Here is a 114374-nt window from a genome sequence, read left to right on the forward strand (position 1 = left end):
CGGGCCCGGAGCCGATGATGATCACGTTACGGACGTCGCTCACGAGAGCCTTCCTTGTCTGCCGACTGCGTTGGTTGCTTCGGAGGCGCTTTCACTCCACCCAACGGATCCTATGCACAACTCATTCCCCGGTCTCGCCCCCGGGCAGGGAGCGGCCACCGCCGTGTCATCCGGGGCCCGGAGAGGGCCCCTGTCGGCGGTGGCCTGAGGTCACGCGAGGGCGGGCGGGAAGTGGCTGGGCGTACGCCGTGGACCAGCGGTGCTGCCGGACCGGGCCAGGGAACGGCCAGCCACCCGGGGTTACTTCCGTGCGACGTCCCGCTCGGTGAGGACCTCGCCCTTCTTGCCCTCGCCGCCGACACAGGAGGCGTCCACCACATAGGCGTCCACCCTGGACTTGTCCTTGGCGTGCGGCAGCAGGACCAGGTAGGCGGGCTTGCCCTCGTAACGGCGCTGTTCGGCGGCCAGCGGGGAGGTGCCGTCGCGGCCGATGGCCTGCCGTACGCAGCTGGGTACGGAGACGGCCGCGTCCTGGCCCCGGAGGGGGCGTTCGTTGCTGGAGTTGGGGGACTGCTTGACGCTCATCCGGGGCGAGGCCTCCGGCGAGGGCTGGTCCCGCAACAGCTTCTGGGCGTCCTTCTCCAGGCGGGTGGCCTGTGCGGGTTCGGAACCGTCGTCCGAGGAGCCGAAGCCCTGGAAGACCAGTCCCGCTATCCCGAGGACCGCCACCGCGCCCACCGCGCTCAGCAGAGCCCGGCGACGGCGCCGGCCCGGACCGGAGGCTCCACGCCCGGGACCGGTCGAGCCCCTGGCGTGCCCGCGCGGACGGTCGGCGGACGGCCGACCCGACTCGCGGGCTCCCGTCGTTTCACGTGAAACACGTACCGGTTCCTCACGGCTGACCGAACGCGGGGTGGTCGGGTTGACGTCACCGGAGGAGCCGGCGAGGCCCTTCGAGGCGGTCGCGGCGTCCAAGCCCTCCGAGGCACCCTCGGCGGGGTCGGCCTCGGTGGAGGGAGAGGGCGCGAGGTCCACCGACCCCTGCCGCTCCCGGTCCAGCAGGACCTCCGCCGCCAAGGCGGCGTCGATGCGGTGGGCCACGTCCTCGGGCATCCGCTCGGGCCCCGGCAGGGTTCCCAGCAGCCCCCGAAGCTCGTCGAGGGAGACCCGTACGTCAGCGCACACGGCGCACTGTTCCAGGTGGGTTTCCACCGTGGCGGCGTGCTCGGCGTCCAGCAGTCCTTCGGCGTACTCGGAGATCTCCTCGACTTCGGGGTGATCTCCCTCGTCGAACGTCGATGAAGCGGACGTCATCTGTTCCCACCTCCGCCCTTCGCGGCCCCGGGTTGTTGTGCGTCTTCCGCGAGGGCGCCCGAACGCGCGGGCCCCCTGGCATCGGCTGAACCGGCCGAACCGGGTGATCTGCCGGTCGATCTCGCGGAGGAGACGGATTCCGGGGATGAGACGGGGCGGCCCCCGGTCTGGTTCCCCCCGGCCGGGCGGCGGGATCCGGGAACCTCCTCGGGAGCCCCCGGACGGAGGTGACTGAGCAGTGGCAGCAGCCGGGACCGGCCCCGTGCGCAGCGGCTCTTGACGGTGCCCACCGCCACGTCGAGCATCTTCGCGGCCTCGGCCACCGGGTAGCCCTGCATGTCGACCAGTACCAGTGCGGAGCGCTGCTCGACGGGGAGGGTCTCCAGGGCCTCCGTGAGTTCACGTCGCAGGTCCCGCTGTTCGGCGGGGACCTCCGGGGACTCCTGCGGCTCCATCATCTGGTCGAGCCGCTCGTAGTCGTCCGTCAGCGAGGTGCGGCGGGTGGAGGCCTTGCGCGCCCGGTCCAGGCAGGCGTTGACCGTGATCCGGTGCAGCCAGGTGGTCACCTGGGACTTGCCCTGGAACTTGCCGGCCGCGCGGTAGGCGGATATCAGCGCGTCCTGTACCGCGTCGGCGGCCTCGTCCCGGTCCCCCAGGGTTCGGACGGCCACCGCCCACAGTCGGTCGCGATGACGGCGCACGATCTCGCCGAAGGCATCGGGGTTCCCCTCCACATGGCGGGCGAGCAGTTCGCGATCGGACAGCTGGTCCAGTTCCAAGGCGGCGTCTATCGCCTCGTCTCCCATGTGCTCCCCCCTCCCTTCCGGTACCGGACCGGGGCTGCGCCCGGGGCCGCTCATTCGGACCTTTGCCGGGAACGGATGTCCCGGGTACCGCATCTCGTACGAGGACCCGTCGCCGTCGGTCGCCGAGGCGGGGCCTCGACGCCCGCGAACGTGGTGTCCGAGCGAGGTACGGCAAAGCCCCGCTTTCCGATCCAGCGCGATCCAAACGACCGGATCTAGCCGAGGACCGAGACCTCACTGATCCGGCCACGGTAGTTGCCGTTCTCGGAAGAGGGGAGTTCCGTGAGCCACACCAGTACGTAACGGGTCTCCACCGGCTCGGAGGCCTTGAGGTTGAGCCGCTCGCCCGAACCCTTGTCGAGGGCCTTGCCGAAGCCGTCCAGCCCGGTGGGCATCCCCTGGGTGCTGACCGGCGCGACGCGGAACTCGGCCTTGGTGCGGCCGACGAAGTCCACCCGCAGGGTGCTGACCTCCCGGGTTTTGCCCAGGTCGAGGACCAGCCCCACTCCGGGCTTGAGGCCGCCCAGATCGGGGCGTCGATAGTACTCGCTGGTGGTCCACTGGGTACCGCGATCCCCGTCATAGGCCTTCGGCACCTGGCTGGCGTTCTCCTCGCCGTTGCCCGGGCTGGGGTCGAAGTCCTTGGCGTTGACGATCTTCAGCTTCTGCTTCTTGGCGCTGTCCGAGGAGTCACCGGTCTCGCCGGAGCTGCCGCTGTGGGTGCCGTCGCCGTTCATCAGGGTGTCGGCGACCTGCCAGCTGCCCAGGCCCAGCGCCGCGATCAGCAGGGCCGAGACCGTCCACTTGAGGATCCTGCCGGTACGCCCCGGAAGCGCGGGCGGCGCCGCCGTGTCCTTGGGGTGGGGGCCGCTCGGGGAGAAGGCGCCCTGCTGGTAACTGGTGGGCTGGTAGCGGGGGTTGGCGAACGAGGGCTCGGGCGGCCGGATGCGGGGCATCTCGGAGACCGCGTGGGCCAGCTCCTCGGGAGTGGCGCACGGTTGTTCCTCGCGTGAGGCGGTCGCCCCGTCGTTGACCAGGGCCCGCATCGCCAGTTCGGCCAGTCCCCGGTGCACCCCGGCGCGCACCTGGTCGGGGGCGGGCAGGTCCTCGCCGGTGAGCTGGCCGAAGCCGCTCATCCCGTAGCCGTCCTCCTGGTACGGCCAGCGGCCGGTCAGGGAGGCGTACAGCAGTGCGCCGATAGCCTCGGTGTCCGTGCGCTGCGGGGTGTCCGAACTCAGGCCGCGCAGCGCCGCGTTGACCGCCAGGCCACGGATGCGGTACTGCCCGGCGCCGGTCCGCAGCACCGAGGTGGGAGTCAGCCGCAGATGGGCCAACCCCTCCCGGTGGGCGGCGGCCAGCGCCTGGGAGAGCTGCTTGACCAGCTGGTACGACTCGTGCGGTTCCAGGGGGCCGGAGGCCAGCAGGGTGGTCAGCGAGGTGGCGTCGGGCAGCCACTCGTGGACCACGTACACCAGCTCGCCCTCCTCCACCGCGTCCAGCACCTGGACGAAGCGGGGGTCCATCAGCAGGGCGGCCGAGCGGGCCGCCGCCAGCACGGAGCGGGCCTGAGGGTGGTCCCGGGGCAGCAGGTGTACGCCGACGGCACGCCGCAGCTTCTCGTCCACGGCACGCCAACTGCTGAACCCGTCGACGCGGGTGACGCACTCCTCCAGGCGGTACCGTCCGGCCAGTTTGTGGCCGCTGTGCGGGTCCCGGTTGCCGGACTTGGACTTGGACTTCCGGGGCTTGCCCTCGTCCCGCTGGGGGCGCTGTGCGCCCTTCCGCTCCGGGGCCTGTTCCTTCGGTTCCTGGTCCCGCTCCGGGGCGGTCTCCTCGGCCTCGGCGTCCGCCCGCTCCGCCTCCGGGGGCTCCTCGGCTGTCGGGGGCTTCCCGGTCTTCTCCTGAGCCCGCTCGCCCTTCCGGGGCTTACGGGCCTTCGCGGAGGTGTCCGGGGAGGCGTCGGTGGGCGCGGGGGCGTCGGAACCGGCCGGGGTCTGGTCCTGGGTGTCGGGGCTGGCGGTCCGGTCCCCGGCGGGTGGCGGAGCGGCGTCGGCCTCTGCGGGAGCGGCTGGGGGAGCGTCCGAGGAGGCGTCCGGCTCCAGCAGCGCGGTGTCGGCGGTGGCCGGGGTCATCCGGGCGGTGACGTCGAGTCGGCCGGCGGCGGTCGTGGGATCGATCGGGGCGGTCTCCTCCTCGGCACCGACGACCGTGTCGTCGAGGCCGGTGGCAGGGGCAGGGGGGCCGGTGACGGTATCAGCGACCAGGGTGTCCTCAACAGCGTCAACGGGGTCGTTGTCGGCGCCGACACGGGTGCTCTCACGGTCACCGACAGCGGCGTCACCCTCACGGACGGCGGACTCGGCCGCGCTCTCCGGGGTGCCCTCCGCGGGCACGTCGGCGGGGCTGACGGGGGCGTCGAACGGGGCGTCGAGAGGGGCCGTGTCCTGGGTGAGGTCGGGGGTGGGCGGCACCTCGACGGTGGGCGCGTCCGGGGAACCGTCGGCGGGGCCGTCCTCGGTGTCGACGGCGGGCCCCATGGCGGTGGCACCGGTGGTCCGGGCGGTGGCCCGCTGGGCCGGGGTCGACCGTGCGGTGGCCGACCTCTGGGGTGCGGTACGGGAGGTGGAGCGCTTCCTCGACCCACGTCGGCGGTTGCCCGACGTACCCCCTCCGCCACGAGAGCGGGAGCCGTTGGGGGAGGCGGGTGAGGGGGCGTCCCGCGGGGTGCCGTCCCCGCCCTCGTGGGGGGCGTCCACCTCGTTCAGCACCTGGGTGGTCTCCCCGGCGTCCGGGGCGCCGTCGGGCTCGGGGGCCGGCGTCTCCGGGCTTCCGTGGGCCTCGGAGGCGGGCCCGTCCTCCGACTCGTCCGACCGCTCGCCGTCGGGGGTGCCCGCCGGACCGTTGCCGGAGGGTGCCCCGTCCCTGGGGCGGTCAGCGTTGCCGTTTCGGGGGCGGCCGGCGTTCCGACTGAGTTCCCCGGTGCCCCCGGTGTTCGTGGTGTCGCTGGTGTCCGCCACTGAGACGGCAGCCGTGATCCGTTCCGCCACCGTCGTTCCTGCCTCCCCATTCATCACAGCTTTCCCAACAGCCAGAGACAATTGTGCCCACACCCCAACGCTATGCACGACACGCGAGGCCCCCGGAGGGTTGTGCCCCGCCGCCGTGCTCAGCGTCCGAGACGGGTCCTGACCATCCCCAGCATGGCGGTCAGCTCCTGGATCCTCATCCGCTTCGCAGCTAGGACGAAGACCAGGCCCAAACAGATCCCACCAGCCACCAGGGACACCAGTCCACCGAAGGCCCCCCGCCCCAGCAGGTGCAGCAGTCCGAAGGCTACGCCCGCGCTGAGTACGGTGGCGGGCAGGGCCGCCCCGCCCAGCCGGGCGTAGGTGCGCATGACCCGGGCCCCGTCCAGGTCGCCGCCGAGCCGCAGGCGCAGCCGGCGCCAGGCGATGCCGACGCCGACCGCGTAGGCCAGGCCGTAGCTGGCGGCCATGCCGACGACCGCCCAGCGGGCGGGGAGTACGGCGAAGCACAGCAGGGAGCCGGCGGCGTTGCAGAGGGCCACGACCACGGTGTTGTAGAAGGGGGTCCGGGTGTCCTCGAAGGCGTAGAACCCGCGCAGCACCACGTACTGCACCGAATAGGGGATCAGGCCCAGGCCGAAGGCCATCAGGATGTACCCCATCGAGCTGGCGGCGGACTCGCCGGAGGAGAAGTACATCAGCAGGCACATGGGCACGCCCAGCGACAGGAAACCGCAGGCGATGGGCACGATGGCCACCGCCGAGTTGCGCAGCCCCTGGGAGATGTCGTCGCGTACCGCGCCGGGGTCGCCGTCGGCGGCCGACCGGGAGATACGGGGTAGCAGCGCGGCCATCACCGAGACGGTGATGATGGCCTGGGGCATCTGCCAGATCAGCTGGGCGTTGGAGTAGCCGAGGATGCCGGTACCGGGGTGCCCCTGCTCGGAGGCGGTCTTGCCGGCCCAGGTGGCGAGCTGGGTGACGACCACCACGCCGGCCTGGTTGGCGAGCACGAACAGCACCGTCCACTTGGCGAGCCGGGCGGCCTTGCCCATGCCGTGGCCGCGCCAGTCGAAGCGGGGGCGGAAGTGGAAACCGGCCTTGCGCAGGTACGGGATCATCGCCAGCGCCTGGACGACCAGCCCCAGCAGGGTGCCGACGCCCAACAGCCGTACGCCCTCGGGGGTGATGGTCTCCACGCCCAGCTGGGAACTGCGGTGCAGGCCGTAGACCCAGAGGAAGGCGCCGAAGCTGAAGATGACGACCACGTTGTTGAGCACCGGGGTCCACATCATGGCCCCGAAGTGGCCCCGGGCGTTGAGGATCTGACCCATCACCACGTGGACGCCCATGAAGAAGATGGTGGGCAGGCAGTAGCGGGCGAAGGTGACCGTGACCGCGTTGGCAGCCTCGTCCCCGGCGATGGCCGGGGACATCATCCGCACCAGCAGGGGCGCGGCGAGCACCGCGACCGCGATCATCCCACCGAGGATCACCATCACCAGGGTCAGCAGCCGGTTGGCGTAGGCGGCGCCGCCGTCCTCGTCGGTCTTCATCGCCCGCACCAGCTGCGGCACGAACACCGAGTTGAGGCCACCGCCGATGGTGAGGACGTAGATCATCGTCGGCAGGGTGTAGGCGATGGTGTACGTGTCGCCCAGGACGGCCGCGCCCAGGGCGGCGGTGATGACCAGGGTGCGGAAGAAGCCGGTGATCCGGGAGACCAGGGTGCCGGCGGCCATGATGGCGCTGGACTTGAGGATGCCCCCGCCCCCGCCGCCTCCGGTGGCGGCGGGCTGGGTGCCGGTGGTGTCGTCCGGGGGGCTGGGGGGCTCGACCGAGGCCGGTTCGGGGGTGGGCTCGGAGGCCTGCCGGTAGCCCGGTGGGGCGCTGGACGGTACGGGTGGGGGCGGAGGCGGCGGCTGGTGCGGTTGCTGGGGCGTGGAGCCCTGCTCGGGGTGGTGCCCCTGGTCGCGGTACAGGTGCGCGAAGGCGTCCGCCCCGGGGTGCGCCTCGGCCGGCCGGCTGCTGATCAGTTCGTCAACTCCGGTGAACCGGACGGTACTTGAGTCCACCGGCGGCTGGTACGGGCCGGGCTCGGGCTCCGGGGGCGGAGGCGGCGGGGGGTGCGCGGCGTGGTCGTACAGCGCCTCCCCCACGGGGTCCTGCGCCTGCGGGTCCCGGTGGGCGTAGGGGTCGTGGGTGTAGGCGTCCCGCACGTAGGGGTCCGGCTGGGGAGGGCCGGCGCCCTCCGGTCGTGGGCCGTGTTCTCCCTCGTACGGTGCGTTCATCGGTCCCTGCCCCTGTTCGCCCGGTTGACTCAACGGTCCACCTTCTCACCCGAGTGCGGTCCGGTCCCGTTTTCGCCCTGGGTGTCCTGGCCCCGCTCACCCGGCTGGGCCGGCTGGCTCGTGTCCCCGTCGTCCTCGTGGTTCCCGTCGTCTCCGTCACGGGGCTCGGACGCGGAGGTCCCGTCCGGGGACTCGCTTGGGGAGGAGCCGGTGTCGTCCCCGCCGTCGGCGGACTCGGCGGACTCACCGTCCCCGGCCTCCTCCGCGTTGCCCTCGGTGGCGCCCTCCGCGGCGTCCTCGGCCCCTTCCCGGGCGGCTTCCTCCCGGGCTTCCCGGGCCGCCTCCACCCGGGCGGCGGCGCGACGCTTGCGCTGGGTGTACATCCGAATCCCGGCCAGCACCACCAACAGCACCCCACCGGCGATCACCAGCAGCACCGAGGAGGTGATGGAGGTGACGTTGGTCTGGAAGCGCATGGGCGGGCCGTAGGGCTTGTTGTCCTTGGTGTAGAGCTGCGCCTCCACCCAGGCCCGACCGTTGGCCTTGGCGGTGGTGTCGAACTTCACCGACTGGCTGTGCCCGGCGTCCACCCGCACCGGCTGCGGATCGCCCACGTCCAGGCCGATCCGCCGGCTGGACTTCAACCGCAGCTCCAACCCGTCCACCCGCTGCACCAGGTTGTTCTGCACGGTGATGGGGATGGTGGCGCTGCGACCGGACAGCGTTATCCGCGACTTCTGGATCAGCCGTACCTTGCGGGTGAGTTCGCCGAGGTAGCTGTGCACGGAACGGCGGTACCGCTCCCCCTCGGCCCGGTGCCCCCGCCAGGAGTTGGACATCTCCCGGTTCATCGCGTTGCTGAACGGCGGCACCACCCGGTCCGCCTGACTGAGGATCACCTGGAAGTCGGCGAGCCGGGTACGGGTCAGCCGCATGTCCTCGTACGCCTTGGTGGGCAGCTCCTGCTTCCGCAGCGACCTGGGGTACGCCGACTTGGCCGGCACCCGCCGGTTGGCGCGGGCGTCCGGCTTCGCCTCGGCCGTCTCGCTCAGCGACACCCCCCGGGTCCAGGAGCCGTCCCGGTGCAGGGCGGTCAGCGCCTGCGCCATGGCCTGCGCCTGGGAGGTGGTGGGCAGCCGCTGCGGGGCCATCAGGATGTTGCGCTGCCGGTTGGGAACCTCGGCGGTGAGCGCCTGGGTGTGGGCCAGGAACCGCTGTACGGCCCGGGTGGAGGCCCCGGCCGAGGTGAGGTCGCCCTCGAAGGACCGGGACAGGGTGGTGTCGGCCACCACGGCGGTGTTGCCGCCGCCGATGGGGCGGCTGGCGGTCGGGGTGTAGCTGAGGCCCTGGTCGGAGAGGCTGTCCCCCCGGGCGATCAGGTTGTGGGCGCCGGCGGAGGTGGCCACGTCCACGATGGCGGAGTCCAGGGCGCCGTTGACCGGCCAGGCGAACTGGGTGCGGACCTCGGTGTGCAGGATGGGGCCGACCGTCTCCCGGGCGAGTTCGGTCGCCGGGGCGAGCCCGCTGAGGGCCCCCCGGACGTTGATGCCCCGGTGCGCCAGGGACGCCAGGTCGGGGTCGGCGAAGGGGAGGGCGACCACCTCCTCGCCCTGTACGGCCTGTTGGAGGTCGTTGAGCCACTCGTTGGCGTACTTGCGGCCCTTGCCCGGGACCGGGTCACCGCCGTCGGGGTCCTCCACCCGGTACCGCTGGGTCATGGCCTCCACACTGGCCAGCAGGTCGGGGTCGATCACCCAGGTGATGGGCAGGTCACGGCCCAGGGCGACCATCTGCTGGAGCCGCCCGCCGGGGGCGATCTCCCGGGCCAGGTCGTCGTCCCGGAAGATCGGGGTCTGCTGCTCGTCGGTGTCGGTACGGGCGGTCAGATGGGAACGGGAGATCAGCGGCCACAGCGCGGTGAGTTCGGTCTTGGTCTCCGGGGTGCCCTTCTGCCAGGGCAGGAAGGTGCGCTCCAGCCCGAGCACGTGGGGGTACGGCTCGCGCTTGTTCTGCCCGGAGACGGTCACCGACAGCGGGTACACCCCGCTGGAGTCCATGTTCAGCGCGCTGACCGGCACTTGGAGGCTGAAGCTCCGGGAGATGCCGGGGGCCAGCGAGGTCAGCTTCTGCTGGTACTTGTCGCCGACCTCGGCCCCGTCCAAGCCGGGGTCGAAGCCCTTGCGCGACCGGTACTGCTCGATGGCGCTGCGCCCGGCCAGGGCCGGCCCCACCCGCAGGGCGAGGTGGGCCTCGCGTACGGAGGAGCGGCCGTTGTTGGTGAGGGTGCCGGTGAGGGTGACCTTGTCGCCGTCCTCGGGCACCTTGGGGCTGAGGCTGGTCAGGGAGACGTCGACGGTACGGGAGCCGTCGGGGGTCGCGGCGGGGCGGGCCGTTTTCCCCGAGGAGGTCGCCGGCCGCTGGGCGGTGGTGTTCGTGGTGGCACCCTGCCCGGTGACCTGGCTGGTGACCTCGGTGGCCCCCGGGGCCCGGGTCTCCGGGCCGGCGTGGGCGGCGGTCAGCAGGGGCAGCACGGCCAGCGCCAGGGTGGCGCCGCCGAGGGTGGCCCGGCGGGTACGTCCGGCCCGCCAGGAAGCCCACCGGCGGGCGGGCCACCGCCGCGTGTTCGGGGTGCCCTGGTTGTCAGCCGCCTCGGCCACGCGCTGGTCCGTCCTGTCGCGGTTCGGTAAGTCGGTGGGGGACCCCCGGGAGGCCTGGACCGTCCGGTCCCCGGGGAACCCCGTGGGTACCCCGAATGGTAACGAGGCCCGCCACGCTCGCGGGCACACCCCGCGTGCTGCGGCTCCCCGGCCCCGTACCGGGTCGTACGAGGCCCCCGGAGCCCCCTACGGGGCGGGCGGCAGCGGGGCGCGGCCCCCCGTGACGGCAACGTACGCTGTGCTGCTGTGCCGAACGTCAACTTTCACCCCCAGAGCCAGCCCGCCCCCTCTCCGTCGGGAACCCCCTCCACCTCGGGCGAGGTGGGCCCGGGCCCGGGGGCGGCGTTGACGCGGCTGCCGGAGATCGCCCCGGTGGCCGAGGAGTTGGGGCGGCGCTTCGAGCGGGCCGGCCACTCGCTGGCACTGGTCGGCGGTTCGGTACGGGACGCCCTGCTGGGCCGGCTGGGCAACGACCTGGACTTCACCACCGACGCCCGCCCCGAGCAGGTGCTGGCCCTGGTCCGGGGCTGGGCGGACGCGGTCTGGGAGGTGGGCATCGCCTTCGGCACCGTGGGCTGCCGCAAGGTGGGCCGGGTGCGGGCGGACGAGGAGGACACCCAGGACTTCCAGATCGAGATCACCACTTATCGTGCCGAGTCCTACGACCGCACCTCCCGGAAGCCCGAGGTGGCCTACGGCGACTCCATCGAGGAGGACCTGGTACGCCGGGACTTCACGGTGAACGCGATGGCCGTGGCCCTGCCGGAGAAGCGGTTCGTGGACCCGTACCACGGCCGCGAGGACCTGGCCGCCGGACTGCTGCGCACCCCCAGCACCCCGCAGGAGTCGTTCTCCGACGACCCGCTGCGGATGATGCGGGCCGCCCGGTTCGCGGCCCAGCTGAACTTCCGGCTGGCGGACGACGTGGTGGCCGCGATGACGGAGATGTCCGAGCGCATCGAGATCGTCTCGGCGGAGCGGGTACGCGACGAGCTGAACAAGCTGCTGCTGTCCGAACACCCCCGACGGGGGCTGGAGTTGCTGGTGAGCACCGGGCTGGCCCAGCGGGTGCTGCCGGAGCTGCCGGCGCTGCGCCTGGAGCGCGACGAGCACCACCGCCACAAGGACGTCTACGAGCACAGCCTGATCGTGCTGGAACAGGCCATCGACCTGGAGGACTCCGGCCCCGACCTCACCCTCCGACTGGCCGCGCTGCTGCACGACATCGGCAAGCCCCGGACCCGCCGCTTCGAGAAGGACGGGCGGGTGTCCTTCCACCACCACGAGGTGGTCGGCGCCAAGCTGACCCGCAAGCGGATGACGGCGCTGAAGTACTCCGGGGAGATGATCAAGGACGTCTCCCGGCTGGTGGAGCTGCACCTGCGCTTCCACGGTTACGGCGCCGGGGAGTGGACGGACTCGGCGGTCCGCCGCTACGTACGGGACGCCGGCCCGCTGCTGGACCGTCTGCACAAGCTGACCCGGTCCGACTGCACCACCCGCAACCGTCGCAAGGCGGCGGCGCTGTCCCGGGCGTACGACTCCCTGGAGGAGCGCATCGCGCGGCTCCAGGAGCAGGAGGAACTGGACGCCATCCGGCCGGAGTTGGACGGCAACCAGATCATGAGGGCGCTGGACCTCCAGCCGGGCCCCGAGGTGGGGCAGGCCTACCGCCATCTGCTGGAACTGCGGCTGGACCGGGGGCCGATGGGGCCGGAGGCCGCAGAGCAGGCCCTGCGCGAGTGGTGGGCCGAGCGTGGGGACGGCGCGAAGGAGTAGCCCCCGAGGGGCCACGTACGAGGTCCCCGGTGGGGGTTCGCCGTGTGCCGGTCGGTACCGGTCGGTCACCCGTGGGACGGGTCACCGTTGGGTGGCGTACTCGGGTGGGAACCGCGCCTGTTCGCGAGGTGCCCCGGGGCGGGGCCGGGGTGCCGGGTGCCCAACGGCCGGCCCCCGAAGGGTTGTCGGCGTTCCGGGAGCATCGCCGGGGAAGACCGTGGGGCCGCTGTTTCACGTGAAACAGCGGCCCCACGGGCGTACCGCACCTCGCCGGGTTGCCCCCGCGGTGGTCGGGGTCGCCGACGCGCTGGCATCGGACTCCCCCTCCGACCTCACCGGACCCGGACGGCACAGCCCGGACGTACGGTGCTGGTCGCTCCCACCCCCCCGGCCACCGGCCCTCGGTCACGGCTGCCGGAGGGGTGGGCCCCTGGATCAGGGGACGGGGATCAGGGGGTGAAGTCCGGGCTGGGTACCGAGAAGCTGGGCGTGGGCACGCTGAAGGACGGGGTGGGTATCGGGTTGTCTCCCCCTCCGGGCACCTTCAGCAGCTTGAGGCAGAGGGTGTAGTCCACGTCGGAGGGGTCCACGTCCTCGATCCTGCGGCTGGTGGAGCCCTTGACCTTCATGTACGGGATGTACTGGTCGCAGGTGCCCTTGCCGTCGATCCGCTTCATCACCTCGAACTCGGCGTCCGAACTGCCGCAGTCGACCTTGTCCAACTCGGCGTCGGTGGCCGTGCTGCCCTTGCCGCGCTTCATGCAGTCGCCCACGCTGGCGCGGTCGGCGTCGTCCTGGTTGAGGTAGGCCACCAGTCCGCCGATGCCCAACAGCACCACCAGACCGACCACGATGGCGATGACCTTCCCCTTGTTGCTGCGCTGGGGTGGCGGGGGCGGGGGCATCATGCCCGGCCCGGGGGGCATCCCGGGCGGCCCTCCGTACGGGCCGGGGGGCGGAGGTGGCTGCTGGCCGCCGTAGGGCGGTGGCGGCTGCTGTCCATAGGGGCCCGGTTGACCGTACGGGCCCGGCTGACCCTGGGGGCCCGGTGCGCCGGGCTGCGGCCCATAGGGGTTCTGGCCTGGGGGAGGGGGAGGAACGGACACGGGCATCCCTTGCGAGGCTGGAGAGTTGGCGTTCGGCCACTGCAAAGGTAGCTCCGGGGGCCGACAGAGTAGAACGCGGGTTCGTGGGCTGTGGCCCTGATGTGACACTTACTGGCGCCGAAAACGGGAGATAGCCACCGCGGTGGACAGATACAGCAGTCCCACCGTGATCACCAGCGTCAGCGAACGGCCGTCCGGCGGAATGATCAGCGCGGACAGCGCCGCCGAGGCCACGAAGGCCACGTTGAAGAGCATGTCGTAGAGGGAGAACACCCGCCCACGGAAGGCGTCGTCGACCGAGGACTGCACCACCGTGTCCGTGGCGATCTTCGCCCCCTGGGTCACCACCCCCAAGGCCAGCGCGGCCACCAGCCAGGGCACCGTCTGGAAGGTGGACCCCAGCGCCGGGGCCAGCACCGCGCCCCCCAGGGCGCAGCGGGTCAGCCAGCCCAACGGGCCCCAACGGCGGGCGGTGACCGGGGTGATCAGTGCCGCCAGGAAGAAGCCGACCCCGGACAGGGCCACGGCCAGGCCCAGCAGTTCCAGCCCCGAGTCGCCCTCGCCGTCTCCCCAGGAGTAGCGGCAGAGCATCAGCAGGGTGACGGTCAGGGCGCCGAAGCAGAACCGCATCAGGGTCATGGCCGCCAGTGAGGCGGCGGCCATGGGGCGGGCGTGCAGGTGGCGCAGTCCGGCGACCAGTCCCCGGGCGGTGGACGCCACGGCGGCGCCCAGCCGGGGCTGGACCTGTCCGGGGTCGGGGCCCAGCAGTTCCGGGGTCATGTTGAGGGTGGCCAGGGCGGCCAACAGGTAGACCACGGCGCCCAGCAGGACGACGGCGGCCTCTCCGGTGGAGCCCTGTGGGGCCAGCAGCCGTACCAGGAAGCCGAGCCCTCCTCCGGCGGCGGCGGCGACCGTACCGGCCGTCGGGGAGAGGGAGTTGGCCAGCACCAGGCGGTCGGCGTCGACCACCCGGGGCAGGGAGGCGGACAGTCCGGCGAGGACGAAGCGGTTGACGGCGGTCACCGACAGGGCCGAGAGGTAGAACAGCCAGTCCGGGCTGGGCGCCAGCACCAGGCTGGTGGTGCCCAGGGCCAGTACGGCCCGCAGCAGGTTGCCGTGCAGCAGTACCTGGCGGCGGCGCCACCGGTCCAGCAGCACTCCGGCGAAGGGGCCCAACAGGGAGTAGGGGAGCAGCAGTACGGCCATGGCCGAGGCGATCGCGGCCGGCGAGGCGGCCCGTTCGGGGGAGAAGACCACGTAGGCGGCCAACGCCATCTGGTAGACGCCGTCGGCGAGTTGGGACAGCAGCCGTACGGCCAGCAGGCGCCGGAAGTCGGCGAAGCGCAGCAGTACCCGGCCATCCCTGATCAGGGTCGTCTGTGCCACCGCCATGGAGCCACCTTCACACACCTCGTGGTTTCACGTGAAACAGGGCGCCGTGTTCCCGCTCGCCCCGACGGCTGCCCTCGTCCGCTTCGGTCAACTCCCCCGGGTCCGCGCTCAGTTGTGCGGTGCGGTCGGAGCCGTGTGTGCCGAGGCGCCCAGTGGTGGAGGGGAGGCCGCAGGGAGCGGGCCCCCGCCCCAGGAGTACCGGTCCGGGGCGCCGTCCAGCACCCCGCCCGAGGGGTCGTCGAACCCCTCCTGCCGGATCACGTCCCGCTCCGGTCGCCAGATGTCCCGTATCACGGTGACGCAGAGGTGGACGGTGGCCGCCAGGTGGATCATCACGATCAGGTAGTAGCCCTCGGGGGGCAGCCCCTGCTGCTTGTCGCCGCTGCCGGTGTAGGCCAGGTACAGCCAGATGCCGAGGAAGTACAGCACCTCGGCGGCCTGCCACAGGGCGAAGTCCCGCCAGCGGGGCCGGGCCAGCGCGGCCAGGGGGATCAGCCACAGCACGTACTGCGGCGAGTAGACCTTGTTGGTCAGCACGAACAGGGCCACCACCAGCAACGCCAGCTGGGCCAGCCGGGGTCGGCGGGGCGCGGTCAGGGTCAGTACGGCCAGCCCCGCGCAGCCCAGCACCATCAGCCCGGTCGCCAGCGGGTTCACGTCACCGAGGGGTACGTCGAACTGCTGGGAGAGGACCAGCCACACCGAGCCGAAGTCCACCGGCCGTTCCCGGCTGAAGGAGTAGAACTTGATCCAGCCGTCCCAGGAGAGCAGCATCACCGGGACGTTGGTCACCAGCCAGGCGGCCAGTGTCCCGGCGAGGGCACCGCTCATCGCCCGCCACCTGCCCGCCCGTACACACAGCAGCACCAGGGGGCCCAGCAGCAGGACGGGGTAGAGCTTGGCGGCCGTCGCCAGCCCCAACAGCACCCCCGCGAGGACCGGGCGGCTACGGGACCAGGCGAGCAGGGCACCGGACGTCAACGCCACGGCCAGCAGGTCCCAGTTGATGGTGGCGGTCAACGCCATCGCGGGCGCCAGGGCGACCAGCAACCCGTCCCAGGGGCGGCCCCGGTGGGTGAGCGCCGTACAGACCACGACCACCACCGCGCACAGCAGGAGCAGTCCGGCGTTGGCCATCCAGTACGCCTGCTGCTGTTCCTGGAGCGAGCCGCCGTCCGGGGTGAACACGGCGGCCAGCTTCATCAGGGCGCCGGTGAGCACCGGGTACTCCAGGTACTCCATGCCGCCCTCGGCGATCCGCTCCGGGATGCGCTGGTACGGCAGGACCCCGTCGGCGAAGCCCCGGCCGTAGTACAGGTGCGGGATGTCGGAGTAGCAGGCGTGGGTGTACTGGGCGGTCTGCCCGGAGAACCAACCCCCGTTGTAGCAGGGCGCCTTCTGCACCATGCCCAGGGCGAACATGCCGACCGCCAGCATCGCCAGCACCTTCACCGGCGTCCACCAGTGGGAGCCGGGCTGTGCCCGGCGCCCGAGGGGACCGCCGATCAGTTCGCTACCGAAGTAGGCCACGGGGTCCCGAGTGGTGGGGGGCACCGGCGTATGCCGCTGACTGCGCGGGCTCCACATGGAGCCATCCCTTCCCTGCCCGTGGGGGCCGCCCGCCCACGGCGCGCGACCCCCGAACGGCTAGTCCCTCGGTCTGACGGTGTTGCTGGGACCGCCGAAGATACCGCCCCAGTCCTCGCCGCCGTTCTGGCCACCGTCCTGGTTGCCACCGTTCGGGTTGCCGCCGTCGGCACCGCCGTTCTGGCCGCCGTCCTGGTTGCCGCCGTTCTGGTTCCCGCCCCAGGGGCTGGACGGCGACGCGGAGTCGCTCGGCTTCGTCTCGCTGGGCGACGGGGAGGAGGGCTCGGACTTGGTGGGAGTCGGGTCCTCGGACTTCGTCGGCGGTGGCGAGGTGCTGGCCCCCGGGCCGTTCACCTTCTCACCGATCGGCGGTGCCTTCGGGAACTGCTCGATGTCCGTGCCGTTCAGCGCCTTGGACATGTACGAGGTCCAGATCTCCGCCGGGAAGGAGGCACCGTGCACCTTCTGCTGGCCGCCCACCCCGTACATCGTCAGGAACTTCTGCTTCTTCGCCTGGTCGTCCACCCGCCACATGCCGATCGCGGTGGACAACTGCGGGGTGTAGCCGGTGAACCAGGCCGACTTGTTGTCGTCCGTGGTACCGGTCTTGCCGGCCGCCGGACGCCCCAGCGCCTTGGCGGTGGTGCCGGTGCCCCGCTTGATCACGCCCTGGAGCACGTCGGTGACGTTGTCGGCCACCTCGGGGGCGAACGCCTGCCGGGTGCTGCGCTTGTGCTCGTAGATCCGGTTGCCCCGCTTCTCGGCGTACTTCACCGAGAAGGGCTCGGCGTGGGTGCCGCTCTTGGCGAAGGTGCCGTAGGAGCTGGCCATGCGGATCGCGCTGGGCGCGGAGGTACCCAGGGAGAAGGTCGGGGTGAGGGAGGCCAGGCTGCTCTCGTTCACCCCGGCGTCCAGCGCCGCCTTGCGCACCTTGTCCAGACCGACGTCCATCCCCAGCTGGATGAAGGGGGTGTTGGTGGACTGCTCCATGGCGTTGCGGAGGCTGACCGGTCCCCGGTTCTCGTCGCCGTCGTTGCGCTGCTTCCAGATCTTGTCGCCCTTGCCGAGCCAGGTCTTGTTGTTGTAGTCGCGCAGGGTGACCTTGTTGTCACCGTTGTAGACACTGTCCGGCGACACCCGCTTGCGGGTGGACATGGTCTGTTTCGGCGGCAACGAGGGGTCGCGCACCCCGTCCCGCATGGCCGCCGCCAGCACGAACGGCTTGAAGGTCGAACCGACCTGGGCACCGGTGTAGTCGGAGTTGTTGGTGTAGTGCTTGGTGGCGTCCTCGCCACCGTAGATCGCCCGGATCGCGCCGTCAGCCGGGTTCACCGAGGCGCCGCCGAACTGTACGTAGCGGTCCCTGTCCCGTTCCTTCGGCTTGATGCTGCGCTTGCGGACCTTCTCCACGGAGTCCCGCAGCGCGTAGGTCTTCTTCTTGTCGAAGGTGGTGTGGATCTCGTAGCCGCCCTCCTGGAGGGACTTCCGGGTGATCTTCCCGTCGCTGTTGGAGATCAGGTAGTTGTTGGCCAGATCCACCAGGTAACCGATCTGGCCCTTCAACTCCGTGGTCTTGGAGGGCTGTTTGACCCGGGGGAAGTCCTTGTACTTCGCCCGCTGCGCCGGGGTCAGGCCCACCACCTTGGCCTGGCCGGCCACCGCGACCTCGCGGTCCAGGATCCACTTCCAGCGTGACTCGGCCCGCTTGAGGTTCGCCGCGGGCGAGGAGTTGTAGCCACCGGCGGGGTCGTAGTACTCCGGGCCGTTCAGCAGGGTGGCCAGGAACGCGCTCTCGTCCGGTTGGAGGTCCTGGCAGTCCTTGCCGAAGTACGCCTGGGAGGCGGCCTGGATGCCGTAGGCACCACGGCCGAAGTAGGCCGAGTTCAGGTAGTCGCGGAGGATGATCTTCTTGTTCGTCTTGGCGCCGACCTTCACCGAGGTGAGCAGCTCGACGGCCTTCCGCTTGAGCGTCTGCTCCTGGCTCAGCATGGTGTTCTTCACGTACTGCTGGGTGATCGTCGAACCGGACTGGGTCTCGCCGTCCCGGAAGGCCATGTTGAACGCGGCCCGCGCGATGCCCATCGGGTCCACACCGGAGTCGTCGTAGAAGGTGGCGTTCTCCGCCGAGATCACGGCCTCCTGCATGTGCCGCGGTATCCGGTCGAGGGAGACGATCGTGCGGTTCTGCTCGCCGCCGCCGGCCACGACCATCCGCTCCTTGTTCCCCCAGTAGTAGACGTTCTTCTCCGACTTGGCCGCCGCCTGCACCTGCGGCATCGGCACCAGGAACCACGCCAGGGTCACCCCGAGGACTATCAGCCCGAGGAAGCAGATGGACATGCCCGCCCACTGCTTCCAGGACGGCAGCCAACGGCGGGCGCCCGTACGGTCCGAGCGCGGGTAGTCGATGAACCGCTTCTTGCGGGGCGGGGGAGCCGCCCGCCGTGCCCGGCGCCCCTCAGCCGCCTGATGGCCCGCCGGGGCGGAGTCAGCCGCCCGTCGACGGCCCGCCGCCCGCTGCGCCGCGCGTCGCGCCTCCGCCCGCCCACCGGGCGCCCGACTCGGGGGCTGCGCGGGAGACGGAGCTGCGTGGCGCGACGCGGCGCGACGACCCTGCGGCTGCGCCGCACGTCGGCCGCGCCCTTGCGGCGGCTTACGACGGTGCTCGCTCATGGGAACTGAAACTCCTAGGGCAGGCGACAGGGTCGCCCTGAAGGCAGCAGTTGTGTCGGATCCCCCGAGTGTGACCGGTGGTTGGACTCACCGGGCGCACCACACCAAGGAGGGGGACGCTCGGCGTCCCCTGATGGTTCCTGTCGGTGTGCTGCACGGGCACAGACTACGCAGCCCCAAAAAGTGCCTTCGGGGAAGATCCCGGCAATAGGCCCAACTCCCTTGCCGCGAATCTGAGATGTGGCCTCGGGAGAACCCTCCCGGCCTCGTTGTGAGCCCGCTCACCCACCCTCCTCTTGTCGTCCCGGTTCCCGCGCTCTATCGTCGAGATGTATCGAGCCGATACATCGTGGGGTTACATCACTCCGCGATACGCGCACCGGTCACCGCTCCCCGCAGGGAACGGCGTGCGGTGTGCGGTCATCGGCCGGGGACGCGGTCGGCGTACGGCCGGTGGGCCCGGTCGGGAGACGGCCGGTCCACCCGCCGACGGGGCGGTGGGCCCACCACGACGGAGACCACTCGGAGGTGACCGGAGCATGAGCAGGCGGTCCGGCATCCTCGAGTTCGCGGTACTCGGGCTGCTGCGCGAGTCCCCCATGCACGGGTACGAGCTGCGCAAGCGGCTCAACACCTCGCTGGGCGTCTTCCGGGCCTTCAGCTACGGATCCCTCTACCCCTGCCTCAAGAGCCTCGTGGGACAGGGGTGGTTGGTCGAGGAACCGGCCATGGAGACCGGTGACCCCCTCGCCGCTCCGCTCACCGGACGGCGGGGGAAGATCGTCTACCGGCTCACCGCCGAGGGCAAGGAGCACTTCGAGGAGCTTCTCGCCCAGACCGGCCCCGACGCCTGGGAGGACGAGCACTTCGGCGTGCGGTTCGCCTTCTTCGGCCAGACCTCACGCGACGTACGGGTACGAGTGCTGGAGGGGCGCCGCAGCCGGCTGGAGGAGCGGCTGGCGAAGATGCGGGCCTCGCTGGCCCGCACCCGGGAGCGACTGGACGACTACACCCTCGAACTACAGCGCCACGGCATGGAGTCCGTGGAGCGCGAGGTCCGCTGGCTCACCGAGCTGATCGAGAGCGAGCGGGCGGGACGCGACGAGCCGGAGGCCGCCGGTCCACGGCGGCCCGGGTCGCGCACAGAAGGAGAAACGGGCGGTCTGCCCCGGCACCGGGGTGGAACCCCGCCGGATCCGTCCGAGGACACCACCACCTAGGCCCCGCGCACCGCGGTGACCTAGCAACACGAGAAACAGGGAGCAGCCGGAATGGGTTCGGTTCGCGTAGCCATTGTGGGCGTGGGCAACTGCGCCGCCTCGCTGGTACAGGGCGTCGAGTACTACAAGGACGCCGACACGGACAGCAAGGTCCCGGGCCTGATGCACGTCCAGTTCGGTGACTACCACGTCAGCGACATCGAGTTCGTCGCCGCCTTCGACGTCGACGGCAAGAAGGTCGGCCTGGACCTCTCGGACGCCATCGGCGCGAGCGAGAACAACACCATCAAGATCTGCGACGTGCCCCCCACCGGGATCACCGTGCGGCGCGGCCACACCCTGGACGGGCTGGGCAAGTACTACCGCCAGACCATCGAGGAGTCCACCGAGGAGCCGGTGGACGTCGTCCAGGCCCTCCGGGACGAGCGGGTGGACGTGCTGGTCTGCTACCTGCCGGTGGGCTCCGAGGAGGCGGCGAAGTACTACGCGCAGTGCGCCATCGACGCCAAGGTGGCCTTCGTCAACGCCCTGCCGGTGTTCATCGCCGGCACCAAGGAGTGGGCCGACAAGTTCACCGAGGCCGGGGTGCCGATCGTCGGTGACGACATCAAGTCCCAGGTGGGCGCCACCATCACCCACCGGGTGATGGCCAAGCTGTTCGAGGACCGGGGCGTGATCCTGGACCGCACCATGCAGCTGAACGTCGGCGGCAACATGGACTTCAAGAACATGCTGGAGCGCGAGCGGCTGGAGTCGAAGAAGATCTCCAAGACGCAGGCGGTCACCTCCCAGATCCCCGACCGCGACCTGGGCGCCGACAACGTGCACATCGGCCCCTCGGACTTCGTGGCCTGGCTGGACGACCGCAAGTGGGCCTACGTCCGCCTGGAGGGGCGCGCCTTCGGCGACGTTCCCCTCAACCTGGAGTACAAGCTGGAGGTCTGGGACTCCCCCAACTCCGCCGGCGTGATCATCGACGCCCTGCGCGCCGCGAAGATCGCCAAGGACCGTGGGGTGGGCGGCCCGGTGCTGTCGGCCTCCTCGTACTTCATGAAGTCCCCGCCCGTGCAGTACTTCGACGACCAGGCGCGGGAGAACGTCGAGCGGTTCATCAGGGGCGAGGCCGACAGCTGAGCCGACCCGGTCCGCCACCCGCGACGGCCACCCCGAGCATCCAGCCCGGGGTGGCCGTCGTTCTGTGTACGGAAGCTCCGTGGGGGCTCAACGGCACGGTGCCCCGCGGGACTTCACCGTGCGGTGCCCCACCGGGCCCGACCGCCCGGCGCGGTACGGGAGTCGGCGTACCGGCGCCGCCTCCCGTACCGCCGGGGGGTCAGCGGTCCACGGTGCGGTCGACCATGGTCGTGGTGTGCCGCAGGTGGGCCACCAGTTCGTCGCCCACCCGGGGTTCGGGGGCGTCGGAGGGGATGAACAGGATCGACACCTGCATGTGCGGGGGTTCGGCGAACCAGCGCTGCTTGCCGCCCCACACGAAGGGCGACAGGTTGCGGTTGACGGTGGCCAGGCCCGCCCGGGCCACCCCCTTGGCGCGGTCGGTCATGCCGTGCAGGGCCTTGGGCGACTCCAGGCCCACCCCGTGCGAGGTGCCGCCGGCCACCACCGCCAGCCAGCCGTCCCCGGCGCTCTTCTGCTGCCGGTACCCGAACCGCTCCCCCTTGGTCACGGGGGTGACGTCCAGCACCGAGCCCCGGTACGCGGTCGCCTCGTGGTCCCCCAGCCACAGCCGGGTGCCGATCCGGGCGCGGAACCGGGTGCGGGGGAACTGCTCCTGGAGCCGGGCGAACTCCTCCGGCTGGAGGTGGCTGACGAACATGGTGTCCAGCGGCAGCCGGGCCGCCCGCAGCCGGTCCATCCAGGTCAGGACCTCGTCCACGGCGTCGCTGCCGTCCGGGCGGTCCAGCGGCAGGTGGATGGCGAAGCCTTCCAGCCGTACCTCGTCGATCGCGGCGTGCAGGTGCGGCAGGTCCTGCTCGGTGACCCCGTGCCGGCGCATACTGCTCATCACCTCGATGACGATGCGGGCGCCGCGCATCAGGCCCACGCCCTCCACCGAGGACACCGAGCGGATCACCCGGTCCGGCAGCGGCACCGGCTCCTCGTTCTTGCGGAACGGGGTGAGCACCAGCAGGTCACCGCTGAAGTAGTCCTTGGTGCGGGCGGCCTCGTAGGTGGTGCCGACGGCCAGTACGTCCGAGCCGAAGCGGGTCACCTCCTCGGCCAGCCGCTCGTGCCCGAAGCCGTAACCATTGCCCTTGCAGACCGGGACCAGCCCCGGGAACTGCTGGATCACCGACTGCTGGTGGGCCCGCCAACGTTCGGTCTCCACGTAGAGGGTGAGCGCCATGACCGGTACGGAACCTTTCTGGACGGATGTGGATACGGATGCGGGTCGGGGGGGGGCGGAGGGTCAGCGGCGGGACATGTAGATGTCCAGCGCCTTGTGGAGCAGCTTGTTGAGCGGGAAGTCCCACTCGCCGATGTACTCGGCCGCCTGCCCGCCGGTGCCCACCTTGAACTGGATGAGACCGAAGAGGTGGTCGTTCTCGTCCAGGGAGTCGGAGATGCCGCGCAGGTCGTACACCGACGCGCCCAGGGCGTGCGCGTCCTGGAGCATCCGCCACTGCATGGCGTTGGAGGGGCGCACCTCGCGCTTGTGGTTGGCCGAGGCGCCGTAGGAGTACCAGACGTGTCCGCCGACGATCAGCATGGTGGCGGCGGCGACGTTCTCCCCCTCGTGGCGGGCGAAGTACAGCCGCATCCGGTCCGGCTCCTCGCCGTTCAACACCCGCCACATGCGCTGGAAGTAGCCCAGCGGCCGGGGCCGGAAGCCGTCCCGCTCGGCGGTGACCTCGTACAGCCGCTGCCACTCCTCCAGGTCCCCGTAGCCGCCCTGGACCACCTCGACGCCGGCCTTGTCGGCCTTCTTGATGTTGCGGCGCCACAGCTGGTTGAAGTTCTTGTGGACCTCCTCCAGCGAGCGCCCCTCCAACGGCACCTGGAAGACGTACCGGGGCTGTACGTCGCCGAACCCGGCGCCGCCGTCCTCGCCCTGTTGCCAGCCCATCCGCCGCAGCCGGTCGGAGACCTCGAAGGCGCGCGGCTCGATGTGGGTGGCCTCCACCTCACGCAGCCGCTTGACCTCCGGGTTCTGGATGCCGGACTTGATCGCGGCGGAGTCCCAGCGGCGGATCACCACCGGCGGGCCCATCTTCACCGAGAACGCGCCCTGTTCCTTCAGGTGCGCCAGCATGGGCTTGAGCCAGTCCTCCAGCCGGGGCGAGAACCAGTCGATGACCGGGCCCTCCGGGAGGTACGCCAAGTACCGCTTGACCTTGGGGAGTTGGCGGTAGAGCACCAGTCCCACGCCCACCAGCTGGTCGTGGGAGTCGAACCAGCCGAGGTTCTCCGCCCGCCACTCGTTCTTGACGTCCGCCCAGGCCGGGACCTGACAGTGGCTCGCCGACGGCAGCTTCTGGATGTACGCCAGATGCTGATCACGGCTGATGGTCCTCAGGGTCAGGCTCATACGGGGCGCTCCTCCGGCGACTTGTCAGGTCTCGACGAAGCCTACTTCCCGCGCACGCCGGGGAATCCGCCGCTGGCCCCGATCCACGCCGGCGCACCCCGGGCGCCGTGACGGCTGCTCACCCCGGAAGCGCCCCCGGGGCAGCGCGCCGCCCTCGGACTAGCCGACCAGCCCGCCGAACAGTCCGCCGTGGGCCATGCCCAGGAAGAAGCCCAGCGCCGAGGTGCCCAGCCCCACCACCAGCACGAAGCGCTCGGCGGTGGTGACCGAGATCATCTGGCCCCAGCCGCCCACCAGGACGCCGACCAGTCCCGCCCAGGAACTGACCAGGTGCAGGTCGTGCCAGTAGGCGGTGATCAGGGCCAGCAGCCCCAGGCCCAGCGCCAGGGTGGCGCAGGCGTTCTGCAGGGGGTGGCGCCGGCCGTCGGTGTCGAGCAGGGCCCACGGGCCGTTCCGGGGCCGTGCCGCCTGTGCCATGAGGACCTCCCGTACCCGGCGGCACGCGCCCGACGGCGGGCACCGCATCCAGCCGATACATCCAGATTGCTCTGGTTTGGGACTGAATTTCAACCGGAGGGCCCGGGACGAGTACGCTGTGCGGTCTGCGACGAAACGAAGCCTCCCGACATCCGCCCCCCGGGGCACTGTCAGTGGAGTCGTCTAACGTCGCGTACGCATCTCAACCCTCCTGCCACGGATCGCCCGTGGCCGCTGAGTCCAGAGGAGGTGGGTTACACATGCGTCACTACGAGGTGATGGTGATCCTCGACCCCGACATCGAGGAGCGCTCGATCTCCCCGTTGATCGAGGGCTTCCTGTCCGTGGTCCGTGAGGCCAAGGGCAAGGTCGAGAAGATCGACACCTGGGGGCGTCGCCGTCTCTCCTACGAGATCAACAAGAAGCCCGAGGGCATCTACTCGGTCATCGACCTGCAGGCCGAGCCCGCGGTCGTGAAGGAACTCGACCGCCAGATGAACCTCAACGAACAGGTCCTGCGGACCAAGGTCCTGCGTCCCCAGGCGCGCTGAGCCCCAGGGCACAGCGACCTCGGGACCGAGTAGCAACAAGCAGCCAGCAGCACCCGCCGAGAGGTTCACCCATGGCAGGCGAGACCGTCATCACCGTCGTCGGAAACCTGACCGATGACCCCGAGCTGCGCTTCACCCCGTCCGGTGCGGCCGTCGCGAACTTCACCATCGCGTCCACGCCCCGGATGTTCGACCGCCAGACCAACGAGTGGAAGGACGGCGACCCGCTGTTCCTGCGCTCCTCGATCTGGCGGCAGGCCGCGGAGAACGTCGCCGAGTCGCTCACCAAGGGGATGCGCGTCATCGCCCAGGGTCGGCTCAAGCAGCGTTCCTTCGAGACCCAACAGGGCGAGAAGCGCACCGTGGTCGAGCTGGAGGTCGACGAGATCGGTCCCGCCCTGCGCTACGCCACCGCCAAGGTCACCAAGACCGGTGCCCGTGGCGGCGGTGGTGGCGGTGGCAACTGGGGCGGCGGTGGCGGCCCGGCCGGTGGCGGCCAGGGCGGCGGCGGCTGGGGCGGTCCCCCGCAGGGCGGCGGCGGTCAGGGTGGCGGACCCGGGGGCGGCGACCCCTGGGCGACCGGTGCCCCGGCCGGCGGTGGCCAGCAGGGTGGCGGCTGGGGCGGCGGCTCCGGCGGCGGCTACTCGGAAGAACCTCCCTTCTGAGCCGACTCCCCACGGCCCGCCCCCAGTGGGCGGCCGACGAGGGAGTGGGCCAGCACCACACTTCTTGACATCACTGGAGAGAGACCATGGCGAAGCCGCCTCCGCGCAAGCCGAAGAAGAAGGTTTGCGTGTTCTGCAAGGAGAAGATCTCCTACGTCGACTACAAGGACACCAACCTGCTGCGGAAGTTCATTTCCGACCGCGGCAAGATCCGTGCCCGTCGAGTCACCGGCAACTGCACCCAGCACCAGCGTGACGTCGCCACGGCCGTGAAGAACAGCCGTGAGATGGCGCTGCTGCCCTACACCTCCACCGCGCGATAAGGGAAGGGTGACCACAGCATGAAGATCATCCTCACCAGCGAGGTCTCCGGCCTCGGTGTCGCCGGCGACGTCGTGGAGGTCCGCGACGGGTACGCCCGCAACTACCTCGTCCCCAACGGTCTGGCCATCCGCTGGACCCGTGGCGGCGAGAAGGACGTGGAGCAGATCCGCCGCGCCCGCAAGATCCGTGAGATCGCCACCATCGAGCAGGCCAACGAGGTTCGCGGCCAGCTCGAAGGCGTCCAGGTCAAGCTGAAGGTCCGCGCCGGCAACGGCGGTCGGCTCTTCGGTTCCGTCACCCCCGCCGACATCGCCGGCGCGGTGAAGGAGGCCGGCGGCCCCGAGATCGACAAGCGTCGTATCGAGGTCGGCACCCCGATCAAGTCGCTGGGCGCGCACCGGGTTTCGGTGCGGCTGCACGACGACGTCGTCGCCCACTTCGGCTTGGAGGTCTCCGCCGCCTGACGTACCCCGTCATCCGGCGCACACCTCACCAGGGCCGCGTCCCCCGCTCGGGGGCGCGGCCCTGGTCGTCGTCCGGGCCCGGGCCCTGGGAGCCTGGAGGCCTGGGAGTCCGGGGCACCCCCTGGCCAACCGCGCGCTCCGGTACGGGGTTTCCTGCGGTACCGGAGCGACGGCTGACGTCTCCCCCGGTCACCTCGACCTCGCCGGGGCTCAGCCCGCCCCGGGCAGCCGGACGTCCGGGCTGGCGACCTCGCCGGGGCAGCCGTACGGGGGCGTGCCCGCCCGCGTACCGGGGCTCAGCCCGCCCGTACCGGGCCGGTCACCAGCCAGCGCCCGGAGCGGGTACGCAGGCCGAGGGTGACCAGGCGCATCCCCATCATCAGTCCGGCCACCGTCCACCACAGGGCCGTCAGCCCACCTCCGAGGGCGGGCACCGCCAGCGCGGCGGGGGCGAACACCGCGAGCGTCAGCACCATCGCGCCGGCCAGGAAGGTCCCGTCGCCGGCCCCCATCAGCACACCGTCCAGTACGAACACCACTCCCGCGATCGGCTGGGTCACCGCCACCACCAACAGGGCGGCGCCCAGGGCGTGGTGGACCTCCCGGTCCGAGGTGAACAACGGCATCAGCCACGGTCGGGACAGGGCCACCAGGGCGCCCAGCACCAGTCCGCTGACCACCCCCCACCACACCATCCGGGCACAGGCCGCCCGCGCCCCCTCCTCGTCGTCCGCCCCCAGGTGCCGGCCGATGATGGCCTGGCCGGCGATGGCGATGGCGTCCAGGGCGAAGGCCAGCAACGACCAGACGGTGAGGGCCACCTGGTGGGCGGCCAGGTCCGCGTCCCCCAGCCGGGCCGCGACGGCGGTGGCGATCACCATCACCGCGCGCAGCGAGAGGGTACGGACCAGCAGTGGCACCCCGGCCCGTGCGCTGGCCCGGATACCGGCCGGGTGGGGGCGCAGGGAGGCGCCGTGCCGGTGTGCTCCGCGTACCACCACGGTCAGGTAGACGGCGGCCATGCCCCACTGGGCCAGCACCGTTCCCCAGGCGGAGCCGGCGATGCCCCAGCCCGCGCCGTAGACCAGGGCCAGGTTGAGCAGGCCGTTGGCGGTGAAGCCACCGACCGCCACGTAGAAGGGGGTTCGGGTGTCCTGGAGTCCGCGCAGTACGCCGGTGGCCGCCAGCACCACCAGCATCGCCGGGATGCCCAGGGCGCTGATCCGCAGGTAGGTCACCGCGTGCGGGGTGGCCGTGGCGGAGGCGCCCAGCCAGTCCACCAGGGTCGGGGCGGCGGGCCAGACGGTCAGGGCCACCACCGCTCCCAGCAGCAGGGCGAGCCAGATGCCGTCCACGCCCTGGCGGATCGCGGCGGACAGGTCCTGGGCGCCGACGCTGCGGGCCACCGCGCCGGTGGTGGCGTAGGCGAGGAACACGAAGACGTTGACGGCGGTCTGCAACAGGGCGGCGGACACCGACAGTCCGGCGAGCTGGGGGGTGCCGAGGTGTCCGACGATGGCGCTGTCCACCATCACGAACAGCGGCTCGGCGACCAGTGCCGCGAAGGCGGGCAGTGCCAGCGCCAGGATCTCCCGGTCGTGGTGGCGAGCCGCCTCGGCGCGGAGGCGCTTGCGGGGCTTGGGGCCCTGTGGTTCCGCTGGGGACATGGTGAGATCAAAGCATCCACAGGTAAGAGATGCAAAGCCCTACACCTCTTACAAATGTGAGGGTGCCGTGAGCGGGAGTGGGTCAGCTGTGCGGTCTCTCGCCCCTGTGGTGAAGTTTTTTCCGCACACAGGCTCGGGATAGAGAAACCGCTGGTCAGATCGATGATCGCGAGAACGTGGCCGACTTCTCCACACACTGTCCCCCGACTCGTGCACAGGCTGGGGCCGGTTGTCCACAGCTTCCTGTGCGTTGTCCACAGGGCCTGTGGACAACGTGGTTGGCCCAGCCCTCCCGTCGTCCTACCGTAGACCGGCGCCCGCCCCTGTTTCCCTGGTCGTCACCTCGGCCTCCCGCGTACCGACCGGGGTCACCCCACCGTGAACGGTGTCGGGTGCCGCACTGTCAGACCCATGCCGTAGGAATGGGGAACGTCGCCGGCGGTTCGCCCGGCCGGACCCACGCCGGCGGTCCACGCGACGCCCGTCCGACGGACGGTCACGCAGAGCCCGACCGAGGGAGTAAGGAGGCGCCGTCGTGACCCAACACCCCGAGCACACCCGGCAGTTCGACGGCCGCCCCGGCGACCGCCTCCCCATGTCACGTCAGCGCGGCGGCGTACGCCAGGACATGGGCGCCGAACCCCCGGACTACGGCGACGGCCCCGGCTTCGACGCCCCCCAGACCTTCGAGCGGATGCCGCCGCAGGACGTCGACGCCGAACAGTCCGTGCTCGGCGGCATGTTGCTGTCCAAGGACGCCATCGCCGACGTGGTCGAGGTCCTCAAGGGCCACGACTTCTACAAGCCCGCCCACGAGACGGTCTACCAGGCGATCCTCGACCTCTACGCCAAGGGCGAGCCCGCCGACCCCATCACCGTCGCCGCCGAGCTGACCAAGCGGGGCGAGATCGCCCGGGTCGGCGGAGCCGGCTACCTGCACTCCCTGGTGCAGATGGTGCCCACCGCCGCCAACGCCGAGTACTACGCCGAAATCGTCCACGAGCGCGCGGTGTTGCGGCGCCTGGTCGAGGCCGGCACCCGTATCACCCAGATGGGATACGCCGCCGACGGTGACGTGGACGAGATCGTCAACTCCGCCCAGGCGGAGATCTACGCGGTCACCGAAGCCCGCACCAGCGAGGACTACCTCCCCCTCGGCGACATCATGGAGGGCGCGCTCGACGAGATCGAGGCCATCGGCTCGCGTAGCGGCCAGATGACCGGCGTACCCACCGGGTTCACCGACCTCGACTCCCTCACCAACGGCCTCCACCCCGGCCAGATGGTCGTCATCGCCGCCCGTCCGGCGATGGGCAAGTCCACCCTCGCCCTGGACTTCGCCCGCGCCTGCTCCATCAAGCACGGCCTGCCCAGCGTGATCTTCTCCCTGGAGATGGGACGCAACGAGATCGCCATGCGCCTGCTGTCCGCCGAGGCCCGAGTGGCCCTGCACCACATGCGCTCGGGCAACATGAGCGACGACGACTGGACCCGACTGGCCCGCCAGATGCCCGACGTCACCGAGGCCCCGCTCTACATCGACGACTCCCCCAACCTGTCGATGATGGAGATCCGCGCCAAGTGTCGCCGCCTCAGGCAGCGGAACGACCTGCGGCTGGTCGTCATCGACTACCTCCAGCTGATGCAGACCGGTGGCTCCCGCCGGCCCGAGAGCCGGCAGCAGGAGGTCTCCGAGATGTCCCGGAACCTCAAGCTGCTCGCCAAGGAGCTGGAGGTCCCGGTGATCGCGCTCAGCCAGCTCAACCGTGGTCCCGAGCAGCGCACCGACAAGAAGCCCATGGTCTCCGACCTGCGTGAGTCCGGTTGCGTCACGGCGGACACCCGCGTGCTGCGGGCGGACACCGGGGTCGAGGTGACCATGGGCGAACTCCTGGCGAGCGGCGCCCGCGACATCCCCGTCTGGTCACTGGACGAGCACCTCCGCATGGTCCCGCGCACCATGACCCACGTCTTCCCCAGTGGCCGCAAGGAGGTCTTCCGGCTGAGGCTGGCCTCGGGCCGGGAGATCGAGGCCACCGCCAACCACCCGTTCCTCACCTACGACGGCTGGGCGCCCCTGGGCGAGTTGGCCGCCGGCACCCGGGTCGCGGTCCCCCGCCACGTCAGCCCGCCCTCCCGCACCGAGCGGCGCCCCGAGGCCGAAGTCCTCCTGCTGGCGCACCTGTTGGGCGACGGTTCCCCGGCGCCCGCCCAGCCGCCGTACGTGTTCGGCGCGGGCGCGCCCGGTGGCGCCGAGGCGAACCTCCGCGCGGTCGAGGAGGCGGCGGCCCACTTCGGCCTCACCGCCCACCGGCAGTCGCACGGCAAGGGCTGGCGCCTCTCCCCGCCGACCTCCTCCCCGGCGGGCGTACACCCGCTGACCGCCTGGCTGGAGGGCCTGGGACTCCACGGAAGGCAGCCGCACGAGCGGTTCCTGCCCGCCACGGTGCACGCACTCCCCGACGACCAGGTCCGACTGTTCCTGCGGCACCTGTGGTCCGCCGGCGGGACGGTCACGGCACCCGACTCCGGGACGGCACGGGTACGCCTCACCACGAGCGCCGAACGACTGGCGCGCGACCTCCAACAGCTGCTGTCCCGCCTGGACATCCAGGCCCGGGTGCGCCGGAGCCACGGCACCCCGGGACCGGCCCGGTGGACGGTGGACGTCCCGGGCGTCGAGGACCGCCAGCGGTTCCTCAGCGAGGTCGGCACCTCCGACCACCCCGACCGCCGGCTGATCACCGCCAGCGAGCGGCTGCGGCGGGTGGCGGCGCCCACCGAGGTGGACACGGTGCCCCAGGACGTGTGGGGTGCGGTACGCGAGGTGATGCGGGACCGGTCGGTGACCACCCCCGCCTTCCAGGCCGAGTTGGGCCTCGCCCAGCCCGGTACGCCCCCGGGGCGAGGCCGACTGGGCCGGGTCGCCCAACTCCTGGAGAGCCGGGACCTCCACCTGGTGGCCACTAGCGACGTCCACTGGGACGAGGTCGTCTCCCTGGACAGCCTGGGGGAGCGGGAGGTCTACGACGCCACGGTGCCCGGCACCCACAACTTCGTCGCCAACGGCGTCCACATCCACAACTCCATCGAGCAGGACGCCGACATGGTGATCCTGCTCCACCGCGAGGACGCCTACGAGAAGGAGTCCCCCCGGGCCGGAGAGGCCGACCTGATCGTGGCCAAGCACCGTAACGGCCCCACGGCCACCATCACCGTCGCCTTCCAGGGCCACTACAGCCGCTTCCAGGACATGGCCGGGGGCATGTAGGGGGCTGTTGGTGAGGCTCGCGGCTCGGTGGGTGCGTTCTTCCTGGTGGCGTAACGGGCGACCTCTCCATGCGGGGAGCGAACGCTGACACCCTGGCCACCCGGGCCAGTCACTCGTGAGCCGGGGGCGCGGTGGACGTCGCCGCCGAGTACCCGTCATCACCGTGGTGCTCTCGTAGCGGACCGAGACCGGCGTACGGGCCTCTTCGCTGGTCGATGAGCCAAGGGGCAGCACCCCGGGGCGCCTTCGCCCACCTGCGGCAGGGAGTGCGCGATCGACTCCTCAAGGGCGGTCAGAGCTGCCTCAAGGATGACGCTTGCGGTTCGTCGAGGACTGTCGCCTGCCGTCCCCGCAAGGTCACCACTTCGACGAGTACGGAGATCAACTGCGGGCCGATCACCCCGAACTGGCCCGTTGAGCCGGTACGTTCGGCAGCCAACCGCTACGTGTCCCGCCTGAGACCGCACCCCACAGCGCCGGCGCAGCCGTTGACCTGACGCTCGCGGACGCCGACCGCCGTGAACTCGACCTGGGCACCCGCATGAACGCGACTCCTGAGGACAGCGTGGGCGCCCGCTACCCGTGGGCTGACCAGATCAGCGATGAGGCCCGCCCCCATCGGGATGTGACCTGGCCAGCCACCCCACCAGGTGGCGGCACTGGTCATACGGAGACCGATACTGGGCCTTGATGACAGGAGCGGATGTCGCCCACCACGGGCCCAGGGAGCTGGATTCGGCATGAACCAGGATCGGGTAGTCGAAGCGTTCTCTCTTGAGACTGGGCAACTCGCGCGGGCGATGACCGAGGTCTCGGAGGCTGAGTGGCGTCTGCCGACGCGGTGCGAACCGTGGAGAGTGTGCGACTTGCTGGCGCACGTTCGGGTGGTGATCGCCTGGCTTCCCGACATGCTGACCGCATCGGCGCCGACGTGCGCCGAGGTCTCCGCAGCGGAGTACTACCGGCCCGACGACCGTTTCGCTCCGAGAACCAACGCGGCTCGGATCGCTCTGGCCCAGGCCCACGCGGCCGAGCAACTGAGTGGCACCGCCCTCGTCGAGGACTTCAGGGCCACCTGTCAGCGGGTGGACCGACTGTGCAGGGCTGAGCCGGAAGGACGTGTGGTCCGCACCAGGCACGGCGATCCGATGCTCCTGTCGGAGTTCCTGCTGACGCGGGTGGTTGAGGTCGCCCTGCACGGCCTGGACCTGGCCGACGCCCTGGGACGCGAGCCGTGGCTGACCTCCCAGGCCGCGGACCTGGTGCGGGATCTGCTGCTCGACCCGGATGGTGTGGCGGCACTGGAGAAGCTGGGTTGGGGGCGGCTTCGCTTCCTGCGCAAGGCGACCGGGCGTGAGCCGATCACAAAGGAAGAAGCGCTTGACGTCGACCGCCTGGGCATCCGGTGGCTCGCGCTGGGCTGAGAACGTCGTTGGAGTGGAGCTACCGGCGTCGGGCGGGGAGGGCCGTGGCCGAACGCCCAAGGACATGACACGTCCCTGAGACGGATGCCTTGCCGTGAGACACCGAAAGAGGCACCAGGTCAGAGCGGTGGGCCGGGACACGGATGCTCAGGGCTGATGTCGGGTGGAAGGCCAACCCCCCGGCGTACGGCGGGCGGAAGCGCTCTTTCGGCCAGCCGTCCGTCGTGCGAACGCGCGTCGGCACCATGCGCGGGAGTTCGCCGTGACGTTCGTGGAGCGGCCCAACCCCGAACGCGAGCTGGCGAGACGGCCGCAGGCATCCAGGTCGGCTCGGCCTTTCCCGCACGGGACTTGAGCCCCACAGGCCGTGCGGGTGCGGGCGCCGCCCTTCACTGTCAGTAGGTGCTGGCACCCTCCCCGTATGGCTTCCGACTCGCTCCGCTTGGCCCAGGCCACCACCGCGCGGGACATCACCCCGGATCAGCGGCGGGCCCTCATCGACTGCTGGATCGACGTCTCCAACGCGGGCGGCGCGGCCGGCTTTCCTTTCCCGCCCGTCGGCCGCCGGGATGCCACTCCCGCTCTCGATGCCATCCTCGAAAGCCTCGCCCCTCAGACCTGCCGCCTCCTGATGGCACTGGACGGCGAGGATCTGGTGGGCTGGCTCACCATACGGCGCGACACCTTCCCGCTCATCGCCCACTGGGGAACCCTCCACCACCTCCAGACCCGCACCGACCGGCGTCGTCAGGGCATCGGCGCCGCCCTGGTGAAGGAGGCCCATACCGTCGCCCGCGACGAGATGGGGCTTGAGCAACTGCACCTGGCCGTACGAGCTGGCGTCGGGTTGGAGAACTTCTACGAACGGCTCGGTGGGAAAGAGATCGGGCGCTGGCGCGGAGCCCTCCGGTTCGGCCCCGGGGACGATCGCGACGAGGTCCTCATGCTCCTTGACCTCGGACCCAAGGACATGACACGTCCCTGAGACGGCACCCCAGCGACACGGCCAACCCGCCCGCGAGGCCTGGGATGCGGGGGCGCCGGCCCCGTACCCGGGAACCCGTTGGGTTCCCACCACGTCGGGGGTGAGCGGCTTGACGACGGCACCTCGTCGAGGGGGCGGCATCGAGGGCGGGAGAAGCGGGCCCGGCCCGTTCAGGACTCCCCGTCGGCGTACCTGGTCGGCCCCACTCCCCTGATACGGCTGGGCGTTCCGTCCGGGGTGAACACGCGGTGGAAGGTGAAGGCGCGTGGTGTGGGGCCGTCGTCGTGGAGGCGCTCCAACTGGGCGACCCCGTCCTGCCAGGTGGGTGTCACGTCCTCGGGGACCCACCAGAACACGTGACTCGGGTGTTCCGTCCTCTCGAACCAGTCGTGACGCCTGTTCAGCGCCTCACGGTGCGGTCCCGTGTAGATGGCCTCGGCAGCGGGGCGCGGACCGGTCCACAGGGAGAGGCTCGCGGCCAGGGCGACGGTTTCCGCCGTGCGGCCCTTGTCGTACCAGGCCGGTACGGCGAACTCCCCCCACGCGCCCCAGTCCACGTCGAAGTACGTGCCCCCTTCACTGTCCGCCGCCACGGCGTGAGCGAGGTATCCGGGGTGCTCGCTGATCGTCCGGTAAACGGCCCCAGCGCGGTCGTGGAACTCGCGGGGGAGAGGCGCGGGATCGGCGAGAGGTGATGTCAGAACGCCGAAGGTGTAGAGAGCGAGAGAGGGCATGGGTTTCTCCTCGATTCGGGGTGCCAGACGTGAACCAGTTCGGTGGCTGGTACGCGCGGGTGTGGAATTCGTGGGCGTGCCGACTCACCCCTCGTAGGGATTTCAGGGGAAAGGAGGAAAGGGGGAAAGGAACCCTGTACGAGCGGTGCGGGATCGTTGACGGCATGGTGAAGGTAGCCGTCACCACGGCCCCTGTCGAAGTTGCGGTTTCCCCGCCCAAGTGGCTTTCCGTACCGGGCTTTTCACGTCAGCCGGAACCGGGATTTCTCCGTTGGCGTTCCCGCTTTCTCCGTACCGCGACCGGTGGAGCGGTCCGTGCCTCTGGCGACCGTGCCGAGTCGCGGAGGTACCGCGTGGCCTCGGCCACCTGGTCGTGATCCACTGGGCTGGTGGGCCTGTCCGTGGACGTCTTCGTCGTCGGTGAAAGGGATCGGGCCGAGTGCTGGACGTATCCGAGGGCGGTTCGGACCTCGTGGGCTTCGGGCGTGGGCGGAATTCGGTAGGGGGCTCCGAGGCCGTTCGCTCACCGGGTGCGCGCTTCTTTCCTGTTCCGGCTGGAGGTGACGTGCGGTTACTCCCGCACCAGGTGGCGGAATTCCTGACCGGATGTGCCCTGATACGCGGGACCACGAATTCGTGGTCCCGCGTACTGGTTTGTCGAGAACACACACCGAGTACGTCTGGCAGGTCCCGGAGTAGCTGGGCGGTATCGAGGACGCGAGGGCGTGGCGAGGAGAAGTCGCCGTCGCCGACAGCCCCGCGTCGGAGGGTGACCCGGCCCCTCACGCGCCCATCACCCGAGGTGGCCGAGGGGACCCGTCGTGAGCGAGGTCGTGGTCACCGGACCGGGTGTTACCGAGGACTCCCTAGGGGACGGGCACCGGAGGGCCGGTACGGCGTGAACGGCTGCCGTAGGGCGACGGGTTGCCGGTGGCCGCCGTCCGCCCGCTCCCTGCCAGGGTGGCCCCCCTCAGCGAAGTCCGGCGGCACGGGGAGCCCGGACGCGGACGGTGCTCCCAGCGCTCCCAGCGCCCCCATGGCCCCATGCCCCCGGCGGGCAACGGACAGGATGATCGCCCCATGAACGATTCCGACGCCCTGATCTCGCAGGCCCGATCCCTGGTCGCCGACCGCTTCCCCCACGCCCTGGGCGCCTTGCTCGGTGGCTCCGCCGCGCGGGGACGGGCTTCCGCGACCAGCGATCTGGACGTGGTCGTCCTGCTGCCGGACGGGGACCCCAGCCGTCGCGAGGTGGTGCGCCACGAGGGGACCCTGGCCGAACTGTTCCTGCACACCGCCGAGGACGCGCCCCGACACTTCGAGCGGGATCGCGGCCTCCGTCGGGGCACCGTCCTGTTCCTCTACGACGAGGGACTCGTCCTCACCGACCCCCGGGGACGTCTGGCACGGGTGCGCGAACAGGCGCGAGCCGTACTCGCCGCCGGCCCCCCGCCGCTCACGCCCGACGAAGGGGAGCGGGCCCGCTACCTCCTCACCAGCTTCGTGGACGACCTGGCGGACACCCCCTCGACCGAGCGCGGTGAACAACTCGCCCTCGCCGACTTCACGTTGCGGGAGGCGGCCCATCTGCTCACCGCCCATCACGGAGCCTGGACGGGGATCGGCAAGTGGTTGCCGCGCCGGCTGGTGATCGCGGACCCGACGCGCGGCGGTGCCCTGCTGGAGGGGCACCGTGCCGTCGCCGAACGGGCGGACCCGGACCGGCTGGTCGCGGCTGCCGAACGGGTGCTGCACCTGGTGGGCGGGCCCCTGCGGGAGGGGTACACGCACCGCTGGTACGCCTGACCGCACGACGGTGGACAGTCCCAGAGCCCCGGGTGCCCTGGGATGGCTGGCCGTGACGGGAGCGGTGGCCGGGGTCGCCCGGTCACCGCCGGGAGGGGCCGGCGTACGTGACCGGGGTCGGGCCGTCGTAAGGGGGGCGTACGGGGAGCCGGACGGTCGTACGGGCCTCGGACTCAGTCGTCCCACTGCCGGCGGGCGGACGCGGCCGGGCCGGTCACCAGGGTGTTGGGGGGAACGTCCTTGGTGACGACGGCTCCGGCGCCGACCACGGCACCGCGTCCGATCCTGACACCGGGGAGTACCGTCACCGCCGCTCCCAGCCACGCACCGGCCTCGACGGTGATGGCCGCCCGGGTGATGAACTCGCTCCGCTCGGAGGCCCGGAGGGGGTGGTCGGAGGAGATGAGGTTGGTCTTCGGGCCGATCAGTACGCCCTCGCCCAGGTGGATGCCACCCTGGTCCAGGAAGGTGCAGCCCTGGTTGACGAAGACGTGCTCGCCGAAGTCGATGCCGAGTCCGTGGTCGGTGTAGAAGGGCGGGTAGACGGTGACCGAGTCGGGCACCGGCCGGCCGACGATCTCGGACAGCAGGGCCGCGCGGGCGTCCCGGTCGTCGAAGGGCAGGACGTTCAGCCGTGAGGTGAGCGTGGTCACCCGCTCGATCCGCTCGGCGACCCGTACGAACTCGGGGGAGCGCACGGAGAGGCGGTCCGGTTGGGGGAGACGGGTGTGCTCGGGCATGAGGTTCCTCGCGATCGCCTGGGGGGGCCGGCGTGGGGCGTTCGAGCGGCACGACGGCGGATCAACCAGCGGTTGACCGGTGCCATCCAAGCCACCCGGTGGAACCGGGATCAAACAACGACCGGGACGGCCACGAACAACCTCTGGTTGTCCTCGTAGGCTGAGGCGATGGACGTCACGGCCGTACGTACCTTCGTCGCCGTCGCGGACGCGGGACAGTTCCAGGAGGCCGCCGTCGACCTCTCGGTCACCCCGCAGGCGGTCTCCAAACGCGTGGCCGCGCTGGAGGGGGAACTCGGCGTCCGACTCTTCACGCGCGAACCGGGCGGGGCGCGGCTCACCATCGACGGGCGGGCGTTCCTGCCGCACGCCCGTGGCTTCCTGGACTCCGCCGAACGTGCCGTCGCGTCCGTACGGCCCGGCCGGCGGGCGTTGCGCGTCGACGTGATCGGCCGGCAGCTCTCCCTGACGGGGTTGCTGCGCGACTTCCACCGGGCCCACCCCGAGGTCGAGTTGGACCTGGTGACGCTGTACGACTCCGACACGGCCACCGCGGCGGTCCGGGACGGGACCATCGACGCGACGTTCCGCGCGGTGACCGTCTCGGGCCGGCCCCTGCCGCGCGGGGTGGAGGCCGCCGCCGTGTTCGACGAGCCCCTGTGCCTGTTCACCGGGCCACGGCACGAGTTCGCCAAGGCCCCCGCGCTCGCCCCGGCCCGCCTCGCCGGACGGCGCGTCTGGATGCCCGGCAACCTGCCCGGCACCGAGTGGGCGGCGTACTACGACGAACTGGCCGCCGCCTTCGGCTGCGTCATCGACTCGGTGGGACCGGACTTCGGCATCGAGGCCCTGCTCGACACCGTCGCCGCCTCCACCACGTTGGCCACCTTCGTCAGCGCGCGTACGCCCCTGGTGTGGCCGCCCGGCCACGACCCGCGCCGTATCCCGCTCCGGGATCCCACCCCGCTCTACCCCCACGCGCTGGTCTGGCGTAGCGACAACCCCCACCCCTCGCTGGCCGTCCTGCGCCGGTACCTCACCGCCGCGTACCCCGAACGCCCCGGCGACGTCTGGACACCACGGGGGAAGTGACCCGGGCGGCGCGTAAATTCGCGGGCCGATCCGCTCCGGTCCCCCTAGGGTGAGCCGATGCCACCGATCAAGCAGGTACAGGTCACCTTCGACTGCGCGGAGCCCGGGCGGCTCGCCCGCTTCTGGTGCGAGGTGCTGGGATACGTCCTACCGGCTCCGCCGGAGGAGTTCTCCTCCTGGGAGGAGTACGAGGACGCGCTGCCGCCCGAGGAGCGGGACGCGTGGGCCGCCTGCGTCGACCCTTCGGGCGCGGGCCCGCGTCTGTTCTTCCAGCGCGTTCCCGAGGGGAAGGTCGTCAAGAACCGGCTTCACCTCGACGTACGGACGGGTACCGGGCTCGTGGGGGAGGAGCGCCTCGCCGTACTGGAGGCGGAGTGCGCACGGCTGGTCGCCCTCGGCGGGGCACGGGTGCGGCTGCTGCCCGCCAACGACGAGGACGAGTCCTGCCTGGTGATGCAGGACGTCGAGGGCAACGAGTTCTGTCTCGACTGAGGCCGGCGAGGACCGCCCGACCTCAACTCCCGCCACCTCAGGCCCTGTTGTCACCCGGGAGGGGGACCCGGGTGGGGCGGGCCTCCCCGCCCCGTACCGCCTCGGCGATCCGTGCGGCGGCCTGGGCGGGCGTCAGCCGTGTGGTGTCGACCACCTCGGCCTCGGCGTGCAGCCAGGTGCGGGCGGCCTCGGCGTAGGGCTCCAGGTACTGGAGACGGAACGGGGAGTCGGGCCCGAGGACGGTGTCCCCGGCGATCCGCGCCCGCAGGGTCTCCTGGTCGGCGTGCAGGACGAAGTGCCGGACCGGGATGCCGTGGTGGGCGAGGCCCGAGCTGATCTCCCGCCAGTACCGCTCGACCAGGACCGTCATGGGCATCACCAGGGTGCCCCCGGTGTAGTCGAGGACGTGTCGGGCGGTCTCCACCACCAGCCGCCGCCACGGCGGCCAGTGCTGGAAGTTGTCCGTCGCCGGCAGCCCCGGGCTGACGTCCATCAGGGTCTCGCCGACCTTCTCGGCGTCCAACACCCGTGAGTCCGGGACGAGTTGCCGTACATGCGGGGCGGTCGTCGTCTTGCCCGCGCCATGGGTGCCGTTGAGCCATACGATCACCGGGCCGAGTCTAGGGCGCCGCGTTCGGCCCACCGCGAGGGTCGCGTGCCCCCGGCGCCGCACCTCGCCCCACCTCGCCGGACCTCGCCGCTGCGGCGGTCGGGGTCGCCGGTCCGTCGCGTGGGCCCCTGGTCCGCCTCGCGCTGTCCCACGGCGTACGACACCAGGACGGGGCCACTGTTCTCCCAGATCCGTACGGCACCTCTGGGCGGTTCCCACCCGGTCAGCGAGGTGCCGTACGGAGGGGCGTACGGGCGCGGCCCGGGCGCCCCGTGGGCCACCAACGTGCCGCTCCGCCCGCCCCCTTGGCCGGCGCCCTCCTGCCCCAAGTGGCCGTGACCCGGGTGCGGGACTCAGTGGCCCAGACTCGCGGCCTTGCTCACCCGCCGGGCGAGGACCTCCTCGTGCTGGTTCTCCATCTGCCGCAGCGCGTCCTTGCGGTCGCGCCGGGAGAGCCGGTCCAGGTACGTGTGGCCCAGGAGGTGGTCCGTCTCGTGCTGGAGGCACCGGGCGAAGTAGCCCGTGCCCTCGATGACGAGCGGCTGGCCGTCCTTGTCGAACCCCCGCGCGACGGCGCGGTCGGTACGGGGGACGGCCATGGCCGCGCCGGGTACGGACAGGCAGCCCTCGAACTCGTCGACCAGCCGGCGGTCGCCGGGACCGGGCAGTTCCAGTACCGGGTTGACCAGGTGGCCGACGTGCCGGACCCCGTGGTCGTCGGGGCAGTCGTAGACGAACAGGCGCAGGTCGACGTCGACCTGGTTGGCGGCCAGCCCCGCGCCGTCGGCCACGTACATGGTGAGGAACATGTCGTCGACCAGTGCCGACAGCTCCGGCGTACCGAACTCGGTCACCTCCCGGCACGGCCGGCTCAGCACCTCCTCGCCCACCACCGTGATCCGGCGCACCGCGCCACGTTCCGCCCCCGGAGGCAGCGCGGGACAGTCCTCAACCGGGCGCCCCTGTAGGCGAGTTCGGCTATCGGGGGTACCGAAACGCTGGTGACGGACGGACATGGCCGCTCCCTCTTCCTTCGTGCCTTCTCGCGCCCCACGCGGGTCGCCGCGAGCCGGGTGGCCCGTCGCTCCTGGCGGGCGTGCTCTTGCCAAGTCCTTTGCAAAGTAGCAGACTTTGCAAAGTGACTGAAGACGACGTCAACCCTTCGCCGAAGGTCCCACCCGCCGGTGTCGGCGAGGAACTGCGGGAGCACGCGGTACGCACCGCGCTGCTGAACCTGCTCGCCGAGGTCGGCACCGCCACGGCGACCGAAGCCGCCTCCCGGCTGGGCTACAGCTCCGGCCTCTGCTCCTTCCACCTGCGGCAGCTCGCGCGGCACGGGTACATCGAGGAGGCCCCGCGCGCCGGGGGCCGGCAGCGCCCGTGGCGGCTGCGACGGGAGCCCGCCCCCGACGGCGGGGCGGCCGGGGAGTCGTTCGGCGAGCTGGCCCGGGGGCTGGAGGACGAGAGCTGGCAGCAGTGGCTGGACCAGCGGGACACCGCTCCCTCCGAGTGGCGCCACGACGAGGCCTTCAGCGCCGTCGCCTACCTCACCCCCGAAGAGATGAGCCGGGTCGCCACGGCGGTCCGACGGGCGCTCGTGCCCTACCAGGACCGCGAACAACGCCCCCTGGCCCGCCCCGACGGCGCCCGCCCGGTCGCCCTCATCACCCGGCTGTTCCCCCTGCTTCCCCACGACGAGGGCGACGAGGGCGAGGAGGACGCGAAGGGCACCGACCGCGACTGACAACCCCGACCGGGACACCGGCCCGTACGCGGTGCCACTCCCCTCCGGGCGCCCTCTCCCGGTGGCGGTCCCCCGGACCTCGGGCTCGCGCCCCGGGCTCCTGGCGGCTGGTCCCCGGACCTCGGCGCCGCGGTCGCCGGCCCCCGGCACCGCCCGAGGTGCCCCCGCCGTTGCCCGCTCCGTGGCGAACTGGCCGTGCCCCGTGGGGAGTTGGCCGGCCGCTGAGGGGGCGCGGGTCGGGGTGGTGCGCGTCATCCGGGGCGACCCCGGAAATATCGCAGCGCTGTTATATTAGCGCTGTGACATCTGCTGACCCCACCGCCGAACCCGATCCCTGGAAACCGCTGCACCAGTTGTTGGCGGACATGGATGCCGAGATCGAGCAGGTCTACCGCGCGCGGGGCATCGAGGGGGTGCGGCCACGGTTCGCGTATCCCCTGATCCGGCTGGCCCACATCGGGCCGGTGACCATCCGCGAACTCGCCAGGTCCCTCGACCGCTCCCACTCCGCGATCAGCCAGACCGTCGCCGCCATGCGACGCGAGGGACTGGTCACCTCCGAACCGGGTCCCGACGCCCGTACCCGGCGCATCGACCTCACCGAACGGGGGCGAGCCCTGGTGCCGTTCCTGGAGGCCGAGTGGCGGGCCACCCACGCCACGGTCGCCGAGTTGGACGCCGAGGTCCCCCACGCGTTGACCGCCGTCGTCGGGGAGGTGCGCCGGGCCCTGGAGCGGCGCTCCATGCGGCAGCGCATCCTCGACCACCTGGTCGAACCCTCGTGAACGGCGCGCGTGCGCGCCTGCTCGACATCCGTCCGCTGCGCGGCAGCCGCCCCTTCCGTCATCTGTGGGCCGGCTCCTCCGCCTCCCAACTGGGCGCGCAGATGGCCACGGTGGCCGTGCTGGCACAGGTCTGGGACCTGACCGGCAGCCCGGTGGGAACCGGTGCCATCGGGCTGGCCGGTGGCCTGCCGATGGTGGTGTTCGGTCTGCTCGGCGGCTCGCTGGCGGACTCCGTCGATCGCCGTACCGTGGTGCGGGCCACCACCACGGGCCAGTCGCTGGCCGCCGGAGGGCTGTGCGTCCAGGCGCTGGCGGACAACCGCAGCGTGCTGCTCCTGCTCGTCCTGGTCGCGGCGAGCAGCGCCTTCGGTGCCCTGGGAGCGCCGGCCCGACGCTCCTTCCCCGTACGGCTGTTGCCGGCGGACCAGGTCGCCGCCGGGCTGGCTCTGACCAACCTCTCCTTCCAGGTGGCGATGCTGGCCGGGCCGGCGCTGGCCGGAGTGGTCATCGCCCGCTGGGGCCTGCCCACCGCCTACGGGGCACAGGTCCTGGCGGTCACCGTCTCGCTGCTCGCGACCCTCCGAATCCCGTCCATGCCTCCCGGGGCGTCGGAGGGGGCCGGGAAGGGTGACGGATCTCGTCGTGTCCGTCGGCCGGAGCGTGGCGGTTGGGGGATCGTCCTGCGTCGTCCGACGCTGTGGGGTTCGATGGCCACCGACCTGTCGGCGACCTTGCTGGCCATGCCGATCGCGCTCTTTCCCCTGGTCAACGAGACGCGTTTCGGGGGGAGTCCACGGACACTCGGACTGTTCCTGTCGGCGGTCGCGTTCGGTGGGATCGCCGCCGGTCTGCTCTCCGGCACGGTGACCCGCTGGCGTCGTGGCGGCCTGGTCCAGCTGGTCGCGGCGGTGGTCTGGGGCCTGGCCCTGGCCTGCTTCGGGCTGGCCGGGCACCTGTGGTGGGCGTTGGGGTGCCTGGCCGTGGCGGGCGCGGCCGACACGGTCTCGGTGATCACCCGGGGTGCCCTGGTCCAGTTGGAGACACCGGACGCGTACCGGGGACGGGTGACCTCCGTGGAGCACGTCATCGGTGTGGCCGGCCCCGAACTCGGCAACCTCCGTGGGGGGTTGCTGGCCTCGGCCACCTCCGCCTCCTTCTCGCTGGTTGCCGGGGGGCTGTCCGCCGTACTGGCGGTCACCGTGGTGGCCGCGACCAACCGCCCCCTCCGTGGCTACCGCACGCCGTCCACCGCCGGTGGGGCGGAGGCGGTGAAGACCCCCGGGTAGGTGGGTCGTGGTGGTGTACCGGTACGAGGGCGGGCGTCCCCGCCTCCCGAGGTCGCCGGCCCCCGGCACCGCCCGAGGTGCCCCCGCCGTTGCCCGCTCCGTGGCGAACTGGCCGTGCCCCGTGGGGAGTTGGCCGGCCGCTGAGGGGGCGCGGGTCGGGGTGGTGCGCGTCATCCGGGGTGGGCGGTGCGCGTCGGCTGCCGGCGGGCTGGGGGCGGCTGCCGGGCGGACGTGTGCCGTGCTCGGGGTGAACGGGGCGTGGGTCGGGGAGTGCGAGGTGCCGGCCGGTCGGGCCGGTTTCCACGGCGTACGGGCCCGGGTGGTCGTGCGGGGTCACCCTGCCCGGGGTGTCGGGGCGGGCGGGGCAACGGTCAGGCGGTGAGGGCCTGTTCGTCCTGTTCGGTGTCCTGGGCACAGGCGTCGGCGAGCGTGTCCAGGGAGAGCCCCAGGGTGGCGGCCAGGGCCGCGACGGTGAAGAAGGCGGGGGTGGGGGCCCGTCCGGTCTCGATCTTGCGCAGGGTCTCGGCGGACACCCCGGCCGCCGCCGCGACCTCCGTCATGCTGCGGTCGCCGCGTGCCTGGCGCAGCAGGGCGCCGAACCGTTCTCCGCGTCGTCGTTCCCGGGGGGTCAGGGGGGTGCGCACCATGACCGTGATACTAATACCGGTATAAGAATTGGCGCTACGCGGGAGGGTGAGGGCCGCCATGGTGGAGCTCAAGAACGACACGGCACTGGACGCCATGCGGGAGGCGGGACGGGTGGTGGCCCGCGCCCTGGAGGCCGCCCGGAAGGCGGCGGCGGTGGGCGTCTCCCCCCGGGAACTGGACGAGGCGGCCCGCGCCGTACTGGCCGAGGCCGGAGCCGGCTCCCCCTTCCTCGGCTACCGCCCCTCCTTCGCGCCCACCCCCTTCCCGGCGGTGATCTGCGTGTCGGTCAACGACGCGGTGGTGCACGGCATCCCCACCGACCGCCCGCTCGCCGACGGTGACCTGGTGAGCGTCGACTGCGGCGCCGAACTCGACGGGTGGACCGGCGACGCCGCCATCAGCTTCACCGTGGGGATGCCCCGCCCCGAGGACCTGGAGCTGATCGCCACCACCGAGCGGGCCCTCCAGGCCGGTATCGCGGCGGCCGTACCGGGCAACCGGATCGGTGACATCTCCCACGCCATCGGCACCGTCGCCCAGGCGGCGGGCTGTGGAATGCCGACCGACTTCGGAGGTCACGGCATCGGGCGCCGTATGCACGAGGACCCCGGCGTACCCAACCGGGGCCGTCCCGGCCGTGGTTACCCCCTACGTCCCGGACTCGTCCTGGCCATCGAACCGATGCTGATGGCGGGCGGCCGGGACGCCTACCGCACGGCCGGGGACGGGTGGACCCTGTGCACCGTGGACGGCAGCCGGGCCGCCCACGTGGAACACACCGTGGCCGTCACCGAGGAGGGGCCCCGGGTGCTGACCCGGCTCTGAGGCCCCGGACTGGTCCGGGCCCGGTCTGGGGGCGCACCCGGTGAAGGAGGGCGGCCCCGACCGGGCGCCGTCGGTGGGGAGTTGGCCCTCGGACCTCGGCCGCTGGCGGTTCCCTGGTGCCGTCAGGGGCGGGTGTACGGGTGCCGAGGTGCGGCCGGGGCGCGGTACGGCCGGGGAGCCGGCGTGCCACGGCGGCCCGGGGCTCTGGTGACACCCGCCACGGTGGGGCGTGTGGACGCCTGTCGGGCAGGTCGTGGTCCCCGACTGGGCGCCGTCGGTGGGGAGTTGGCCCTCGGACCTCGGCCGTTGGCGGTTCCCTGGTTGCCGTCAGGGTGCCCGTACGGGTGCTGAGGTGCGGCCGGGGCCCCAGTCCGGGGCGCGGTACGGCCGGGGAGCCGGCGTGCCACGGCGGCCCGGGGCTCTGGTGACACCCGCCACGGTGGGGCGTGTGGACGCCTGTCGGGCAGGTCGTGGTCCCCGACTGGGCGCCGTCGGTGGGGAGTTGGCCCTCGGACCTCGGCCGCTGGCGGTTCCCTGGTTGCCCTCGGGGTGCCCGTACGGGTGCCGAGGTGCGGCCGGGGCTCCAGTCCGGGGCGTGGCCCTCCTGGCCTCCGGCCCGGGAGTCTCGGGTACCGCTACCGGGGCGGGGTCACTCGCCGGTCTGCCCGTCGATCGCTTCCCGCAGCAGGTCCGCGTGGCCGTTGTGCCGGGCGTACTCCTCGATCAGGTGGACCAGGATCCAGCGCAGACTGGGCGTCTGGCCGTCCGGCCGGGAGTGGGCCGCCAGTCGGCCCAACCCGCCCTCGTCCAGGGCCTGTTGGATCAGTCCACGGCAGCGGGTGACGGTGTCCCGCCACAGGGTCAGCAGTTCCTCGGGGCTGTCCGACCCGGCGGAGTGCCAGTCCCAGTCGCGGTCCGCCTTCCAGTCGACGGTGTCCCACGGGGGGTGTGGTGCTCGTCCGTGCAGCCACCGGGCGCACCAGTCCTCCTCGACGTAGGCCAGGTGCTTGAGCAGCCCGCCGAGGGTCATGGTGCTCCGGGCGGTGGTGGTCCGCAGCGCGCTGGCGTCCAGCCCGGAGCACTTCCACTCCAGGGTGGCCCGCTGGTAGTCGAGGAAGCCCAGCAGGGTGGCCGCCTCGTCCCCCGCGAACGGTGGTTCGGGGCGGCCGTGTTCGTCCAGCTCAGTGTCGGTCATGCCCGGAGTGTAGCCAGCGGGCGGGCCACGTACCGGGGCCCCGGGCGCCCCTAGGGTGGGCCCATGAGCGCACCCGTACCCACCGTCCTGGCGACCTCCGGGGGTCACCGCCCCGGCCTGCGCACCATGGTGGAGTTCGACGCGCTGGTGTACCACGCGGTGGAGCTGTCGGGGGCGCACGGCAGACGTCCCCGGGTGCTGTACGTGGGCACCGCCATCGGGGACGCCGAGCACTTCACGGCGCGGATGGCCGAGGCGGCGCGGATGGCCGGCTTCGACCTGACCCCGCTGTGCCTGTTCCCCATGCCCAACGTCGAGGACATCGCCGCCACCGTCATGGAGCAGGACGTGGTGTGGGTGATGGGCGGCTCGGTGGCCAACCTGCTGGCCGTCTGGCGGGTCCACGGACTGGACCGCGTCCTGCGCCGGGCCTGGGAGGCAGGGGTGGTGCTGAGCGGGGTGAGCGCCGGTTCGCTGTGCTGGTTCCAGGGCGGGGTCACCGACTCCTTCGGACGTCAACTGACGCCGCTCACCGACGGGTTGGGCCTCCTGCCGTACGCCAACGGGGTGCACTACGACAGCGACCCGGGCCGTCGCCCCCTGGTGCGGCGACTGGTGGCGGACGGCACGTTGCCCACCGCGCACTGCACCGACGACGGGGTGGGCTTGGTCTACCGGGGCACCGAACTGGTGGAGGCGGTGACCGAGACCAGCGGCCGTAGCGCCTACGTGGTGACCCGCCAGGATGACCGGGCGGTGGAGGAACCCCTCAGCACCCGTCGGCTGCCCGCCGTACCGCGCCGCTGAGCCGGCGTCGGGCGCGCGATATCCGGTTGCCGTCCGCCCTCCGGGGTGGTGACCTCCCGCCATGCGAACCGAACCGGTACGACGACTGCTGGACCTCCAACTGCGCCGGCACGCCCGCCCCGACGACCCGCGTGCGGTGGTGGAGCGGGACGGCCCGGTGGTGCGGCGGTACGGGCCGGGCTGGAGCGGGGTCCTCTGGTCGGACCTGGACCGGCGTAACGCCCCTCGGGTGATCGCCCGGCAGTGCGCCCACTTCGCCGGGCTGGGCGGCGAGTGGGAGTGGAAGGTGTACGGCCACGACCGGCCGACGGACCTGGGGCGCCGCCTACGACGGGCCGGACTGGTACCGGGGGAGCCGGAGGCGGTGCTGGTCGCCGAGACGTCCCCCCTCCCCCACCGGGCCGAGCCGCCCCGGGAACTGCGGCTGCTGACCTCGCCCCTGCCCGAACGATGCCGGGGACACGGCGACGGGGCCGGCGAACTGTCCGTGGAGCGGGCGGTACGGCTGGCCGCCGAGGTGCACGCGGCGGCCTTCGGCCACGACCCCGACCCCTTCGCCGCCCGGCTGCGGGACCAGCTGGACCGGGCGCCCGGCTCGATGGTGCTGACGGTGCTGGCCGAGGGGGAACTCCCGGTCAGCGCGGCCCGGTTGGAGCTGCCGGCCGGCGCGGACTTCGCCGGCCTGTGGGGCGGCGGTACCCGCCCGGAGTGGCGCGGCCGGGGCCTGTACCGGGCCCTGGTCGCCCACCGGGCCGCCCTCGCCGCCCGGCTGGGGTACCGCTTCCTCCAGGTCGACGCCCTGCCCACCAGCCGACCGGTACTGCGGAGGCTGGGCTTCCGCCAGGTGGCGACCACCACCCCCTACCTGGCCGGCCCCTGACCCGGTCGCCCGCCGTCGGGCCGGGGCGGTCGGGTCAGAGGGGCCTGGACCGTTCAGCCACGGTCCGGGGACGGGCGGTCAGCGGGCGGTACCGAAGTCCTGGGTCCACCAGGGGCCGCCGCTGGCCTCGTGGAAGCCCACGCCCATCTCCTCGAAGTCACAGTTGAGGATGTTCTCGCGGTGACCCTCGCTGTTCATCCACGAGTCCATGACCGCCTCGGCGTCCCCCTGACCCCGGGCGATGTTCTCCCCGTAGGTCTTCCAGGTGTAGCCGGCGTCGGTGACGCGGTCACCGGGGCCCTCGCCGTCCGGGTTGGTGTGGGAGAAGAAGTCCCGTTCGGCCATGTCGCTGGAGTGCCCCTGCGCCGCGTTCTCCAGCCTGTTGTCGAGGGTCACCGGCTCACAACCAGCCTTCTCCCGCTCCTCGTTGACCCGCTGGGTCACCTGCTCGACCACCTCCTCGGGGGTGCTCTGCCCCTCGGGAGCGGTCAGGGCCTGCACCCCGCCGGCCGTACACAGCAGGGTGAGCGCGGCGGCGCCGACCAGCAGGCCACGGCCGCGGCGCGTCATCCGGTGCCGTCTGCCACGGTGCGCCCCGCGCTTCCCGCCACTTCTGGTCGACTCCGCCGCGTGTTCACCGCTCACCTCGGGCCCCGCTCTCTCCGCGCTCTCTCCGCGTTCGTTCCCCCACTCCGTAGCGCACCGGACGCCGCCGGGGGAAGGGGGTGCCCGAACCCGCCCAGAGCCTGCACCCGGTGGTGACAAGCGGTGAGGGAGCCTCCGCTCCCGGGGGCACCGGTACGGGGCGTCAACCGGGGAGTCGGCGGGGGGAGTTGGGGCTGAGGGGCCCGAGGGGCCTCGGGCGCCGTTCCGGGTCGGCGGGGGTGCCGGGGGCTCAGCGCCTGGTGGACGGTTGCGGTGTGGGTGGGGCGGGGGAGGCGGACTCGTCGGGTGGGGAGGCCTCGGACTCGCTGGTGACCCGGGTGCCGGGGTGGAGGTGAGCGCAGAGGAAGGCGAGGGCGAGGGCTAGGGCCATGCCGTAGAACACGAGCTGGTTCGCCTCGGCGAAGTCCATGCGGATGGCGTCCATCGAGTCGCGGACCACGGTGGCGACCGGGCCGTCGGACTCGGGGCCGCGCTTGTCGCCGTGGCCGGTGACGGCCTCCGCCACCGAGTGGCCGGCGTCCCGGGCCGTACCGGAGGACAGGCCGCGCTCCCGGAGGGTGTCGGCGACATGGTCGGTGGTGGCGTGGGTGAGGAGGGTGCCGTAGACGGCGAGGCCGATGGCGGCGGCGTAGTTGCGGATGGTCTGGGTGATGCCGGTGACCTCGCCGTAGGAGGCGTTGAGGGCGCGGTTGACGGCGTCGGTGGAGGAGGGCGCGAGGATGAAGCCGATGCCCGCGCCGGCCAGCGCGGCGTAGGGCCACTGGTCGTGCATGGACAGGTCGGTCAGCTTGTGCGCCCACAGCGCGAAGCCGACGGCGCCCAGCCCGGTACCGAGCTTGATCGCGGGACGGGCACCGCGCTGGTCGAGGATGCGACCGCCCCACTGGGAGGCGATGGCGAACCCGGCGAAGAAGTAGAGCAGGTACAGGGCCGCCTGGTTCGGGGAGGCGCCCAGGGAGACCTGCGCGTAGACGGAGGCGAAGAAGAACAGGGGGACGAAGGCCATCATCGCGAAGAACAGCACGATGTTGTCCACGGCGAACGCCCGGTCCCGGAAGACCCGCATCTGGATCAGCGGGTGGGTCACCCGTAGTTCGTACCGGCAGAAGACGGCCAGTACGAGCAGTCCGCCCAGCACACAGCCCCAGGTCCACACGCTGGTCCAGCCCCACGCGTTCGCCTGCTGGAGCCCCAGCACGCTCAGCCCCATGCCGACGGCGATGAGCAACGCCCCGGGCACGTCCAGCCGCTCGGGGCGCCGGACGCTCGGGATACGGGCGAGCAACGTCAGGACCACGGCGATCACCGCGACCGGGACGTTGACCCAGAAGATCGCCCGCCACGTCCACCCGGTGAGCCAGCCGCCCAGCAGTGGTCCCAGCGCGGTCAGCGCGCCGGAGAGTCCGAAGAACAGCGCGAGGGCGCGGCCACGCCGGTCCACCGGGAAGACGCTGACGACGACGGCGAGGGCGGCCGGGAACAGCAGCGCGGCGCCGAAGCCCTGGACGGCCCGGAAGACGATCAGCCACTCCTGCGCGAAGGAGCCCCGGGGAACGCAGCCGCACATCACCGAGGAACCGACGAAGACGAGGGTGCCGACCAGCGCGACCCGGCGCGGTCCGAAGAGGTCCGCCAGTCGCCCTCCCAGGGCGAAGAAGGCCGCGAGGGCGAGCAGGTAGGCGTTGACGACCCACTGCATCCCGGAGGACGACAGCCCCAGCTCGTTGATGATGTCCGGGGCGGCGATGGCCACGATCGTCTGGTCGATGAAGGTCATCGCCACCACGAACAGCATCGCCGCCAGCGAGAGCTTCTGGCGGGGAGCGCGGGATCCGCCGGCGGGCGGCGGGGTGGCCCCCGAGGGTGTGGGGGTTTTTGTGGCCATACACGACATCGTGTGCCCGTCACCTCAGGTCGGCATGTCGAGCCGACGGGACCCTGTGGAGTAGCCGGTCCTGGTTCCGGCCACTCGGTGGGGCGTCCTTCTTCGCGAGGGCGTGATCACGTCCCGGCCTACGAACCAGGACCAGCCATCCCACCCGAGCCCCACCCCCCACCCCCCTCACCACCCCGAGCCGGCGCACGTCGGGGGCGCCGGGGGCCGTAGGTGGCCGCCGTCCTTCTGCCGGCCGCCCTCCACGGACCCCGGGAGGGCGTGACCGGAACCCGGGGTGGAGACGCGGGCCACCCTCGTACGGACCGGGGTGGACGCCCTTGGAGCTGGCGGACTGGCGGGTCCCGGACGGCGAGCGGGACCGTACCGCTCACCCTCGTAGGGACCGGGGTGGACGCCCTTGGAGCTGACGGACCCGCGGGCCCCGGACGGCGAGCGGGACCGCACCGCCCATACCCCCCGCCGCCGTCGGGGCAGTCGGAGGGGCGGGTCAACAGCCTTACGGGACAGGGGAGTTGGCGCGGGGTGGCTCTGCCACCGGGAGCCGAACGGGGGACGTGGAACAGCGTCGGGACCCCCCGGGGTCCGGTGGACGGGGAGGTGGGTCATAATGGCTTGTGAATGTGAACCCATTCACAAGGTCATACTTTCCTCCCGGTTCGCCCGGGCGAACCGGGACCAAGTGCGCAGCATCCCCGGCAGGAACCGGCGGCAAGGAGGACCAGTCATGGAACTCGCTCTGGCACAGGAAACCCTCGCGCGATGGCAGTTCGGCATCACCACGCTGTACCACTTCCTGTTCGTACCCCTCACCATCAGCCTGGCGGCCCTGGTCGCCGCCCTCCAGACCGCCTGGTACCGGACCGGCGCCGAGAAGTACTTCCACGCCACCAAGTTCTGGGGAAAGCTGTTCCTGATCAACATCGCCATGGGCGTGGTCACCGGCATCGTCCAGGAGTTCCAGTTCGGGATGAACTGGTCGGAGTACTCCCGCTTCGTGGGTGACGTCTTCGGCGCTCCCCTGGCCATGGAGGCCCTGCTCGCCTTCTTCTTCGAGTCCACCTTCATCGGGCTGTGGATCTTCGGCTGGGACCGGCTGCCCCGGGCCGTCCACCTGGCGTGCATCTGGATCGTGTTCGTCGGCACCCTGCTGTCCGCGTACTTCATCCTGGCCGCCAACTCCTGGATGCAGCACCCGGTCGGCTTCGCCGTCGACCGGGAGAGCGGCAAGGCGCGGCTGACCGACATCGGGGCCGTACTCAGCCAGAACACCGCCGTCACCCAGTTCTTCCACACCCTCACCGCCGCCTTCCTCGCCGGCGGGGCCTTCGTGGTCGGCATCGCCGCCTACCAGCTCCGCAGGGCGCGCCGCCGCGAGGAGCGGGACACGCCACGGCCGCAGGACCCCAAGACGATCGCCGCCATGCGGGCCTCCCTGCGGGTCGGACTGGTGACCCTGGTGATCGCCGGAATGGGCACCGCGATCAGCGGTGACCGGCTGGGCAAGGTGATGTACGAGCAGCAGCCGATGAAGATGGCCGCGGCCGAGGCCCTGTGGGAGAGCCAGGGGCCGGCCCCCTTCTCGGTGTTCGCGGTGGGCGACGTCAGCGAGGAGGGCGTGGGCCACAACAAGGTGGCCGTGGAGGTGCCCGGGCTGCTGTCCTTCCTGGCGCACAGCAACCTCAGCGAGACCGTGCCCGGGGTGAACGACGTCGCACGTCAGGAGGCCGCCCGGTACGGGGGAGAACCCGCCGACTACATCCCCAACATCTTCGTCACCTACTGGGGCTTCCGGCTGATGATCGGCTTCGGAATGGTGTCCATGCTGGCCGGTCTGGTCGGACTGTGGACCACCCGCCAGCGGTGGTGGATCGCCCCCGCACTGCGTACCGGCTCCGAGCAGGTGCCCCGGCTGGCGCTGACCCGCGCCCGGGAGCTGGGCCCACGGCTGAGCGACCTGTCCTGGCGGCTGGGCACCTGGACCCTGACGCTGCCCCTGGTGGGCATCTCCTTCGGCTGGCTGTTCACCGAGATGGGGCGCCAACCCTGGGTGGTGTTCGGCGAGTTGAAGACCGCCGCCGGGGTGTCCCCGGGGGTGGGCACCGCCGAGGTCGTCACCTCCATGACCGTCTTCACCCTGCTGTACGCGGTACTGGCGCTGATCGAGGTCCGGCTGCTGCTGAAGTACGTCAAGGCCGGCCCGGACACCGAGGAGCGGGCGCCCACCGACAACCCCCGGATGGGCGGTCCCCGTGAGGACGACGAGGACGCCGACCAGCCCCTGACCTTCGCGTACTGACCACACACCACACCGAGGAGCACCCATGGCACTCCACGACTTCTGGTTCTGGCTGATCGCGGTGTTGTGGATCGGCTACTTCTTCCTGGAGGGCTTCGACTTCGGTGTCGGCGTCCTCACCCGGCTGCTGGCCCGCGACGAGGCGGAGCGGCGCGTACTGATCAACACCATCGGACCGGTCTGGGACGGCAACGAGGTGTGGCTGATCACCGCGGCCGGCGCGACCTTCGCCGCCTTCCCCGACTGGTACGCCCTGCTGTTCTCCGGCCTCTACCTGCCCCTGCTGCTGATCCTGGTCTGCCTGATCGTCCGGGGCGTCTCCTTCGAGTACCGCCACCAGCGCGACGACGAACGGTGGAAGCGCAACTGGGAACTGGCCCTGTTCTGGTCCTCCCTGGTGCCCGCCCTGTTGTGGGGCGCGGTGTTCGCGCTGATGCTCAAGGGGCTGCCCATCGACCGGGACGGCCGGCTGGACGGCGGGATCGGGGCGCTGTTCGGCCCGTACCCGCTGTTGGGCGGACTGGTGGGGCTGGTCCTGTTCACCTTCCACGGCAGCGTGTTCGCCGCCCTCAAGACCGACGGCGACATCCGGGGCCGGGCCCGTGCCCTGGCCGGGCGGCTGGGGCTGGCGCTGCTGCCCCTGCTGGGCGGCTTCCTGCTGTGGACCCAGCTGTCGGTGGGCCGCGACCGGGGCTGGCCCACCGCCGTACTGGCCGTGCTGGGGCTGGCCGGCGCGCTGTGGCTGAACCGGCTCGGGCGGGAGGGCTGGGCCTTCGCCCTGTCCGGGGTGTCCGTGGCCACCCTGTTCGCCACCGTGTTCCTCGGCCTCTTCCCCCACGTGCTGGTGTCCTCGCTGGACCCGGCCTGGAGCATCACCGCCGTGGACGCCGCCTCCGGCCGGTACGCGCTGGGGGTGATGACCTGGGTCGCCGTACTGGCCACCCCGCTGGTGCTGCTCTACCAGGCGTGGACCTACTGGGTGTTCCGGCGCCGTATCAGCACCCGCCACCTGCCGAGCGGGCACTGAGATGCGTCCCGTCGACCCCCGGCTGCTGCGGCACGCGCGGGCCACCCGGGGGTTGCTGGCCGCGCTGACCGCCCTGGGGCTGGTCGGGGCGCTGCTGGTGGTCGCCCAGGCCGGGCTGCTGGCCGAACTGGTGGTGGGCGCCTTCCAGCGGGGCTGGTCCACCGAACAACTGGCCCGGCCGCTGGCCCTGTTGGCGCTGGTGTCGGTGGGCCGGGCGGTGGTGGTCCAGCTGACCGAGACCACCGCGCAGCGGGCCGGTGCCCGGGTGAAGTCCCAGCTGCGTACCGCCCTGCTGGAGCACGCGGTGGCCCTGGGCCCGACCTGGCTGCGGGAACGGCGGCGGGGCGAGCTGACCACCCTCGCCTGCCAGGGGGTGGACGCCCTGGACGACTACTTCTCCCGCTACCTGCCCCAGCTCGGGCTGGCGGTGCTGGTCCCGGTGGCGGTGCTGGCCCGGATCGTCACGGCCGACTGGGCCTCGGCGGTGGTGATCGTGGTGACCCTGCCGCTGATCCCGCTGTTCATGGCGCTGATCGGCTGGGTCACCCAGGCCCACATGGACCGCCGCTGGCGGTCGCTGTCCCGGCTGTCGGGGCACTTCCTGGACGTGGTGAGCGGCCTGGAGACGCTGAAGGTCTTCGGCCGCTCCCGGGCCCAGGCGGACTCCATCCGGCGGATCACCGGGGAGTACCGGCGCGCCACCCTGCGCACCCTGCGGGTCGCCTTCCTCTCCTCCCTGGTGCTGGAACTGCTGGCCACGGTGTCGGTGGCCCTGGTGGCGGTGGGCGTGGGGCTGCGGCTGGCGCACGGTCAACTCGACCTGTACACGGGGTTGTTGGTGCTGATCCTGGCCCCCGAGGCCTATCTGCCGCTGCGCCAGGTCGGGGCCCGGTACCACGCCGCCGCCGAGGGGCTCGCGGCGGCCGAGCGGATCTTCGAGGTGCTCCAGACACCCCGGCCGGCCCACGGCGGCGAGCCGGTCGAGGGGGTACGCGAGGCACTGACCGTACGCGGGCTGACGGTCCGCTACCCGGGGCGGTCCGCGCCGGGACTGCCGCCCACCAGCCTCACCCTGCGCGCCGGGGAGACCGTGGCCCTGGTCGGCCCCTCCGGCTGCGGCAAGTCCACCCTGCTGTCCTGCCTGCTGGGCTTCACCCGCCCCGACGCGGGCACCGTCGAGGTGGACGGCCGGCCCCTGGACGCACTGGACCTCGCCCGCTGGCACTCCGCGATCTCCTGGGTGCCGCAGCATCCCACCCTGTTCGCCGGCACGGTGGCCGAGAACGTCACGCTGGCCCGGCCCGGGGCCGGCGAGGCGGAGGTACGCCGCGCCCTGGAGCGGGCCGGCCTCGGGGAGTTGGACCCCGGACTGGTGCTGGGCGAGCGGGGGCGCGGGCTGTCGGCCGGGCAGCACCGACGGGTCGCCCTGGCCCGCGCGGTACTGGCCGACCGGCCCCTGTGGCTGTTGGACGAGCCGACCGCCAGCCTGGACCGGGCCACCGAGGACGAGGTGCTGGACACCCTGCGCGCCCTGACCGCCGACCGTACGGTGCTGCTGGTCACCCACCGGGCGGCACCCCTGGCGCTGGCCGACCGGGTGCACCGGCTCGCCGGCTCCCGCCCCGGGGCCGTACCGCTGCCGGAACCGTCCACTCCCGGACCGTCCACTCCCGGACCGGCCGGCACCGGACCGGCCGGCACCCCCGATGCGCCGGAGGGGAACGCCCCGGAGCCGGGCCCCGGACGGCATCCGCTGCGCTGGGTACGGGAGACCGCCCGGCCCCTGCGGGGGCGGTTGCTGCTGTCCCTGGCGCTGGGCACCCTCGCGCTGGGCAGCGCGGTGGGGCTGATGGCCACCTCCGGTTGGCTGATCTCCCGGGCCTCCCAACAGCCCCCGGTACTGACCCTGATGGTGGCCGTCACCGCCACCCGGGCCTTCGGACTGGGCCGGGCGGTGTTCCGGTACGCCGAGCGGCTGCTGTCCCACGACGCGGTACTGCGCGCCCTGGCCCAGCTGAGGGTGCGGGTCTACCAGCGGCTGGAGCGACTGGCCCCGGCCGGCCTGGGGCCGCACCGTCGGGGCGACCTGCTGACACGGCTGGTGGACGACGTGGACACCCTCCAGGACTACTTCCTGCGCTGGCTGTTGCCGGCTGGGGCCGCCCTGCTGGTGGGCGTCGGTTCGGTGGCCCTCACCGGGTGGCTGCTGCCCGGGGCCGGGCTGCTGCTGGCCGGCGGCCTGGTGCTGGCCGGGGTGGCGGTGCCCTGGCTGGGCGTTCGACTGGCGGACCGGGCCACCCGGCAACGAGCCCCGGCCCGGGGCCTGTTGGCCACCCGTACCCTCGAACTCCTCACCGGTACCGCCGAGTTGACCGTGGCCGGGGCCCTGGGCGGCCGACTGGACCGGGTACGGCGGGCGGACGCCGCACTGACCCGTATCGCCGCCCGGGACGCCCTGGCCGGCGCCCTGAGCGGGGCACTGTCCACCCTGGTCACCGGGCTCACCGTCACCGCCGTGGCCGCCCTCGGGGTGGCCGCCACCTCCGCCGGCCGACTGGACGGGGTACTGCTGGCGGTGGTGGTCCTCACCGCGCTGGCCGCCTTCGAACCGGTCGCCGAACTGCCCACCGCGCTGCTCCACCGCCAGCGGGTACGACGGGGCGCGGCCCGGGTGCTGGAGGTGCTGGACGCCCCGCTGCCGGTGACCGAACCCGAGGTACCCCAGTCCGCGCCGGCCGACCCCCACCCGCTGCGACTGCGCCGGGCCGGCGCCCGCTACCCGGGTGCCCCACGGCCGGCGCTGTCCCGGGTGTCCCTCACCCTGACCCCCGGCCGACGGATCGCGCTGGTCGGCCCGTCCGGTTCCGGCAAGACCACCACCGCCCAACTGCTGTTGCGGTTCCTGGAGTTGGAGTCGGGCGAGTACACCCTGGCCGGCCGGGACGCCGCCGCCCTCGGCGGCACGGCGGTACGTGAGCGGGTCGGGCTGTGCGGCCAGGACGCCCACCTGTTCGACAGCGACCTGAGGGAGAACCTGCGGCTGGCCAGGCCCTCCGCCCAGGACGCCGAGCTGTACCGGGCGCTGGACCGGGCCCGGCTGGGCGACTGGGTCCGCTCCCTGCCCGACGGCCTGGACACCCTGGTCGGCGAGGAGGGCACCCGGCTCTCCGGGGGCCAGCGGCAACGGCTCGCCCTGGCCCGCGCCCTGCTGGCCGACCACCCGGTGCTGGTCCTCGACGAGCCGGCCGAGCACCTGGACGAGGAGAACGCCGAGGCGCTGACCACCGAGTTGCTCGCCCTGGCCCACGACCGCACCACGGTGCTGATCACCCACCGGCTGGCCGGCCTGGAGGAGGTGGACGAGGTGCTGGTACTGGACCGGGGCACCGTGGTGCAGCGCGGCACCCCCGCCCGACTGGCCCGGGTCCCGGGGCCGTTCGCCGAGATGGCCGCGAAGGCCGGCCCGGCGACTCGGCGGGCCGCCCGGGTGGAGACCCCGGTGGGCTGAACCCACCCGGGCCGGAGGGCCCCAACGTCGGTACGGGCACGGGCGGGGCGCTCGACCAGCGGCGTGGGCGCCCCGGGGCAACCGGCCCAGATCCCCGGGCCGTTGACCTACCTGGCCGTGAAGACCCGCCGGGCCACCCCGGCGACGCCCTTGGCGGGCTGAACCCCACCTGGCCGGAGGGCCAGCGGCACCGGCACGGGCGGGCCGCTCAACGATCGGAACGACGCGTTCTAGGCTGGTCGGGCACGACCGTCACCCGTAGAAGGGCCAGGCAGTGAGCGACCTCTCCGACATCGAGGCGGCGGCCCAACGGATCGCCCCGTACGTGGTCCGCACCCCGACCGTGCCCAGCCCCGGCCTGGGCGAACTGCTCGGGGTCCCGGTGACCGCCAAGCTGGAACTGCTCCAGCGCACCGGCTCCTTCAAGCCCCGTGGGGCCACCAACAAGCTGCTCACCCTGGACCGGGCCGCCCGGGACGCGGGGGTGGTCGCCGTCAGTGGCGGCAACCACGCGGTGGCGGTGGCGGTGATGGCGCGGGTGCTGGGGGTGAAGGCCACCGTGGTGATGCCCCGGGGCGCGCCCCGGCAGGCGGCGGAGACCGCCCGGGCGGCTGACGCCACGGTGCGGCTGACCGACGACATGGACGGCGCCTTCGCCCTGATGAACCAGCTGCGGGACGAGGGGATGACGCTGCTGCACCCCTTCGACGACCCCACGGTCCTGGCCGGTCAGGGCACGGTCGGGCTGGAAATGGCCCAGGACGCCGGGGAGTTGACCGACGTACTGGTGAGCGTGGGCGGGGGCGCGCTGCTGGCCGGGGTGGCCACCGCCGTACGGGCCCTGCGGCCCGGGGTGCGGATCTGGGGTGTGGAGACCGAGGGCGCCCAGGCCATGTCCGAGGCCCTGGCCGTCGGCCACCCCACCCCGGTACGGCTGTCCTCCCTGGTCAGCACCCTCAGCGCGCCCGCCGTGTCCGAGCTGACCTTCCGGCGGGTGCGGGACCTGGTCGAGGAGGTGCTGGTGGTCTCCGACGCGGAGGCGGTACGCGGCACCCTGGACCTGGCCCACCACGCCAAGGTGTGGGCCGAGCCGGCCGCCGGCTGTCTGCTGCCGGCCGCCCGGCGGGTACGGGACCGGGTGGGCCCCGGCGCCCACCTGGGGCTGGTGGTCTGCGGGGGCAACGTGAGCCTGGACGACGTGACGGCCTGGGCGGACCGGCTGCTGTGAGCCGGGCGCCGTTGACCGGCGCCTCACCCCGCACTGCCGATCAGCGCTGTTGATCAGCGCCCCTGACCGGTGCCGCAAGCTCGCACCGCCGACCGGCGCTCACGCCGTAGACCGCCGTAGACCGCCGTAGGGGCGCCGCTCAGCCGGCGAGCAGCTCCTCTATCACCCGGGCCACCCCGTCCTCCTCGTTGGAGGGGGCGGTACGCGGGGTGGAGGCCAGTACCTCGGGGTGGGCGTTGGCCATGGCGTAGGCGCGGCCGGCCCACCCCAGCATCTCCAGGTCGTTGGGCATGTCCCCGAAGGCCACCACCTGGTCGGCGGAGACGCCCCGTTCCGCACAGCACAGGGCCAGGGTGCTGGCCTTGCTCACGCCCCGGCCGCTCACCTCCAGCAGGGCCGTCGGGGAGGAGCGGGTGAACTCGGCCGCCCAGCCGACGCCGGTCCTGGCCAGGGTGAGGAAGCCGTCCGGGTCCAGGCTCGGGTGGGTGGCCAGCAGCTTGAGCACCGGTGAGGCGGTCGCCTCCTCCTCCAGGGACAGCAGTGCCTCGGCCGGCCCCTCGGGGGCGTGCGTCGGCTGGATGCGGATCGGGCACCCCGGCTCGAAGCGGATGCCGTCGACGCTCTCCACGGCGAAGCTCACCCCGGGGGCGAGCTGACGCAGTTCCCGTACCACGGTCAGCGCGTCCCGGCGGGCCAGTTCCCGGGCCCGCAGCAGTCGGCCGCCCTCCCGCAGGTCCACCACGGCGGCGCCGTTGGAGCAGATGGCCAGTCCGTGTCCGTGGACGTGCGCGCTGACCACCTCCATCCAGCGGGCGGGGCGGCCGGTGACGAAGAACACCTCGATACCGGCCCGCTCGGCGGCGGCCAGCGCGGCGATCGTACGGGCCGAGACCGTCTTGTCGTCGCGCAGCAGGGTGCCGTCGAGATCGGTGGCGATCATCCGTATCCCGGACGGGCGGTGCCAGGGCCCCGGTCCGGGCCGGGGCGGCTCGTCTCTGAGAGGGGTCACCCCGACATCTTCGCCCATGGGTGTCCGTTCCCACTCCCGCTTTCCGGCGGTACGGGCTCCCGCCCGGGTGGCCGTATCCGGCCCGGGGTTTCTCCCCCCGAGGGCGTACTCTCCAATTAAGTACCCTTTTACGAAGAGTGTGGGTGGGCCCGGCTGCCCCGAGGGGGAGGTGCCACGGGAGACCCGCACACCGCATCCGTCCGTTGGGAGGGCGCCATGGCCGCGGCACGGACACGTTTCGCCCCGGACCGGGGGCTCACCGGGCGGATGGTCGTCACGATGTTCCTCATCGGGCTGCTGTACGTGGTCTTCATGGGCGTGATGATCGCCCTGTTCAAGGGGGCCTGGCCGCTGATCCTGCTGCTCACCGGCGGGATGTTCGTGGCCCAGTTCTGGTTCTCCGACCGCATCGCCGCCTACGGCATGGGCGCCCGCGAGGTCACCCCCGAGCAGGCGCCCGAGCTGCACGGCGCCGTCGACCGGCTGTGCGCGCTGGCCGACATGCCCAAACCCCGGGTGGCGATCGCCGACACCGACGTGCCCAACGCCTTCGCCACCGGCCGCAACCAGAAGAACGCCCTGGTCTGCGCGACCTCCGGGCTGATGCGGCGGCTGGAGCCCAAGGAGCTGGAGGGGGTGCTGGCACACGAGCTGTCCCATGTGGCGCACCGTGACGTGGCGGTGATGACCATCGCCTCGTTCCTCGGGGTGCTGGCCGGCACCCTCACCCGTATCGCGTTGTGGACCGGGATGTCCCGGGGGCGGAGCAACGACCAGGCCGGGTTGCTGCTGATGCTGGTCCCCCTGATCAGCGCGGTGGTGTACGTGGTCAGCTTCCTGTTGACCCGGCTGCTGTCGAGGTACCGCGAGCTGGCCGCCGACCGGGCCGCCGCCCAGCTGACCGGCCGGCCCTCCGCCCTGGCCTCGGCGCTGACGAAGATCACCGGGGAGATGGCCCGTATCCCCACCCGGGACCTGCGGCAGGCCGAGCCGTACAACGCCTTCTTCTTCGCCCCGGCCTTCTCCCGGGAGAGCGTGAGCCGGGTGCTGTCCTCCCACCCGTCCCTGGAGCGGCGGTTGGAGCAACTGGGCCGGATCTCCGCCCAGTTGGGGCGCTCCTGAACCGTCCGACCACCACTCCCGCCACCAACTCCCGGAGCCGCAGATGGGTTTTCTGGACACCCTGTTCGGTCGCACCAAGCCGGTACGGCCCGACCTGGACCGACTCTTCGCGCTGCCCTCGGCGGCCGTCACCCTCCAGGCCGCCGCCGGTTTCACCCCCACCGGCGTCGGCTCGGTCTGCTTCGCCAGCGTGGAGGGCGGCGCCTTCGCCGAGCTGCGGGACGAGGTGCGGGCGCTGCTGGACGCCGACGTACGGCGCGATGACGGCGGGGCCTTCGGTGAGGGGGGCCAGCCGGTGGAGTTCACCCGGGACGACCACGGCTACACCTGGCTGGTCGCCCGGCAGCCGGCCGGGGAACTGTCCAGCCTGGTCAGCGACCTGCACGCGGTGAACAGCGTGTTGGAGGGCGGCGGGTTCGGCCCCCAACTGCTGTGCTCCCTGGTGGCCTTCCGGGAGGGGAGCGCGGACGGCCAGCCACCCAGCACCGGACGGCCACCCAGGACCCTGGCGCTGGTGTACCTCTACAAGAGGGGCACCTTCTACCCCTTCGCGCCGCTGTCCGACGAGAAGCGGGACAGCTCCCTGGAGTTGCAGGTCCGCGCCGCCGTGGGGGACGACCTGCCGATGGAGAAGGACCTCAGCCGCTGGTTCCCGGTCTGGGGGGCACCCGGGCTGTGAACGGGCCGGCGCCGGAGACCGTACGCCCCGACTCCCGTACTACAGCGGCAGCTTGAACCCCAGGTGGCTGGCCTCGAAGCCCAGCTTCTCGTAGAAGCGGTGCGCGTCGACCCGGGTGGCGTCCGAGGTGAGCTGCACCAGTACGGCGCCCTGCCGGCGGGACTCCTCCACGGCCCAGCGGATCAACCGCTCCCCCAGCCCCTCGCCCCGGGTGTCGGCGTGCACCCGTACCCCCTCGATCAGGGAGCGCGTCGCCCCGCGCCGGGACAGCCCCGGGATCAGGGTGAGTTGGAGGGTGCCGAGCACCCGGCCGTCCCGTTCGGCCACCACCAGCACCTGGTGGGGGTCGCGGTCCAGCTCGGTGAAGGCGGCACGGTAGGGCTCCAGGTCGTCGGGGCTCTCCCGCTGTGCGCCGAGAGGGTCGTCGGCCAGCATCGCCACGATGTCCGGGATGTCGTCGAACGTGGCGCGACGTATGGACAGTTCGCTCATGCCCGCACCCTACGCCCGGCCACCCGGCCGCCCCCGGGCCCGCCCACCGGGGGCCCCGCGCTCAGCCGACGGGCGCCTTCCGCCTGGTCGGGGCGGTACGCCGGGCGGCGCGGGCCCGCTGGTGACGGCGCCCCCGGGCGGTCAACCCCCAGGGCTTGAGCACCGAGACCACGGCGAGGAACACGTACAGCGACAGGGAGACGGCCGGCGGGAACACCAGGTCCACCCCGTTCACCGGCTCCCCGGCGCGCACCGCGTGGTACGCCTCGTTCACCCCGGCGCGGAAGGCCAGGGCCGAGGCCACCAGGGCGGCGGAGGTGGCCCAGAACTTCACCCACACCCAACGGTGCCGGGCCAGGCCCCAGTGGGTGCCCAGGGCCAGTACCAGCCCGGAGGCCCAGGAGAGCAGAGCCAGCGGGAACAGCACCCAGTCCACCAGCAGCTTCATGGCCGGGTAGGAGACGGCGGCCGAACCGGTCCCGGAGCCCAGCGCGTTCAGCGCCAGGGTGAGCAGGCACAGGCTGAGCCCCAACCAGCCGACGGAGGCGCACACATGGGCGCTCAGCACGGCCCTCCGTACGGGGCGGGGCAGTGGGAAGCGGGGCGTGGAGTCCATGCCCCCACGGTGCGCGCGGGGGCCGGTCGGGCGCGTCCCCCGGCCCGAGTATCCGTGACTGCTCCCGGGCGAGTACGCGGCCGGCGAGGGTGCCCCGGCCCGTGGTCGTACGGCGCGGGGGATCGCCGGGGTGGGTGCCGTGGCGGACACCGAGGCGGACGCGGTCCCCGTCGCGGTCACCGTCGGAGACCGGGCGTATGGAAAACACGAACGAACGGTCGACTCTGATCAGGGGTGATCCGACAGGTGCCGCGAAAAGAGACGCTCTGTCCGACTTCATTGGAGCTTGCGGGGGAACCCGGCCGCCCTTCGGACCGGTCGTGAACTCGCCGCGTATATCAAGCCGTTACCACAAGTGAATTCCCCCACGGAACGAAATTGGCGGTAATTCTGTGAACGTCAGATCCAGACTTGTGGATCGTTGTCGTCCGGGTAAGGTCGGCATTCCCCACCCGGAGCCTTTGACGACGAGTGAGGGACGGCGGCACATCAAATGATCCACCCGACCTTGGCGCGCGCTGGAAGCGCGAGATGTCCTGACCACGTGCGAGGCGAGGCGAGTAGATGACCACCGCGTCGTTCAGTGACGGCCCCCACGACGAACATGCCGGGAACTCCGGGGCACCCGGCTGGTTCGACCCGCCCCCCGCGCAGACCGGGCCGGACGAACCCCGCCCGCGCGGCCGGCACCTCGCCTCGGTCGGCCCTGACCAGCAGCCGCGACAGCCCGAGGACCAGCCCGGCGGACGGCCGGAGCACCCCGGGCAGCCGTTAGCGGAGCACGGGGCTTCCGAGGAGGTCCCCTCGCTGGACGCGCTGCTGATCCGGCGCACCCTGGAGGAGATCGAGCCCCGGGCCGACGAGGCCGTCGGCTACTTCTACGCGATGCTGTTCGTACGCGCGCCCCACCTGCGGGAGCTGTTCCCGGTCTCCATGGACGTACAGCGCGACCGGCTGTTCCGGGCCCTGCTCACCGCGGTGCGGCTCTCCGACGACGAGCGCCTGCTGACCGAGTACGCCAGCGAACTGGGCCGGGGCCACCGCAAGTACGGCACCCAGGCCGAGCACTACCCGGCGGTCGGGGAGAGCCTGCTCGCCGCGCTCGCCCGGTTCGCGCCCCGCACCTGGAGCCCGCAGGCCGAGACCGCGTGGGCCCGGGCGTACACCCTGATATCCCAGATCATGATCGACGCGGCGGCCACCGACGAGCTGCGGGCCCCGGCGGTGTGGGAGGCGGAGGTGGTCTCGCACCAGATGCGCACCCCCGACATCGCGGTGCTGACCGTACGGCCCGACCAGCCCTACCCCTTCCTGGCCGGCCAGTACGCCAGTGTCGAGACCCCGTGGTGGCCCCGGGTCTGGCGGCCCTACTCCTTCGCCACCGCCCCCTCCTCGGACGGGCTGCTCACCTTCCACGTCCGGGCGGTGCCGGCCGGCTGGGTCTCCAACGCGCTGGTGCACCGGGCCCGGGCCGGCGCGGTGATCCGTCTGGGCCGGCCCACCGGCTCCATGACCGTGGACCACCGTTCCGACAGCGGGCTGCTGTGCCTGGGGGGCGGCACCGGCATCGCCCCGATCCGGGCGCTGGTCGAGGACGTCGCCCACCACGGCAGGGCCCGCACCATGGAGGTCTTCTACGGCGCCCGTCACCGCGCGGACCTGTACGACCTGGACAGCATGGTGGAGCTGGAGCGGCGGCACCCCTGGCTCTCGGTGCGGCCGGTGCTGGCGGAGGGGGCCGGTGGCCTGGACTGCCCCTCCGGGCAGGCGTTGCGGGGTCAACTACCCGAGGCGGTACGGGGGTTCGTACCGCGCGGCAGCTTCGACGCCTACCTCTCCGGGCCGCCCGGACTGATCCGCAGCGGCCGGGACGCACTGGTGGGGGTGGGCATCCCCACCCACCGCATCCGGCATGACGCCATCGACGAGCTGGTCGCCCAGGGCGAGTGAACCGGCACCACAGCCGACAAGGACAGGAGAGAGTCGACGTGGCAGAGCTGCGACCAGGGCACGAGGAGCGTCCCGGCTCCCGGGCCGCGCTCCAGCCGGACGCCGCCGGGCAACACCCCCGGCCGGGGAGTGACGGTGAGCACCGCCTTCAGGAGCGCCTGGGCTCCACCGAGCGCGCTGACCGCTTCTACCAGGACCAGGTCCTGGACCATCTGAACGCGCGGATGCGGGAGTTCACCGAGCTACAGGAGATGTTCTTCCTGGCCACGTCCGACGCCCGGGGCGAGTGCGACAGCAGCTTCCGGGCGGGACCGCCCGGTTTCGTACGGGTTCTGGACGAGCGCACCCTGGTCTATCCCGAGTACCGGGGCAATGGTGTTCACGCCAGCATGGGAAACATTCAGGAAAACCCGCATGTGGGGATATTGCTGATCGATTTTCTTCGTGCGCGCATCGGACTTCACATCAATGGTCGCGCAGAAGTGATCGAGGATGAGGAGATTCGGTCAAGGTATTCGGACCTGCCGGTGGATCCGATGCCCGGACGCGCCGCGCAGGTGTGGGTGAAGGTCACCGTGGAAGAGGCCTATATCCACTGCGCCAAACACATCCCCCACCTCCAGCCGGTCACCAGGGGGGAGACCCCCCGCGACTGGGGCACCGACGACACCCGGCGCAAGGGCGGCGACTACTTCGGCGTCGCCGCCGAGGCCAGGCACCGCCGGCGCTCCGAGGAGGCCGCCCCCTCCCCCCACACGCCGGCGGACCCCGACGAGGGCGGGCCCGACCTGACCCCACCGACACCCCAGGCGCCCCCGGTCCCGTCCACCCCGCCCACCCGTACCGCGCCGCCCAGGCCGGTGGCCCCACCGGTTCCCCCGACGCCGCCCGCGCCCTCGATGCCTCCGCCCCCCACGACCCCGCCCCTGCCCGCACACGCGGCCCCCGGTTCCCCCGACTCCGCCCCCGTGTCCGGTCACGGCGGCACCGACAGCGGCCACGGGGGAGAGGGCGGCGAGGAGCCCACCGGCGCACGGGCCCCGGAGCCCTCGCTGTTCGGGGAGCCCCCCAGTCGGTCGCCTCGTGCCTCGGCTGGGTCCTCTTTCTTCGGTGAGCCGCCCGCTGCTCCTCAGCCGGCGTCCGCTGAGGAGACCACTTCCCTCTTCGTTCGACGCCCCGCCCCCGACGAGGCGGGCCAACAGGCGCCGGAGCCCTCGCTGTTCGGCGAACCTCCCAGTCGGTCGCCTCGTGCCTCGGCTGGGTCCTCTTTCTTCGGTGAGCCGCCCGCTGCTCCTCAGCCGGCGTCCGCTGAGGAGACCACTTCCCTCTTCGTCCGACGCCCCGCCCCCGACGAGGCGGGCCAACAGGCGCCGGAGCCCTCGCTGTTCGGCGAACCTCCCCACCGGCCACCCCACACCCCACCGGTCGAGACGGAGTCGCCCACCGACCGGACTCCGGCCACCCCGGAACCCCCACGGGCGGAACCGGCGCCGTCCGCGTCCGGCGGGCCCAAGCCGCTGCCCCAGCGCCGGCGCAGGGCGCCGGAGGAGGTGGAGGCCCTGTTCGGCGGGAAGAAGCGGGCCGGTTCCTCCCGGGAGAAGGGTGACCTGTCGGACTCCGACTCGACCGGTTCCGACGCCGACTCGACCGGTTCGGTGCCGAGTTCGGGAGGCGTACGGCGACGGCTCCGGGAGGAGGGGCCCAGGTCGCCGGCCCGGCGGCCCGGTGCGGACGCGGGGCTGGCGGCGACCTCGATCACCACCTCGAACGGGCGGGACGCGCTGGGCAACGCCCCGGCGTCCAAGCTGCCTCCGGGGGCGACCCACCTGGTGGCGCCCCGGGCGAACGGGCCGGCCATCCCCCTGGTGCCCCCGTCGGTGCCCGACCCCGAACCGGGCGAGACCACCACGGAGTTGCCGGCGCTGCCCACGGTGGGGCGTCAGCCCTCCCCGGAGGGGCGGGGGCTGCGTAGCCGGGCGTCCACCCGTCGGAGTATCGGGGGCGACGACGGAGGGCCCGGCCCGGACGAGGAGGACTCCCACCCCGCGTGGCCCCCGGAGTACAGCCACCACCCGGGTGACGGGCTGCCGGCCGACCCGATGGCCTGGCGGGAGGAGGCCGAACGGGCACTGGCCGAGGCGGTCCGTCGCGGTGAGCGGACGGAACGGCGGGTCGAGGAGGCCCGGTTCCAGGGCTGGTTCGGCTGAGGCCGCACGGGCCGGGGGCCCGAGGAGGGGCGCGCGAGGAGCGTACCGGGAGGCCCGAGGAGTGGCCGCCGCGTGAGCCGAGGTGCGGCCCGCTCACCCCAGGTCGGGGCTGAGCAGGGCGCGCACCCCCTCGATGTTGGCGTCCAGGTAGTCCCGCAGCCGGGTCGGCACCAGGTCGACGGAGGCGATGCCGGCGCGGGTGAAGGGGACGCGGACCACCTCGTACCGTCCGCAGGGCTCCTCGACCTCGGGGCCGTGGCGTCGGCCCAGGTCCATCGAGGCCAGCCGGCAGACGAAGAAGTGCTGCACCTTCACGCCCCGGGGGAGCGTCTCGCCCGGGGCGGCGGCCTCCCGTTCGACGGCGGAGGGGTAGTCGACGGTGTCCACGAAGGCCGGCACCACGTCGGTGACCTTGGCGCCCAGCTCCTCGTCCACCTCCCGGTGGAGGCCGGAGATCACCGAGGAGTCCTCCGGTTCCACCCCTCCGCCGGGGGTGATCCAGTAGGGCGCCCGGCCCGGCTTGGTGCGCTTGATCAGCACCAGTTCCCAGCCGGCGTCCTCCTCGAAGGGGGCCGTGGGCTCCGGCCCGTCCAGCAGGATCGCCCGGGCGGTACGTTTCACTACGGGCCGTGTCACAGCGGAACGTGCCTGGGTCATGGGGGAAATGTGGCCCAACCGCCGCCCGGCGAAACCCCGGTGGAGGCACCCGTGACCGACCGACCGGCCGGCAGGGAGCGGGGCGTCACCCGGCGCTGGCGGTCCGTAGCGCCTGGTCCAGGTCGGCCGTCAGGTCGTCCGGGTCCTCGATGCCCACGGACATCCTCACGAAGCCCTCGGGCACCTGGTCGCCGCCCCAGCGGCCCCGACGTTCGGCGGTGGACCGTACCCCGCCGAAGCTGGTGGCCTCCCCCACCAGCCGCAGCGCGGCCAGGAAGCGTTCCGCGAAGGCCCGGTCCGGCAGGGTGAAGGACACCACGCAGCCGAAGCGCCGCATCCACCGCGAGGCCAGGGCGTGGTCCGGGTCGGCCGGGTCTCCCGGGTGCCGTACTCCGCTCACCCACTCCGGGCGCCCGCGCAGGAAGGAGGAGACGGCCAACGCCCCCTCGGCCTGCCGGGCGGTGCGCAGTTCCAGGGTGGCCAGCGAACGGTGGGCCAGCCAGGACTCCATCGGTCCCGGTACCGCCCCGACGGTCTTGCGCCAGAGCCGGACCCCCTCCGCCAACTCGGCGTCGCGGCAGGTGACATAGCCCAGCAGTACGTCGCCGTGGCCGGTGAGCGCCTTGGTGCCGCTGGCCACCGAGAAGTCCGCGCCCAGTTCCAGCGGCCGTTGCCCGAGCGGGGTCGCCAGGGTGTTGTCCACCGCGACCAGCGCCCCCTCGGCGTGGGCGGCCTCGGTCAGCTCCCGGATGTCGCAGACGTCCAGGCCGGGGTTGGAGGGCGACTCGATCCACAACAGCCGGGCGCCACGGAGCAGTTCGCGCTGGGCCTGCCCGGCGGTGGACGCCTGGCGTACCTCCACGCCCAGGGCCTCCAGCCGCTGCCGCATCGAGGTCAGCAGGTTGTAGCCGTCGGAGGGCAGCACCACCGGGCCGGAACCGACGGTCACCCCGCTGAGCAGTACGGCGGAGATCGCGGCCATGCCCGAGGCGAAGGTGAGGGTGGTGGGACCTTCCGACGACCCGGGGCCCTCCAGTTCGCTGATCGCCCGCTCCAGCGCGGTCCAGGTGGGGTTGCCGTCCCGGCCGTAGGCGTAGGGGGCGTCGGCGGGGTCGCCGGGCAGGTGGTAGTGGGCGGCGAACACCGGTCCGGGCAACGGGGGTTCGAAGGCCCGTTCCTCCGGCAGTCCCGCCCGCACCACCCGGGTGGCCTCACTGTCCATCTCGCCTCCACGGTTCGTCGTCTGCCGCGAGCCTACGGCCGGACCGTGGCCGCCGACAGCGGGCCCTACGCCCCGAGGGCGGACAGGGCGGCGCGGGCCGCGGCGGCACTCCGGGCCCCGTACCCGCCGCCGAACAGCACGGCGTGGGCCAGCAGGGGATGCAGCTGGTGGAGGGGGACCCGGGCCGCGCGCCCCGGGGTGGGCCGTACCTCCTGGTAGGCGCCCAGCAGGTGGTCCAGTGCGGGGCAGCCGAACAGTTCCAGCATCGCCAGGTCGGCCTCCGGGTGGCCGCCCTGGGCCGAGGGGTCGATCAGCCGGGCCCGCCCGTCGGCGGCCCAGTGGACGTTGCCGGCCCACAGGTCGCCGTGGATCAGCCTCGGGGGCTGGGGGTCGGCCAGGTCGCCCAGTCGCTCGCAGAGCCGTTCCACCACGGCCGCGTCGGCGGGGCCCAGGGCGCCCCGGTCGACGGCGGCGCGCAGCAGGGGCAGCAGGCGGTACTCGGCGTGGAAGGCACCCCACCGGCCGGGGTCCCCGATCGGTACGTCGGGGGCGGCCAGCGGGAGGGAGGCGAGGTAGCCGGCGCGGTGCGGGGTGCCGTCGGAGGCGCTGGCGGCGCCGAAGTGGTCGACCGGTCGCTGGTGCAGCGCGGCCAGTCGCCGGCCCAGCCGTTCGGCCTGGGCGGGGTCGGCCGGTCCGGGCTCCACCCACTCCAGGACCAGCAGCTCGTCCTCGACCGCCCACACCTCGGGTACCTCCACCAGCCGCCCCAGCAGGCGCAGCCCGTCCGCCTCGGTACGGAAGAAGTCGGCCGGCGCCCGGTCGAGGGTCTTGGCGAACACCGTACGACCGTCGGCCAACCGCAGTCGGTGGGCGTCGCAGATGGAGCCGCCGCCGACCGGCCGGGACTCCTCGACGGGCTGCCCCAGCAGGTCGCCGACGCGTTGCCGTAGCCAGGTCACGCGGACTCCACCAGGCGTCGGCGTACCTCCTCGAGCAGCCCGGGGACCGCGCCCTCGATCATGGCGAGGCACTCCTCGAATCCCTCCTGGCCTCCGTAGTAGGGGTCGGGGACCTCGCAGTCGTCCTCCGAGGGCGCGGCCTCGAACTCCCGCAGCAGCCGCACCCGTTCGGCGTCCGCCGGGGTGGGGGCCATCCTCCGCAGCTCCCGCAGGTGGCCCAGGTCCAGGGCCACCACCAGGTCGTGGTCCTGGAACCAGTCGGCGCCGAACTGCCGGGCCTGGTGGTCCAGGGAGTACCCGGAGGACTCCAGGACGGCCAGCGTGCGGGGGTCGGCGTCCTCGCCCACGTGCCAGCCGCCGGTGCCGGCGCTGGAGACGTCGACCTCGACGCCGGCCTCCCGCGCGTGGGACCGGAACACCGCCTCGGCCATCGGGGACCGGCAGATGTTGCCGGTGCACACGAAGCAGACGCGGTAACGCTCGGTCATGGCGAGTCCTTCCTGGGGAGCGGGGAATCAGTCGCTTCCGGTGACCATCTCCACGGCCCAGGTGACGATGGTGATCACCAGGGCGCCCAGGAAGGCCGGCCAGAAGCCGTCCACATGGAAGCTCAGATCCACCTTGTCCGCCACCCAGGAGGTGAGCATCAGCATCAGGGCGTTGATCACCAGCAGGAACAGTCCGAGGGTGAGGATGACCACCGGGAAGGACAGCAGCTGGAGCAGGGGCTTGACCACCGCGTTCAGCACGCCGAAGATCAACGCGACCAGCAGCAGGGTCACGGCCTTCCGTCCGGTGCTGTCCCCGGTCAGGGTGATGTCGTCGATCAGCCAGACGGCGACCGCGAGGGCGCCGGCGGTCACCACGGTCTTGGTGAGGAAGTTCGTCATGTCCGTGATCGTGACAGAACCGGAGGCGACGGCATACGGGGGGCTACCCGGGGATCTCCCGGATTCACCCCGGGTGACGGCCGCCTCACGGGGGTGTCGGGCCCGCCGCCGTGGAGCAGGACCGACTCGACCAGGATGGTCGCCGGGGTACCCGCCCGGGCGACCGCACCCGCAACCGCCAGTGGAGAGGACCGCGATGAAAGCCTTCCGGCTGGACGCGCTTGAGGCCGAACGCGTCGCCAACAACGGCGCCTATCTGAGTTTCCTCAAGGAACGCCACATGTCGGTCGGGCTGTACGCGCTGGACAAGGGGCAGAGCGATCCCCAGAACCCGCACGCCCAGGACGAGGTGTACTTCGTGGTGAGCGGTCGCGCCGTGATCACCGTCGGCCAGGAGACCACCCCGGTGGCCCGGGGCAGCGTGGTGTTCGTACCGGCCGGGGTGCCGCACAAGTTCCACCACATCAGCGAGGACCTGCGGGTGATGGTGGTGTTCGCGCCACCTGAGGGGTCCGGGAACCACTGACCGGGCTCCGGCCGCCGGGCCCTGCCTCCACCTCACAGGGGAAGGCGGCTCTCAGGGTCGCCTCGGGGTCGGTTCAGGGGACTTCCGGGGCCGCGCGGCCTCCCACCCGTCCGACGGCCCCCCTAGCATCGAAGACGTACGGGAGGAGTTCCCGGACGCTTGTCCGACTACGCACAGGAGCACGACATGGCCGGAAACCAGGTCCTCGCGGGACTTCCGTGGTGGGTGAAGTGGGTGGCGATCCCCGTGCTGGTGATCGTCGTGTTCGGCGGGATGATCGCCTCCGTGGTGGGCTTCCTGATCGGGCTGCTGTTCAAGGTGCTGCTGCTGGTGGCCCTGGTCGGCGGACTGATCTACCTGGTGCGGCGCTTCATGTCCTCTTCCTCCTCCTCCCGCGGTGACTGGTAGACCGGCCGTCCTTCGCCCCACCGCGCCCCCGGTCGGCGGACACCACCAGGGCCGCCAGCAGGGTGGTGACCGGTACGGAGGCCACCAGGCCGATGGAGCCCACCAGGGTCCGCACGATCTCCTCGGCGACCAGCTCACTGGTCGCCACCATCCCCACGGAGCTGTCGGCGATGGAGAACAGCAGCAGCAGCGGTAGCGCGGCGCCGGCGTAGGCGAGGACCAGGGTGTTGACGACCGAGGCGATGTGGTCGCGGCCGATGTTCATCGCCGAGCGGTACAGCCTGCGCCAACCGGCCTCGGGGTCGGCCGCCTTCAGCTCCCACACCGCCGAGGTCTGGGTGACCGTGACGTCGTCCAGCACCCCCAGGGAGCCGATCAGGATGCCGGCCAACAACAGCCCCTGGATCTTGATGTCCGGGTAGAGGCTGTGCACCAGCCCGGTCTGGTCGTCGGTGTTGCCGGTCAGCTTGGCCCAGCCGATGAACAGCGAGCCCAGCAGCCCGATCAGCAGCAGTGACGTCAGGGTGCCGAGTACGGCCACCGAGGTGCGGGCGGACAGCCCGTGGCACAGGTAGAGGGTCGCCAGCATGATGGCGCTCCCCCCGATCACGGCCACCAGCAGCGGGTTGGACCCCTGGAGGACGGCCGGCAGGATGAACAGGGTCAGCACCGCGAAGCTGATCACCAGCCCCACCAGGGCCAGCAGCCCCCGCAGCCGTCCGACGACCACCACCGCCAGCGCGAACAGGGCGGCCAGCAGCCACATGGGCAGGTCCCGGCCCACGTCCACCACGCTGTACTGCAACTCCTTGGGCGCCTTCGCCGAGTAGGCGACCACCACCTCCTGTCCGGCGGTGTACTTGCGGGTGGCGTCCGGGGTGACGACCTCGGTGAACGTACGACCGCTGTCCTTGCCCTCGTCCACCCGCACCGTGGCCTTCTGGCAGGTGCCCCGGGCCCGGCTGTCGGTCCCCCCGCCCGGCTGCTCCCCCGGCTGGGGCTCCGGCCGGGCGTTGACGTCCTCGCAGTCGACCTGCTCCAACTTGGTCACCGTGGCACGGAAGTTGGGGCGGTCGAAGCCGACGCCGGTGCTCTCCCCCTTCTCGGGTACGCCCCCGGGCCACAGCACCACCAGCCCGACGGTCACCAGCACCGCGAAGGGCACCAGTACGGCCGCGATGACCTTCCGCAGGTGACGGGAGACCGGCTGGGCCGGCCCGTGGTGATGGTGGTGGCCGTGCGGGCCGGCGGGGGACGGATCGTTGGGCTGGTGCTGGGATGGGTCCACCCACAGATCATCGCAAGCCCGGGCCCGGGCACCGTGTCCGCGCCCGGTTCGGCCGGTCGTCCGGGCGCCGACCAGGCGCCTCCCGTGGGCCGCGCCGCCTCCCGTACCGGGGGTGGCCCTGGCGCGGCGCGGGGGAGAGGCGCTAGCGTTCGGGTTGGCCGAACGGCCGGGTGGGCCAGTGGGCCCGCCCGACCGCACCGTCACATCGCGGGAGCTCCGAGCACGGGGCTGAGAGGACGCTGACCGCCGCGGAACACCGCGGAGCTGACAGCTGCGTCGACCGCCGAACCTGTTACCGGGTAATGCCGGCGTAGGGAGTGGGTCTGATGACCACGCAGAACACCGGGCTGCCCGCGTCCAAGGACGCGGCGGCCCTCGGCTCGCACAAGGACTACCTGTCCGGCTCACGGCCGGACCTGCGGGTACCGGTACGAAGGGTGCACCTGAGCGACGGCCGGGACGTCACCCTGTACGACACCTCCGGCCCGTACACCGACCCCCTGGTCACCACCGACGTACGGCGCGGGCTGCACCCGCTGCGCGCCCACTGGATCGTGGCCCGGGGAGACACCGAGGAGTACGTGGGCCGGAGCCCCCGTCCCGAGGACGACGGGATACGGCACACCTCACCCCGGGGCGGACTGCGCGACCTCGACGCCGTCTTCCCCGGCCGCCCCCGCCAGCCCCGCCGGGCGCGTGACGGCCGCGCGGTGACCCAACTCGCCTACGCCCGCCGGGGCGAGATCACCCCCGAGATGGAGTTCGTGGCCCTGCGGGAGAACCTCGACCCCGCCGTGGTGCGGGACGAGATCGCCGCCGGCCGGGCCGTACTCCCGGCGAACGTCAACCACCCGGAGACCGAACCGATGGTCATCGGACGGAACTTCCTGGTGAAGGTCAACGCCAACATCGGCAACTCCGCGGTGACCTCCTCGATCGAGGAGGAGGTGGAGAAGATGACCTGGGCCACCCGCTGGGGCGCGGACACCGTGATGGACCTGTCCACCGGCCGGAACATCCACACCACCCGCGAGTGGGTGCTGCGCAACTCCCCGGTGCCGATCGGCACGGTGCCGCTCTACCAGGCGCTGGAGAAGGTCGACGGCCGTGCGGAGGAGCTGAGTTGGGAGGTGTACCGGGACACCGTGATCGAACAGTGCGAGCAGGGCGTCGACTACATGACCGTCCACGCCGGCGTACTGCTGCGCTACGTCCCGCTCACCGCCGGCCGCCGCACCGGCATCGTCTCCCGGGGCGGTTCGATCATGGCCGCCTGGTGCCTGGCGCATCACCGGGAGAGCTTCCTCTACACCCACTTCGAGGAACTGTGCGAGATCCTGCGGGCCTACGACGTCACCTTCTCCCTCGGTGACGGCCTCCGCCCCGGCTCCGTCGCCGACGCCAACGACGAGGCCCAGTTCGCCGAACTGCGCACCCTGGGCGAGCTGAACCGGATCGCCCGCTCCCACGAGGTGCAGACGATGATCGAGGGCCCTGGCCACGTACCCCTGCACCGGATACGGGAGAACGTGGAACTCCAGCAGGAGATCTGCGATGAGGCGCCCTTCTACACACTGGGCCCGCTGACCACCGACATCGCCCCCGGGTACGACCACATCACCTCGGCCATCGGTGCGGCCGTCATCGGCTGGTGGGGCACCGCGATGCTCTGCTACGTCACGCCCAAGGAGCACCTGGGCCTGCCGGACCGGGACGACGTGAAGACCGGGGTGATCACCTACAGGATCGCCGCTCACGCCGCCGACCTCGCCAAGGGCCACCCGGGCGCGCGGGAGTGGGACGACGCCCTGTCCGAGGCCCGCTTCGACTTCCGCTGGGAGGACCAGTTCCACCTGTCCCTGGACCCGGACACCGCCCGCTCCTTCCACGACCAGACCCTGCCCGCCGAACCGGCCAAGACCGCCCACTTCTGCTCCATGTGCGGTCCCCGGTTCTGCTCGATGAGGATCAGCAGGGACATCAACGAGAAGTACGCCCCCGGGGAGTCCTCGGGGGAGCCCGCCAGTGAGGAGGAGATCCGGGCCGGAATGCTCGCCAAGTCCCGGGAGTTCGCCGAGTCCGGCCACCGCGTCCACCTGCCGCTGGCCGAGTAACGCGGCGTCCATCCGCCGTGTGCCGACTGGCTGGACGTGGGCCCGCGACTCGTCGGGTGACGCGGCGTCCGTGTGTCGTCGGGTCCTCTCGCTCCTGTGGCGGGCCTGTCCGCGGCAGGCCCCACGGGGAGTGGGGCCGGGGTGGTGACCGGTTGCCGGGTCGGTGCGGGTGGTCCTGTGGCGGCGGGTGGGTGCGCCACGAGGCGTCATGGGGATGGGTGGGGCGAGAGCCCTTACCGCTGGGTTGCCCCGGCAACCCGGCGGTAAGCGGCGGCCGTTCGCCTGGGGGTGCCTTCTGCGGGCGGCGTCCTCCCCGAGAGTCCTCCCAGATGGTCTGGGGCGCTCGCTGGTAGGGCTCGGCCCTGTGGGGTGGACCGCCTCGGGTGCTTCGGTGAGCCCTCGGACCGTTTCCGGTCGAGGCGGCCGGGGCCGCCGTCGGTCGGGAGAGGGGCGCCGGCCGGCCCGACGGGACGTGGTGGCGTTCGCCGGCTGTGGAGAGGTGCGTGACTCGTCGAGGAGTACGTGGCCGTGGGCGGTTGGGCGACTTCGGGCGCACCCCGGATCGGGGGGCCAGCCCGTGGCCCGCGCCAGGATGACGGCGCGACGGGGTGGGGCGGTCGGTCCTCCGCGACAGGACTTCGCCTCGGTCGCTGCGGCGACGGAGGGCCCGGCCCCCACGGCAGGTTGAGGGGTCAAGGGGCTGTGGAGCGGCCGGTGTTCGGGGGTGACGGGGGTGCCCTGGGGACGGCGAGGGGGTGGGGTGCCGCCTTCGCGGCGTCCCACCCCCGGTGGCTCAGGCGGGGTCAGCCGACCAGTTCGGACTCCTTGAGCCCGAGGTTCTTGACCGCCTGGTAGTAGGTCCAGGCGAGAGCGTTGCAGGAGGTCTTGGAGGCCCCGCTGTACTGGGAGCAGACGCGCTTCAGGTCCTCGTAGAAGGCGCTGTCCAGACGGTCCTTGTTGGCCGGGAACTGACCGGCGGCCTTGTAGTTGCGGTAACCGAAGTCGTGACGGATGCAGGCGTTCTCGAACGGGAAGCCCAGCGGGTTGTCCGGGGAGGAGGAGCACTTGTCCGTGGACCAGTCGAAGCCGTAGTCGGCCCACTGCCCCTGGTTGCCACGGGCGTTGTGGAAGGCGTTGGAGCTGCTGGCGCTGGTCTGGGTCCAGCTGGAGAGCACCTGCGGCTTGTCGGCGGGGGCGGCCGAGGCACTGGTGGCGGTGCCCATGAGCGCCAACATCGCCGCGGACAGGACGGTCAGTCCGGCGGTGACTCGACGGCCGGTCGTTCTGCGTCGCATTCCTGAACCTCCGTGTGGGGGCGGCCCCTTGGGCAGTGCTGGGCCGAATCCACATGAGCATGACAGATCTCCCGTCGTTGACCAGTCCAGCGACAAGGGAAGTCGCTGCCTATTTCCCGAACGCCCGTCATCTGGACGAGCGGCGTTGACCTGTGCTGAGGAACCAAGGGACCGGAGGCGCCCTGAGCTCCCACGGAAAGCAGAAGTCAGCAGGTCAGAAGGGGTGACCTGAGGTGCGGAGGAATGTCGTCGACCCAACTCCGCGAGCGGCCCTCTCTCCGCTGAGGGGCGCGTACGAGATGGTCGGTCGGAGAGCCGCGAACAGAGGTCGGGGCACGGTCACGGGCCGGGGCCAGGGCCAGCCCAACCGTCAAGACCGATCAACCCCCCGTCGCTGGCACGACCTCAGGGGGAGGAGTCGTCCCCCGAGAACCGGGCCACCGCCTCCCGTTCCTCCGCTATCCCCTCGGCCGTACGAGGCGCCAAGGCGGGCCGTTCGGGGAACGGTTGAACCTCGGGGAGCCTGCCCCGGGTGCCGCCCGACCAGGTGCCGACAGCGAGCCCGTCCACCAGCACCGTCGGTCGGATCACCCCACCGCCGGGCCACACCAGCTTCCGCTGGGGCGAGGGCACCGACAGCTCGCGTCCTCGCCGCCCCTGGAGGTAGTTGTCGTAGGCGGGGAGCAGCCGCACATCGGGAGCGGCCCCGTCCTCTCCCCCGGCAAGCCCGCTGCCGGCACCGGGCTCGTCCGCTGGGCGCCGCTCCTCGCCCGAGGTGTCCGTAGCCGCCCACGCCGTGCGGCTACGGGGCAGGGGCAGCCCGGACCAGTCGGCGAAGTCCTGGGCGGTGGCTCCCGGGCCGAAGGCGTGGGCGTACCGTGCCGCCAGCTCGATGTCCGCCCGCTCTCCCTCGTATCCGGGTCCCTGGTCCGGCACCCAGTCGTCGAGCAGTACGAAGGTCTGCTCCCCCGACCTCAGCGGGCCGTGGCAGATCGCTGCGGACAGGGCGGCCCAACGGATCAGATGGATCGCCTGCTGACCTCGGTCGGGCACCCCCAGGGCACCCAGATGCCCGGTCAACTCCGCCCGGGTCAGCGGGCCTTCGTCCGTGATGGCGGAGACGATCAGTCGCTCGGCCCGACGGCACAGTGGCGGGTCCAGCTCCAGTTGGCGCAGCCGCCGTTGGGCCGCCCGCTGGTGGAGCGGGGCGAAGAGGCGCAGCATCCAGCGCAGGTCGGTCGAGGGGACCAGGTGCAGGGTGCCGCGCATCAGCCAGGCTCTGACGGCCAGTCGCTCCCCTTCCAGGGCGTGCCGAATCCGTGGTCGGGTCAGGCCCGGGGCCCGCACCCTCAGGGCCAGGTCCATGGCCCACAGGTCCTGGGCCTGGAGCGGGCCGGCCCGGGTGAGGACCTCGGCCACGTCAGCCGCACGCGCCCCCTGGGCCAGGACCTGGGCCCGGGCTCGGGCCAGTCGCTGGTCGACCTCCCCCGACCCCAGGGGTGTGGGACCGGGGGTCACGCGGCGGCCTCCATCTCCAGCAGGGTGCGCTTGGCCTCGGCGCCGCCGGCGTACTGGCCCCAGGAGCCGTCGGAGCGGACCACCCGGTGACAGGGCACCACCACGGGCAGGGGGTTGTTGGCACAGGCGGTGCCCACGGCCCGTACCGCGCGGGGGCTGCCGGCCGCCGCGGCGACCTGGGTGTAGCTCTCGGTCTGCCCGTACCGGATGTCCGGGAGGTGGTGGAGCACCGCGTGCCGGAAGGTCCCCGTCGGCAGCCTGAGGTCCAGGGGCAGTTCGAAGGTGGTCCGGTCGCCGGAGAAGTACTCGTCCAGCTGTCGGGTGGCCTCCCGCAGTCTGCTGGGTTCGGCGAGTATCCGGGGGCTGACGTCCTGGGCCAGTTGCTCCAACACCCGCTGGTGGTCCTGCCGTTCGAAGGCGACCCGGACCAGTCCCCGTTCGGTGGCGGCCAGCAGCAGACTGCCCACCGGGGTGTCCACGGTGCTGTAGGTGATGTCGGTGAGCTTCTCGGCCGTCGCCCTGGCCGCCAGTTGGTCGTACAAGCGCTGCATCTCCCTGGTGCGGGGGTCCAACAGATGCTCCAGCCGACGCAGTGCCGCGCCGTCCAGAGGGTCCTCGGGTTCGGTCGGCGCCATCTCGTCCGGGAACTCCATGGGGTCGGTGGCGTCAACGGCTTCCCACGGGATCATCGGGCTCGGGTCGAGGGCCTGGCCCTCCACGGCGTCCGGCTTCTCTGACTCCATCATGTGCTCCCTCGCTCAGCCCCCGCTGCCTCGTCCGTGAGTGCCTCGACACCGCGCAGAGCCCGCACGCCGTCGGCCGCCGCCCTGCGTGCCGCCGCCGGGCTGACCCCTATCAGCCGGGCGACCTCCTTGTAGGGCAGGCCGGCCAGATAGTGGTAGGCGACCGAGCGTCGCTGGCGGTCGGGGAGCCGTCGCAGGGCGTCCCAGAGCGCCGCGTCCCGGACGGCGTCCTCGGGCTGGCCCAAGTGGCTGGTCCGCTCCGGGAGTTGGGCCACGGGCAGGGCCTGCCGAGCCCGCGCCCTGACCACGTCGACGGACTTGCGGTGCGCGATGGTCACCAGCCAGCCCCTCACGTCGGCGTCCCAGGGCAGCCGGGGATACGCCCGCAGCGCCGCGAGGAAGGTCTCCGACCAGGCGTCCTCAGCATCCTGAGGGCCCAGCACGGCCCGACACACTCGCAGCACCAGGGCCCCGTACTCGGCCACGACGCGCTCAAACGGTTCCACACTCACACCCTGCCAACGTCACAGGGACCGGAAATGTGAGGTCGCCTGACGAGGAAATCCACACAGGCTCCGGTGACACCGAGAAAGGCCAGGTCGTCCGGGCAGAGACGGTCGGCCCGTCCGGCAGGGGCCCGCCGGGGTGGGCGGACCCCGGGAACGTCGGACAGGCCCAGGCGACCGCCCGTGACCCACCAGCAGCGAGCCACCGACAGACACCAGACCAGGTGACCGGACACGGCGGCTGACCGAACACAGCACGCGTGGGAACGGCCTCCTCCTGGGAGCACCGTGATCGCCCGGCGGGTGTCGTCCATGGGTCGGCCCCCACCGGGTGGCGGGGGCCGGGGAGTTGGGGCGCTCGTCGGTTGTCCGTCAGGCGGGGGTGTTGCCGTCCTGGAGGGTGGTGGTGAAGCTGGTCCAGCTGGTGGCTGGGAAGACGAGCGCGGGGCCGTGGGGGTTCTTGGAGTCGCGTACGGGTACGGAGCCGGGGAGGCTATCGGATACTTCGACGCAATCCTGGTTCTCGGATCCGCTGTAAGAGGACTTGCGCCACATCGTGAGCGCTGAGGCGTCGGGAATGCTATTTACCTTCATCGGCGTACTCTTTCAGATAACTACGGATTAGATCGATGGACTCATCTTCTTCAAGAGCCCTGGAACGCACAATGTCGAAGCGCTGAACAAGCTCAACAACCTTCTTCGGGCACACACCGGCGTAGCCCGGCCGATCTGCCGTTGCGGGAGGCGGGGGTGCTGGTCATCGTTTCCCGCGTACAGCGTGCTTCTTCGGAAACCAACCGATGCTGGAAGCGGGACAAGCCGTCACGGCAACATGTGGGAACGGGTCGGTGTCCACGCGCGAGAACAGGCCCTTCCCGCCTTACGGTGATGTGCGGTTTCGGTTTCCGTACCAGATCCCCGCTGTAGCGGCGGGCGCAACCACCAGGAACGTCAGAAGGTTCCCCCGTGAAAGTATGGGATCGCCGTACAGGGCTGCCCGGGTGGCTACAGAAACGCAGAACGCGAGCGCACCGTAGGCGACCCCGCGAATCGCCGCCCCTCTGAGTTCTTCCATCGTCGCCGTGCCCCTCTCAGAGTTTTTTGTTGTGCTTGTTCGAGGTGTCGCGGTATTCCCCGGCTGGCCGCTCGTGCCTTGGGTTCCGGCTTCTCCGCGGCGACGAGATCCAGGGATTCGATCCGGTCCACTCCAGTGCCACTCCTCCCCACACATGCGCCCGCCCTCCATGAACCAGTGACCGCTGACAGCGATACCCCCGTCCGTCACGGTGCCACCCCACATGATGGATCACCCTCGCGAAGCACAGCCCTGTGTGGTGAGGAGAAGCACCCAACTCCCCTGGAACGGGGGAGAGTCGGTGCCCACACCAGTGGGTCGGGCAAGACGCCGGGCTCAGTGGTGGCGGCCTCGGGGGAATCACACATCAGATCGGGCCCTCTGGCCGGCGTGACCTCCCCCGACCGGGACGGATCATGGGCTCATGTCTCAGAACAACAAGCGGCCATCGGCACCCTCCACTCCCGAGCAGTTCGAGGAGTACCTCACCACTTCGGGCTGGCTCTACCCCGTGCTCGTCACCGCGGCCACCGGCGCCGTGACCGGCCTCGGCGAGGCGGCGACCGGCATCCACGGAGAACGGCAGCAGTCCCCGCAGGCACAGGACCAGGCGGACGCTGATGCCGACACCCGAATCCAGCCCCAGGACCGGACGCCCCCTTCCTCGCCGTCTTCGCCCGAGGACTAGCGAGGACCAGCGGGGCCTGGTGAGGCGTGGCCCGCACCGCGGTGTCTGCTTGAGCGGGTGTGCTGGGAGACGGGCCGGGCACCGTCCGGCGTACCAGGCACCCCCAGGTGAACGGCCGCCCCCGCCGGCGGACCAACCGGTCGCCACAGCACGGCGGTTGGACCAGAAACCGAGGTCAGGCGCCGAGGCCAGGCCGCGGGGCCGGACCACCGGTGTCCGGGTGGCACCTCGCGGCCGGCCCGGAACGGGCCCCGGCAGGACGAGGCCCCCGGCCGGAACCCGTCCGACCGGGGGCCGTTCGCCCGCTCGTGGTGTCAGCCCTGCAACCGGGCCATCCACTCCTCGACGTCCTCCGAGCGGCGTGGCAGCGCGCCCGAGAGGTTACGGTTCCCGTCCTGGGTCACCAGGATGTCGTCCTCGATGCGGATGCCGATGCCCCGGTACTCCTCGGGCACGGTGAGGTCGTCGGACTGGAAGTACAGGCCCGGCTCCACGGTCAGGCACATACCGGGCTCCAGGGTGCCCTCCGCGTAGCTCTCCCGACGGGCGGCGGCGCAGTCGTGTACGTCCATCCCCAGCATGTGGCCGGTGCCGTGCAGCGTCCAGCGACGCTGGAGCCCCAGCTCCAGCACCCGTTCCACCGGCCCTTCCAGCAGGCCCCACTCCACCAGCCTGGTGGCCAGCACCCGCTGGGCGGCCTGGTGGAAGTCGCGGTACTTGGCACCCGGCCGTACGGCCTCGATGCCGGCCTCCTGGGCCTCGTACACCGCGTCGTAGATCTTCCGCTGGAAGTCGGTGAACCGCCCGTTGATGGGCAGGGTGCGGGTGACGTCGGCGGTGTAGAGGGTGTGGGTCTCCACCCCGGCGTCCAGCAGCAGCAGTTCGCCGTCCCGGACCTCACCGTCGTTGCGCACCCAGTGGAGGGTGGTGGCGTGCGGGCCGGCCGCGCAGATCGAGCCGTAGCCCACGTCGTTGCCCTCGACCCTGGCGCGCAGGAAGAAGGTGCCCTCGATGTACCGCTCCGAGGTGGCCTTGGCCTGGTCGAGGACCTTCACCACGTCCTCGAAGCCACGGATCGTGGAGTCCACGGCCTTCTGGAGTTCGCCCACCTCGAACTCGTCCTTGACCAGCCGCTGTTCGGAGAGGAAGACCCGCAGCTCATCGTCCCGCTCGGCGGTGATCTTGTCCCGCAGCGCGGCCTCGACCTCCACGTCCTCGCCACGTACCACCCGTACCGGCCCGCTGGCCTCGGCCAGCAGCTCCGGCACCCCGCGCACGTCCGCGCAGGGGATGCCGTACAACCGCTCGCTCTCGGTGAGGCTGTGCCGGCGCCCCACCCACAGTTCGCCCTGACCGTTGAGCCAGAACTCGCCGTTGTCCCGGTCGGAGCGGGGCAGCAGGTACAGCGTGGACCGGTGACCGCCGTCCTCCTCCGGCTCCATCACCAGTACGCCGTCCTCGGTCTGGTTGCCGGTGAGGTAGGCGTAGGGAACCGAGGCCCGGAACGGGTAGTCGGTGTCGTTGGAGCGGGTCTTGAGCCGGCCCGCGGGGATGACCAGCCGCTCCCCCGGGAAGCGCGCCGAGAGCCGTGCGCGCCGCTCGGCGGTCTCCTTCACCTGGGCGAGCGGCTCCAGGTCGTGCCGCTCGGTGTCGGCCCAGCCGGTGCGCATGTTCTCTGCGAGTTCCTCGGAGACGCCCGGGCTCAGGCCGTTCTTGCGGGGCTTGACCTGTTCCTTGTCCTCGGCGTCTGCCACGGCTTCCTCCTGTGTGGGGACTCGTACGGGTTTCCCTCGGTTCTCCCCATCGTATGCCTGGGCACAAGGGCGCAGGCCAGCGTCGGTACGGGCCCTGGCCAGGGGCAGAGGGCGGGCGTGCCGGTACGGGTGGCCGGGTCAGTCGAACTGGGCGGCCAGCAGCACCAGGTCCTCGCCCGCCTCCGCCAGCCGCGCGGTGTCGCCGGCCTCCGCCGGGTTGGGCAGTACGGTACGCAGCAGGTGGTCGAGCAACAGCTCCGGTTCGTCCCTGACCTGGGCGGGGGCGTTGGCCGCCGCCTGCTGTAGGGCGGCGAAGGCCAGCTCCATCGGCTTGCCGGTGCGGTGCAGCAGTCCGTCGGTGTAGAGCAGGACCGTTTCGCCTGGCTGAGGACTGAGCGTCACACTCGGCGCCTCCCAGCAGGCCAGCATCCCCAGCGGCGCGGACAGCGAGGTCTCCGCGAACTCCGTGCGGTACGGCCCGATGATCAGGGGCGGACAGTGGCCGGCGCCGGCCACCACCAGCGTCCGGGACTCCGGTTCGGCGTACCCGAACAGCGCGGTCGCCGTACGGCCCGGCTCGGTCAGCCGCAACAGCAACTCCAGGTCGGACAGGACCGCCACCGGGTCCTCGCCCTCCATCACCGCGTACGCCCGCATCGAGGCCCGCATCCGCCCCATGGCCGCCATCGCCCTGGGGCCGCCACCGTCGACCCCGCCCACGGACAGGCCCAGCGCACCCTCGGGCAGCGCCAGGGCGTCGAACCAGTCACCGCCACCCTCCGGCGCCGCCTGGTGGCGCACCGCCAGGGTCACCCCGTTGACCAGAGGCAACCGCGTGGGCAGCAACTCCTCGTTGATGATCGCGGTGGTCTCCCGGGCGCGCGACAACTCCATCTGCCGCGCGACGTGTTCACTGGCGTAACGGGCGTAGAGGCTCAACAGGTGCCGCTGCCGCTGGGTGGGCTCGGCCGGCTCGTCGTAGAACCACACCGCCGCCCCCATCCGGTCACTGTCCTCGGTGGCCAGCGCCAGGGCGTAACTGGCGGCCATCCCCAGCCGGGCGGCGACCTCGCGGTGCAGGGGGTCCAGGCTGGCGTCGGAGGCGATGTCGGCGTGCACGATCTCCACCCGGTGGGTGGCCGCGATCATCACCTCCTCCCCGTCCTGGGGCGGACGTTGCGGCTGCTCGGGCAGGGGGAGCCCGTCCAGCAGCCGGGCGTAGGAGGCGGAGGCGCGGGGCACCGTCTCGATCTCGCCCAACTCGGCGCGCCCCAGGCCCAGTCCGAGGATGTGCTCCGGCCCGAACCCCTTCGGCGCCTCCAGGGCGATCATGCCCCGCTGCGCACCCACCAGGGTCGCCCCGGCCCGCAGCAGTTCGTGCAGAGCCCCGTCCAGGGTGTCGGTGCGGGCCAGCCGTTCGGTCAGGTCGTGCAGGGCGGTCAGGTCGGAAATCCACCCGGCGAGCCGGTCCTGTACGGCGGTGAGGCGCTCGATGGGACGCGTCCCGCCCGGTGCTTCCTGGGACGGGGCGGGCGAGGGACCTTCGGGCGGGGACACGGGCTCCGAGGGGGACGTGGGTGGAGGTGCGGTGGAGGAGGGGGAATCGGCTGAGACGTCTCTGTCCTCCGGGGGGCCCTCTGGGGCTTCTGGTGCGTCCGTTGCTGGTGAGGTGGCCTCCGGGGTGCCAGAAGACCGTTTGATTCCAGCCACATTCGAGGAGCGGGGGGCCTTCATGCTCGGCGGCTTCCCGTGCGGTTCATGCTGCTCTGTAGCATCGCAAACCCCCATGTCCTGCCGCTCAGCTCTCCATGTCTCCACATGTACACGCACTGGTGAGGGGATGTCCAGCATTGTCCAGCGGCCGTCATGGGTGTCCTGCGCGAACCCGTTGTAGAGGCCTCGGTGGCCTGTCTCGGGCAGTCTGGCGAAAAACTGTTCCTTCCCCTGTCGTTTGCTGTCGACTGGAGTTACCCGGCAACGCTTCACCCCCGCCGCCGAGGGCGCGGCACCCGGTATCCGCGGGTGCGTACCCCATGCGGCACCTGGCCCAGAGGGCCGGCGGAACCCCTCCGTTCCGCGCGGCGTCTGTATGACGAAGGCCAAATGCGGTGCGAGGAAAGCCCCTTGAGCTAGTCGAGCACGATTCCTCGCCAAGAGACACGCTAGATCCAGGCGTGATGCGCTGCCTGCTACGCATGGTGATGACTGTTCCACGTTTTGTGATGGACTCGGTCGAGGACGCGCCCAAAGGCCCAACGGCCCTGGACGGAACGACCCTTGGCGTTCACGGAAAGGAACGAGCGCGGATGCGCGAGATCCTCGGAAGGCGACGCAGGACCTCCAACCCGCTGCGTGACGCGGCGATGAGTTACGCCGGCCAGTGGCGCTGGCCCGTACTGCCCGGCGCCACGGCCACCACCGCGGAACACAGAACGGCCACCCCGGCCACCTCACCCTCCCCCGCGCCGTCGTCCACGGCGGCCCACTGCTCCTGTGGCCAGCCGGACTGCGCGGTGCCCGGCGCCCACCCGCACGACCCGGTGCTGCTGGCGGCCACCACCGACCCGGCGATGATCCACTGGTGGTGGACGCGCACCCCCGAGGCGCCGATCATCCTGGCCACCGCCGCCCCGGTGGCCGGATCCCTGTCCCCTTGTGCCATCAGCCTGCCGGCCGTGGCCGGCGCCCAGGCGCTGCCCCTCTTCGACCGTCGGGGTATCAGGGTGGGCCCGGTGGTGGCCGCCCGCGAGCGGTTCAGCCTGCTGGTGCGCCCGTACGGCCTGGAGGAACTGGGCGAGTTGCTGTACGCCCAGGACTGGGTGCCCAGCAGCCTGCGCTTCCACCACCAGGACGGCTACCTCCCGCTGCCCCCGTCCCGTACCGGTTCGGGGCAGGTCCGCTGGGAGCGGCCACCGGCCGTGGAGGCCGGCCGGCCCTGGCTGCCCGGGGTCGCCGACCTGCTGGACGTGCTGGTGGAGGTCGCCGCGGCGGCGCCCGGTGGCGGCAGCAGGCTGACCTACTGACGCGGGCCCGGCCGTGGGCCGGGCGGTCGGGCCGACGGCGTCTGACGGGGGAGTTTCGGGCTGACGTGAAGCGGGGTTTCCCCGGCCGCTGAGCGGTAACCCTTGGGCGTAGGACGGCGTCGACACCCTCCGTGGCGCGACGGGGCGTCGCCCCGGGGTGGGCCAGTCATGTCGCCTTCATCTCTTGAAGCGTGCGCGGAGGGCCGCGCCGCCGAGGGCTTCGCGTACCCGGCCCCGGCCTGTGACAACTGCCCGTTTCGTCCCCCGCTCGACGTGCCGAATCCGGTACCCCGGCCACTCCTGTGAGTGTCCTTCGGAATGTCCGTACGACCGTGCGGAAAAGCTCCCGCTCGAATTGCGTGGCACCGCTCCGAAAGGGCGGCGGGGCCCGCTATCCGGGGTCGACGAACGGTGGTCCGCCAGCGTCAACCTCCCCTGGGTGCGAGGGAGTTGGGTCGACGGCGGACGGCGGAAGCGGAGGGTCCGACCAAGGGCCCGGATACCGAAAAGGCCCGATCGCTGGCGACGGGGGATGCACCAGCGATCGGGCTTTGAAAACGGTAACAAGAGATGGGCTGTCCGTAAATTCGATCGTGGAATTCCAGACGCCCCACCCCGCGCTTCTACAGGTGGAGAAGGGGTGGTGTGACCAGAGTCACGTCCTCCGAGAGGTCAACACGTCCCCCACACCACCTGGTGGAGCACCCGGCTCAGCTCAGGGTGATCTGTCGGTTGGTGAAGCCACTGCGGGCCTTCCGCTCCTCGGCACTGAGCGGCGCGGTGGACGCGAGAGCCTCCGCCAGCCGGGTCTGGAACTCCACCGCCGGCTTCTCGCAGTCGGCCGCGCCCATCGTGGACGGCAGGTCCCACACCGGCACCATCAGCCCGTGCGCCCGGAAGGAACCCACCAGCCGGGTGTCCTCGCCCAACGACGAGGCGCCGGAGGCGTGCAGCCGCCCCAACGCGTCCAGCAGCCGCTCCTCGTCGTGCGGCATCACCCAGCGCAGGTGGTTCTTCTCGCTGGCCTCGCACCAGTACGCGCCCTCCAGCCCGGGCAGCCGAACCGTGGGGATGGCCGCCGAGTTGGCCCGCTCCAGGGAAGCGGCGACCTCGCTGTTGGACTGGTCCGCCTCGTCCACCCAGAACTCGAAGCCCTCGTGCACCTCGGGAACGAAGGGGCCGTTCGGATCCAGCAGGTCCTGGAGCCGGGGACCGTCGGGGTCCGGCCGCTCGGCGGCCACCGGAGTGCCGGGCTCGGCGGACAACGCCCGCCGCAGGACGTCGGCCAGGTCGCGGCTGAGGTCGCCGGAGGGGGTGTCGTTCTGCAGGCCGAGGAGTACCTCGCCGCTCTCCCTGCGCAGGCCGGGCCAGGCCATGGGCAGTACGGTCGCCAGGGTCACGGCCGGCACACCCTCGGGCAACGGCTCGCGCAGGGTCAGGGGAACCGTGGCGGCCGGGACCAGTTCCCGCAGCGCCACCCAGTCGCACTCCGCGGGCAGGCCCTCGAAGGGGCGACGTACCAGCTCGGTGACCGCCTGGGCGGCGGCGCGACCGTGACACGCCTTGTAGCGGCGGCCCGAACCACAGGGGCAGGGCTCTCGTGCGCCGACTTCGGGCACCTCGCCCCCGCTGAAGGTGGCGGCCTTGTTCCGGGAGGTCTGGGGACGGCGCTTTTTCGCCATGGCGCGGGCTCCTGCGTATACGTCTGACGGACGTTGCGCAGCCTAGCCCTTCCCGCCGTGGGGGCTAAGCGATCTCGTCCAGGTCCAGTTCGCGGTCCAGCCGCGCCAGATCCGGGCCGATGTCCTGACGGAACTCCTCACGACTGGGCAGCGTGGCCCAGACGGTGACGGCCGCCGGGTCCGAACTGCCGGCCATCCGCAGGTGTTCGCGACGGCGCTCCCCGGAGTGCCGCTCCTGGTGCCCCCGGCGTGCCCGACGGGACCGGTTCGGCCGGCCGTCCTCCACACCCCAGTCGCAGGCCAGGTTGGTGATGATGGCCAGCCCCCGCCCGCCACGGGCCGAGACCGAGGGGGTCGACGGCCTGGGGACGGTGGCCCCGCCGCCGTCGGTGACCGCTATGGTCAGCTCCCCCGAGGTGTCCTGGGTCCAACTGGCCTGTACGTTCTCGCCGTCGTCCAGAGGGCGCGCGTGACGCGCCGAGTTGCTGAGCAGTTCGGAAAGGATCAGTACCGCGTCGTCGACGATCGACTCGTCGGCGCCGTACGCGAGTAGTTCCTTCCGCATACGGCGTCGTGCCATCCCCACGCCCGCCGGGCCGTGAGGTACGGCCATCGTCGATGCGGTCGGCACCTGTCGTGCCACCATCAAGGCCACCCCCGGAACCTCCTTACGCCCCACGCCGAGTGAATGAATTCCCGAAGGGACGAGGCCGGAAACCGCCTTGTCGCGGTGGTCTGACCCACAGATCCCCCACGACGACCGACAGCACGGGATCACCCACTCCCGGTAACGGCCCCGTATATACGGACAGTTGACAAGTGTCCCCTTATGGGCCTCGGGAAATGTCGCGAACTCGGGCTTTGCGGGCCCCGGTTCGCACGCGGACGCACAGAACCGCCCAACCGCCTTTCGAGGCCGACGTGTTCGGAGTTGCCGGCACCTCACCCCACACGTCACAGCGGCCCCACACCCGGGTCACGGCCAGGTCACGCCGACCTTCAGCGGCCGAAGGCGTACGGTCAACCAACGCCCGCCCGCCCCACCACCGTTCACCCGGACCGGTTGGCCCACTCGTCCAACCACCGCCGCACCGTACGCGGACGGTTGGTGATGATCGCGTCCACCCCCAGCCGGGCGCACAACTCCACGTCCGCCCGCTCGTCCACCGTCCACACGTGTACCGGGTGCCCCGCCCGGTGCGCCCGCTCCACGTACTCCGGCCGCGCCCGCAGGATGCGTATCGCCGGACCGGCGATGTCCACCCCACGGGGCAACCTCCCGTCCCGGTGCCTGGGCAGCAACAACTGCATCAACAGCACCGTGGGAACCGCCGGAGCGCCCCGGTGGATCCGCTGCAACGACCGCGCCGAGAAGCTCATCACCCGTACCGGGAACGCCGGTTGGGCCCGCCCCAGCAACTCCAGCAACCGCTCCTCCACCCGACCCGCCCAACGCGTCGGATGCTTGGTCTCAACGGCCAGCCCCACCGCACGGGGCGACTCGGCCACCAGCCGCAACAACCGTTCCAGCGTCAGCACCGAGGTGCGCTCGGAGTCCTCGGTGTCCGGCACCTCCTGCCGGCCGTCCGGCGAACCGGAGACCTCCTGGTCCTTCCAGGAACCGAAGTCCAGCGCGGCCAGGTCCGCCAACTCCAGGGTGGACACCGCGCCCCGGCCGTTGGAGGTCCGGTTCACCCGACGGTCGTGCACACACACCAGGTGCCCGTCAGCCGTCAGCCGTACGTCGCACTCCAGGGCGTCCGCCCCGTCCTCGATGGCCTGGCGGTAGGCCGCCAGAGTGTGTTCGGGTACCTCCTCCGAGGCGCCCCGATGGGCGATCACCTCGATCTCGGCCACTGGACGCGGGCCACGGGCTTCACGGACGGGCACACTGCTCACCCGAGCATCCTGCCACCCGGGATACGCGCCGTGCTTACGCGATGCTGATGGCACATGCGGGAAGCTGAAGCACAGTGAGGCTGACGACCGAGGCCACCGAGCGTTGCCGAAGTCGCCAGGCGATGATGAACAACGCACACGACGGGAACACGTGGGCACACGTCGGCACCCCCGACGTCCAGGCCGCCCCCAAGGCCCCGGCCAGGGCCGCCCGGGGGCGGCGCCGAGCGGCCAGCAACTGAGGAGACAGCTGTGAGCACCGAGAACGAGGGCGCCGCCAACACGCCAGAGGCGGGGCCCAACCCCGCGCCACCGGCGCCGGCCAGCCCTCCGCAGGGCTCGAACACGGGGGACGCCCCCCAGCCGCCGGCCAACCCCCCCTCCGGCGGCACCCCCACCGGCAACCCGGCGCCCGCCCCCCAGTGGGGCGGCCAACAGGGGGACCAGCAGACACCGCAGCCACCCAGCGGACCACCACCCGCCCCCGGCCCGTACGGCCAGGGCGGCCACGACAGCCAGGGCGGCCAGGGTGGCCCGCCCCAACCCCCCACCGGCACCCCGGGATACGGCACCCCGGGGGCGAACCCCGGGGCCACCGGCCCGTACGGCCAGCCGGCCAGCCACGGTTCCACCGGCTGGGGTGACCACGGAGGCGGCACCCAGAACCCGTGGGGCGCGCCCCCTCCTCCGCCTCCGGGCGGACCGCGTAAGAAGACGGGCCTGCTGGTGGCCGGGGTGCTCGTCGGCGCGCTGGTCCTGGGCGGTATCGGCGGGGCGATCGGCTTCAAGGCGGCCGAGGACACCGGTTCCAGCACCACCGTGTCCGCCGACAGTGGTGACTCCTCGGCCCTCAACCGTTCCCCCAAGTCGGTCGCCGGCATAGCGGCCAAGGCGCTGCCCAGCGTGGTCACCCTGGAGTCCGAGGGCGGCGGTGAGAGCGGTACGGGTACCGGCTTCGTCTTCGACAAGCAGGGCCACATCGTCACCAACAACCACGTGGTCGCCAACGCCGCCGACAGCGGCCGGCTGACCGCCACCTTCTCCGACGGCAAGAAGTACAACGCCGAGGTCGTCGGTCGCGCCGAGGGGTACGACGTCGCGGTGATCAAGCTCAAGAACGCCGGCGACGCCAAGCTCACCCCCCTGCCGCTGGGCAGGTCGGGAGACGTCAAGGTCGGTGACGCCACCATCGCCATCGGCGCCCCGTACGGCCTCTCCGGCACGGTCACCACCGGCATCGTCAGCGCCAAGAACCGTCCGGTGGCCTCCAGCGACGGACAGGGCAGCAAGGCCTCGTACATGAGCGCCCTACAGACCGACGCGTCCATCAACCCCGGTAACTCCGGTGGCCCGCTGCTCAACGCCCAGGGCGCGGTGATCGGTGTCAACTCCGCCATCCAGTCCGGCCGGGGCGAGGGCGGCAGCTCCTCCGGTGGCAGCGTCGGCCTCGGCTTCGCCATCCCCATCAACCAGGCGCAGCGGGTGGCCACCGAGCTGATCAAGGACGGCGAGGCGGTCTACCCGGTCATCGGCGTCCAGGTCGACATGGGCACCGACGGCGGCGACGGCGCCACCGTGGCGAAGAACGGCAGCGGCGGCGACCCCGCCGTCGTCCCGGACGGCCCCGCCGACAAGGCCGGCGTCAAGCCCGGTGACGTGATCACCAAGCTCAACGACACCATGATCGACAGCGGCCCGACCCTGATCGGCCAGATCTGGACGCACAAGCCCGGCGAGAAGGTCACGCTGACCTTCGAACGGAACGGTGAGAAGAAGACCGCGGAGGTCACCCTCGGCTCCCGCAAGGGCGACGAGTAACCCTCCCCCTCGGGCACCCCGTACCTCGTACGGGGTGCCCCGCGCCGGCCCCGCCGCCACGTACGGGTGGGGCGCCCCTCCCAACCGGGGCACAGCCGCGACCGGGACCACCCACGACCGGTGGGCGCCGGGTCCCTCGCACACGAGGGGGCACCCCGTCCCGGTACGGCAACCCCCGAGCGCCCGGCCCCCCGAAACCGCTACCCTGTCCCGGTGCCGGCACCACGCCGGCACCGGGAGGCTTGCCCGAGCGGCCGAAGGGAACGGTCTTGAAAACCGTCGTGGCAGCGATGTCACCGTGGGTTCAAATCCCACAGCCTCCGCCCAGGTGAGAGAATTTGCAGGTCAGAGGGCGGGCATCCATACGGATGCCCGCCCTCTGACGTTCACCTTGTCTCACGGTGGCCCCCTGATTCCCGGGGTCGATCAGGGCGTGTGGGCCACACGCGGGCCAGGATCAGCGCTATTCCTCAGCACGAAGCCCCAGTTCAACGAGGCGATTGGCCGCTGCTGAGCCTCCCTTGAGGAGCTTGGCGTAGAACCGGTAGAGCACCGCGAGGCTGTGGCCTGCACGATATGCGGCTTCCGCCGGGTCCATGCCGGACTTGATCCACAATGAGATCGCGGCTTGCCGTAGTACGTACGGGAGGCCACCGCCTTCACCCGGCGCAGGGCCTCACCCACGTCGGGGGCGCTGGCTTCGTAGCGGCGGGCGGTGCGGATACGGGCGGCCAGGCCGGCGACCGTGACCGTGCTCGGGCAGGTGCCGATACGGCCCAGGGCCGCCGCCAGGAGCCGGGACGCGGCGGCCGTGTGTCGGCCGTGGCGGCGGCGGGCGTATAGGGCGAGGAAGTCCACCACCTTCACCGGCTGGCCGCCCTTCCTAGACCGCATCCCGTCCGCCAGAAGCTGCTGGGCCGTGGCCAGGAAGCAGTTCACGTCCTGCTCCACACTCAACCGCCGAACACCCGGGCCGGGGTGGGGCCGCGTGTGGGAAGACAGGCGCGGGTGTGGGTGGTGGGTGGTGTGGTTGCTGTCCCGCACGGGGGCGGGGATCATCGACGTCACAGGAGACCTCCGAGTCAGTCCTGTTCAGCGCCGCCGGGAGCTGCTACTCCCGGCGGCGCGCTGGTTGTTGTGCGTGGTGCTCATCAAGCGCCCACGCCACCGAGCCCCCAGGGCACGGGGGTGCCGGTGGGGGCGGGGGTGCCGTGGGTGCATGACGAGCGGCAGCGCGGTGGAGGTCATCACGTCTCCGGTCTGCTACTCGCAGGTACGGCATCCCGACAGGCCCTCTCCAGGTGCCCGTGTGCCGCCCTTGAAGCGGACACGTACAGGCGGCTGCCGAGGTCAATTGCGCCCATCTGCCCGACCGAAGCCGGGTATGGGGATGTCCCACTCGCTCAGCTGACCGCACCGGAATCACCCGGCCACGGCCACCGCCCGCACGCCCAAGGGAGTTCTGGTCCCCTCGGCCACCATTCAGACCTGCACAACAGGCCGGTGCACTTCAAACAACGAGCGCTCACTTCGCCCCCGTCTCACAGAGGTCTCCGTGCGGCGACTGTACTGCTATTTGCGAAAGGCGGCAAGATTCTGCATCGAGTGTGCCTTGGCGCTTACCGTGTAAAGCGGCAAGGTTGGGTGGTGGGGATCGATAGGAGGTGAGGCAGTGACCAGGGAGAACTGGGTAAGCACCTCGACGCCGTACGTGGCGCCACGGCGCCACGGCCAGCGCGACGCGTGGGCAGAGGAAGCGGAAGCACGAGGCCGTGTTGGAAGCCAGCGGGTGGTGGAGGTGGGCGAGGTGACGGCGCCGGCAGAGGTCACCAGGAAGTTGGGCGAGCCGGAAGGGTCGAGCCTCGTGGTGCGACGCAGAGTGATCTACCTGGACGACACGCCTGTCGAACTGACCGACACCTACTACCCGTTGGCCGTTGCGCGTGGTACCCGGCTGGCCCAGAAGGCCAAGATCCGTGGAGGTGCGGTGACTCTTCTCGCGGAGCTGGGCTACGAACCTCGCAGTGTGCATGAGGAGGTCTTCGCGCGGATGCCGAACGGGGACGAGCGCCAGGTCCTGGGCCTCGGTTCAGTGGATCCGGTGCTGTGCCTGACCAGGGTGACCGAGGACGGCGTCAGGCCGTTCCAGGTGGACGTGTCGGTGTTCCGCGCCACGGAACAGCGGCTCCGTTACGACATGAAGGTTGGCTGACATGGCCAGAGCGGACGAGGGCACCTTTGACCGGCGCCCGTTGCACGAGCGGATCGCAGCGGATCTGCGCGGGGAGATCATGTCCGGGGACCTTGCTCCAGGGGCCAACCTGCCTTCGACACAGCGTCTCAAGGAGCGGTTCGAAGCGTCGAACGCCACCATCCAGAAGGCGTTGCAGGTCCTCAAGGACGAGGGGCTGGCGATCGGTCGGGCTGGCGCGGCCGTGACCGTCCGGGAGCATCGGCAGGAGACCATCCGCCCGGCCGACACCGGGCAACCTGCTGAACCGGGAGCGCAGTACCGCTGGTTGTCGGTGGCCAGTCGTCGCGGTAAGCGCGGAAGCATCGTGCTCCTGGACGTCGACGAGGTCCGGCCGCCGGCCGAGATCGCGGAGGCGCTTGACCTCGGAGAGTCCGGCACCGCCTTCGTGCGCCGGCAGATCCTGCGATACGACGAAGAGCCGGTGGAACGGGTCGAGTCCTACTACCCGGCCGAACTCGCCCGAGGCACAGCCCTGACCGAACGTCGCAAGATCCGTGGCGGCACCCCGACGTTGCTGGCCGAACTCGGGTACCCGCCTTGTCACACCGTCGACCGGGTCTCCGCGCGGGTGCCCACCCAGGAGCAGTACGAAGCGCTTCGTCTCCCCAGTGACCTGCCCGTCCTCCGTACCCTGCGCGTCGTCTACAGCGACAACGAACGCCCCATCGAGGCCACCACCATGGCCAAGGCCGGCCACCTGTACGAGCTGCAGTACGAGTTCTGATCAGTGAGCTGCCTCCAGGCTGCCTGCATACACGGCGGGATTGGCTCACTGATCGGGAGGTGTGGGTGCGTTGGAGGCACGGAGGTTATCCCGCATACGCGGGGAACACCTACCCACACGCGGTCGATACCGGCCAAGCCCAGGACCACCCCCGCATACGCGGGGAAGACCCACCTCAAGGCCGGCGCGACCGCCGCGAAGGTGTGGACCACCCCCGCGTGCGCGGGGAACACCGCTTAAGCGGGTCAGCAAAAGCCACCCGCACGGGACCACCCCCGCGTGCGCGGGGAACACTGTCACGCCCCTCAAGGCACTCCGTGTGACGGGGGGCCACCCCTGCATCGCCAGGGAGAAGTTCAGAATACGCTGTCTACGCCAGCCGAACCTACAACCCGTCTCACGGAAGTGCCTTGAGGAGCGAAGGATGCAGGCTGACCTGCAAATATTGCACTCGGTAGAGGCTTTTGTGGCGCTCAGCTCAGCTATATTGGAACTGCTGGGCGTTGCATATTCGTGTTTCGAGATGTACTCGTTCCAGGGCGCGTATACGCAAAGGGGGGCTTGGCCACGGTGAGATCGTAGCCAAGCCCCAAGCGTGGAGCGTTAGAGCGGGTCCGGCCGACTACCATACGGCCGGACCTGCTTTACAGGTCCGTTCGGCGGCTACCGCTCGCTCGCTATCGAGCCAACGCTTCGACACACGCTGCGATCGCTGTGACTGTGGTGAGCAGGGCCACGGTCAGCCGAAACCACACAGGATCGCCTTTGCATTCACCTGACTCATCAGGCGGTTGTTCATCTGGCATGTTGTGTCCTCTCCTCGGGTGACTGCCACTCCGCGAATGGCGATTCGTTGGGTGATGAGAGGCACATCCCAGACAGCTGTCAGCATAACGTCATCGAAACGCTCCCGAGGGTCACTAGTGGCCGTCTGATAGGTCGCTTGTGGCCAACCTGTGGCCAGCCGGGCCCCCTTCGGGCCATTCTTCCTGTTCAGCGCCGTGCGCGATGTGGTCTTGAAAACCGTCGTGGCAGCGATGTCACCGTGGGTTCAAATCCCACAGCCTCCGCCCAGGTCAACATAAGACCAGCTCAGAAGGGGTGCCCGTCTTCGACGGGCACCCCTTCGGCGTTCAGACGGGCGGTCGTGTCGTTCGGAAGCGCCCTCAGGAGACCATCCGCCCGGCCGACATTGACCGACTTCCTGAACCGGGTGGGCAGTACCGCTAATTGTCGGTAGCCAGTCGTCGCGGTAAGCGCGGAAGCATCGTGCTCCTGGACGTCCGTGAGGTCCGTCCCCCCGGCCGAGATCGTGGAGGCGCTCGACCTCGGAGAGTCCGGCACGGCCTTCGTGCGCCGGCAGATGTTGCGGTACGAGGAGAGCCGGTGGAACGGGCCGAGTTCCACTATCCGGCCGAGCTTGCCCGAGGCGCAGCCCTGACCGAACGCCGCAAGATCCGTGGCGGCACCCCGGCGGTGCTGGCCGAACTCGGGTACCCGCCTCGTCACACCGTGGACCGGGTCTCCGCGCGTGTGCCCATCTGGAGAGGTACGAGACGCTCCGTCTCCCAGTGCCCTGCCCGTCCTCCGCACCATGCGCGTCGTCTACAGCGACAACGAGCGCTCCATCGAGGCCACCACCATGGCCAAGGCCGGACACCTGTACGAGCTGCGGTACGAGTTCTGCCCCGCTAGCAGCCCGACCAGGTTGCCTGGACGGCGGAGACCCGGCTCACTGAACGGAGGCGCGGGGGCGGTAGGGGCGTGGGGGTCATCCCCGCATACGCGGGGAGCACCTCATGCAGAGCGCGAGGATCTGCTCCTCTTCGGGGTCATCCCCGCATACGCGGGGAGCACAGGAGCTGACCAGGCAACTTACTGGCAGGTAATGCGGGATTCCGCAGCTTTACGCCTCCTTTGCCAAGCGGGTCTGAGGGTTGGCCTGTTGGCCGGGAGGTTCGTCTGGGGCTTCGTGGAGAGGGCTGGTTGGCGGTCCATCAGAAGGTGCCCTTCCCTCATGTGTCTCCCCCCAGTGGCCGTGGATGTCTACTGGCTCAGCCTGCCTGGGTTCGGATGTTAGGGCCACCAGTGACCCTCTTCGAGGGCTGCTCGTGGCCAACCTGTGGCCAGCCGGGCCCCTTCGAGGCATTCCTCCTACTCGGCACCTCGCGCGATGTGGTCCTGGAACCGTCGTGGCCGCGATGTCACCGTGGGTTCGAATCCCACAGCCTCCGCCGATGAACGGCCTCTGGCCAGCGTGAACGGGCAGAGGCCGTTTCCTCTCCCCGCCCGCGATGAATCGCCACTCCCTGTCGTTCCCCGCCTGACGGGGAACGCGGCGGGCACGCTGACCCGAACCGCGCAGCGCCCGCCCCCTTGTCACCTGAGCCGCCGTGTTCCGGTCCGTTGTGGTCGCGAACCCGCCAGGGGTGATGGCGGCCACGGCGAGCAGTGCCTGTTGGGAGGCTGTGTAGGTGGCCTTGGGGGTGGGGTTCTTGCGGTGGGTTGGCGGTGCGAGTGCGCGGGTCATCGCGTTGCCGGGGTGAGACGGGTGGAGGGCGCCAGGCTGGTTGATGCGTCTACGAGGGAGGTGCCTCGCGCGGTGGCTCGACCTGCCCATGCGGAGGCACAGGCTTGTGCTTCTCCGCCACGGTGGCGGGCCTTGGGTGGGGCTCGTTCGAGGCCCCCGAGCGGGTGGGGGATTGGGGGTGGGGTGGAGGTTTATATCGCGAGGGTCATGCTTGCGATGGAATCAGGGGTTCTCAGGTGATTCGGGGTGGGGTGCTGGGCAGTCTGGGGGCGTCCACGTCGCAGGGGTCGGAGGGCCGGGAAGGGTCAACCGCCTTGTGGGGCTGGGTAGTTCGGGGTTCCGCACCGACGTGCAGGAGGGATGCCTTTGACAGGTGCTTTCGCTTCCGGCTCCTGAAGAAGCCGGCCGCTTGGGGAAGTAACAGTGCCGTACGACCGCTCCGTAGGCGGCCGTACGGCACTGTTCTGCGCGGGGTGCCCGGGGGCGGTTGCCGGTACGGGCCGGGCTCGGCGGAACCGGGGACCGGGGAGGGGCAGACGGCTGAACCTGGCGGCGGTGGGGGCGTGTCTCGGGGACACGGTGGGGGGCCGCCCCTTCACTCGGGGCCATGTGTCGAAATCACATCATCCGAGTATGGGTCGTCCTGGTGGCCGCCCTGGGCGCCCTGCTGGGCGTCGTACCAGCGGCCCAGGCGGGCCCCCAGACCACCGGGCCGGCCACCGCCGGGCGCGCCGGCACCCTTGACCCGGCCGCCGAGAGCGGCCGTACCCTCCCCGATCCGGTACGTCCGGTGAACGGACCGGAGTCGGGCAAGCCCCTGACCGGGCAACGGCCGGAGCAGCCGGCCGAGGTGCGACTGCCCCGTACCGGCGAGGTGGGGCTGGGCGAGTTGTCCCGCACCCTGCCGGACCCGAGTGGGGCGAAGGTCTTCCAGGGGCGGGCCCTGGACACCTGTCAGGCGCCCTCGGCGGAGGCGATGAGGGCCTGGCGTACGTCGTCCCCGTACCGGGGGGTGGGGGTCTACATCGGTGGTCGGGGACGGGCCTGCCCCGACCAACCCCACCTGACCAGGGGGTGGATGCGGGAGGTGGACGACTCGGGGTGGAGCGTGTTGCCGATCTACGTCGGTTCGCAGTCCCCCTGCGTACGGTCGGAGAACAAGCGGCACGTGCGGATGGAGTCCTCGGACGGCTGGGGCCAGGGCGTGCGGGAGGCGGAGGACGCGGTGAACCGGGCCCGGGGGCTGGGTATCGCCAAGGACAGCCCGGTGTACCTGGACATGGAGGCGTACGACCGGAGTGACCGCGACTGCGCGGACACCACCCTGTCCTTCGTGAAGGGCTGGAGCGAGCGGGTGCGCCAACTCGGCTACCTGGCCGGCTACTACAGCAGCGCCGACTCGGGGATCGCCCACCTGGCCAGCGCCCGCCGGGCCGGCCACCAGGGGCTGCCGGACGTGGTGTGGTTCGCCCGCTGGAAGGGAACGCCGTCGGTGGACGCCGAACCGGTGCTCGGGCGGGAGGACTGGAAGCCGCACCGCCGGGTGCACCAGTACGAGGGCAACGTCGTACGCCGGTACGGCGGGTACCGGATGCAGATCGACAGCAACCAGGTCGACGCCCCGGTGGCCCGCGTCAACTGACCGTGACCACCAGGCGCGTTGGTCGCTACGGTGACCGCTCCGGGGGAGCGCGGGTCCGCGCCCCGGAGCCGGTCCACTAGGGGCCCGGGCGGCGTACCCTCCAGGGCCCGTCATCACCCCCTCCACCCCCAGGAGGTCGCCCGGGCGCCGGCCCTACAACCAGAGGGGGAGTCCCGTTCGGGACCTGCGGGTGATCCCCCGCGCGGGCGCTGCGCCTAGCGTGTGTGACATGACCGCGACTGGGACAGTGACCACGCAGAGCCCGCAGGACGGGCCGACGTTCACGTCTTACGTGCGTACTCGGGGGCCCGTTCTGCTGCGCACCGCGCGCTCGCTGACCGCCAACCCCAGTGACGCCGAGGACCTGCTGCAGACCGCCCTGACCAAGACCTACCTGGCCTGGGACCGCATCCAGGACCACCGTGCCCTGGACGGCTACGTCAGACGGGCCCTGCTGAACACCCGCACCTCGCAGTGGCGCAAGCGCAAGGTCGACGAGTACGTCTGCGAGGAGCTGCCCGAGCCCGACGTGCAGCCGGCCCCCGACCCCGCCGAACAGCAGGCGGTGCGGGACGCGGTGTGGCAGGCGGTGATGAAGCTGCCGGCGCGGCAGCGGGCCATGGTGGTGCTGAGGTACTACGAGGACCTGAGCGAGGTCCGTACCGCCGAGCTGTTGGGCGTCTCGGTGGGTACCGTGAAGAGCGCGGTGTCCCGCGCGCTGGCCAAGCTCCGCGAGGACCCCCTGCTGTCGGACGGGGCGCTGACGGCGATGGCGGTCGGCCGTGAGGAGGAGGCCCGGGTGCCGGAGCAGCTGGCGGCCTGAAGCCCGGGTACCGGGGCGGCCTTCGGAGAACCGTGGGCGGTTGACCGCGTGAAACGCCACGTGCCTAGTGACATACCGGACGGTACGCGGCAAGAATCGGCGGCAACATTACCTGCGCGTAACAGGTCTCCGGGAGGGCGCCCGATGCTCAGCACCATGCAAGACGTGCCGCTGCTCGTCTCACGAATCCTGACCCACGGATCCACCGTCCACGGTGGGTCCCAGGTGACCACCTGGACGGGGGCGGAGCCCGAGCGGCGCACCTACGCCGAGGTCGGGGCACGCTCCGCGCAGCTGGCGCACGCGCTGCGGGAGGAACTGGGGGTGCAGCCCGACGAGCGGGTGGGCACCCTGATGTGGAACAACGCCGAGCACCTGGAGGCGTATCTCGCGATCCCCTCCATGGGCGCGGTGCTGCACACCCTCAACCTCCGGCTGCCGGCCGACCAGTTGACCTGGATCGTCGACCACGCCGCGAACCGGGTGCTGCTGGTCAACGGCACCCTGCTGCCTCTGTTGGCGCCCCTGTTGCCGCGTCTGGGCAGCGTGCGGCACGTGGTGGTGGCCGGACCGGGGGACCGTGGCGTACTGGCGGAGTCCGGGGTGACCGTCCACGAGTACGAGGACCTGCTGGCCGGCCGCCCCACCCACTACGACTGGCCCGAGCTGGACGAGCGGCAGGCCGCGAGCCTGTGCTACACCTCCGGCACCACCGGGGACCCCAAGGGCGTGCTGTTCAGCCACCGTTCCATCTACCTGCACGCGATGCAGGTCAACAGCCGCGAGTCCTTCGGGCTCGGCTCCTCGGACATCGCCCACCCGGTGGTGCCGATGTTCCACGTCAACGCCTGGGGCCTGCCGTACGCCGCGTTCATGGCCGGCGCCTCGCTGCTGATGCCCGAGCGGTTCCTCCAGCCCGAGCCCATCGCCGAGATGATCGAGACGGTACGCCCCACCCTGAGCGCGGCGGTGCCCACGATCTGGCAGGGGCTGTTGGCCGAGTTGGACGCCCGCCCCCGCGACGTCTCCTCGCTGCGTTACGTGATCATCGGTGGCTCCGCCTGTCCGCCCGCTCTGATGCGGGACTTCGAGGAGCGGCACGGTATCGAGATCATCCACGCCTGGGGCATGACCGAGACCTCTCCGCTGGGCACCGTCTGCCATCCCCCGGCCGGGCTGTCGGAGGAGGAGACCTTCGCCTACCGCGTCACCCAGGGCCGGCTGCCCGCCTCCGTGGAGGCCCGGCTGGTCGGCCCGGACGGGGACGCCCTCCCCTGGGACGGCGTCTCGGCCGGCGAGCTGGAGGTACGCGGGCCCTGGGTCGCCGCCGCCTACTACGGGGGCGCCGGCTCGGAGGAGAACATCAAGCCCGAGGACAAGTTCAGCCCGGACGGCTGGCTGCGTACCGGCGACGTGGGGGTCATCTCCCCCAACGGCTACCTCACCCTCACCGACCGCTCCAAGGACGTGATCAAGTCCGGGGGCGAGTGGATCTCCTCCGTGGAGCTGGAGAACCACCTGATGGCGCACCCCGCCGTGGCCGAGGCCGCGGTGGTCGCCGTACCGGACCAGAAGTGGGGCGAGCGCCCGCTGGCCACCGTCGTCCTACGGGAGGACGCCGGTGACGTCACCTACCAGGAACTTCGGGCCTTCCTGCTGGAGCGGCTGGCCCGCTGGCAGGTGCCCGAGCGCTGGGCGCTGATCCCGGCGGTGCCCAAGACCAGTGTCGGCAAGTTCGACAAGAAGCGGATCCGTGGCCAGTACGCCGAGGGCGAGCTGGAGGTCACCGAACTCTGAGCCCGGACGGCTCCGGTGGCGCGGTGAGCCCGCCGCCGGAGCCGGTCAGCTCCCGTCCCGGGTGGGTTCCGTGCTGACGGTGGAGCGCAGCAGCTCCGAGGCCAGCTGGGTGCCGCCCACACACATCAGCACCAGTCCGACCGTCGCCATCACCAGTACCGGCGTGCTCAGGTTGTCCATGCTCAGACAGAGGGCCAGGCCGCCCAGGAAGGTGAGGGCGCCCTCGGCCGTGTGCCGCGCCGCCGTCCCGCGTACCGCGCTCTTGGTGTTCGTCCCGCTTGTCGCGTTCACCGCGTTCAGTCTCCTCCGGTCCAGTACGAGGGGAGTGGAGCTGTTGCGTGGGGGTCCTCCAGAGTAGGGGGCGTGGTCCCGCCGGCCCCCGGCGCGGTGGGTGAAGGATCGGGTACCCCGTGCGGCCCCGGTCAACCGGCCCGACTTCGTGGCGGGTTGGCCGCCGGCCGACCCGGTACCGCCCCCGGTCACGGCCGGTCCGGGGCCTGTGTCAGTGGGCCTGCCTAGGGTTCTGGCAACGGTTGGACCATCCCCGTGGACGCGGGGAGCCAGGGGGTGTGAGCACCTCGGGACAGGGGGTTGCCATGGGGTTGAAGTCCGCGCTGTTGTCCTTCTCGCGGGGTACGCCACGGGAGGCGATGCGTGCTCGGGAGCGGAGTGTGGCCGACCCGGACCGGACCGGGGAGCTGCTGGCGGAGGTCTTCCCCGGCCGGCGGCTGACCGAGGTCGGCAAGGCCGACGTGGACGCGGTGATATGGCCGCCCGAGGGAATGGTCTTCGCCGGCCGTTTCCCCGGGCTGGACCTGGTGTGCTGCCGGGAGTGGATCGAGGACCCGCCCACCGAACTCACCGACCTGGTACGGAGGGTGGGCGCCGGCCGGTCGGCCACCGCGCACCTGACGCACAGCACGGTGGACCTGCTGGCCTTCGCCCGCTGGGAGGACGGCGTACCGCGTCGCGCGCTGAGCGTGAACCCGGACGACGGGATCGTCCAGGACCTGGGGGAGCGGCTGCCGGTGGAGCTGCCGTACTGGGAGGGCCGGCACCCGGTGGAAGCTTCGGGGACCTGCGCTCTGCCGTTCTCTCCGCTGGAGTTGGGCGGGGCGCTGCTGGAGCGGTACTTCGGGGTGGAGGGCGACCACAACCCGGACGGCCGGCTGGTGGGTTCCGGGGAGGTGATCCTCACCGGGTTCCGCTTCTGGTGAGCGCGCCCCACCCGGTACGGGCGGGGGTGACCGCCGTACCGGGTGCCGTCAGTGGGCGCCGATCTTGGTGAGCAGGTCCACGATCCGGCCCTGTACCTCCTGGCTGGTGGACCGCTCGGCGAGGAACAACACGGTCTCCCCGGACGTCAGTCGGGGCAGCTGCGCGGGGTCCATCCCGGCCGAGGTGTAGACCACGAAGGGGGTACGGGCCAGCAGCCCGTTGACCCTCAGCCAGTCGATCAGCCCGGACCGGCGGCGGCGTACCTGCATCAGGTCCATCACCACCAGGTTGGGGTGGATCTGGGAGGCGACGTTCATCGCCTCCCGGTCCGAGGGGGCGTGCGCGGCCTGCATACCCCGGCGCTCCAGGGTGGCGATGAACGCCTCCGCGATCGCCGGGTTCTCCTCCACCAGCAGCACCCGGGGCGGGTGCTGCTCGCTGTCCCGGGGGGCCAGCGCCTTCAGCAGCACGGCCGGGTCGGCGCCGTAGGCGGCTTCCCGCGAGGCGTGGCCCAGGCCCGCCGTCACCAGCACCGGCACCTCGGCGGCCACCGCGGCGGTCCGCAGCGACTGGAGGGCGGTACGGGTGATGGGGCCGGTCAGCGGGTCGACGAACAGGGCCGCCGGATAGGCGGAGATCTGCGCGTCCACCTCCTCCCGGGAGTTGACGATCACCGGGCGGTAGCCCCGCTCGGTCAACGCCGACCGGGTGGACCCGTCGGGCTCCGGCCACACCAGCAGCCGGCGCGGGTTGTCCAGGGGCTCCGGGGGCAACTCGTCGTCGGCGCGCGGCGGCTGGTCCGCCCGCTGGCTGACCGCCACCGGGGAGTCGGGCCCGTCCAGGGGCTCCGGCCCCTCGGCACCACCCGGTGCGCCCACGCTGAACTCCTGCGCCGGCGGCCCCTCCCTACGGGGGCGAGCCGGGGGCGGGGCGGTCGGACGTGGCGGCGCCGACGGCGGGGCGGGGGCGGCTCCCTCGGGGGCCGGCTGCTCCTCCCGTGACCCCAGCTTGCGGCGCCGGCCGCCACCGGGCGTCCCGGGCGGCGAGGAGGGGGTGGAGGGGATGGCCGTACCGGGCGCGGAGGCGGAGTACGGGGTGCCCCCGTGCTCGCCCAACTGCCGGGCGTACGGGGCGCCGTGACCCAGGGTGCGCACGCTGATGCCCGAGGGCTCCTGGCGCTGCTCGGAGCCGGGCAGCGGCAGTGAACGGCGCCGGGTCAGCTCCTCGGGGATCGGCCCGCCGCCCAGGATGGGGCTCGCCGCCACCCGTGGGGGCAGGACCGGGGCCGGTTCGGGTTCGCCCTGGCCCTCCTCGGCCGGCTGGTCCCCCTCCTCGGGGGGCAGGGCCTGGGGCGCCGCCTCGGGGCCCTCGCCGAACTCCCCGTGCTCGTCAGGCAGTTGGATACGGGGCAGGGGTTCGCCCTGGTCCTCCCCGGTGGTACGGGGCTGGGGCAGCGGGCCGGGCTGGGGCCCGGGTGCCGCCGGAGGGGGTGCCGGCTGGGGGCCGGCGCCGAACTGGCCCTGCTCGCCCAGGGGTTGGCCGGGCGGCGGTGTCGGGGTGGCCCCGTGCGGGTGGGCCTCGGTCGCCCCCGGCGCGGGTGGGCCCACGGGGGGCAGGGGCCCGGCGTCGGTCAGGGCGCCACGGGGGCGCGGCACCGCACCGGGGCTGTCCTCCTGGGGCTGCGCCTCGGGGCTGGGCTGGCCCGCCCCGTCGGTGCCGTAGGGCGTACCGGCGCCGTCCGAGCCGTAGGGGCTCCCTGTTCCGTCGGTGCCCTGGGGCGTCGTCGGGGTGCCGGAGGGGGGCGTGGCGTACGGGGTGCCGGCGCCGTCCGTGCCGTAGGGCGTACCGGCGCCGTCGGTGCCGGTGGGGGTGCCCTCGCTCGGGGTGGCCTCGGCGTTCGCCCGGGCCTGTGCCGCCGCCCTGGCCAGTCGCCGGGCACGCCGGCTCCCGGGGCGGGGCGGGGTGTCCACCAGGGACGGCTCGGGGTCGGCCACCGGAGCGGCGCTCCCCTGTCCGGCCCCGGTGGCGTCGGCCCCCTCCGCCGGGGCGGCACGGCGGGCGCGGCGCCCGGTACCGGGACGGGGGGTGGCCTCCGGGGCCTCGGACGACGCCGGCCCGCCCGTCGACTCGCCGTTCCAGGAGGGCGGTTGACCGTTCTGGGCGGCGGTACCGGTCGGAGTCGGGGTGCCGGTGTCCTGGCCGGCGCCGTTCGGGGTGCCCGCCCCGGGGGTGTCCGACTGCCGTGGCTCGGGGCTGGCCAGCGCCCGTCGGGCTCGCCGCCCCCCACCGGTGGCGTCATCGTCATGGCCGGGGGCCTGGCTGGTGTCCTGGCCGGGAGCATGGCCGGGGGTGCCGGCCGCCGGGGTGGGCGTGCCGGGCTGGGGGGCCAGCCCCGGGGCGGTGCCGGGGCCGGCCGGCAGGGCGGCCCGCTGACGGTCACCGCCCTCGTAACCCTGTCCCTCGGGTGTCTGGGAGGGCGCCTGAGCGGCGGGGGCCTCGGGGGCCGGGCGGGCCCGCCGACGGCCGGAAGGCTGGGGGCGTACCGGTCGCAGGGCGCTCGCCCCGGAGACGTCGACCCCCTCCTGGACGCCGTTCCCACTCGGTGCCTGAGGTGCCTGAGGTGTCTGGGGTGCCTGGGGTGCCTGGGGTGTCTCGGGCACCGCCGGCAGCGAACCGACGGCCGGTGTCATGGCGGTGGGTGCGGGCGCCGGCCCGGGGAACGGGCCGTGCGGTACCCCCATCCCCTCGGAGGGGGCGGCGGTACCGGTCGGGGTGCCGGGGTCCTCGCTGCCGTCGCCGGTCCAGGCACCGTGGGCGGCGGCGGGGGAGCCCTCCGCCCCGGGGGCCTCCTCGGTACCGCGTACCGGCTGGGCGGGTGCGGGCATCACGGTGGTCTCGTGGTCGCGGGCGCCGGTGAGGGCCGGACGCGTACCGCCGGCGCTGACCGGCACCTCCAGCACATAGGCGCTGCCGCCCATGGAGCCGGGCACCTCGTGGGTCTGGAGCACCCCGCCGTGCCGTCGGACGATGCCCCGTACCAGGGGTTCGTGCACCGGGTGGCCGCCGGCGTGGGGTCCGCGCACCTCGATGCGCACCACCCCGTCCTCGCCGCCCCGTTGGGCGGCGGCGACCACGATGGTGGAGTCGGCGCCCAGGGTGCCGGCGCCCGTGGCGTCCACCCCGGCCACGTCGGCGATCAGGTGGGACAGGGCGGTGGACAGACGTTCCGCGTCGACCTCGGCCTCTATCGGCGGGGCGTGTACGGCGAACTGCACCCGGCCGGGGCCGATCAGTTCCACCGCGCCCTCCACCCCGGCGCTGACCACGGCGTCCATCGACACCCGTTCCCGGCGCAGCTTCTCCCTGCCGGCGTCCAGCCGCTGGTAGGCGAGCACGTTGTCGACCAGGCTGGTCATCCGGGAGTACCCGGCCGCCAGGTGGTGCAGGATCTGGTTGGCCTCCGGCCACAGCTGGCCGGCCGGGTCGGCGGCCAGCCCGCCGAGTTCGGCGCGCAACCGTTCCAGCGGCCCGCGCAGCCCCTCGTCTATGACCGCCATCAACTGCCGGTGGCGGTCGGTCAGTTCACGCAACGCCCGGCGGTCGGCGAAGGTCAGTACGGCGCCCACCAGCTGTTCGCCGTCCCGCATCGGGGCGGTGGTCATGTCCACCGGTACCGGCCGGCCGTCCTTGCCCCACAGCACCTGGCCCACCCGTACCCGGTGCTTGCGCCCGGAGCGCAGGGTGTCGCACAGCGGGGTCTCCTCGTACGGCAGCGGGCTGCCGTCCTCCCGCGAGTGGTGCAGCAGGGGGTGCAGCTCCTGGCCGCCCAGGTCGCCGGCGCGGTAGCCGAGGATCTGCGCGGCGGACGGGTTGACCAGCACGATCTTGCCGTGGGTGTCCACGCCGACGATGCCCTCGGAGGCGGCGCGCAGGATGAGTTCGGTCTGCCGCTGCTGGCGGGCGAGTTCGTCCTCGGTGTCCAGGGTGCCGGTCAGGTCGCGGACGACCAGCATCAGCAACTCGTCACCGGTGTACTGGTTGCGGCCACCCGGATGGTCCGCCCAGGCGGCCTCGAAGGCGGAGGCGTAGGGGGTACGCCCGTCCTCCAGGTTGGCACTGGTGACCTCGACCGGGAACTCGCTGCCGTCGGTACGGCGGGCCACCATCCGCTTCGGCTTGGTACGCCCCGTACCCGCCTCCTCCGGCCGCCGCATGGAGCCGGGGATACGGTTCGGGTCGAAGTCCGGCAACAGGCTCAACAGTCCCCGCCCCACCAGGGCGGTGCCGGGAGTCTCGAAGGTCTCCAGGGCGATGGTGTTGGCGTTGACGACGGTGCCGTTGCAGTTCACCAGAAGCAGGGCGTCGGGCAACGCGTCGAGTATGGCGGCGAGGCGAGCAGTGCCTCGGGGTGGCCTGCTGCTCACTGCGACGTTCCTCCCTCGTGACCGCTGTGCTGGTGGCCGACGCCCGGCGGTACCCGAGTGTCCGGTGGGCCCAGTCTGCCGTTCCCCCGGCGTCTGTCACTAGGGGGGAAGTCTACGACCCACCCGTACGCGGGGAGCGGGGAAACCGTGAGAGGGCGGAGACGGTAGCCCTTTCCCCAGTCCCTCGGACGGTCGCCGACCGCTGACGGCCGGCCGTCGTTCCGCCGCTTCTGGCAGGGCAGTTGACGTGGGTCCCTCCCTCCGGCGCGACACCGGGGGGAGGGACGGGGCAGGGGCGGGAGGCGTCGTACCGCGACCGGTGGAAGCGGGATGTCACCTTGCTCACGTCACCCACGGTCACGCCTGGCTCACCGCGCGGCGGACCCGGTCGCCCGGCCGGGGTCGGCCTGGTCGGGCAGCACGGGTACGAGGGTGTCCCAGCGGGCGATCTCACAGCCGTTCTCCCGGGAGAACCGGGCGTCCACCGGCGCACCGCGCCAGGTACCGGTGATGGTGGCCGTCGCCGGACCGCCGTAGATCATCGAACAGTTGGTGTCCCCGGAGGTGCTCTGGAACGGGTTCCGCACCCCACGGGTCGTACGGTTCAGCGCCTCGCACGCCTCCTCGGCCCGTGGGTGGTCGCCACCGGTCGGCTCGCACCGCAGCTCGTACCGCTTGGCGTAGGCCTGGTCGGCCCCGAACACCGTCACGGTCAGGTGGTCCCGGGCCTGTGCCGGACCGTGCTCCTCGGTGGCGACCGCCAGGGTGGGCAGCGCCAGGGTGAAGGAGATCGCGGCGAAGGTGATCAAGGAACGTCGCATCAGGGGCTCCCGAAGTCCACGAGTCGAGGGGGCGCTTGGCCGCGCCCCGCCGTGACTAACGCGCCGGCGCCCGACTCGTTGCGCCCCACCCCCGGAACGCCGGTGATCCCCCGCCGGTTCACCCCCGCGCCCCGCGGCGCTCCGACCTCCGTACCGGGCCCCCTTCCGTGCCGGGCCAACTGCTTTGCCGGGCTCCCACGCCAGCGGGTAGGGTGTGGGCGATTGGAGGCGGCCTCAGGGCTGTGCCATCATCTGCACGCACCTCGTCGGCATGATCGTCGGGTGCGAGGAGGCTTCGCCTAGTCTGGTCTATGGCGCCGCACTGCTAATGCGGTTTGGGGTAACCCCCCATCGAGGGTTCAAATCCCTCAGCCTCCGCACTTCGGCCGGGGAGTCCGCGTACGTCGCGGACTCCCCGGCCGCTTTGTGCGCCCCGGCCACCGGTACCGCTCCGCCCTCACGTCAACCACGAGTGACCGCACCGCCGTTGGCCCCCGCCGCCGTCGCGGTACCCGACGGACGGCGGCGCGTCTCGGAGGTCCCCGACGGTGCCCGGCCGTCACGGCCACCGGGGTCCGCCTCGTACGGGGCAGCAGGACGCCGGACTACCGGTCGGGCGGTGCGCGGAAGGGGGCTCCCCGGCCCGGTGCCGGGTGTGCGAGGGGGCCTGGCCCGAGCCCCCAATTTGGGGCGTCCACCCAGCTCAGAGCGGGTGCGGGCAAAGAATTTCACGTCACGCGGCGGGTCATGTAGTGTGGTGCCCGCACAAGACGCCGAGGGCAAGTTCAGGCGTCAGGCGCTCGTAGCTTAACGGATAGAGCATCTGACTACGGATCAGAAGGTTGCAGGTTCGAATCCTGCCGAGCGCGCCACAGGATAACTGCAAAGTCCAAGGTCAAGGCCCTGATTCACTACGTGAGTCGGGGCCTTCGTCGTTGCTCTCACGACCCCATCTCTCACGGGCTCTCACTTTCCAGTTCGATCTTGCTCTCAGCCGAGCAGTTCGGCCAGCTTCTCGGACCCCGCCTTGAGGCTCTGCGGGTCGCTGTGTCCGTACACGTCTTTCGCCAGTGACAGGTTGCTGTGCCCGGCCCATGCGGAGACCACCGTGTCTGGCACGCCGTTGTTCAGCATCCATGACAAGCAGGTGTGCCGGGCGTCGTAGAGCCGTACCTTACGCACCCCCGCCGACTGCATCCGCTCGTACGTCCGGCGGCGGAGCCAGTCCGTCTTCACCGCGCGCCCCAACTCGTCCACGACGACGAAGCCGGATGCCTCGTACGCCTCCCCGGCGGCCAGCTTCTCCGCCGCCTGCCTGGCCTTGAATGTCTTGAGCGGGGTCAGCACCTCGTCAGGGAGAGGCAACACCCGCTCCCCGGCCTTGGTCTTGGTGGCCTTCTCGACCACCTTGCCCGCGACCAGCGTGCGGGTGTGCTTCACGCTGATCACCCCTGTATCGAGGTCCACATCCGACCAGCGCAGGCCGCAGACTTCCGCCGGGCGGAGCCCGATCAGGGACAGCAGCATGACCGCGTGCAGGCGGTCAGTCGCGACGTGCGCGAGGAACGTCTTCACCTCCGGCTGTGTCCAGGGGTTGTATTCCTTCGCGGCGTCCGAGATCTCCTGCGGGATCTCGGTGTACTCCGCCACGTTGCGGTGCACGATGCCGCGCCGCATACCGAGCTTGAGCACGGCCCGCAGACTCGTGAGCGTGAGGTGGATCGTACGGGCGCTCAGCCCTGTGCCCGGCTTGCCGCCGATACGGCGAGCGCTGGTGGCCATCCACTTCACCAGTGCGTCCACGTCGTCTTCCGTGAGCTTCTGGGCGGGCTTGTCGCCGCAGAAGGTCACCACGTACCGCGTGGCGTCCTCGTAACAGCGCCGGGTCGCGGCCGACTTCCCCTGCTTGTGGGTGAGGAACGCTGCCACGAGGTCGGCCATGATGACCTTGGAGGGCAAGACCAGCGTGCCCGTCTTCGTCTCGTGGACGATGCGGGCGTGCTCCGCCTTGGCCTCCTTCAAGGTGTTCCGGGTGACAGTCAGTTGGCGCCGCTTGCCGGTGGTCGGGTCGGTGCCCGCGTCCACGACGAAGCGGTACCGGATCTGCCCTTGTCTGTTGGGCGGCAACTTCTTGATCGGGTTGGGCATGGTCAGTCCTCCCGTTCCAGCTGCTCTTGCTGGCCGCAGTCGTTGCAGGTGCGCGGGCCGGGGCCGGTGATCTCGCGGCTGTCGTAGCTGTGGCCGTGCAGGCGGCACGCGCACGCGGGGTCCTCGGGGTCTCCGGGGAGCAGCGCGGCGGGCCGGACACCGAAGACGGCCGCGAACGCGGCCACGTCGTCCACGGTGATCGCTCGACTCCCCGACTCGATCCGGCTGACGGTCGTCTGGTGGATCGGGCGCCCGGCGGCGGTGAGCCGTCGCGCCAGCTCGGTGGTGTTCAGCCCTGCACGTTCTCGCAGATCACGGATGGTCGCGGCTACGTGCCGGGTGTACGGCCCCGGCGGGCCTTCTCGGGTACTCATAGCAGCATAGTAGCGCTACCTGCGTGAGACGCATAGGAGTCATTTTTGCTGCGTTTAAACAGTCGATATTGTGTCGCCAGATTTTTTCCCGAAGAAAGGGCCAGGTCAGGCACGCTGCCCGTGCTTCCAATGCTGCCTTATCTACAGTCTCCGCAGGTCAAGCAGCTCTGGAGCACCCTTCGGCGTCCCGTAAATTAGAGGCATCGGAGAGAAAATAGCCGAGGGGAGTGGAAATGGAGCGTGTAAACGGAAACCCGCCCGACGTTGCGGCACTGGCAGAGTTCGCGGCCACCCGGTCGCTGACCGTGAGCGTGGCCGAGGCGTCCCGCGTCGTCGGCGTCGGAACCTCCACCGCCTACGAGGCGATCAAGCGGGGCGACTTCCCGTTCCAGACGATCAAGGTCGGGGGCAAGGTCCGCGTCGTGACGGCGAGCATCGTCCGCGTCCTGTCCGGCGAGCCGGACCCGACCCCGCCCGCTGCGGCCCTTCAGGCGGCCTGACGTGGCCGCCCTGGAGTCGCGGTTCTACCTGACCGCCGACGGCGGCGGGCGCGTGGAGACCTCCAACCACCCCGACCGCCCCGGCGTACGGGTCTGGGCCTGCACCTCGTGCGGGGACCAGGGCGAGGGCTACGAGGACAACGGCCGCGCCCACGCGGCCGGATGCAACACCACCACCATCAGCGGCTACCTGCCGCGCAACCACTTCCGCTAGGAGATGATCAGCATGACTGGATTCAAGACCGACACGGACGGCCGGATCGTGGCGGCCCCGGAGCAGACCGGGCCGCTGAGCAACATCACGGACGACGAGATGTACGACCTGATCGACACCGAGTGGTCGTACGAGCTGGCCAACTCCGCCGGTGACCGCGAGGTGTTGATGGCGCCGGAGCCCGGCGACCACACCGGCAAACAGTACCGCACTGTGGGCGGGAACCTCGTCACCACCGCGCGGACGGCCGAGACCGAGGTTTCGTACTGGTACTGCGCCGGGTGCGGGAAGCGGGACGAGCTGGGCTACGGGTGGTCGGATGTCGCCCGCGACCGCGCCGAGCAGCACGCGGCGAAGTGCCGGGCAGTGTGACATGGAGCCGCTGAACCAGTGGACGCCGCTCCCGCCCCGGCAGGACGAGAGCGGCGACGGCTACGGCACCCGCATGGGCGGCCGGGTGACCGTCCAGGGCGGCCGGTGGTCGTGCACGGGGTGCGGGAAGCGGGACGTGCCCGCCGAGGACGCCCACCACGCCGCCCAGCGCCACGCCGCCGACTGTCTGTCGGTCGGCTTCACCAACGCACCCGGAGGTGCAGCAGCATGACGCAGCAGCAGACGGAGTTCCGCGCCGTTTACACGGGCGCCCGGGTCAGCGTCTCCGAGGACGGCGACGGCCCGCGCTGGGACTGCTCGGGGTGCGGCAAGGGCCGCGCCGAGGCGGACGCCCTGGAGGTGGCGGAGCACCACGCCCGCAACTGCTCGGTGCTCTCCCTGTCCTGACCCCGGAAACGCCGAAGCGGCGCCCCGCATGGGATGGGCGCCGCTCCGACTGATGAAGTGCAGAACCCCGAGCCGAGAGCCCGGTCTCTACTGCCCCCAGGATACCGGCTCTCCCTCTCGGTTGAATTCCCTCTCGCCCGGCACGGCGGGGTTCAACGGACCCCGTATTGGGAGGGATCGAAATGAAGATCGTCAGCAGCGCCGGTATGGGGCGCGACTGGACGCCCTCGTTCACGGATGAGGAGTACGACGCCAAGATGATCCGCGAGAGCATCGAAGACTTCGCGGCCGTGGCCGAGGAGACCGGCCAGCCGGTGAACGAACTCCGCGCGGCTATCTCGGTGCGCGTCACCTCGGAAGGACTGAACTGATGGTGGAGAACGAGCAGAAGACGCCGCTCCCGGACGACTGGACGGCGTTCTGGGAGCACCTGGCCGAGCTGTTCGAGGAGTGGACTCCCGAGCGCTTGAACGGCCCGCAGAAGGCGGCGTGACGCTTTCTCTCCTGGCCCCCGTTGACTTCGGTCGGCGGGGGTCTTCGAGTGCCCGCGAGTGCATTCAGCAGGGCGGATGTCCGTTCATCTTCGTGCCGGGTGAGCCCCTTTTAGCTTCAGGAGTCGGGTGCAAGTCTCTGACCTGCGGGAATGTGAAGCATGGTAGCTCGCCGGCTCGGCCTCTATCGGTCTCGGGGAAGCCTCTCGGTGCTTCAGCCTTCCGCGATCAATAGAAGATGAAGTCATTCAACACCGACCCCGAAAGCGGGAGCCATGAACACCGAAATCCCCGTGGCACAAGAGTGGCTGAGCCCGAAGCAGGTCGGAGAACTGCTTGGCATCTCCACGATCACGCTCGCCACCTGGCGGCGGGAAGGCACCGGCCCGACTTACGCCCGGCTCACCGACGCCCCCAACGGCACCATTCGCTACCGCCGTTCCGACGTGGACGCGTGGCTGGAATCCAAGGTCCCGGCCGCCGTCTGAGCAAGAGGAAAGGCGGCACCGGGAGCCCAAGCCCGATACCGCCCTAAGCGATCCCCATCGCAGCACAGCCATTCACCTGATCAACCGCCGCCCATTCTACCGGTCCCGGTAGAGAGCGGGGAAATGGACTGTGTGTCGTGAAGTACATCAAGGGCGGACCCTTCGCTGACGGCGCTCCGGTGTACGCGGAGGCCGGTTGGACGGGCGTGATTCCCGCCAAGGGAAAGGTCGTTCAGCTCCAGGGCGTCACCGGCGGTTCAGGTCGCCAGACGCGGCCGGACGAATACCTGTCGTGGGCCGAGGCGAGCACCGGCAGCTACTACCGCCAGAACCTCGCCCTGCGGCTCTCAGGCGCCCTTGTGGGCCTGGACGTTGACGCCTACGACGGGAAGCCCGGAGCCGCCTCCCTGGCCGCTCTGGAGGCCGCGCACGGCGCTCTGCCCGCCACTTACTCCAGCACCTCCCGGGGGCCGGGACCGTCCCGGATCTTCTTCTACCGGCTGCCCGCCGGTACAGGGCGGCTCAACACCCTTCCCGGGCCGGGGATCGAGACGATCCAGCACCACCACCGGTACGCCGTGGTGTGGCCGTCCCGGCACCCCGGGACGCAGGAGACGTACCGCTGGTACGGGCCGGACGGGGAGCGGCTGGAGGACGGTGTGGTGCCCTCCCCGGACGACTTCCCGGAGCTGCCCGCCGGGTGGGTGGCCGCGCTGTCCTCGGACCATCTGCCCGCCCTCACCGGCACGGTGGTGCCGGTCCTGGACGGGGAACCGCTGGACGTGCGCGCCATGCTCACCCCGGGCGCCGTGACGGACGGTCAGGACAACAAGCTGACCGCCCTGGCGTGGCACCTGTACCACTCGGACCTCCCGCGCTCGACCTGCGTCGATGTGCTGGAGGGCGTGGTGGCCGCCTTCGTGGACAACCCGGCGGCGGGCAAGGCGCCGTGGAAGCCGGGAGACGGCCTGGCCAAGTGGGAGTACCTGGAGGCCAAGGGCGAGCCGCGCGGCGAAGTCGTCGCGGAGGACTCGGACGCCTTCGAGAAGCTGGTGGCCCAGCGCGTACAGAAGATCCGGGTGGAGCAGGAAGCCCGCCACCGGCTCGTTCTGGAGCGGGAGCAGGGCACGGCCGAGAAGTCGGTGGCGGAAGCCCTGGAAGCCGTCCTGGCGGGCAACTGGCGGGTGTACCCGTCCGTGGGGACTGTGGCTGACGATCCGAACGGCCACGGCCTGTTCTACCCGGGGCGTGTAAACGGCATCTTCGGTGATGGCTCCGCCGGTAAGACGCTCTACATCACCCAGCTCCAGGCGGAGGTGCTGAACGCGGGCGGGATCGTCGTCCACTGGGACTTCGACCACAACGCGATCGAGGACCAGATTCAGAAGCTCGTGTGGGCGGGCGCTAAGCCGGAAGCGATCCTGGAGCGGTTCCACTCCACGCGCACGGCCGCCGACCTGGAGCGGATGCCCTCGGAGACCGTGAAGGCCGTGGATCTGGTGACGATGGATGCCCTGAGCCCGGCCATCGCCGGTATCGGCATGAAGGTCAACGACTCCGAGGGCGTTGACGAGGTGTTCCGCATCTACTTCACGCCGTTCACCCGGCACGGGGCCGCCGGGGTCTTCATCGACCACATCGGCCACGAGAACACCGAGCGGCAAGCCGGATCGAAGCGGAAGTTCCTCGCTACCCAGGGCGCCTTGTACGAGATCAAGTTGGCGAAGCGGCCGGAGTTCTTCGGCACCGGCCAGTCCACGTTGACGCTGCGGAAGGACAACGGCAGCGGCGCGGGGAAGCGCAACGAGGTCGTGGCGTACGTCAACTACCGCTCCACGGGCGAAGGGCCGATCGAGACGACGGTGACGCGGGCGTCCCTCCCGGGCTTCGGGCTGAAGCAGGCGACTGGCCAGACGGAGCGGATGATCATCGAACTGCTCCAGAAGGAGCCGGGGCCGTGGAGCAAGACCCAGCTCGCCAAGGCCCTTCAGAAGAAGCCGGAGACGGTGCGCGCGGCGGTGCGGAACCTGCTGTCCTCCGGGGAGCTGGCGGAGCTGGAGGACGTGCCGCAGAACAAGCCGAACCTCGTCCTCGCGGATGGCCCGCTGATGCTCCCCGAGGGGGCGTGATGGGGGCCGTTCTACCCCGTCCCGCGACCAAGATCAGGGACGGGGTGCGGGACGGGGTGCGGCCCCTGCGGCGGGGGCCACCCCGTCCCAAGATCAGGGACGGGGTAGAACCGGGAAATCCCGCAGGTCAGAGCGTTTCGCGCTCTACCCCGTCCCACCCCGTCCCACCCCGTCCCGGACGGGGCGGCATCCCACCCCGTCCCACTCCCGGGGGGCCTGTAAAGGCCCCGGGGGGACGGGGTAGCCCAGACCCGGCCGCAGTGCCCGATCCAGAGATCCGAAGGAGAAGTGATCATGCCGAAGCTCCCCCCGAACCTGCGGGCCGCGACCGCGCCGCAGCCGACCTTCAAGCGGTACCGGCAGCACCACTGCACTCGGGCCCACCGGACGTACAACGCGCTCGCCAAGTGCATGTGGCCCCGCGCCGTGTGGGTCTGCGGTGAGGGCCCGTACGCCACGGTGTCCCGGTGCCCGTCCGGCGGGCGCCGCAACGCCCTCACGGTCGCGCTCTGGTCCACCCACGAAGCCGCCCTGTCGGCCAAGAAGATCATTGACGACTCGATGTGTGGCGGCTCGTGCTGGGGTGCGCGCGGTCACGAGATCGTCCAGTTGATCAATCCGTCCTGAGCCGCCTGAACCCCGCGTTTACACGCGCTTGTGAGACGGCTGTGAGATATCGGCCCCTCATGCGACACGAGAAGGTGTGTGACCTGCGGCATTGCCGCCAGGCTCACTTGACTTCGTATCAACTGCTGCCAGTTACGGCCCTCCAGAGGAGGAGATGATCATGAACCTGTTCGACGCCGGAGAGCACCGCACCCCGGCCGAGCGTGCCGACGCCTACGACTGCGAGTTCTTCGCCCGGCACCCCGGCACCGACGAGTACCGGCGCCCCACCATCACCGGCGAGCACGGCCCCGGCCTCTACTTCGACGGCGGCCGGACACACCAGCTCCACTTCGCGTCCAGCTTGCATCACCGGCCGGGCCAGTTCAGCGCCTTCGAGGCCCCGGACGTTGTGGCGGTCGCCTCCACGCCCCAGTGGTCGATCTGGACGGATGGCATGCCCGTGCAGTCCGAAGTGTCCGCAGCGGACGCCGTGTGTGCCGCCCTGGTCGCGGCTGAGGAAGGAGAAGCGGCATGAGCAGCAACGCGCGTATGGGGTCCTACAGCGATGGCCGCGCGTACGGGGTCGCCCAGTCCACCGGGGTCGGGAACGGCCCGCAGGCGGACGCTGACGGCCGCTGCACGGCGAGTACGCGGTCCGGGAAGCGCTGCCGGGGGATGGCGGTCACCGGCACCACGGTGTGCCGGATGCACGGCGGGTCGGCCCCGCAGGTGCAGGCGGCTGCTGAGCGCCGCGCGGAGGTGGCCGAGCAGTTGGC

At 71.6% G+C, this 114374-nt stretch carries 96 protein-coding genes, 3 tRNA genes, 4 pseudogenes and 1 riboswitch (2 of these 104 running past the window's edge); of the genes and pseudogenes, 55 read left to right on the forward strand and 48 right to left on the reverse strand.

From position 1 onward, the window contains the following. The 6 genes and pseudogenes from trxB to ABZT14_RS11325 form a co-directional block, all read right to left on the reverse strand. On the reverse strand, positions 1-43 hold the start of the coding sequence (gene trxB / locus ABZT14_RS11300) for a thioredoxin-disulfide reductase (RefSeq protein ID WP_356299660.1). 935 nt of this gene lie to the left of the window's left edge; the window shows 43 of its 978 coding nt (coding positions 1-43); it begins with the start codon at positions 41-43; the stop codon falls past the left edge of the window. Positions 44-300: 257 nt separating this feature from the next. Continuing rightward, the gene (locus ABZT14_RS11305) at positions 301-1314 is read right to left on the reverse strand and encodes a zf-HC2 domain-containing protein (protein ID WP_356299662.1); all 1014 of its coding nucleotides are present in this window, start codon (positions 1312-1314) and stop codon (positions 301-303) included. Beyond that, positions 1311-2120, reverse strand: coding sequence for an RNA polymerase sigma factor SigM (gene sigM, locus ABZT14_RS11310; protein ID WP_356299664.1), 810 nt, complete (start codon positions 2118-2120; stop codon positions 1311-1313). Before sigM ends, ABZT14_RS11305 begins: the two co-directional genes overlap by 4 nt. A gap of 215 nt (positions 2121-2335) precedes the next feature. Continuing rightward, positions 2336-3826 (reverse strand): annotated as a pseudogene (locus tag ABZT14_RS11315) (protein kinase family protein); the annotation flags it as partial. A 1460-nt stretch (positions 3827-5286) separates the two neighbouring features. Beyond that, positions 5287-7437 (reverse strand): murein biosynthesis integral membrane protein MurJ, encoded by a 2151-nt coding sequence (gene murJ, locus ABZT14_RS11320; protein WP_356299666.1) that lies wholly within the window; start codon positions 7435-7437, stop codon positions 5287-5289. A gap of 29 nt (positions 7438-7466) precedes the next feature. After that, a complete protein-coding gene (locus ABZT14_RS11325) occupies positions 7467-10094 on the reverse strand; it encodes a DUF6049 family protein (protein ID WP_356299668.1) in 2628 nt (875 codons plus the stop codon). 321 nt (positions 10095-10415) lie between these two features. On the opposite strand from ABZT14_RS11325, the gene ABZT14_RS11330 reads away from it, so the two are divergent. After that, entirely contained in the window at positions 10416-11873 is a 1458-nt protein-coding gene (locus tag ABZT14_RS11330; RefSeq protein WP_356300171.1) for a CCA tRNA nucleotidyltransferase, read from the forward strand. Positions 11874-12322: 449 nt separating this feature from the next. Here the strand turns inward: ABZT14_RS11330 and ABZT14_RS11335 are convergent, their stop codons facing one another. The 4 genes from ABZT14_RS11335 to ABZT14_RS11350 all read right to left on the reverse strand — a co-directional run bounded on the left by ABZT14_RS11335 (position 12323) and on the right by ABZT14_RS11350 (position 18298). Next, entirely contained in the window at positions 12323-12799 is a 477-nt protein-coding gene (locus tag ABZT14_RS11335; protein WP_356299670.1) for a hypothetical protein, read from the reverse strand. A gap of 288 nt (positions 12800-13087) precedes the next feature. Continuing rightward, a complete protein-coding gene (locus tag ABZT14_RS11340) occupies positions 13088-14371 on the reverse strand; it encodes an MFS transporter (protein ID WP_356299672.1) in 1284 nt (427 codons plus the stop codon). A gap of 108 nt (positions 14372-14479) precedes the next feature. Next, complete coding sequence (locus ABZT14_RS11345) at positions 14480-15958, reverse strand: glycosyltransferase 87 family protein (protein WP_356299674.1); 1479 nt, start codon at positions 15956-15958, stop codon at positions 14480-14482. A gap of 60 nt (positions 15959-16018) precedes the next feature. Continuing rightward, positions 16019-18298 (reverse strand): transglycosylase domain-containing protein, encoded by a 2280-nt coding sequence (locus tag ABZT14_RS11350; protein ID WP_356299676.1) that lies wholly within the window; start codon positions 18296-18298, stop codon positions 16019-16021. Between the two features lie 872 nt (positions 18299-19170). Between ABZT14_RS11350 and ABZT14_RS11355 the strand changes: the two genes are divergently transcribed. Continuing rightward, the gene (locus ABZT14_RS11355; protein WP_356299678.1) at positions 19171-19851 is read left to right on the forward strand and encodes a PadR family transcriptional regulator; all 681 of its coding nucleotides are present in this window, start codon (positions 19171-19173) and stop codon (positions 19849-19851) included. Positions 19852-19902: 51 nt separating this feature from the next. Further along, complete coding sequence (locus ABZT14_RS11360; RefSeq protein ID WP_356299680.1) at positions 19903-20985, forward strand: inositol-3-phosphate synthase; 1083 nt, start codon at positions 19903-19905, stop codon at positions 20983-20985. A gap of 199 nt (positions 20986-21184) precedes the next feature. On the opposite strand, the gene ABZT14_RS11365 is transcribed toward ABZT14_RS11360, so the two are convergent. From ABZT14_RS11365 to ABZT14_RS11375, 3 genes are all read right to left on the reverse strand, one after another. Beyond that, entirely contained in the window at positions 21185-22216 is a 1032-nt protein-coding gene (locus ABZT14_RS11365; RefSeq protein WP_356299682.1) for an alanine racemase, read from the reverse strand. 63 nt (positions 22217-22279) lie between these two features. After that, the gene (locus tag ABZT14_RS11370) at positions 22280-23398 is read right to left on the reverse strand and encodes a peptidoglycan bridge formation glycyltransferase FemA/FemB family protein (protein ID WP_356299684.1); all 1119 of its coding nucleotides are present in this window, start codon (positions 23396-23398) and stop codon (positions 22280-22282) included. A gap of 159 nt (positions 23399-23557) precedes the next feature. Next, positions 23558-23875: a hypothetical protein gene (locus tag ABZT14_RS11375; RefSeq protein WP_356299686.1), complete on the reverse strand. Its 318-nt coding sequence runs from the start codon at positions 23873-23875 to the stop codon at positions 23558-23560. 260 nt (positions 23876-24135) lie between these two features. On the opposite strand from ABZT14_RS11375, the gene rpsF reads away from it, so the two are divergent. From rpsF to rplI, 4 genes are all read left to right on the forward strand, one after another. Next, positions 24136-24426 carry a 30S ribosomal protein S6 gene (gene rpsF / locus ABZT14_RS11380; protein WP_356299688.1) on the forward strand — a complete coding sequence of 97 codons (291 nt, stop codon included), beginning with the start codon at positions 24136-24138 and terminating at the stop codon, positions 24424-24426. Between the two features lie 71 nt (positions 24427-24497). Beyond that, complete coding sequence (locus ABZT14_RS11385) at positions 24498-25091, forward strand: single-stranded DNA-binding protein (RefSeq protein ID WP_356299690.1); 594 nt, start codon at positions 24498-24500, stop codon at positions 25089-25091. Positions 25092-25177: 86 nt separating this feature from the next. Further along, positions 25178-25414: a 30S ribosomal protein S18 gene (gene rpsR, locus ABZT14_RS11390; RefSeq protein WP_018838794.1), complete on the forward strand. Its 237-nt coding sequence runs from the start codon at positions 25178-25180 to the stop codon at positions 25412-25414. Between the two features lie 18 nt (positions 25415-25432). Next, positions 25433-25879 carry a 50S ribosomal protein L9 gene (gene rplI, locus ABZT14_RS11395; RefSeq protein ID WP_356299693.1) on the forward strand — a complete coding sequence of 149 codons (447 nt, stop codon included), beginning with the start codon at positions 25433-25435 and terminating at the stop codon, positions 25877-25879. Between the two features lie 296 nt (positions 25880-26175). On the opposite strand, the gene ABZT14_RS11400 is transcribed toward rplI, so the two are convergent. Continuing rightward, positions 26176-27546, reverse strand: coding sequence for an MATE family efflux transporter (locus ABZT14_RS11400; RefSeq protein WP_356299694.1), 1371 nt, complete (start codon positions 27544-27546; stop codon positions 26176-26178). Between the two features lie 628 nt (positions 27547-28174). Between ABZT14_RS11400 and ABZT14_RS11405 the strand changes: the two genes are divergently transcribed. From ABZT14_RS11405 to ABZT14_RS11420, 4 genes and pseudogenes are all read left to right on the forward strand, one after another. Beyond that, positions 28175-30817 (forward strand): replicative DNA helicase, encoded by a 2643-nt coding sequence (locus tag ABZT14_RS11405; RefSeq protein WP_356300174.1) that lies wholly within the window; start codon positions 28175-28177, stop codon positions 30815-30817. Between the two features lie 215 nt (positions 30818-31032). Continuing rightward, positions 31033-31561 (forward strand): annotated as a pseudogene (locus ABZT14_RS11410) (dipeptidase). After that, complete coding sequence (locus ABZT14_RS11415; RefSeq protein WP_356299696.1) at positions 31558-32241, forward strand: maleylpyruvate isomerase family mycothiol-dependent enzyme; 684 nt, start codon at positions 31558-31560, stop codon at positions 32239-32241. Before ABZT14_RS11410 ends, ABZT14_RS11415 begins: the two are co-directional and overlap by 4 nt. Positions 32242-32662: 421 nt before the next feature. Next, positions 32663-33226 carry a GNAT family N-acetyltransferase gene (locus tag ABZT14_RS11420; protein WP_356299698.1) on the forward strand — a complete coding sequence of 188 codons (564 nt, stop codon included), beginning with the start codon at positions 32663-32665 and terminating at the stop codon, positions 33224-33226. 170 nt (positions 33227-33396) lie between these two features. Here the strand turns inward: ABZT14_RS11420 and ABZT14_RS11425 are convergent, their stop codons facing one another. Then, positions 33397-33960, reverse strand: coding sequence for a DUF3291 domain-containing protein (locus tag ABZT14_RS11425; RefSeq protein ID WP_356299700.1), 564 nt, complete (start codon positions 33958-33960; stop codon positions 33397-33399). Between the two features lie 1080 nt (positions 33961-35040). Here ABZT14_RS11425 and ABZT14_RS11430 point away from each other — a divergent pair. After that, positions 35041-35766, forward strand: a complete 726-nt coding sequence (locus tag ABZT14_RS11430; RefSeq protein ID WP_356299702.1) for a nucleotidyltransferase domain-containing protein — start codon at positions 35041-35043, stop codon at positions 35764-35766. 173 nt (positions 35767-35939) lie between these two features. Here ABZT14_RS11430 and ABZT14_RS11435 read toward each other — a convergent pair whose 3' ends face one another. Continuing rightward, positions 35940-36506, reverse strand: coding sequence for a DapH/DapD/GlmU-related protein (locus tag ABZT14_RS11435; protein WP_356299704.1), 567 nt, complete (start codon positions 36504-36506; stop codon positions 35940-35942). 168 nt (positions 36507-36674) lie between these two features. Between ABZT14_RS11435 and ABZT14_RS11440 the strand changes: the two genes are divergently transcribed. Together ABZT14_RS11440 and ABZT14_RS11445 are read left to right on the forward strand one after the other, a co-directional pair. Beyond that, positions 36675-37598: a LysR family transcriptional regulator gene (locus tag ABZT14_RS11440; protein ID WP_356299706.1), complete on the forward strand. Its 924-nt coding sequence runs from the start codon at positions 36675-36677 to the stop codon at positions 37596-37598. 57 nt (positions 37599-37655) lie between these two features. After that, a complete protein-coding gene (locus ABZT14_RS11445) occupies positions 37656-38090 on the forward strand; it encodes a VOC family protein (protein ID WP_356299708.1) in 435 nt (144 codons plus the stop codon). A gap of 37 nt (positions 38091-38127) precedes the next feature. Here ABZT14_RS11445 and ABZT14_RS11450 read toward each other — a convergent pair whose 3' ends face one another. Continuing rightward, positions 38128-38700, reverse strand: a complete 573-nt coding sequence (locus ABZT14_RS11450) for an AAA family ATPase (RefSeq protein ID WP_356299710.1) — start codon at positions 38698-38700, stop codon at positions 38128-38130. A 353-nt stretch (positions 38701-39053) separates the two neighbouring features. Next, complete coding sequence (gene def, locus ABZT14_RS11455) at positions 39054-39716, reverse strand: peptide deformylase (protein ID WP_356299711.1); 663 nt, start codon at positions 39714-39716, stop codon at positions 39054-39056. A gap of 122 nt (positions 39717-39838) precedes the next feature. On the opposite strand from def, the gene ABZT14_RS11460 reads away from it, so the two are divergent. The 3 genes from ABZT14_RS11460 (at position 39839) to ABZT14_RS11470 (ending at position 42515) form a co-directional block, all read left to right on the forward strand. Then, positions 39839-40444 (forward strand): winged helix-turn-helix transcriptional regulator, encoded by a 606-nt coding sequence (locus ABZT14_RS11460; RefSeq protein ID WP_356299713.1) that lies wholly within the window; start codon positions 39839-39841, stop codon positions 40442-40444. A gap of 299 nt (positions 40445-40743) precedes the next feature. Further along, positions 40744-41229: a MarR family transcriptional regulator gene (locus ABZT14_RS11465; RefSeq protein ID WP_356299715.1), complete on the forward strand. Its 486-nt coding sequence runs from the start codon at positions 40744-40746 to the stop codon at positions 41227-41229. Further along, positions 41226-42515 (forward strand): MFS transporter, encoded by a 1290-nt coding sequence (locus ABZT14_RS11470; protein ID WP_356299717.1) that lies wholly within the window; start codon positions 41226-41228, stop codon positions 42513-42515. The genes ABZT14_RS11465 and ABZT14_RS11470 overlap by 4 nt, the downstream gene beginning before the upstream one ends. Before the next feature lie 371 nt (positions 42516-42886). Here the strand turns inward: ABZT14_RS11470 and ABZT14_RS11475 are convergent, their stop codons facing one another. Continuing rightward, a complete protein-coding gene (locus ABZT14_RS11475; protein ID WP_356299719.1) occupies positions 42887-43162 on the reverse strand; it encodes a helix-turn-helix transcriptional regulator in 276 nt (91 codons plus the stop codon). A gap of 58 nt (positions 43163-43220) precedes the next feature. Here ABZT14_RS11475 and map point away from each other — a divergent pair, with 58 nt between their 5' ends. After that, the gene (gene map, locus ABZT14_RS11480; RefSeq protein WP_356299721.1) at positions 43221-43988 is read left to right on the forward strand and encodes a type I methionyl aminopeptidase; all 768 of its coding nucleotides are present in this window, start codon (positions 43221-43223) and stop codon (positions 43986-43988) included. A 649-nt stretch (positions 43989-44637) separates the two neighbouring features. On the opposite strand, the gene ABZT14_RS11485 is transcribed toward map, so the two are convergent. Continuing rightward, the gene (locus ABZT14_RS11485; RefSeq protein WP_356299723.1) at positions 44638-45183 is read right to left on the reverse strand and encodes a DinB family protein; all 546 of its coding nucleotides are present in this window, start codon (positions 45181-45183) and stop codon (positions 44638-44640) included. A gap of 63 nt (positions 45184-45246) precedes the next feature. Here ABZT14_RS11485 and ABZT14_RS11490 point away from each other — a divergent pair, with 63 nt between their 5' ends. Both ABZT14_RS11490 and ABZT14_RS11495 read left to right on the forward strand, forming a co-directional pair. Continuing rightward, on the forward strand, positions 45247-45990 hold the full coding sequence (locus ABZT14_RS11490; RefSeq protein ID WP_356299725.1) for a peptidase E: 744 nt from the start codon (positions 45247-45249) through the stop codon (positions 45988-45990). A 61-nt stretch (positions 45991-46051) separates the two neighbouring features. Beyond that, positions 46052-46870, forward strand: coding sequence for a GNAT family N-acetyltransferase (locus ABZT14_RS11495; RefSeq protein WP_356299727.1), 819 nt, complete (start codon positions 46052-46054; stop codon positions 46868-46870). A 78-nt stretch (positions 46871-46948) separates the two neighbouring features. On the opposite strand, the pseudogene ABZT14_RS11500 reads toward ABZT14_RS11495, so the two are convergent. Next, positions 46949-47302 (reverse strand): annotated as a pseudogene (locus ABZT14_RS11500) (CAP domain-containing protein); the annotation flags it as partial. A gap of 463 nt (positions 47303-47765) precedes the next feature. Beyond that, positions 47766-49331: an MFS transporter gene (locus ABZT14_RS11505; RefSeq protein ID WP_356300176.1), complete on the reverse strand. Its 1566-nt coding sequence runs from the start codon at positions 49329-49331 to the stop codon at positions 47766-47768. An 826-nt stretch (positions 49332-50157) separates the two neighbouring features. Between ABZT14_RS11505 and ABZT14_RS11510 the strand changes: the two genes are divergently transcribed. The 4 genes from ABZT14_RS11510 to ABZT14_RS11525 all read left to right on the forward strand — a co-directional run bounded on the left by ABZT14_RS11510 (position 50158) and on the right by ABZT14_RS11525 (position 57492). After that, positions 50158-51729, forward strand: coding sequence for a cytochrome ubiquinol oxidase subunit I (locus tag ABZT14_RS11510; RefSeq protein WP_356299729.1), 1572 nt, complete (start codon positions 50158-50160; stop codon positions 51727-51729). Positions 51730-51754: 25 nt separating this feature from the next. After that, positions 51755-52756, forward strand: a complete 1002-nt coding sequence (gene cydB / locus ABZT14_RS11515; protein WP_356299731.1) for a cytochrome d ubiquinol oxidase subunit II — start codon at positions 51755-51757, stop codon at positions 52754-52756. 1 nt (position 52757) lies between these two features. Then, complete coding sequence (gene cydD / locus ABZT14_RS11520; RefSeq protein WP_356299733.1) at positions 52758-56264, forward strand: thiol reductant ABC exporter subunit CydD; 3507 nt, start codon at positions 52758-52760, stop codon at positions 56262-56264. A gap of 274 nt (positions 56265-56538) precedes the next feature. Then, on the forward strand, positions 56539-57492 hold the full coding sequence (locus ABZT14_RS11525) for a threonine/serine dehydratase (RefSeq protein ID WP_356299735.1): 954 nt from the start codon (positions 56539-56541) through the stop codon (positions 57490-57492). A 139-nt stretch (positions 57493-57631) separates the two neighbouring features. Here the strand turns inward: ABZT14_RS11525 and ABZT14_RS11530 are convergent, their stop codons facing one another. Next, positions 57632-58432 (reverse strand): HAD family hydrolase, encoded by an 801-nt coding sequence (locus tag ABZT14_RS11530; RefSeq protein ID WP_356300179.1) that lies wholly within the window; start codon positions 58430-58432, stop codon positions 57632-57634. 285 nt (positions 58433-58717) lie between these two features. On the opposite strand from ABZT14_RS11530, the gene htpX reads away from it, so the two are divergent. Beyond that, the gene (gene htpX, locus ABZT14_RS11535) at positions 58718-59623 is read left to right on the forward strand and encodes a zinc metalloprotease HtpX (protein WP_356299737.1); all 906 of its coding nucleotides are present in this window, start codon (positions 58718-58720) and stop codon (positions 59621-59623) included. Between the two features lie 43 nt (positions 59624-59666). Then, the gene (locus tag ABZT14_RS11540; RefSeq protein WP_356299739.1) at positions 59667-60302 is read left to right on the forward strand and encodes a hypothetical protein; all 636 of its coding nucleotides are present in this window, start codon (positions 59667-59669) and stop codon (positions 60300-60302) included. A 39-nt stretch (positions 60303-60341) separates the two neighbouring features. On the opposite strand, the gene ABZT14_RS11545 is transcribed toward ABZT14_RS11540, so the two are convergent. Beyond that, complete coding sequence (locus ABZT14_RS11545) at positions 60342-60794, reverse strand: GNAT family N-acetyltransferase (RefSeq protein WP_356299741.1); 453 nt, start codon at positions 60792-60794, stop codon at positions 60342-60344. Positions 60795-60855: 61 nt separating this feature from the next. After that, positions 60856-61410, reverse strand: coding sequence for a DUF2269 domain-containing protein (locus tag ABZT14_RS11550; RefSeq protein WP_356299743.1), 555 nt, complete (start codon positions 61408-61410; stop codon positions 60856-60858). A gap of 564 nt (positions 61411-61974) precedes the next feature. Between ABZT14_RS11550 and ABZT14_RS11555 the strand changes: the two genes are divergently transcribed. Beyond that, positions 61975-63360 carry a globin domain-containing protein gene (locus tag ABZT14_RS11555; RefSeq protein ID WP_356299745.1) on the forward strand — a complete coding sequence of 462 codons (1386 nt, stop codon included), beginning with the start codon at positions 61975-61977 and terminating at the stop codon, positions 63358-63360. Between the two features lie 158 nt (positions 63361-63518). Next, a pseudogene (locus ABZT14_RS11560) lies at positions 63519-64073 on the forward strand (pyridoxamine 5'-phosphate oxidase family protein); the annotation flags it as partial. A 1587-nt stretch (positions 64074-65660) separates the two neighbouring features. On the opposite strand, the gene ABZT14_RS11565 reads toward ABZT14_RS11560, so the two are convergent. The 5 genes from ABZT14_RS11565 to ABZT14_RS11585 form a co-directional block, all read right to left on the reverse strand. After that, entirely contained in the window at positions 65661-66224 is a 564-nt protein-coding gene (locus ABZT14_RS11565) for an NUDIX hydrolase (protein ID WP_356299747.1), read from the reverse strand. Positions 66225-66309: 85 nt separating this feature from the next. Continuing rightward, positions 66310-67446, reverse strand: a complete 1137-nt coding sequence (locus tag ABZT14_RS11570; protein WP_356299749.1) for a cystathionine gamma-lyase — start codon at positions 67444-67446, stop codon at positions 66310-66312. 65 nt (positions 67447-67511) lie between these two features. Continuing rightward, positions 67512-68405, reverse strand: a complete 894-nt coding sequence (locus ABZT14_RS11575; protein WP_356299751.1) for a fructosamine kinase family protein — start codon at positions 68403-68405, stop codon at positions 67512-67514. Beyond that, positions 68402-68893 (reverse strand): low molecular weight protein-tyrosine-phosphatase, encoded by a 492-nt coding sequence (locus tag ABZT14_RS11580; protein ID WP_356299753.1) that lies wholly within the window; start codon positions 68891-68893, stop codon positions 68402-68404. Before ABZT14_RS11580 ends, ABZT14_RS11575 begins: the two co-directional genes overlap by 4 nt. A 27-nt stretch (positions 68894-68920) precedes the next feature. Further along, the gene (locus tag ABZT14_RS11585) at positions 68921-69295 is read right to left on the reverse strand and encodes a phage holin family protein (RefSeq protein WP_356299755.1); all 375 of its coding nucleotides are present in this window, start codon (positions 69293-69295) and stop codon (positions 68921-68923) included. 196 nt (positions 69296-69491) lie between these two features. Between ABZT14_RS11585 and ABZT14_RS11590 the strand changes: the two genes are divergently transcribed. Together ABZT14_RS11590 and ABZT14_RS11595 are read left to right on the forward strand one after the other, a co-directional pair. Then, positions 69492-69821 (forward strand): cupin domain-containing protein, encoded by a 330-nt coding sequence (locus ABZT14_RS11590; RefSeq protein WP_356299757.1) that lies wholly within the window; start codon positions 69492-69494, stop codon positions 69819-69821. Between the two features lie 186 nt (positions 69822-70007). Further along, entirely contained in the window at positions 70008-70229 is a 222-nt protein-coding gene (locus tag ABZT14_RS11595) for a DUF5326 family protein (protein ID WP_356300182.1), read from the forward strand. On the opposite strand, the gene ABZT14_RS11600 is transcribed toward ABZT14_RS11595, so the two are convergent. After that, the gene (locus tag ABZT14_RS11600; protein ID WP_356299758.1) at positions 70192-71517 is read right to left on the reverse strand and encodes a YibE/F family protein; all 1326 of its coding nucleotides are present in this window, start codon (positions 71515-71517) and stop codon (positions 70192-70194) included. The two genes, ABZT14_RS11595 and ABZT14_RS11600, sit on opposite strands and share 38 nt — an antisense overlap. A 197-nt stretch (positions 71518-71714) precedes the next feature. Beyond that, a riboswitch (TPP riboswitch) is annotated at positions 71715-71851 on the forward strand. Here ABZT14_RS11600 and thiC point away from each other — a divergent pair. Continuing rightward, positions 71844-73631, forward strand: coding sequence for a phosphomethylpyrimidine synthase ThiC (gene thiC, locus ABZT14_RS11605; RefSeq protein WP_356299759.1), 1788 nt, complete (start codon positions 71844-71846; stop codon positions 73629-73631). It overlaps the preceding riboswitch by 8 nt. 803 nt (positions 73632-74434) lie before the next feature. Here thiC and ABZT14_RS11610 read toward each other — a convergent pair. From ABZT14_RS11610 to ABZT14_RS11630, 5 genes are all read right to left on the reverse strand, one after another. Continuing rightward, complete coding sequence (locus ABZT14_RS11610; protein WP_356300184.1) at positions 74435-74866, reverse strand: phospholipase; 432 nt, start codon at positions 74864-74866, stop codon at positions 74435-74437. 465 nt (positions 74867-75331) lie between these two features. Further along, positions 75332-76444: a winged helix DNA-binding domain-containing protein gene (locus ABZT14_RS11615; protein WP_356299761.1), complete on the reverse strand. Its 1113-nt coding sequence runs from the start codon at positions 76442-76444 to the stop codon at positions 75332-75334. Next, on the reverse strand, positions 76441-77187 hold the full coding sequence (locus ABZT14_RS11620) for a methylated-DNA--[protein]-cysteine S-methyltransferase (protein ID WP_356299763.1): 747 nt from the start codon (positions 77185-77187) through the stop codon (positions 76441-76443). Before ABZT14_RS11620 ends, ABZT14_RS11615 begins: the two co-directional genes overlap by 4 nt. Next, positions 77187-77693 (reverse strand): sigma-70 family RNA polymerase sigma factor, encoded by a 507-nt coding sequence (locus ABZT14_RS11625; protein ID WP_356299765.1) that lies wholly within the window; start codon positions 77691-77693, stop codon positions 77187-77189. Before ABZT14_RS11625 ends, ABZT14_RS11620 begins: the two co-directional genes overlap by 1 nt. 372 nt (positions 77694-78065) lie before the next feature. After that, positions 78066-78287 (reverse strand): DUF397 domain-containing protein, encoded by a 222-nt coding sequence (locus ABZT14_RS11630; protein ID WP_356299767.1) that lies wholly within the window; start codon positions 78285-78287, stop codon positions 78066-78068. Positions 78288-79192: 905 nt separating this feature from the next. Here ABZT14_RS11630 and ABZT14_RS11635 point away from each other — a divergent pair. Continuing rightward, complete coding sequence (locus tag ABZT14_RS11635; protein WP_356299769.1) at positions 79193-79456, forward strand: hypothetical protein; 264 nt, start codon at positions 79193-79195, stop codon at positions 79454-79456. Positions 79457-79770: 314 nt separating this feature from the next. Here ABZT14_RS11635 and ABZT14_RS11640 read toward each other — a convergent pair whose 3' ends face one another. Further along, on the reverse strand, positions 79771-81210 hold the full coding sequence (locus tag ABZT14_RS11640; RefSeq protein ID WP_356299771.1) for an aminopeptidase P family protein: 1440 nt from the start codon (positions 81208-81210) through the stop codon (positions 79771-79773). Positions 81211-81348: 138 nt separating this feature from the next. Then, positions 81349-83061: a SpoIIE family protein phosphatase gene (locus tag ABZT14_RS11645; RefSeq protein WP_356299773.1), complete on the reverse strand. Its 1713-nt coding sequence runs from the start codon at positions 83059-83061 to the stop codon at positions 81349-81351. 455 nt (positions 83062-83516) lie between these two features. Between ABZT14_RS11645 and ABZT14_RS11650 the strand changes: the two genes are divergently transcribed. Beyond that, positions 83517-84233, forward strand: a complete 717-nt coding sequence (locus ABZT14_RS11650) for a bifunctional DNA primase/polymerase (protein WP_356299775.1) — start codon at positions 83517-83519, stop codon at positions 84231-84233. A gap of 710 nt (positions 84234-84943) precedes the next feature. Here ABZT14_RS11650 and ABZT14_RS11655 read toward each other — a convergent pair. The 3 genes from ABZT14_RS11655 to ABZT14_RS11665 form a co-directional block, all read right to left on the reverse strand. After that, positions 84944-85915 carry a DUF5926 family protein gene (locus ABZT14_RS11655; RefSeq protein WP_356299777.1) on the reverse strand — a complete coding sequence of 324 codons (972 nt, stop codon included), beginning with the start codon at positions 85913-85915 and terminating at the stop codon, positions 84944-84946. Between the two features lie 64 nt (positions 85916-85979). Beyond that, entirely contained in the window at positions 85980-86570 is a 591-nt protein-coding gene (locus tag ABZT14_RS11660; RefSeq protein ID WP_356299779.1) for an ATP-binding protein, read from the reverse strand. 395 nt (positions 86571-86965) lie between these two features. After that, a complete protein-coding gene (locus ABZT14_RS11665; RefSeq protein ID WP_356299781.1) occupies positions 86966-87814 on the reverse strand; it encodes a glycerophosphodiester phosphodiesterase in 849 nt (282 codons plus the stop codon). Between the two features lie 252 nt (positions 87815-88066). Here ABZT14_RS11665 and ABZT14_RS11670 point away from each other — a divergent pair, with 252 nt between their 5' ends. Both ABZT14_RS11670 and ABZT14_RS11675 read left to right on the forward strand, forming a co-directional pair. Then, positions 88067-89632 (forward strand): trypsin-like peptidase domain-containing protein, encoded by a 1566-nt coding sequence (locus tag ABZT14_RS11670; RefSeq protein WP_356299783.1) that lies wholly within the window; start codon positions 88067-88069, stop codon positions 89630-89632. Positions 89633-89868: 236 nt separating this feature from the next. Further along, positions 89869-89955 (forward strand) — tRNA-Ser (locus ABZT14_RS11675). Positions 89956-90058: 103 nt separating this feature from the next. On the opposite strand, the gene ABZT14_RS11680 is transcribed toward ABZT14_RS11675, so the two are convergent. After that, complete coding sequence (locus ABZT14_RS11680; protein ID WP_356299785.1) at positions 90059-90589, reverse strand: hypothetical protein; 531 nt, start codon at positions 90587-90589, stop codon at positions 90059-90061. A 715-nt stretch (positions 90590-91304) separates the two neighbouring features. Here ABZT14_RS11680 and ABZT14_RS11685 point away from each other — a divergent pair. Both ABZT14_RS11685 and ABZT14_RS11690 read left to right on the forward strand, forming a co-directional pair. Further along, positions 91305-91844 (forward strand): UTRA domain-containing protein, encoded by a 540-nt coding sequence (locus ABZT14_RS11685; protein WP_356299787.1) that lies wholly within the window; start codon positions 91305-91307, stop codon positions 91842-91844. Between the two features lies 1 nt (position 91845). Beyond that, positions 91846-92610 (forward strand): GntR family transcriptional regulator, encoded by a 765-nt coding sequence (locus tag ABZT14_RS11690; RefSeq protein WP_356299789.1) that lies wholly within the window; start codon positions 91846-91848, stop codon positions 92608-92610. A gap of 1092 nt (positions 92611-93702) precedes the next feature. On the opposite strand, the gene ABZT14_RS11695 is transcribed toward ABZT14_RS11690, so the two are convergent. Further along, on the reverse strand, positions 93703-94119 hold the full coding sequence (locus ABZT14_RS11695; RefSeq protein ID WP_356299791.1) for a hypothetical protein: 417 nt from the start codon (positions 94117-94119) through the stop codon (positions 93703-93705). A gap of 1628 nt (positions 94120-95747) precedes the next feature. Between ABZT14_RS11695 and ABZT14_RS11700 the strand changes: the two genes are divergently transcribed. The 3 genes from ABZT14_RS11700 (at position 95748) to ABZT14_RS11710 (ending at position 99402) form a co-directional block, all read left to right on the forward strand. After that, positions 95748-96782 (forward strand): glycoside hydrolase domain-containing protein, encoded by a 1035-nt coding sequence (locus tag ABZT14_RS11700; protein ID WP_356299794.1) that lies wholly within the window; start codon positions 95748-95750, stop codon positions 96780-96782. A 229-nt stretch (positions 96783-97011) separates the two neighbouring features. Continuing rightward, positions 97012-97605 carry a SigE family RNA polymerase sigma factor gene (locus ABZT14_RS11705; protein ID WP_356299798.1) on the forward strand — a complete coding sequence of 198 codons (594 nt, stop codon included), beginning with the start codon at positions 97012-97014 and terminating at the stop codon, positions 97603-97605. A 144-nt stretch (positions 97606-97749) separates the two neighbouring features. Next, complete coding sequence (locus tag ABZT14_RS11710; RefSeq protein ID WP_356299801.1) at positions 97750-99402, forward strand: long-chain fatty acid--CoA ligase; 1653 nt, start codon at positions 97750-97752, stop codon at positions 99400-99402. 45 nt (positions 99403-99447) lie between these two features. Here ABZT14_RS11710 and ABZT14_RS11715 read toward each other — a convergent pair whose 3' ends face one another. After that, on the reverse strand, positions 99448-99693 hold the full coding sequence (locus tag ABZT14_RS11715; protein WP_356299804.1) for a DUF5708 family protein: 246 nt from the start codon (positions 99691-99693) through the stop codon (positions 99448-99450). 278 nt (positions 99694-99971) lie between these two features. Between ABZT14_RS11715 and ABZT14_RS11720 the strand changes: the two genes are divergently transcribed. Next, positions 99972-100619 carry a hypothetical protein gene (locus ABZT14_RS11720; protein ID WP_356299807.1) on the forward strand — a complete coding sequence of 216 codons (648 nt, stop codon included), beginning with the start codon at positions 99972-99974 and terminating at the stop codon, positions 100617-100619. Positions 100620-100667: 48 nt separating this feature from the next. On the opposite strand, the gene ABZT14_RS11725 is transcribed toward ABZT14_RS11720, so the two are convergent. Next, positions 100668-105044, reverse strand: a complete 4377-nt coding sequence (locus ABZT14_RS11725; RefSeq protein ID WP_356299811.1) for a PAS domain-containing protein — start codon at positions 105042-105044, stop codon at positions 100668-100670. 368 nt (positions 105045-105412) lie between these two features. Next, positions 105413-105865 carry an SSI family serine proteinase inhibitor gene (locus tag ABZT14_RS11730; RefSeq protein WP_356299814.1) on the reverse strand — a complete coding sequence of 151 codons (453 nt, stop codon included), beginning with the start codon at positions 105863-105865 and terminating at the stop codon, positions 105413-105415. A gap of 288 nt (positions 105866-106153) precedes the next feature. Between ABZT14_RS11730 and ABZT14_RS11735 the strand changes: the two genes are divergently transcribed. Next, a tRNA-Ser gene (locus ABZT14_RS11735) sits at positions 106154-106243 on the forward strand. Between the two features lie 418 nt (positions 106244-106661). Continuing rightward, positions 106662-106737, forward strand: a tRNA-Arg gene (locus tag ABZT14_RS11740). 118 nt (positions 106738-106855) lie between these two features. On the opposite strand, the gene ABZT14_RS11745 is transcribed toward ABZT14_RS11740, so the two are convergent. Both ABZT14_RS11745 and ABZT14_RS11750 read right to left on the reverse strand, forming a co-directional pair. Further along, positions 106856-108013 (reverse strand): site-specific integrase, encoded by a 1158-nt coding sequence (locus tag ABZT14_RS11745; protein ID WP_356299818.1) that lies wholly within the window; start codon positions 108011-108013, stop codon positions 106856-106858. Between the two features lie 2 nt (positions 108014-108015). Further along, positions 108016-108387 (reverse strand): helix-turn-helix transcriptional regulator, encoded by a 372-nt coding sequence (locus ABZT14_RS11750; protein ID WP_356299821.1) that lies wholly within the window; start codon positions 108385-108387, stop codon positions 108016-108018. Between the two features lie 233 nt (positions 108388-108620). Here ABZT14_RS11750 and ABZT14_RS11755 point away from each other — a divergent pair, with 233 nt between their 5' ends. The 12 genes from ABZT14_RS11755 to ABZT14_RS11810 form a co-directional block, all read left to right on the forward strand. After that, positions 108621-108887 carry a helix-turn-helix domain-containing protein gene (locus tag ABZT14_RS11755; protein WP_356299824.1) on the forward strand — a complete coding sequence of 89 codons (267 nt, stop codon included), beginning with the start codon at positions 108621-108623 and terminating at the stop codon, positions 108885-108887. Position 108888: 1 nt separating this feature from the next. After that, positions 108889-109101: a hypothetical protein gene (locus ABZT14_RS11760; protein ID WP_356299827.1), complete on the forward strand. Its 213-nt coding sequence runs from the start codon at positions 108889-108891 to the stop codon at positions 109099-109101. A 12-nt stretch (positions 109102-109113) separates the two neighbouring features. Continuing rightward, positions 109114-109473: a hypothetical protein gene (locus ABZT14_RS11765; protein WP_356299830.1), complete on the forward strand. Its 360-nt coding sequence runs from the start codon at positions 109114-109116 to the stop codon at positions 109471-109473. Position 109474: 1 nt separating this feature from the next. Then, the gene (locus ABZT14_RS11770) at positions 109475-109705 is read left to right on the forward strand and encodes a hypothetical protein (RefSeq protein WP_356299833.1); all 231 of its coding nucleotides are present in this window, start codon (positions 109475-109477) and stop codon (positions 109703-109705) included. Further along, entirely contained in the window at positions 109702-109881 is a 180-nt protein-coding gene (locus ABZT14_RS11775; protein WP_356299836.1) for a hypothetical protein, read from the forward strand. The genes ABZT14_RS11770 and ABZT14_RS11775 overlap by 4 nt, the downstream gene beginning before the upstream one ends. A 182-nt stretch (positions 109882-110063) precedes the next feature. After that, positions 110064-110252: a hypothetical protein gene (locus ABZT14_RS11780; RefSeq protein WP_356299839.1), complete on the forward strand. Its 189-nt coding sequence runs from the start codon at positions 110064-110066 to the stop codon at positions 110250-110252. Next, complete coding sequence (locus tag ABZT14_RS11785; RefSeq protein WP_356299842.1) at positions 110252-110374, forward strand: hypothetical protein; 123 nt, start codon at positions 110252-110254, stop codon at positions 110372-110374. Before ABZT14_RS11780 ends, ABZT14_RS11785 begins: the two co-directional genes overlap by 1 nt. Before the next feature lie 273 nt (positions 110375-110647). Continuing rightward, on the forward strand, positions 110648-110860 hold the full coding sequence (locus tag ABZT14_RS11790; protein WP_356299845.1) for a helix-turn-helix domain-containing protein: 213 nt from the start codon (positions 110648-110650) through the stop codon (positions 110858-110860). A 137-nt stretch (positions 110861-110997) separates the two neighbouring features. Beyond that, positions 110998-112989, forward strand: coding sequence for a bifunctional DNA primase/polymerase (locus ABZT14_RS11795; protein ID WP_356299849.1), 1992 nt, complete (start codon positions 110998-111000; stop codon positions 112987-112989). Between the two features lie 294 nt (positions 112990-113283). Further along, the gene (locus ABZT14_RS11800) at positions 113284-113616 is read left to right on the forward strand and encodes a hypothetical protein (protein ID WP_356299852.1); all 333 of its coding nucleotides are present in this window, start codon (positions 113284-113286) and stop codon (positions 113614-113616) included. A gap of 160 nt (positions 113617-113776) precedes the next feature. After that, positions 113777-114133, forward strand: coding sequence for a hypothetical protein (locus ABZT14_RS11805; RefSeq protein ID WP_356299855.1), 357 nt, complete (start codon positions 113777-113779; stop codon positions 114131-114133). After that, positions 114130-114374 carry the beginning of an HGGxSTG domain-containing protein gene (locus ABZT14_RS11810; RefSeq protein WP_356299858.1) on the forward strand. The gene runs 478 nt beyond the window's last position, so 245 of the gene's 723 nt are visible here — the first part of the coding sequence; it begins with the start codon at positions 114130-114132; its stop codon lies beyond the right edge, outside the window. Before ABZT14_RS11805 ends, ABZT14_RS11810 begins: the two co-directional genes overlap by 4 nt.

Origin of the sequence: Streptomyces sp. NPDC005438, from assembly GCF_040606315.1 — a bacterium.
GTDB lineage: Bacteria > Actinomycetota > Actinomycetes > Streptomycetales > Streptomycetaceae > Streptomyces.

Coding starts and splice junctions, on each gene's coding strand:
- ABZT14_RS11305 (WP_356299662.1), bottom strand. CDS start 1,314: ATGACGTCCGCTTCATCGACGTTCGACGAGGGAGATCACCCCGAAGTC.
- sigM (WP_356299664.1), bottom strand. CDS start 2,120: ATGGGAGACGAGGCGATAGACGCCGCCTTGGAACTGGACCAGCTGTCC.
- murJ (WP_356299666.1), bottom strand. CDS start 7,437: ATGAACGCACCGTACGAGGGAGAACACGGCCCACGACCGGAGGGCGCC.
- ABZT14_RS11335 (WP_356299670.1), bottom strand. CDS start 12,799: ATGCCCCCCGGGCCGGGCATGATGCCCCCGCCCCCGCCACCCCAGCGC.
- ABZT14_RS11340 (WP_356299672.1), bottom strand. CDS start 14,371: ATGGCGGTGGCACAGACGACCCTGATCAGGGATGGCCGGGTACTGCTG.
- ABZT14_RS11345 (WP_356299674.1), bottom strand. CDS start 15,958: ATGTGGAGCCCGCGCAGTCAGCGGCATACGCCGGTGCCCCCCACCACT.
- ABZT14_RS11350 (WP_356299676.1), bottom strand. CDS start 18,298: ATGTCCATCTGCTTCCTCGGGCTGATAGTCCTCGGGGTGACCCTGGCG.
- ABZT14_RS11355 (WP_356299678.1), top strand. CDS start 19,171: ATGAGCAGGCGGTCCGGCATCCTCGAGTTCGCGGTACTCGGGCTGCTG.
- ABZT14_RS11360 (WP_356299680.1), top strand. CDS start 19,903: ATGGGTTCGGTTCGCGTAGCCATTGTGGGCGTGGGCAACTGCGCCGCC.
- ABZT14_RS11365 (WP_356299682.1), bottom strand. CDS start 22,216: ATGGCGCTCACCCTCTACGTGGAGACCGAACGTTGGCGGGCCCACCAG.
- ABZT14_RS11370 (WP_356299684.1), bottom strand. CDS start 23,398: ATGAGCCTGACCCTGAGGACCATCAGCCGTGATCAGCATCTGGCGTAC.
- ABZT14_RS11375 (WP_356299686.1), bottom strand. CDS start 23,875: ATGGCACAGGCGGCACGGCCCCGGAACGGCCCGTGGGCCCTGCTCGAC.
- rpsF (WP_356299688.1), top strand. CDS start 24,136: ATGCGTCACTACGAGGTGATGGTGATCCTCGACCCCGACATCGAGGAG.
- ABZT14_RS11385 (WP_356299690.1), top strand. CDS start 24,498: ATGGCAGGCGAGACCGTCATCACCGTCGTCGGAAACCTGACCGATGAC.
- rpsR (WP_018838794.1), top strand. CDS start 25,178: ATGGCGAAGCCGCCTCCGCGCAAGCCGAAGAAGAAGGTTTGCGTGTTC.
- rplI (WP_356299693.1), top strand. CDS start 25,433: ATGAAGATCATCCTCACCAGCGAGGTCTCCGGCCTCGGTGTCGCCGGC.
- ABZT14_RS11400 (WP_356299694.1), bottom strand. CDS start 27,546: ATGTCCCCAGCGGAACCACAGGGCCCCAAGCCCCGCAAGCGCCTCCGC.
- ABZT14_RS11405 (WP_356300174.1), top strand. CDS start 28,175: ATGGGCGCCGAACCCCCGGACTACGGCGACGGCCCCGGCTTCGACGCC.
- ABZT14_RS11415 (WP_356299696.1), top strand. CDS start 31,558: ATGAACCAGGATCGGGTAGTCGAAGCGTTCTCTCTTGAGACTGGGCAA.
- ABZT14_RS11420 (WP_356299698.1), top strand. CDS start 32,663: ATGGCTTCCGACTCGCTCCGCTTGGCCCAGGCCACCACCGCGCGGGAC.
- ABZT14_RS11425 (WP_356299700.1), bottom strand. CDS start 33,960: ATGCCCTCTCTCGCTCTCTACACCTTCGGCGTTCTGACATCACCTCTC.
- ABZT14_RS11430 (WP_356299702.1), top strand. CDS start 35,041: ATGAACGATTCCGACGCCCTGATCTCGCAGGCCCGATCCCTGGTCGCC.
- ABZT14_RS11435 (WP_356299704.1), bottom strand. CDS start 36,506: ATGCCCGAGCACACCCGTCTCCCCCAACCGGACCGCCTCTCCGTGCGC.
- ABZT14_RS11440 (WP_356299706.1), top strand. CDS start 36,675: ATGGACGTCACGGCCGTACGTACCTTCGTCGCCGTCGCGGACGCGGGA.
- ABZT14_RS11445 (WP_356299708.1), top strand. CDS start 37,656: ATGCCACCGATCAAGCAGGTACAGGTCACCTTCGACTGCGCGGAGCCC.
- def (WP_356299711.1), bottom strand. CDS start 39,716: ATGTCCGTCCGTCACCAGCGTTTCGGTACCCCCGATAGCCGAACTCGC.
- ABZT14_RS11475 (WP_356299719.1), bottom strand. CDS start 43,162: ATGGTGCGCACCCCCCTGACCCCCCGGGAACGACGACGCGGAGAACGG.
- map (WP_356299721.1), top strand. CDS start 43,221: ATGGTGGAGCTCAAGAACGACACGGCACTGGACGCCATGCGGGAGGCG.
- ABZT14_RS11485 (WP_356299723.1), bottom strand. CDS start 45,183: ATGACCGACACTGAGCTGGACGAACACGGCCGCCCCGAACCACCGTTC.
- ABZT14_RS11490 (WP_356299725.1), top strand. CDS start 45,247: ATGAGCGCACCCGTACCCACCGTCCTGGCGACCTCCGGGGGTCACCGC.
- ABZT14_RS11495 (WP_356299727.1), top strand. CDS start 46,052: ATGCGAACCGAACCGGTACGACGACTGCTGGACCTCCAACTGCGCCGG.
- ABZT14_RS11505 (WP_356300176.1), bottom strand. CDS start 49,331: ATGCTGTTCGTGGTGGCGATGACCTTCATCGACCAGACGATCGTGGCC.
- ABZT14_RS11510 (WP_356299729.1), top strand. CDS start 50,158: ATGGAACTCGCTCTGGCACAGGAAACCCTCGCGCGATGGCAGTTCGGC.
- cydB (WP_356299731.1), top strand. CDS start 51,755: ATGGCACTCCACGACTTCTGGTTCTGGCTGATCGCGGTGTTGTGGATC.
- cydD (WP_356299733.1), top strand. CDS start 52,758: ATGCGTCCCGTCGACCCCCGGCTGCTGCGGCACGCGCGGGCCACCCGG.
- ABZT14_RS11530 (WP_356300179.1), bottom strand. CDS start 58,432: ATGATCGCCACCGATCTCGACGGCACCCTGCTGCGCGACGACAAGACG.
- htpX (WP_356299737.1), top strand. CDS start 58,718: ATGGCCGCGGCACGGACACGTTTCGCCCCGGACCGGGGGCTCACCGGG.
- ABZT14_RS11540 (WP_356299739.1), top strand. CDS start 59,667: ATGGGTTTTCTGGACACCCTGTTCGGTCGCACCAAGCCGGTACGGCCC.
- ABZT14_RS11545 (WP_356299741.1), bottom strand. CDS start 60,794: ATGAGCGAACTGTCCATACGTCGCGCCACGTTCGACGACATCCCGGAC.
- ABZT14_RS11550 (WP_356299743.1), bottom strand. CDS start 61,410: ATGGACTCCACGCCCCGCTTCCCACTGCCCCGCCCCGTACGGAGGGCC.
- ABZT14_RS11555 (WP_356299745.1), top strand. CDS start 61,975: ATGACCACCGCGTCGTTCAGTGACGGCCCCCACGACGAACATGCCGGG.
- ABZT14_RS11565 (WP_356299747.1), bottom strand. CDS start 66,224: ATGACCCAGGCACGTTCCGCTGTGACACGGCCCGTAGTGAAACGTACC.
- ABZT14_RS11570 (WP_356299749.1), bottom strand. CDS start 67,446: ATGGACAGTGAGGCCACCCGGGTGGTGCGGGCGGGACTGCCGGAGGAA.
- ABZT14_RS11580 (WP_356299753.1), bottom strand. CDS start 68,893: ATGACCGAGCGTTACCGCGTCTGCTTCGTGTGCACCGGCAACATCTGC.
- ABZT14_RS11585 (WP_356299755.1), bottom strand. CDS start 69,295: ATGACGAACTTCCTCACCAAGACCGTGGTGACCGCCGGCGCCCTCGCG.
- ABZT14_RS11590 (WP_356299757.1), top strand. CDS start 69,492: ATGAAAGCCTTCCGGCTGGACGCGCTTGAGGCCGAACGCGTCGCCAAC.
- ABZT14_RS11595 (WP_356300182.1), top strand. CDS start 70,008: ATGGCCGGAAACCAGGTCCTCGCGGGACTTCCGTGGTGGGTGAAGTGG.
- thiC (WP_356299759.1), top strand. CDS start 71,844: ATGACCACGCAGAACACCGGGCTGCCCGCGTCCAAGGACGCGGCGGCC.
- ABZT14_RS11610 (WP_356300184.1), bottom strand. CDS start 74,866: ATGTTGGCGCTCATGGGCACCGCCACCAGTGCCTCGGCCGCCCCCGCC.
- ABZT14_RS11620 (WP_356299763.1), bottom strand. CDS start 77,187: ATGGAGTCAGAGAAGCCGGACGCCGTGGAGGGCCAGGCCCTCGACCCG.
- ABZT14_RS11630 (WP_356299767.1), bottom strand. CDS start 78,287: ATGAAGGTAAATAGCATTCCCGACGCCTCAGCGCTCACGATGTGGCGC.
- ABZT14_RS11635 (WP_356299769.1), top strand. CDS start 79,193: ATGTCTCAGAACAACAAGCGGCCATCGGCACCCTCCACTCCCGAGCAG.
- ABZT14_RS11645 (WP_356299773.1), bottom strand. CDS start 83,061: ATGCTGGACATCCCCTCACCAGTGCGTGTACATGTGGAGACATGGAGA.
- ABZT14_RS11650 (WP_356299775.1), top strand. CDS start 83,517: ATGCGCGAGATCCTCGGAAGGCGACGCAGGACCTCCAACCCGCTGCGT.
- ABZT14_RS11655 (WP_356299777.1), bottom strand. CDS start 85,915: ATGGCGAAAAAGCGCCGTCCCCAGACCTCCCGGAACAAGGCCGCCACC.
- ABZT14_RS11690 (WP_356299789.1), top strand. CDS start 91,846: ATGGCCAGAGCGGACGAGGGCACCTTTGACCGGCGCCCGTTGCACGAG.
- ABZT14_RS11700 (WP_356299794.1), top strand. CDS start 95,748: ATGTGTCGAAATCACATCATCCGAGTATGGGTCGTCCTGGTGGCCGCC.
- ABZT14_RS11705 (WP_356299798.1), top strand. CDS start 97,012: ATGACCGCGACTGGGACAGTGACCACGCAGAGCCCGCAGGACGGGCCG.
- ABZT14_RS11710 (WP_356299801.1), top strand. CDS start 97,750: ATGCTCAGCACCATGCAAGACGTGCCGCTGCTCGTCTCACGAATCCTG.
- ABZT14_RS11730 (WP_356299814.1), bottom strand. CDS start 105,865: ATGCGACGTTCCTTGATCACCTTCGCCGCGATCTCCTTCACCCTGGCG.
- ABZT14_RS11745 (WP_356299818.1), bottom strand. CDS start 108,013: ATGCCCAACCCGATCAAGAAGTTGCCGCCCAACAGACAAGGGCAGATC.
- ABZT14_RS11750 (WP_356299821.1), bottom strand. CDS start 108,387: ATGAGTACCCGAGAAGGCCCGCCGGGGCCGTACACCCGGCACGTAGCC.
- ABZT14_RS11755 (WP_356299824.1), top strand. CDS start 108,621: ATGGAGCGTGTAAACGGAAACCCGCCCGACGTTGCGGCACTGGCAGAG.
- ABZT14_RS11765 (WP_356299830.1), top strand. CDS start 109,114: ATGACTGGATTCAAGACCGACACGGACGGCCGGATCGTGGCGGCCCCG.
- ABZT14_RS11770 (WP_356299833.1), top strand. CDS start 109,475: ATGGAGCCGCTGAACCAGTGGACGCCGCTCCCGCCCCGGCAGGACGAG.
- ABZT14_RS11775 (WP_356299836.1), top strand. CDS start 109,702: ATGACGCAGCAGCAGACGGAGTTCCGCGCCGTTTACACGGGCGCCCGG.
- ABZT14_RS11780 (WP_356299839.1), top strand. CDS start 110,064: ATGAAGATCGTCAGCAGCGCCGGTATGGGGCGCGACTGGACGCCCTCG.
- ABZT14_RS11785 (WP_356299842.1), top strand. CDS start 110,252: ATGGTGGAGAACGAGCAGAAGACGCCGCTCCCGGACGACTGGACGGCG.
- ABZT14_RS11790 (WP_356299845.1), top strand. CDS start 110,648: ATGAACACCGAAATCCCCGTGGCACAAGAGTGGCTGAGCCCGAAGCAG.
- ABZT14_RS11800 (WP_356299852.1), top strand. CDS start 113,284: ATGCCGAAGCTCCCCCCGAACCTGCGGGCCGCGACCGCGCCGCAGCCG.
- ABZT14_RS11805 (WP_356299855.1), top strand. CDS start 113,777: ATGAACCTGTTCGACGCCGGAGAGCACCGCACCCCGGCCGAGCGTGCC.